This window comes from Streptomyces sp. EDA2-14, from assembly GCF_054963755.1.
In genome coordinates this window covers 1-112,832 of the sequence record NZ_JBUEGE010000016.1, presented here as the reverse complement: position 1 = coordinate 112,832, position 112,832 = coordinate 1, and the positions used below count along the sequence as shown (strand labels likewise).

General features: G+C 70.9%; 104 protein-coding genes, 1 tRNA gene and 2 pseudogenes (1 of these 107 running past the window's edge). 45 read left to right on the top strand and 62 right to left on the bottom strand.

The window, feature by feature from the left end; genetic code table 11:
* The 3 genes from ACY34M_RS30595 to topA form a co-directional block, all read right to left on the bottom strand.
* On the bottom strand, positions 1–147 hold the start of the coding sequence (locus tag ACY34M_RS30595) for a DNA polymerase III subunit delta' (RefSeq protein ID WP_462721560.1). It extends 1,059 nt beyond the left edge of the window; 147 of the gene's 1,206 nt are visible here — the first part of the coding sequence; its start codon is at positions 145–147; the stop codon falls past the left edge of the window.
* Between the two features lie 155 nt (positions 148–302).
* Positions 303–3,449 (bottom strand): dTMP kinase, encoded by a 3,147-nt coding sequence (tmk, locus tag ACY34M_RS30590; RefSeq protein WP_462721561.1) that lies wholly within the window; start codon positions 3,447–3,449, stop codon positions 303–305.
* Between the two features lie 104 nt (positions 3,450–3,553).
* A complete protein-coding gene (gene topA / locus ACY34M_RS30585) occupies positions 3,554–6,397 on the bottom strand; it encodes a type I DNA topoisomerase (protein WP_462721562.1) in 2,844 nt (947 codons plus the stop codon).
* A 535-nt stretch (positions 6,398–6,932) separates the two neighbouring features.
* Here topA and ACY34M_RS30580 point away from each other — a divergent pair.
* Positions 6,933–7,586: a TM2 domain-containing protein gene (locus ACY34M_RS30580; RefSeq protein ID WP_462721563.1), complete on the top strand. Its 654-nt coding sequence runs from the start codon at positions 6,933–6,935 to the stop codon at positions 7,584–7,586.
* A 24-nt stretch (positions 7,587–7,610) separates the two neighbouring features.
* Positions 7,611–8,006 carry a DUF2752 domain-containing protein gene (locus tag ACY34M_RS30575; RefSeq protein WP_462721564.1) on the top strand — a complete coding sequence of 132 codons (396 nt, stop codon included), beginning with the start codon at positions 7,611–7,613 and terminating at the stop codon, positions 8,004–8,006.
* Between the two features lie 78 nt (positions 8,007–8,084).
* Here the strand turns inward: ACY34M_RS30575 and ACY34M_RS30570 are convergent, their stop codons facing one another.
* The 6 genes from ACY34M_RS30570 to bldG form a co-directional block, all read right to left on the bottom strand.
* Entirely contained in the window at positions 8,085–8,282 is a 198-nt protein-coding gene (locus ACY34M_RS30570) for a hypothetical protein (protein ID WP_462721565.1), read from the bottom strand.
* Positions 8,283–8,397: 115 nt separating this feature from the next.
* A complete protein-coding gene (locus ACY34M_RS30565; RefSeq protein WP_462721566.1) occupies positions 8,398–9,924 on the bottom strand; it encodes a DUF7059 domain-containing protein in 1,527 nt (508 codons plus the stop codon).
* A 155-nt stretch (positions 9,925–10,079) separates the two neighbouring features.
* Positions 10,080–10,661 (bottom strand): small secreted protein, encoded by a 582-nt coding sequence (locus ACY34M_RS30560; RefSeq protein ID WP_462721567.1) that lies wholly within the window; start codon positions 10,659–10,661, stop codon positions 10,080–10,082.
* A 253-nt stretch (positions 10,662–10,914) separates the two neighbouring features.
* Positions 10,915–13,323, bottom strand: coding sequence for a sodium-translocating pyrophosphatase (locus ACY34M_RS30555; protein WP_462721568.1), 2,409 nt, complete (start codon positions 13,321–13,323; stop codon positions 10,915–10,917).
* A 288-nt stretch (positions 13,324–13,611) separates the two neighbouring features.
* A complete protein-coding gene (locus ACY34M_RS30550; protein WP_462721569.1) occupies positions 13,612–14,046 on the bottom strand; it encodes an ATP-binding protein in 435 nt (144 codons plus the stop codon).
* A gap of 114 nt (positions 14,047–14,160) precedes the next feature.
* Positions 14,161–14,502: an anti-sigma factor antagonist BldG gene (gene bldG, locus ACY34M_RS30545; RefSeq protein ID WP_003975386.1), complete on the bottom strand. Its 342-nt coding sequence runs from the start codon at positions 14,500–14,502 to the stop codon at positions 14,161–14,163.
* Positions 14,503–14,584: 82 nt separating this feature from the next.
* On the opposite strand from bldG, the gene ACY34M_RS30540 reads away from it, so the two are divergent.
* Entirely contained in the window at positions 14,585–17,041 is a 2,457-nt protein-coding gene (locus ACY34M_RS30540; RefSeq protein WP_462721570.1) for a DEAD/DEAH box helicase, read from the top strand.
* Positions 17,042–17,227: 186 nt separating this feature from the next.
* Here the strand turns inward: ACY34M_RS30540 and ACY34M_RS30535 are convergent, their stop codons facing one another.
* From ACY34M_RS30535 to ssd, 7 genes are all read right to left on the bottom strand, one after another.
* The gene (locus ACY34M_RS30535; protein WP_462721658.1) at positions 17,228–17,596 is read right to left on the bottom strand and encodes an Rv3654c family TadE-like protein; all 369 of its coding nucleotides are present in this window, start codon (positions 17,594–17,596) and stop codon (positions 17,228–17,230) included.
* A 44-nt stretch (positions 17,597–17,640) separates the two neighbouring features.
* Positions 17,641–18,003: a TadE family type IV pilus minor pilin gene (locus tag ACY34M_RS30530; protein ID WP_462721571.1), complete on the bottom strand. Its 363-nt coding sequence runs from the start codon at positions 18,001–18,003 to the stop codon at positions 17,641–17,643.
* Positions 17,990–18,223: a DUF4244 domain-containing protein gene (locus ACY34M_RS30525; RefSeq protein ID WP_462721572.1), complete on the bottom strand. Its 234-nt coding sequence runs from the start codon at positions 18,221–18,223 to the stop codon at positions 17,990–17,992. The genes ACY34M_RS30530 and ACY34M_RS30525 overlap by 14 nt, the downstream gene beginning before the upstream one ends.
* A 53-nt stretch (positions 18,224–18,276) precedes the next feature.
* Positions 18,277–19,065, bottom strand: coding sequence for a type II secretion system F family protein (locus ACY34M_RS30520; protein ID WP_462721573.1), 789 nt, complete (start codon positions 19,063–19,065; stop codon positions 18,277–18,279).
* Between the two features lie 6 nt (positions 19,066–19,071).
* On the bottom strand, positions 19,072–19,941 hold the full coding sequence (locus ACY34M_RS30515; RefSeq protein ID WP_462721574.1) for a type II secretion system F family protein: 870 nt from the start codon (positions 19,939–19,941) through the stop codon (positions 19,072–19,074).
* Between the two features lie 183 nt (positions 19,942–20,124).
* Positions 20,125–21,288 carry a TadA family conjugal transfer-associated ATPase gene (locus ACY34M_RS30510; RefSeq protein WP_462721575.1) on the bottom strand — a complete coding sequence of 388 codons (1,164 nt, stop codon included), beginning with the start codon at positions 21,286–21,288 and terminating at the stop codon, positions 20,125–20,127.
* Between the two features lie 118 nt (positions 21,289–21,406).
* Positions 21,407–22,483 (bottom strand): septum site-determining protein Ssd, encoded by a 1,077-nt coding sequence (ssd, locus tag ACY34M_RS30505; RefSeq protein ID WP_462721576.1) that lies wholly within the window; start codon positions 22,481–22,483, stop codon positions 21,407–21,409.
* A gap of 570 nt (positions 22,484–23,053) precedes the next feature.
* Here ssd and ACY34M_RS30500 point away from each other — a divergent pair.
* Positions 23,054–23,905, top strand: coding sequence for an HAD family hydrolase (locus ACY34M_RS30500; protein WP_462721577.1), 852 nt, complete (start codon positions 23,054–23,056; stop codon positions 23,903–23,905).
* 362 nt (positions 23,906–24,267) lie between these two features.
* On the opposite strand, the gene ACY34M_RS30495 is transcribed toward ACY34M_RS30500, so the two are convergent.
* Positions 24,268–25,092, bottom strand: coding sequence for a Fic family protein (locus tag ACY34M_RS30495; protein ID WP_462721578.1), 825 nt, complete (start codon positions 25,090–25,092; stop codon positions 24,268–24,270).
* 101 nt (positions 25,093–25,193) lie between these two features.
* On the opposite strand from ACY34M_RS30495, the gene ACY34M_RS30490 reads away from it, so the two are divergent.
* Positions 25,194–26,174: an ATP-binding protein gene (locus ACY34M_RS30490; RefSeq protein WP_462721579.1), complete on the top strand. Its 981-nt coding sequence runs from the start codon at positions 25,194–25,196 to the stop codon at positions 26,172–26,174.
* Positions 26,175–26,180: 6 nt separating this feature from the next.
* On the opposite strand, the gene ACY34M_RS30485 is transcribed toward ACY34M_RS30490, so the two are convergent.
* The gene (locus ACY34M_RS30485; protein ID WP_462721580.1) at positions 26,181–27,497 is read right to left on the bottom strand and encodes a polysaccharide deacetylase family protein; all 1,317 of its coding nucleotides are present in this window, start codon (positions 27,495–27,497) and stop codon (positions 26,181–26,183) included.
* A gap of 347 nt (positions 27,498–27,844) precedes the next feature.
* On the opposite strand from ACY34M_RS30485, the gene ACY34M_RS30480 reads away from it, so the two are divergent.
* The 6 genes from ACY34M_RS30480 to ACY34M_RS30455 all read left to right on the top strand — a co-directional run bounded on the left by ACY34M_RS30480 (position 27,845) and on the right by ACY34M_RS30455 (position 35,853).
* Positions 27,845–30,253 (top strand): bifunctional SulP family inorganic anion transporter/carbonic anhydrase, encoded by a 2,409-nt coding sequence (locus ACY34M_RS30480; RefSeq protein WP_462721581.1) that lies wholly within the window; start codon positions 27,845–27,847, stop codon positions 30,251–30,253.
* A 186-nt stretch (positions 30,254–30,439) separates the two neighbouring features.
* Positions 30,440–32,395, top strand: a complete 1,956-nt coding sequence (acs, locus tag ACY34M_RS30475) for an acetate--CoA ligase (protein WP_462721582.1) — start codon at positions 30,440–30,442, stop codon at positions 32,393–32,395.
* 217 nt (positions 32,396–32,612) lie between these two features.
* Positions 32,613–34,016 (top strand): Na+/H+ antiporter NhaA, encoded by a 1,404-nt coding sequence (gene nhaA / locus ACY34M_RS30470; RefSeq protein ID WP_462721583.1) that lies wholly within the window; start codon positions 32,613–32,615, stop codon positions 34,014–34,016.
* A 64-nt stretch (positions 34,017–34,080) separates the two neighbouring features.
* Positions 34,081–34,590 (top strand): phage holin family protein, encoded by a 510-nt coding sequence (locus ACY34M_RS30465; protein WP_462721584.1) that lies wholly within the window; start codon positions 34,081–34,083, stop codon positions 34,588–34,590.
* The gene (locus ACY34M_RS30460) at positions 34,587–35,540 is read left to right on the top strand and encodes an alpha/beta fold hydrolase (RefSeq protein WP_462721585.1); all 954 of its coding nucleotides are present in this window, start codon (positions 34,587–34,589) and stop codon (positions 35,538–35,540) included. The genes ACY34M_RS30465 and ACY34M_RS30460 overlap by 4 nt, the downstream gene beginning before the upstream one ends.
* Before the next feature lie 127 nt (positions 35,541–35,667).
* On the top strand, positions 35,668–35,853 hold the full coding sequence (locus ACY34M_RS30455; RefSeq protein ID WP_462721586.1) for a hypothetical protein: 186 nt from the start codon (positions 35,668–35,670) through the stop codon (positions 35,851–35,853).
* Between the two features lie 12 nt (positions 35,854–35,865).
* On the opposite strand, the gene ACY34M_RS30450 is transcribed toward ACY34M_RS30455, so the two are convergent.
* From ACY34M_RS30450 to nth, 3 genes are all read right to left on the bottom strand, one after another.
* Positions 35,866–37,065 (bottom strand): MarP family serine protease, encoded by a 1,200-nt coding sequence (locus tag ACY34M_RS30450; RefSeq protein ID WP_462721587.1) that lies wholly within the window; start codon positions 37,063–37,065, stop codon positions 35,866–35,868.
* Between the two features lie 72 nt (positions 37,066–37,137).
* Complete coding sequence (locus tag ACY34M_RS30445; protein WP_462721588.1) at positions 37,138–37,890, bottom strand: NUDIX hydrolase; 753 nt, start codon at positions 37,888–37,890, stop codon at positions 37,138–37,140.
* A 56-nt stretch (positions 37,891–37,946) separates the two neighbouring features.
* On the bottom strand, positions 37,947–38,909 hold the full coding sequence (nth, locus tag ACY34M_RS30440; protein WP_462721589.1) for an endonuclease III: 963 nt from the start codon (positions 38,907–38,909) through the stop codon (positions 37,947–37,949).
* Positions 38,910–39,340: 431 nt separating this feature from the next.
* Between nth and ACY34M_RS30435 the strand changes: the two genes are divergently transcribed.
* Both ACY34M_RS30435 and ACY34M_RS30430 read left to right on the top strand, forming a co-directional pair.
* A complete protein-coding gene (locus ACY34M_RS30435; RefSeq protein ID WP_462721590.1) occupies positions 39,341–40,015 on the top strand; it encodes a Crp/Fnr family transcriptional regulator in 675 nt (224 codons plus the stop codon).
* 135 nt (positions 40,016–40,150) lie between these two features.
* Positions 40,151–41,035, top strand: a complete 885-nt coding sequence (locus tag ACY34M_RS30430) for a sigma-70 family RNA polymerase sigma factor (protein ID WP_462721591.1) — start codon at positions 40,151–40,153, stop codon at positions 41,033–41,035.
* 40 nt (positions 41,036–41,075) lie between these two features.
* Here ACY34M_RS30430 and ACY34M_RS30425 read toward each other — a convergent pair whose 3' ends face one another.
* The 4 genes from ACY34M_RS30425 to ACY34M_RS30410 all read right to left on the bottom strand — a co-directional run bounded on the left by ACY34M_RS30425 (position 41,076) and on the right by ACY34M_RS30410 (position 43,652).
* Entirely contained in the window at positions 41,076–41,906 is an 831-nt protein-coding gene (locus ACY34M_RS30425; RefSeq protein ID WP_462721592.1) for an MBL fold metallo-hydrolase, read from the bottom strand.
* Positions 41,903–42,805 carry an NUDIX hydrolase gene (locus ACY34M_RS30420; RefSeq protein WP_462721593.1) on the bottom strand — a complete coding sequence of 301 codons (903 nt, stop codon included), beginning with the start codon at positions 42,803–42,805 and terminating at the stop codon, positions 41,903–41,905. Before ACY34M_RS30420 ends, ACY34M_RS30425 begins: the two co-directional genes overlap by 4 nt.
* A 215-nt stretch (positions 42,806–43,020) precedes the next feature.
* Positions 43,021–43,491 (bottom strand): RidA family protein, encoded by a 471-nt coding sequence (locus ACY34M_RS30415; RefSeq protein ID WP_462721594.1) that lies wholly within the window; start codon positions 43,489–43,491, stop codon positions 43,021–43,023.
* On the bottom strand, positions 43,488–43,652 hold the full coding sequence (locus ACY34M_RS30410) for a DUF4177 domain-containing protein (protein WP_086020382.1): 165 nt from the start codon (positions 43,650–43,652) through the stop codon (positions 43,488–43,490). Before ACY34M_RS30410 ends, ACY34M_RS30415 begins: the two co-directional genes overlap by 4 nt.
* A gap of 85 nt (positions 43,653–43,737) precedes the next feature.
* Here ACY34M_RS30410 and ACY34M_RS30405 point away from each other — a divergent pair, with 85 nt between their 5' ends.
* Together ACY34M_RS30405 and ACY34M_RS30400 are read left to right on the top strand one after the other, a co-directional pair.
* Entirely contained in the window at positions 43,738–44,730 is a 993-nt protein-coding gene (locus ACY34M_RS30405; protein WP_462721595.1) for an ArsA family ATPase, read from the top strand.
* On the top strand, positions 44,727–46,004 hold the full coding sequence (locus ACY34M_RS30400) for an ArsA family ATPase (protein ID WP_462721596.1): 1,278 nt from the start codon (positions 44,727–44,729) through the stop codon (positions 46,002–46,004). Before ACY34M_RS30405 ends, ACY34M_RS30400 begins: the two co-directional genes overlap by 4 nt.
* Before the next feature lie 39 nt (positions 46,005–46,043).
* Here the strand turns inward: ACY34M_RS30400 and ACY34M_RS30395 are convergent, their stop codons facing one another.
* Complete coding sequence (locus tag ACY34M_RS30395) at positions 46,044–46,388, bottom strand: WhiB family transcriptional regulator (protein WP_356387178.1); 345 nt, start codon at positions 46,386–46,388, stop codon at positions 46,044–46,046.
* A 450-nt stretch (positions 46,389–46,838) separates the two neighbouring features.
* On the opposite strand from ACY34M_RS30395, the gene ACY34M_RS30390 reads away from it, so the two are divergent.
* The gene (locus tag ACY34M_RS30390) at positions 46,839–49,076 is read left to right on the top strand and encodes a transglycosylase domain-containing protein (RefSeq protein ID WP_462721597.1); all 2,238 of its coding nucleotides are present in this window, start codon (positions 46,839–46,841) and stop codon (positions 49,074–49,076) included.
* Between the two features lie 88 nt (positions 49,077–49,164).
* On the opposite strand, the gene ACY34M_RS30385 is transcribed toward ACY34M_RS30390, so the two are convergent.
* Together ACY34M_RS30385 and ACY34M_RS30380 are read right to left on the bottom strand one after the other, a co-directional pair.
* Positions 49,165–49,575, bottom strand: coding sequence for a hypothetical protein (locus ACY34M_RS30385; RefSeq protein WP_462721598.1), 411 nt, complete (start codon positions 49,573–49,575; stop codon positions 49,165–49,167).
* Between the two features lie 35 nt (positions 49,576–49,610).
* Positions 49,611–50,042 (bottom strand): hypothetical protein, encoded by a 432-nt coding sequence (locus ACY34M_RS30380; RefSeq protein ID WP_462721599.1) that lies wholly within the window; start codon positions 50,040–50,042, stop codon positions 49,611–49,613.
* A 790-nt stretch (positions 50,043–50,832) separates the two neighbouring features.
* Between ACY34M_RS30380 and ACY34M_RS30375 the strand changes: the two genes are divergently transcribed.
* Positions 50,833–51,096: a helix-turn-helix domain-containing protein gene (locus tag ACY34M_RS30375; RefSeq protein ID WP_462721600.1), complete on the top strand. Its 264-nt coding sequence runs from the start codon at positions 50,833–50,835 to the stop codon at positions 51,094–51,096.
* 168 nt (positions 51,097–51,264) lie between these two features.
* Positions 51,265–55,671 (top strand): golvesin C-terminal-like domain-containing protein, encoded by a 4,407-nt coding sequence (locus ACY34M_RS30370; protein ID WP_462721601.1) that lies wholly within the window; start codon positions 51,265–51,267, stop codon positions 55,669–55,671.
* A 278-nt stretch (positions 55,672–55,949) separates the two neighbouring features.
* Here the strand turns inward: ACY34M_RS30370 and ACY34M_RS30365 are convergent, their stop codons facing one another.
* On the bottom strand, positions 55,950–56,414 hold the full coding sequence (locus ACY34M_RS30365; RefSeq protein WP_462721602.1) for a GatB/YqeY domain-containing protein: 465 nt from the start codon (positions 56,412–56,414) through the stop codon (positions 55,950–55,952).
* Positions 56,415–56,491: 77 nt separating this feature from the next.
* Between ACY34M_RS30365 and ACY34M_RS30360 the strand changes: the two genes are divergently transcribed.
* Entirely contained in the window at positions 56,492–57,445 is a 954-nt protein-coding gene (locus tag ACY34M_RS30360) for a metallophosphoesterase (protein ID WP_462721603.1), read from the top strand.
* A 111-nt stretch (positions 57,446–57,556) separates the two neighbouring features.
* A tRNA-Pro gene (locus ACY34M_RS30355) sits at positions 57,557–57,630 on the top strand.
* A 99-nt stretch (positions 57,631–57,729) separates the two neighbouring features.
* On the opposite strand, the gene ACY34M_RS30350 is transcribed toward ACY34M_RS30355, so the two are convergent.
* Positions 57,730–58,413 (bottom strand): response regulator, encoded by a 684-nt coding sequence (locus tag ACY34M_RS30350; RefSeq protein WP_462721604.1) that lies wholly within the window; start codon positions 58,411–58,413, stop codon positions 57,730–57,732.
* Positions 58,406–59,728 carry a sensor histidine kinase gene (locus ACY34M_RS30345; protein WP_462721605.1) on the bottom strand — a complete coding sequence of 441 codons (1,323 nt, stop codon included), beginning with the start codon at positions 59,726–59,728 and terminating at the stop codon, positions 58,406–58,408. Before ACY34M_RS30345 ends, ACY34M_RS30350 begins: the two co-directional genes overlap by 8 nt.
* 182 nt (positions 59,729–59,910) lie before the next feature.
* Here ACY34M_RS30345 and ACY34M_RS30340 point away from each other — a divergent pair, with 182 nt between their 5' ends.
* Complete coding sequence (locus ACY34M_RS30340) at positions 59,911–60,240, top strand: helix-turn-helix domain-containing protein (RefSeq protein ID WP_462721606.1); 330 nt, start codon at positions 59,911–59,913, stop codon at positions 60,238–60,240.
* Positions 60,241–60,333: 93 nt separating this feature from the next.
* Complete coding sequence (locus ACY34M_RS30335) at positions 60,334–60,828, top strand: SsgA family sporulation/cell division regulator (protein ID WP_462721607.1); 495 nt, start codon at positions 60,334–60,336, stop codon at positions 60,826–60,828.
* Positions 60,829–60,913: 85 nt separating this feature from the next.
* Here the strand turns inward: ACY34M_RS30335 and ACY34M_RS30330 are convergent, their stop codons facing one another.
* The 6 genes from ACY34M_RS30330 to ACY34M_RS30305 all read right to left on the bottom strand — a co-directional run bounded on the left by ACY34M_RS30330 (position 60,914) and on the right by ACY34M_RS30305 (position 64,188).
* Positions 60,914–61,165 (bottom strand): chaplin, encoded by a 252-nt coding sequence (locus ACY34M_RS30330; protein WP_462721608.1) that lies wholly within the window; start codon positions 61,163–61,165, stop codon positions 60,914–60,916.
* A gap of 126 nt (positions 61,166–61,291) precedes the next feature.
* Positions 61,292–61,921 carry a vitamin K epoxide reductase family protein gene (locus ACY34M_RS30325; RefSeq protein ID WP_462721659.1) on the bottom strand — a complete coding sequence of 210 codons (630 nt, stop codon included), beginning with the start codon at positions 61,919–61,921 and terminating at the stop codon, positions 61,292–61,294.
* Positions 61,922–61,970: 49 nt separating this feature from the next.
* Complete coding sequence (locus ACY34M_RS30320) at positions 61,971–62,474, bottom strand: DUF5949 family protein (RefSeq protein ID WP_462721609.1); 504 nt, start codon at positions 62,472–62,474, stop codon at positions 61,971–61,973.
* A gap of 116 nt (positions 62,475–62,590) precedes the next feature.
* Positions 62,591–62,887, bottom strand: a complete 297-nt coding sequence (locus ACY34M_RS30315) for a hypothetical protein (RefSeq protein WP_462721610.1) — start codon at positions 62,885–62,887, stop codon at positions 62,591–62,593.
* 215 nt (positions 62,888–63,102) lie between these two features.
* Positions 63,103–63,342, bottom strand: a complete 240-nt coding sequence (locus ACY34M_RS30310; RefSeq protein WP_462721611.1) for a chaplin — start codon at positions 63,340–63,342, stop codon at positions 63,103–63,105.
* Positions 63,343–63,777: 435 nt separating this feature from the next.
* Positions 63,778–64,188, bottom strand: coding sequence for a rodlin (locus ACY34M_RS30305; protein ID WP_462721612.1), 411 nt, complete (start codon positions 64,186–64,188; stop codon positions 63,778–63,780).
* A gap of 277 nt (positions 64,189–64,465) precedes the next feature.
* On the opposite strand from ACY34M_RS30305, the gene ACY34M_RS30300 reads away from it, so the two are divergent.
* On the top strand, positions 64,466–64,876 hold the full coding sequence (locus ACY34M_RS30300) for a rodlin (protein ID WP_462721613.1): 411 nt from the start codon (positions 64,466–64,468) through the stop codon (positions 64,874–64,876).
* 259 nt (positions 64,877–65,135) lie between these two features.
* Positions 65,136–65,543, top strand: coding sequence for a rodlin (locus tag ACY34M_RS30295; RefSeq protein ID WP_462721614.1), 408 nt, complete (start codon positions 65,136–65,138; stop codon positions 65,541–65,543).
* A gap of 155 nt (positions 65,544–65,698) precedes the next feature.
* On the opposite strand, the gene ACY34M_RS30290 is transcribed toward ACY34M_RS30295, so the two are convergent.
* Both ACY34M_RS30290 and ACY34M_RS30285 read right to left on the bottom strand, forming a co-directional pair.
* Entirely contained in the window at positions 65,699–65,962 is a 264-nt protein-coding gene (locus ACY34M_RS30290; RefSeq protein ID WP_462721615.1) for a hypothetical protein, read from the bottom strand.
* Positions 65,963–66,057: 95 nt separating this feature from the next.
* The gene (locus ACY34M_RS30285; RefSeq protein WP_462721616.1) at positions 66,058–67,101 is read right to left on the bottom strand and encodes a peptidoglycan DD-metalloendopeptidase family protein; all 1,044 of its coding nucleotides are present in this window, start codon (positions 67,099–67,101) and stop codon (positions 66,058–66,060) included.
* A 355-nt stretch (positions 67,102–67,456) separates the two neighbouring features.
* Here ACY34M_RS30285 and ACY34M_RS30280 point away from each other — a divergent pair, with 355 nt between their 5' ends.
* From ACY34M_RS30280 to ACY34M_RS30255, 6 genes are all read left to right on the top strand, one after another.
* A complete protein-coding gene (locus tag ACY34M_RS30280) occupies positions 67,457–68,041 on the top strand; it encodes a TMEM165/GDT1 family protein (protein ID WP_462721617.1) in 585 nt (194 codons plus the stop codon).
* A gap of 76 nt (positions 68,042–68,117) precedes the next feature.
* Positions 68,118–68,720 carry a TetR/AcrR family transcriptional regulator gene (locus tag ACY34M_RS30275; protein WP_462721618.1) on the top strand — a complete coding sequence of 201 codons (603 nt, stop codon included), beginning with the start codon at positions 68,118–68,120 and terminating at the stop codon, positions 68,718–68,720.
* Positions 68,717–70,384, top strand: a complete 1,668-nt coding sequence (locus ACY34M_RS30270) for an FAD-binding dehydrogenase (protein WP_462721619.1) — start codon at positions 68,717–68,719, stop codon at positions 70,382–70,384. Before ACY34M_RS30275 ends, ACY34M_RS30270 begins: the two co-directional genes overlap by 4 nt.
* Complete coding sequence (locus ACY34M_RS30265) at positions 70,381–71,181, top strand: SDR family oxidoreductase (protein WP_462721620.1); 801 nt, start codon at positions 70,381–70,383, stop codon at positions 71,179–71,181. The genes ACY34M_RS30270 and ACY34M_RS30265 overlap by 4 nt, the downstream gene beginning before the upstream one ends.
* 308 nt (positions 71,182–71,489) lie before the next feature.
* Positions 71,490–73,310, top strand: coding sequence for a S9 family peptidase (locus tag ACY34M_RS30260; protein ID WP_462721621.1), 1,821 nt, complete (start codon positions 71,490–71,492; stop codon positions 73,308–73,310).
* A 67-nt stretch (positions 73,311–73,377) separates the two neighbouring features.
* The gene (locus ACY34M_RS30255) at positions 73,378–74,160 is read left to right on the top strand and encodes an SURF1 family protein (RefSeq protein ID WP_462721622.1); all 783 of its coding nucleotides are present in this window, start codon (positions 73,378–73,380) and stop codon (positions 74,158–74,160) included.
* Between the two features lie 89 nt (positions 74,161–74,249).
* Here the strand turns inward: ACY34M_RS30255 and ACY34M_RS30250 are convergent, their stop codons facing one another.
* The 7 genes from ACY34M_RS30250 to ACY34M_RS30220 all read right to left on the bottom strand — a co-directional run bounded on the left by ACY34M_RS30250 (position 74,250) and on the right by ACY34M_RS30220 (position 80,638).
* Positions 74,250–75,374 carry a hypothetical protein gene (locus ACY34M_RS30250; RefSeq protein WP_462721623.1) on the bottom strand — a complete coding sequence of 375 codons (1,125 nt, stop codon included), beginning with the start codon at positions 75,372–75,374 and terminating at the stop codon, positions 74,250–74,252.
* Complete coding sequence (locus ACY34M_RS30245) at positions 75,371–75,949, bottom strand: SigE family RNA polymerase sigma factor (RefSeq protein WP_462721660.1); 579 nt, start codon at positions 75,947–75,949, stop codon at positions 75,371–75,373. Before ACY34M_RS30245 ends, ACY34M_RS30250 begins: the two co-directional genes overlap by 4 nt.
* 408 nt (positions 75,950–76,357) lie before the next feature.
* Positions 76,358–77,428: an aspartate-semialdehyde dehydrogenase gene (locus ACY34M_RS30240; RefSeq protein WP_462721624.1), complete on the bottom strand. Its 1,071-nt coding sequence runs from the start codon at positions 77,426–77,428 to the stop codon at positions 76,358–76,360.
* Complete coding sequence (locus tag ACY34M_RS30235; protein ID WP_462721625.1) at positions 77,428–78,714, bottom strand: aspartate kinase; 1,287 nt, start codon at positions 78,712–78,714, stop codon at positions 77,428–77,430. The genes ACY34M_RS30240 and ACY34M_RS30235 overlap by 1 nt, the downstream gene beginning before the upstream one ends.
* A 224-nt stretch (positions 78,715–78,938) precedes the next feature.
* On the bottom strand, positions 78,939–79,607 hold the full coding sequence (locus ACY34M_RS30230; RefSeq protein WP_462721626.1) for a DUF5063 domain-containing protein: 669 nt from the start codon (positions 79,605–79,607) through the stop codon (positions 78,939–78,941).
* Positions 79,600–80,199, bottom strand: a complete 600-nt coding sequence (gene recR / locus ACY34M_RS30225; protein WP_306318459.1) for a recombination mediator RecR — start codon at positions 80,197–80,199, stop codon at positions 79,600–79,602. The genes ACY34M_RS30230 and recR overlap by 8 nt, the downstream gene beginning before the upstream one ends.
* 94 nt (positions 80,200–80,293) lie before the next feature.
* Entirely contained in the window at positions 80,294–80,638 is a 345-nt protein-coding gene (locus tag ACY34M_RS30220) for a YbaB/EbfC family nucleoid-associated protein (protein ID WP_306318458.1), read from the bottom strand.
* A 346-nt stretch (positions 80,639–80,984) separates the two neighbouring features.
* Between ACY34M_RS30220 and ACY34M_RS30215 the strand changes: the two genes are divergently transcribed.
* On the top strand, positions 80,985–81,749 hold the full coding sequence (locus tag ACY34M_RS30215; protein WP_462721627.1) for an SLATT domain-containing protein: 765 nt from the start codon (positions 80,985–80,987) through the stop codon (positions 81,747–81,749).
* Between the two features lie 121 nt (positions 81,750–81,870).
* Here ACY34M_RS30215 and ACY34M_RS30210 read toward each other — a convergent pair whose 3' ends face one another.
* From ACY34M_RS30210 to ACY34M_RS30200, 3 genes are all read right to left on the bottom strand, one after another.
* Positions 81,871–82,521 (bottom strand): hypothetical protein, encoded by a 651-nt coding sequence (locus tag ACY34M_RS30210; protein ID WP_462721628.1) that lies wholly within the window; start codon positions 82,519–82,521, stop codon positions 81,871–81,873.
* 125 nt (positions 82,522–82,646) lie between these two features.
* Complete coding sequence (locus ACY34M_RS30205; RefSeq protein WP_462721629.1) at positions 82,647–83,330, bottom strand: GntR family transcriptional regulator; 684 nt, start codon at positions 83,328–83,330, stop codon at positions 82,647–82,649.
* Between the two features lie 592 nt (positions 83,331–83,922).
* A complete protein-coding gene (locus tag ACY34M_RS30200; RefSeq protein ID WP_462721630.1) occupies positions 83,923–85,278 on the bottom strand; it encodes an aminotransferase class III-fold pyridoxal phosphate-dependent enzyme in 1,356 nt (451 codons plus the stop codon).
* A 155-nt stretch (positions 85,279–85,433) separates the two neighbouring features.
* Here ACY34M_RS30200 and ACY34M_RS30195 point away from each other — a divergent pair, with 155 nt between their 5' ends.
* From ACY34M_RS30195 to ACY34M_RS30185, 3 genes are all read left to right on the top strand, one after another.
* Entirely contained in the window at positions 85,434–85,937 is a 504-nt protein-coding gene (locus ACY34M_RS30195; RefSeq protein WP_462721631.1) for a hypothetical protein, read from the top strand.
* Positions 85,938–86,000: 63 nt separating this feature from the next.
* Entirely contained in the window at positions 86,001–86,699 is a 699-nt protein-coding gene (locus ACY34M_RS30190; protein ID WP_462721632.1) for a response regulator transcription factor, read from the top strand.
* A complete protein-coding gene (locus tag ACY34M_RS30185) occupies positions 86,699–87,973 on the top strand; it encodes a sensor histidine kinase (RefSeq protein WP_462721633.1) in 1,275 nt (424 codons plus the stop codon). Before ACY34M_RS30190 ends, ACY34M_RS30185 begins: the two co-directional genes overlap by 1 nt.
* 55 nt (positions 87,974–88,028) lie before the next feature.
* Here the strand turns inward: ACY34M_RS30185 and ACY34M_RS30180 are convergent, their stop codons facing one another.
* Together ACY34M_RS30180 and ACY34M_RS30175 are read right to left on the bottom strand one after the other, a co-directional pair.
* Positions 88,029–88,835 (bottom strand): polyphosphate polymerase domain-containing protein, encoded by an 807-nt coding sequence (locus tag ACY34M_RS30180; RefSeq protein ID WP_462721634.1) that lies wholly within the window; start codon positions 88,833–88,835, stop codon positions 88,029–88,031.
* The gene (locus tag ACY34M_RS30175) at positions 88,832–89,518 is read right to left on the bottom strand and encodes a DUF4956 domain-containing protein (protein ID WP_462721635.1); all 687 of its coding nucleotides are present in this window, start codon (positions 89,516–89,518) and stop codon (positions 88,832–88,834) included. The genes ACY34M_RS30180 and ACY34M_RS30175 overlap by 4 nt, the downstream gene beginning before the upstream one ends.
* A gap of 215 nt (positions 89,519–89,733) precedes the next feature.
* Between ACY34M_RS30175 and ACY34M_RS30170 the strand changes: the two genes are divergently transcribed.
* Positions 89,734–91,464, top strand: a complete 1,731-nt coding sequence (locus ACY34M_RS30170) for a serine/threonine-protein kinase (protein ID WP_462721661.1) — start codon at positions 89,734–89,736, stop codon at positions 91,462–91,464.
* 61 nt (positions 91,465–91,525) lie between these two features.
* Here the strand turns inward: ACY34M_RS30170 and ACY34M_RS30165 are convergent, their stop codons facing one another.
* Positions 91,526–92,809, bottom strand: a complete 1,284-nt coding sequence (locus ACY34M_RS30165) for an adenylosuccinate synthase (protein ID WP_462721636.1) — start codon at positions 92,807–92,809, stop codon at positions 91,526–91,528.
* 172 nt (positions 92,810–92,981) lie between these two features.
* Between ACY34M_RS30165 and ACY34M_RS30160 the strand changes: the two genes are divergently transcribed.
* Positions 92,982–93,854, top strand: a complete 873-nt coding sequence (locus tag ACY34M_RS30160) for a diacylglycerol kinase (RefSeq protein ID WP_462721637.1) — start codon at positions 92,982–92,984, stop codon at positions 93,852–93,854.
* A 1-nt stretch (position 93,855) separates the two neighbouring features.
* On the opposite strand, the gene ACY34M_RS30155 is transcribed toward ACY34M_RS30160, so the two are convergent.
* Together ACY34M_RS30155 and ACY34M_RS30150 are read right to left on the bottom strand one after the other, a co-directional pair.
* Positions 93,856–96,261 (bottom strand): prealbumin-like fold domain-containing protein, encoded by a 2,406-nt coding sequence (locus tag ACY34M_RS30155; RefSeq protein ID WP_462721638.1) that lies wholly within the window; start codon positions 96,259–96,261, stop codon positions 93,856–93,858.
* Positions 96,262–96,410: 149 nt separating this feature from the next.
* On the bottom strand, positions 96,411–96,917 hold the full coding sequence (locus tag ACY34M_RS30150) for a GbsR/MarR family transcriptional regulator (protein WP_462721639.1): 507 nt from the start codon (positions 96,915–96,917) through the stop codon (positions 96,411–96,413).
* 92 nt (positions 96,918–97,009) lie between these two features.
* Between ACY34M_RS30150 and ACY34M_RS30145 the strand changes: the two genes are divergently transcribed.
* Genes ACY34M_RS30145 through ACY34M_RS30135 form a run of 3 tightly spaced genes read left to right on the top strand, consistent with a single transcriptional unit; the run spans position 97,010 to position 99,897 of the window.
* The gene (locus ACY34M_RS30145) at positions 97,010–97,981 is read left to right on the top strand and encodes an ABC transporter ATP-binding protein (protein ID WP_462721640.1); all 972 of its coding nucleotides are present in this window, start codon (positions 97,010–97,012) and stop codon (positions 97,979–97,981) included.
* Positions 97,978–99,594, top strand: a complete 1,617-nt coding sequence (locus ACY34M_RS30140; RefSeq protein WP_462721641.1) for an ABC transporter permease — start codon at positions 97,978–97,980, stop codon at positions 99,592–99,594. The genes ACY34M_RS30145 and ACY34M_RS30140 overlap by 4 nt, the downstream gene beginning before the upstream one ends.
* Positions 99,595–99,648: 54 nt before the next feature.
* Positions 99,649–99,897 (top strand): hypothetical protein, encoded by a 249-nt coding sequence (locus ACY34M_RS30135; protein WP_462721642.1) that lies wholly within the window; start codon positions 99,649–99,651, stop codon positions 99,895–99,897.
* Here ACY34M_RS30135 and ACY34M_RS30130 read toward each other — a convergent pair.
* From ACY34M_RS30130 to ACY34M_RS30100, 7 genes and pseudogenes are all read right to left on the bottom strand, one after another.
* Positions 99,860–101,080: a cytochrome P450 gene (locus ACY34M_RS30130; protein WP_462721643.1), complete on the bottom strand. Its 1,221-nt coding sequence runs from the start codon at positions 101,078–101,080 to the stop codon at positions 99,860–99,862. The two genes, ACY34M_RS30135 and ACY34M_RS30130, sit on opposite strands and share 38 nt — an antisense overlap.
* A gap of 19 nt (positions 101,081–101,099) precedes the next feature.
* On the bottom strand, positions 101,100–101,765 hold the full coding sequence (locus ACY34M_RS30125; RefSeq protein ID WP_462721644.1) for a response regulator: 666 nt from the start codon (positions 101,763–101,765) through the stop codon (positions 101,100–101,102).
* Positions 101,762–103,093, bottom strand: a complete 1,332-nt coding sequence (locus ACY34M_RS30120) for a sensor histidine kinase (RefSeq protein WP_462721645.1) — start codon at positions 103,091–103,093, stop codon at positions 101,762–101,764. Before ACY34M_RS30120 ends, ACY34M_RS30125 begins: the two co-directional genes overlap by 4 nt.
* A 107-nt stretch (positions 103,094–103,200) precedes the next feature.
* Positions 103,201–104,085 (bottom strand): alpha/beta hydrolase, encoded by an 885-nt coding sequence (locus tag ACY34M_RS30115; RefSeq protein WP_462721646.1) that lies wholly within the window; start codon positions 104,083–104,085, stop codon positions 103,201–103,203.
* 191 nt (positions 104,086–104,276) lie between these two features.
* The gene (gene kynU, locus ACY34M_RS30110) at positions 104,277–105,479 is read right to left on the bottom strand and encodes a kynureninase (RefSeq protein WP_462721647.1); all 1,203 of its coding nucleotides are present in this window, start codon (positions 105,477–105,479) and stop codon (positions 104,277–104,279) included.
* Positions 105,472–106,314, bottom strand: coding sequence for a tryptophan 2,3-dioxygenase family protein (locus ACY34M_RS30105; RefSeq protein WP_462721648.1), 843 nt, complete (start codon positions 106,312–106,314; stop codon positions 105,472–105,474). Before ACY34M_RS30105 ends, kynU begins: the two co-directional genes overlap by 8 nt.
* Positions 106,315–106,469: 155 nt before the next feature.
* A pseudogene (locus ACY34M_RS30100) lies at positions 106,470–106,625 on the bottom strand (DUF3151 family protein); the annotation flags it as partial.
* Between the two features lie 45 nt (positions 106,626–106,670).
* Here ACY34M_RS30100 and ACY34M_RS30095 point away from each other — a divergent pair.
* The 3 genes from ACY34M_RS30095 to ACY34M_RS30085 all read left to right on the top strand — a co-directional run bounded on the left by ACY34M_RS30095 (position 106,671) and on the right by ACY34M_RS30085 (position 108,706).
* Positions 106,671–106,889 (top strand): hypothetical protein, encoded by a 219-nt coding sequence (locus ACY34M_RS30095; protein WP_462721649.1) that lies wholly within the window; start codon positions 106,671–106,673, stop codon positions 106,887–106,889.
* Between the two features lie 519 nt (positions 106,890–107,408).
* Positions 107,409–108,290, top strand: coding sequence for an MEDS domain-containing protein (locus tag ACY34M_RS30090; protein ID WP_462721650.1), 882 nt, complete (start codon positions 107,409–107,411; stop codon positions 108,288–108,290).
* Positions 108,287–108,706, top strand: a complete 420-nt coding sequence (locus tag ACY34M_RS30085; RefSeq protein WP_462721651.1) for an ATP-binding protein — start codon at positions 108,287–108,289, stop codon at positions 108,704–108,706. The genes ACY34M_RS30090 and ACY34M_RS30085 overlap by 4 nt, the downstream gene beginning before the upstream one ends.
* Positions 108,707–108,726: 20 nt before the next feature.
* Here the strand turns inward: ACY34M_RS30085 and ACY34M_RS30080 are convergent.
* Positions 108,727–108,927, bottom strand: a pseudogene (locus ACY34M_RS30080) (transposase); the annotation flags it as partial.
* A gap of 361 nt (positions 108,928–109,288) precedes the next feature.
* Between ACY34M_RS30080 and ACY34M_RS30075 the strand changes: the two are divergent.
* The 3 genes from ACY34M_RS30075 to ACY34M_RS30065 all read left to right on the top strand — a co-directional run bounded on the left by ACY34M_RS30075 (position 109,289) and on the right by ACY34M_RS30065 (position 112,418).
* Complete coding sequence (locus ACY34M_RS30075; RefSeq protein ID WP_462721652.1) at positions 109,289–110,968, top strand: sulfite oxidase; 1,680 nt, start codon at positions 109,289–109,291, stop codon at positions 110,966–110,968.
* Positions 110,969–111,087: 119 nt separating this feature from the next.
* Positions 111,088–111,672, top strand: coding sequence for a sigma-70 family RNA polymerase sigma factor (locus tag ACY34M_RS30070; RefSeq protein ID WP_422476174.1), 585 nt, complete (start codon positions 111,088–111,090; stop codon positions 111,670–111,672).
* On the top strand, positions 111,669–112,418 hold the full coding sequence (locus tag ACY34M_RS30065; RefSeq protein ID WP_462721653.1) for an anti-sigma factor: 750 nt from the start codon (positions 111,669–111,671) through the stop codon (positions 112,416–112,418). The genes ACY34M_RS30070 and ACY34M_RS30065 overlap by 4 nt, the downstream gene beginning before the upstream one ends.
* Positions 112,419–112,832: the final 414 nt, after the last annotated feature.

Below are 112,832 nucleotides of genomic sequence, written 5' to 3'. Positions count from 1 at the left end.
GAACAGCCAGGCGTGCGTCATCTTGGACGCGGCCGGTGGCGGGGTGTCGGCGGCGGCCGCCGTCACCAGGGCGTCCGCGTCGCGCGCGGCGGCGCTCAGCTCCGCGATCACCCGCTCCTGGCCAACCAGGTCATCCCACACGGCCATGCGGCCACCGTCCCTTGCTCCTGCCGACCCCAGCGCAACCCATTGTGCCGGTCACCACTGACATCACCGGAACCGTGGCCGAGCACCCTGGGCTCCGCCCCGGACTCCGCTCCTCAAACGCCGGAGGGGCTTGAAACACCGGCCCCGGCCACGGTTCACCTGCGGCGCCGACCGCCCCGGTCGTCCTCGTCGTCGTGGCCGCCGAGCAGTTCGTCCGCCAGGGACGGGAGGTCGTCCAGCGGCGTCTCCTCCGCCCAGTCGGAGCGCGGCCGCCGCGGCCTGCCGTGCTCGTCGATCTGCGGCAGCTCCGCCGTGCGTTCGTTGGAACCCTCCTGGCCGGAGGCGGGACGCTCGTCGCGGAAGTAGCCGCGCGGCATCCGGTCCGCCGGGTCGGACACCTGCGGAAGGACCGCCGTCTCGTCCGCCGCACCGGGCGCGGGCTGCGGCAGCTGCCTCGTCTCCTCGGCGTCCGCGTCGTTGCCCACCTGCGGCAGGACCGTCGTCTCCTCCGCGCCCTCGACCTTGGGCAGCACGGTCGTCTCTTCGGCGTCCGGCCGGACGATCGGCGTCGGCACGGTCGTCTCGTTGTCCGGAACCGCATCTTCCGGAGCCGCGTCCCGCGGAGCCGCGTCCTGCGGGACCGCGTCCTGCGGCGCCTCGCTCGGCAGCTCGACCTTCCGGAGGTTCGCGGTCGGCGCGCCCGCGCTCCGCTGCGCCTGCTCCGCGGCCTGCGCCGCGAGCCGCCGCGCCTCCTCCGCGCGCAGCAGCGCCTCTTCGGCCTTGCGCTGCTTCTCCAGGCGGCGCTCCTCGGCCTCGGCCCGCAGCCGCGCCTCCTCCTCGGCCTGCTTGCGAAGCCGCTCCTGCTCGGCGGCGCGCGCCTCTTCCTCGGCCTTCAGGCGGGCCCGCTCCTCCTCGGCCCTGCGGCGCTCCTCCTCGGCGCGCTGCCGCGCCTCCTCGGCCTGCCGCTCGGCCTCCAGGCGCTGCGCCTCCTCCAGCTCGCGGCGCTTGCGCTCCTCTTCCTCGGCACGCAGCTTGGCGAGCTGCTCCTGGCGCTCGCGCTCCAGGCGCTCCTCCTCCGCCTTGCGGGCGGCCTCTTCCTCGGCCTTGCGGCGCGCTTCTTCCTCGGCGGCCTTCCGGGCCTCCTCCTGGGCCTTGATCTCGGCCTCGGAGAGCGGCAGCAGCATGTCGAGCCGGTGCCGGACGACCGTCGTGACGGCCTCGGGCTCCTGCCCGGCGTCCACCACCAGGTAGCGGCCGGGGTCACCGGCGGCGAGCGTCAGGAAACCGGAGCGCACGCGCGCGTGGAACTCCATCGGCTCCGACTCGAGCCGGTCCGGCGCCTCCGTGAAGCGCTCACGGGCCGCCTCCGGGTCGACGTCGAGCAGCACGGTCAGGTGCGGTACGAGACCGCTGGTGGCCCACCGGTTGATGCGGGCGACCTCGGTCGGCGACAGGTCGCGGCCCGCGCCCTGGTAGGCGACGGACGAGTCGATGTACCGGTCGGAGATGACGACGGCGCCGCGCTCCAGGGCGGGCCGGACGACCGTGTCGACGTGCTCCGCGCGGTCGGCGGCGTAGAGCAGCGCCTCCGCGCGGTGCGAGAGACCGGCGGACGACACGTCGAGCAGGATCGAGCGGAGCCGCTTGCCGACCGGCGTCGCGCCCGGCTCGCGCGTGACGACGACCTCGTGGCCCTTGCCGCGGATCCACTCGGCGAGCGCCTCGGCCTGCGTCGACTTCCCGGCGCCGTCCCCGCCCTCCAGGGCGATGAAGAAGCCGGTCGCGGCGGGGGCCTGCACCGGGTCGTTCCCACCGCGCAGCGCGTCCCGCAGGTCGTGCCGCAGCGGCACCCCGCTGCGGTCGTCGGCCTTGGCGAGCACCAGCGCGGCGACGGGCAGCAGCAGCGCGCCCACCAGCATCAGCGTGAACGCGGCGCCCCCGTGCGCGAAGACGAACTTTCCGCTCTCCAGGTGGTGCGGCCCGATGAGCGCGGCAAGCACCGGCGCGAGCAGCGCCCCGAGCGCGACACAGACCCGTACGACGGCCTGCAGGTGTTCGGTCGTGCGCGCCCGGCGGTAGTCCTCGGACTCCTGGTCGAGCAGCGCGTGCCCGGTGTTCGCCGCGATGCCCGCGGTGACCCCGGCGAGCGTCACGAGGAGGATCACGCTCGTCACGTCGGGCACCAGGCCCGCCGCGAGAAGCCCGATGCCCGTGAACGCGATGGCGAGGGCGAAGAGGCGGCGCCGCGAGAGCGACGGCAGCACCTTGGGCGCCGTGCGGATGCCGACACCGGTGCCGCCGGTCAGGCCGAGCACGAGCAGGCCGAAGGTGACCGGGCCACCGCCCAGGTCCTTGGAGTGCAGCACGGACACGGCGACGGCCGCCGAGATCGCCCCGGCGACGCAGGCGCAGGCGAGGACGAGCAGCCGGATCGCGCCCGTGCGTCCCTTGTCGACACCCGTGCCGTTCTTGGGCCGGCGCAGTCCCTCGAGCGGCGACCGCGCGCGCGGGGTCTGCGTGTCGGGCAGTTCGAGGAAGAAGACGACCGACAGGGAGGCGGCGAACAGGCCGGCCCCCACGTAGGAGGAAAGCGCCACCTGGTGCGCGGCGAACCAGTCGACGCCCGCGCCGATCAGGTTCTGCACCAGGGTCACGACGACGAGGCCGGCCGCGCCGAGCGGCACGGCGACGAATCCGGTGCGCAGCGAGAGCCGCCGCAGCGCGTCCCCGTGGTCGGGCAACGGCCGTACGGCCGCGCCCTCGGGCGGCGGCGGGGGCAGCAGCGCGGGCGCCGCGCTCTCCTTGGCGACGGTCCAGAACCGCTCGGCGACCCCGGCGACGAAGGCCGTCACGAGGAGCATCGCCAGCGCGTTGTCCGGCGTCCAGTCGATCCACAGCGGGGCGACGATGAGCAGTGCGGCCCGCACTCCGTCGGCGCCGACCATGGTCCAGCGCCGGTCGAGCGGGCCGTCGGGCGCCGTCAGCGAGGTCAGCGGTCCGAGCAGGACGGCGCCGAACAGCAGCGTCGAGAGGATCCGCGCCCCGAACACGGCGGCGACGGCGAAGGCGACGCCGCGGTATCCACCGCCGAAGGACTCCTCGGGGATGGCCGTCTGAATCGCGAGCACCACGAGCACAAGCAGCCCGATCACATCGCCGACTCCGCCGACGAGCTGCGCGGACCACAGTCGCTTCAACTGAGGTACGCGCAACAGGGCGCGCACCGCGCGCTCCCGGGAGTCCGCGACCAGGGCGTCGTCTGGGGCCGTGTTGGGGTCCGTTGGCTGCTCGGCACGGGTCATTCGTCCAGCCTATCGGGCCCCACCGACACACCGAAGGTGTGTTCCCCGTGTGGGCGCCTCCCCGTGAACACCACGGGGAGGCGCACATTCCGCACGAGCGCGGACTACTCCGCCGAAGCCGCCTTCTTGGCAGGCGCCTTCTTGGCCGTGGTCTTCTTCGCCGCGGCCGTCGTCGTCTTCTTCGCCGCGGTCTTCTTGGCCGTGGTCGTCTTCTTGGCAGCCGTCTTCTTGGCGGCGGTCTTCTTGGCCGGCGCCTTCTTGGCGGTCTTCTTGGCCGGGCCCTTCGCCCGCTTCTCGGCGAGCAGTTCGAACCCGCGCTCGGCCGTGATCTCCTCCACGGAGTCCGCGGACCGCAGCGTCGCGTTGGTCTCGCCGTCGGTGACGTACGGGCCGAAGCGGCCGTCCTTCACCACGACGGGCTTCTCGCTGACCGGGTCGGTGCCGAGCTCCTTCAGCGGCGGCTTGGCGGCCGCGCGCCCGCGCTGCTTCGGCTTGGAGTAGATCTCCAGGGCCTGCTCCAGCGTGATGCCGAAGATCTGGTCCTCGGACTCCAGGGAGCGCGAGTCCGTGCCCTTCTTCAGGTACGGGCCGTACCGGCCGTTCTGCGCGGTGATGTCGACGCCCTCGGCGTCCTGGCCGACGACGCGCGGCAGCGACATCAGCTTCAGCGCGTCGGCGAGCGTCACCGTGTCGAGCGACATGGACTTGAAGAGCGAGGCCGTACGCGGCTTCACCGCGTTCTTGCCCGTCTTCGGGGTGCCCTCGGGGAGCACCTCGGTGACGTACGGACCGTAGCGGCCGTCCTTGGCGATGATCTGACGCCCGGTCTCGGGGTCGGCGCCCAGCTCGAAGTCGCCGCTCGGCTTGGCGAGCAGTTCCTCGGCGTACTCCACCGACAGCTCGTCGGGGGCGAGGTCCTCGGGGACGTCGGCGCGCTGGTGGTTCTCGGAGTCGCGCTCGCCGCGCTCGATGTACGGGCCGTAGCGGCCGACGCGCAGCACGATGTCGTTGCCCACGGGGAAGGACGAGACCTCGCGGGCGTCGATCGCGCCCAGGTCGGTCACGAGCTCCTTGAGGCCGCCGAGGTGGTCCCCGTCGCCGTTCCCGGCGTCCGCGGCGCCGCCCTGGCCGGCCTCGCCCTCTCCGGCCTCACCGAAGTAGAAGCGCCGCAGCCACGGCACGGCCTGCGCCTCACCGCGCGCGATGCGGTCGAGGTCATCCTCCATGGAGGCGGTGAAGCTGTAGTCGACCAGCCGGCCGAAGTGCTTCTCCAGCAGGTTGACGACGGCGAACGACAAGAAGGAGGGCACGAGGGCCGTCCCCTTCTTGAAGACATAACCACGGTCGAGAATCGTCCCGATGATGGACGCGTACGTAGACGGGCGGCCGATCTCGCGCTCTTCGAGCTCCTTGACGAGCGAGGCCTCGGTGTAGCGCGCGGGCGGCTTCGTGGCGTGGCCGTCGACCGAGATCTCCTCGGCGGACAGGCTGTCGCCCTCGGCGACCTGCGGGAGGCGACGCTCACGGTCGTCCAGCTCCGCGTTCGGGTCGTCGGCGCCCTCCACGTAGGCCTTCAGGAAGCCGTGGAAGGTGATCGTCTTGCCGGAGGCGCTGAACTCGGCGTCGCGGCCGTCGGCGGACGTGCCACCGATCTTGACCGTGACGCTGTTGCCGACCGCGTCCTTCATCTGGGAGGCGACGGTGCGCTTCCAGATCAGCTCGTACAGCTTGAACTGGTCGCCGGTCAGGCCGGTCTCGGCGGGCGTGCGGAAGCGGTCGCCGGAGGGGCGGATCGCCTCGTGCGCCTCCTGCGCGTTCTTGACCTTGCCGGCGTACGTACGCGGCTTGTCCGGCAGGTAGTCGCTGCCGTACAGCTGCGTGACCTGCGAACGGGCGGCCGCGACGGCCGTGTCCGACAGGGTCGTGGAGTCCGTACGCATGTAGGTGATGAAGCCGTTCTCGTACAGCTTCTGGGCGACCTGCATGGTCGCCTTCGCGCCGAAGCCCAGCTTGCGCGAGGCCTCCTGCTGCATCGTCGTCGTACGGAACGGGGCGTACGGCGAGCGGCGGTACGGCTTGGACTCGACCGAGCGGACGGAGAACCGCGTGTCCTCCAGGGCGGCGGCGAGCGCCCGCGCGTTCGCCTCGTCCAGGTGCAGCGTGTTCGCCGAACCGGCCTTCAGCTGACCGAGCGAGTCGAAGTCGCGGCCCTGCGCGATGCGCTTGCCGTCGACCGCGCTCAGGCGGGCGGTCAGCGACGACGGGTCGGAGGAGTCACCGGCGCGGCCCGTGGCGAACGTGCCCGTCAGGTCCCAGTACTCGGCGGAGCGGAAGGCGATGCGGTCGCGCTCGCGCTCGACGACGAGGCGGGTGGCGACGGACTGCACACGGCCGGCCGACAGGCGCGGCATGACCTTCTTCCACAGGACCGGCGAGACCTCGTAGCCGTAGAGACGGTCGAGGATGCGGCGGGTCTCCTGGGCGTCGACCAGCTTCTTGTTCAGCTCGCGGGGGTTCGCGACGGCGGACCGGATCGCGTCCTTGGTGATCTCGTGGAAGACCATCCGGTGCACGGGGATCTTCGGCTTGAGGACTTCCTGGAGGTGCCACGCGATGGCCTCGCCCTCGCGGTCCTCATCGGTGGCGAGGAAGAGTTCGTCGGACTCCTTCATCAAGTCCTTGAGCTTCTTGACCTGCGCCTTCTTGTCGCTGTTCACGACATAGATGGGCTGGAAGTCGTGCTCGACGTCCACACCGAGGCGGCGCACCTCACCGGTGTACTTCTCGGGGACCTCGGCCGCGCCGTTGGGGAGGTCGCGGATGTGCCCGACGCTCGCTTCGACGACGTATCCGGGGCCGAGATAGCCCTTGATCGTCTTCGCCTTGGCGGGCGACTCGACGATGACGAGTCGGCGGCCGCCCTGTGCGGTCTCGCTGGTCGGGGACAACTTCGCTCTTCTCTCCGGTCGGCGGTTCGGGGCCTTGTCGACGGCTTGCTCCCGCGGGATCGTGCCGTTTTCGCGGCACTGCTGCGGAGTGTGACGGTACCTCCCGCCGGTGTGTCAAACGGGAAAAGCACGCAGCAGCCACTCGGAACGGTAACCCGACTCCTCGTGATCCTGCCCCCGGACCGGCTAGGGCCCTTCTGACGGATCATGCTGGATTCGGGCGACCGCAGAGCCATCGGCGCAGGCGAGCGGGGGCTGGTGCGTGCAGCTGCAGGGCGGAGGAGGGCGCCAACGCGAATGGGGCCTCCCCTGCTCGAGCGAAGCCGAGAGCTTGGGGAAGTTGGCAACCGACGACAACGCCGCAGATGCGCGCACCAGGGCCTGCGACTCCAGCAGGATCCGTCGGACGGGCCCTGGCGGACGCATGCCCTCCGGGTACGCGGAGTGGCGTCCCTGACAAGATGGCGCGTGGCTGGGGGAGCCCGCGGGGAGCCTCCGGCTCGTCCCCGAAGGCATCGATCCAGGAGCTTCCCGAATGTCCGACAGCAATCCGTACGGCCAGTCCCCCAAGGACCAGCCGGGCGGGAACCCGTACAACCAGCCCCCGGCGGACCAGCAGGGCCAGCCGGGCCAGCAGGGCGGGAGCCCGTACGGCTACCCGCAGCAGGGCTCGCAGCCCGGCTACGGCACGCCGCCGCCTCCCTCCGGCCAGCCCGGCCAGCCCGGCTACGGCACGCCGCCTCCCGGTCAGCCCGGCCAGCCGCAGGGCCAGCCCGGTCAGCCCGGTCAGCCCGGGTACGGCTACCCCTACCCCGGCTCCGCCCCGGCCGGCGGCGGCGCCTACCCGCCCCCGCCCGGCCCCGGCATGGGCGGCCCGGGGATGGGCGGCCCCGGCATGGGTCCCGGCATGGGCATGCCCTACGACCCGGCCGCGCCCTACGGCTACGACCCGTACGGCCGTCCGTACTCGGACAAGACGAAGCTCGCCGCGGGTCTCCTCGGCATCTTCCTCGGCTCCTTCGGCGCGGGCCGCTTCTACACCGGGCACACCGGGATGGCCGTCGCCATGCTCATCGTGTCCGTGGTGACCTGCGGGCTCGGCGGCATCTGGGGCCTGATCGACGGCATCATGATGCTCGCCGGCGGCAACGCCACCGACTCCCAGGGCCGACTCCTGCGGGACTCCTGACCCGTGCCGCACGCCGCGACCCTCATGGCTCGCTTCAGGAGCGCGTTCGGCGCCCCTGCGGCGGCCCCGCTCGGGGTGCTCGCGGCGGGCGCCGCGGCCGCGCTGTACCTGTACGGCACGGACCCGCACGAACCGGGTCACGTCCTGCCGGGCTGCCCCTTCCGGCTCGCCACGGGGCTGCTCTGCCCGGGCTGCGGCGGGACGCGGATGGCGTACGACCTGATGCACGGCCAGTACGTCATGGCCTGGCACGACAACGGCGCGCTGCTGCTCGCCGCCCCCTTCGCCCTCGCCCTGCTGGGACATTGGGTGTACGAGGGGCTGCGCGGCCGCCGTTGGGCGCCGCCGATCGGGAAGCGCGGCGCGGTCGCGATCCTCGCCGGGGCGCTGGTCTGGGCGGTGCTGCGCAACGCGCTCTGAGGCGCGGCCCTTCCCGAGCGCCCCTCCCCAGCGGCCCCTCCTGAGCGGCCCCTCCCGAGCAGCCCCTCCCGATCCGGGCTAGACCCGGCCGAAGCACCACACGGCGAGCGCCAGCGCCGCCGCGCCGGTCACCCCCGCGAGCACCATCGCGGTCACAGGGCGCGCCCCGTACGCAACCGGCTCACGATGCGCGACACGCGCCCCGGTCCACGTCAACAAGCCCGCTCCGAACAACCCGAACACCGCGCCCGCGAACACCGCAGGAACACTCTCCATTGCCTTGCCTCCCCGCCTAGGGCCGATTCCGGTACCCAGGCGGGCGACGCTGACACGGGCAGCCGAACCCCGGATGAACTCCCGTACGCGACAAGGGAAAGAGCGGGCGGCCGATTCAGTCGACGGGCGTGAACGGCTCCAGGAAGCCCTGCTCGACCAGCGTGCGGATCTGCGCGGGCGTACGGTCGCGCAGCGACACCGGGTCCTCGCCCATGAGTTGGGCGATGGCGTCCAGGATCGTCCCGGCGCTCAGCGAGCCGTCGCACACGCCCGCGAAGCCGGCGCCGACGGTGTCCACCTTCGTCGCCCGGCGCATCCCGCGCCCCTGCCGCAGCACGACGTGCTCCGGGTCCTCGGCGCCCGGCAGCCCGACCTGCTCCTGCACGACCTCACCGGCCAGCTTGAAGTGCGCGCCGAGCAGCGCCGCGTCGTCGTGCTCGCGCAGCCAGTCGACCCGCTCGAAGTGCGCGCGCACGGTGTCGCCGAGCGGCTGCTCGACCGGGTGCGGCCACTCCTCGACGACGATCGACGGCTCCGCGGAACCGGTCTTCCTGAGCGTGATCCAGCCGAAGCCGACGGCCCGCACCTTGCGCGCCTCGAACTCGTCGAGCCACGCGTCGTACCGGGCCGCGTACTCGGCCGGGTCGTCACGGTGGTCTCCGGCGTCGCGCAGCCACAACTCGGCGTACTGCGCGATGTCCTGCACCTCGCGCTGCACGATCCAGGCGTCACAGCCGCGCGGCACCCAGGAGCGCAGCCGCTCGGTCCACTCCTCCCCCTCCACGTGCTGCCAGTTGGCGAGGAACTGCGCGTATCCCCCGTCGTTCAGGTGCTCCCCCGCCCCCTGAACGACCGAGCGGCACAGATCGTCCCCGCTCATGCCGCCGTCCCGGTACGTGAGGCGGGCCCCCGGCGAGATCACGAACGGCGGGTTGGAGACGACCAGGTCGTACGTCGCGTCGCCCACGGGCTCGTACAGCGAGCCCTCGTGCAGCTCGGCCTCCTGCGCGCCGGACAGCGCGAGGGTCAGCGCGGTCATGTGCAGCGCGCGGGGGTTGAGGTCGGTCGCGGTGACCCGTGTGGCGTGGCGCGCCGCGTGCAGCGCCTGGATCCCGGAGCCGGTGCCGAGGTCGAGGGCCGAGTCGACGGGTTCGCGCACGGTGATCCCGGCGAGCGTGGTGGACGCCCCGCCGACCCCGAGCACGACGCCCTCCTCGCGGCTGCCGATGCCCCCGGCGCCGCCGACCGCGCACCCGAGGTCGGACACGATGAACCAGTCCTCGCCCTCGGGTCCGCCGTACGGGCGTACGTCGACGCTCGCCGCGACCTCGTCGCCCCCGACGGCCCGCAGCCACCCGCTCTCCAGGCAGGCGTCGAGCGGCAGCACCTCGGCCACCCGCTCGCGCGGTGCGGGCTGCTGCAACAGGAACAGTCGTACGAGCGTCTCCAGGGGCCGCTCGCCACGGGTGGCCCGCAGCGCGGGCACGGTCTCACTGCGCGCGAGCGCCGCGTAGGCGGGCGCCCCGAGCAGTTCGAGCAGCCCGTCGGCAGTGAACTCGGCGGAGAGCAGGGCGTCACGCAGCGACTGGGCGACGTCGTTTCGATCAACGGAGGGCAGCGGCACAGAAACGGAAGAACTCACCCCACCATTGTGAACGCACACACGGCTGTGGGCAGGCGTTCCGCAGGGCGGAACGGGTGGGCACAGCCCACGGCGCGGTGTCACGAAAACACGACGGCGCCCCCGGTGCGGCACAGAAAGTGCAACCCCGGAGGCGCCGAAACGATCCGCGAGACCTAGGACCCCGAAGGCGTGGCGGAAGCGCTCTTGCAGCTCTCCTGCTTCGCCATCGCCTTGCCCACGTCCCCCTCCTCGAGGTTCTTGAGCGCATCGCTGCCGTCCTGGCTCAGCGTGTCCAGCTGGCCGGCGATGTCCTTGAGCCCGTCGGCGAACTTCGCCTGGTCGCCCGTGTCGAGCTTGTCGACCTTCTTCCTCAGGTCGGCGTAGGACGTGGAGATCTTGTCCAGTTCCTTGACGGCGTTCGTCTGCTTCTTCTCACCGCCGTCGACCGGCGGAGCCCCGGCCTTGTCGACCGCGTCACCGATCGCCTTGTACGCGTCGGACATGTCCTGGAACGCCTGCGAGTCCGTCTTCTGGACCTGCTTGGGTTCGCTGTTGTCCGAGGTCTCCTTCTGGATCGCGGCGTTCGCGGCCTCGATCTTCTTCGCCTGCGGCTGGACCTTGTCGCAGACCGTCTTGGCCCAGGAGTTCAGCTTCTCGTTGCTGTCGTCGCTGCAGCCCGACAACGCCAGTACCAGTACCGCACCGCCGGACAGTGCGGCAGCAAGCTTCTTGTTCACCGGATTGGTCCCTTCCATGGCTCTCGGCCCCGGAACTTACACGCCACGCACACGACAATCGCACGCCGGGCGTCCTATACGACCACTTTATTGGCCTTTAGCAGCCATTTGCACCAAGAGAGAGAAGGCTCACTGGAACCGGAGGGCTCCACAGCGCAGACGTAGGAAAACTACGCCAGAACACACGAGTGGGCGGACAGCCCGTCAAAAGAGGCTGTCCGCCCACCTGTTGTCGTACTGACGTGCGCTCAGATCAGATACGAACCTCCGCTCATGTCCGAGAGGTCGACACCACGGCGGGGTCCGCCTGTTCCGGCACCCGCCCTGATCCGCCCGCGTCGCCGTCCTCGTCACCGACCGCGATGCCGCGCCGCTTGGACATGTACACGGCACCGATGATCACGGCGAGCGCGAGGACCGCCGCCGCGATCCGCACGCCCGGGCTCGCATCGTCCCCGTAGCTGAACTTGACCACCGCGGGCGCGATGAGCAGCGCCACGAGGTTCATTACCTTCAGCAGCGGGTTGATGGCGGGGCCCGCGGTGTCCTTGAACGGGTCGCCGACCGTGTCACCGATGACCGTCGCCTCGTGCGCCTCGCTGCCCTTTCCGCCGTGGTGCCCGTCCTCGACGAGCTTCTTGGCGTTGTCCCAGGCGCCGCCGGAGTTGGCGAGGAAGACGGCCATCAGCGTGCCCGTCCCGATCGCCCCCGCCAGATACGCGCCGAGCGCGCCGACGCCGAGCGTGAAGCCGACCGCGATGGGCGCCAGCACGGCGAGCAGACCGGGCGTGGCGAGCTCCCGCAGCGCGTCCTTCGTGCAGATGTCGACCACGCGCCCGTACTCCGGCTCCTCCGTGTGGTCCATGATTCCGGGGTGCTCGCGGAACTGCCTGCGCACCTCGTAGACCACGGAACCCGCCGACCGTGACACGGCGTTGATGGCGAGCCCGGAGAAGAGGAACACCACCGCGGCTCCGGCGATGAGGCCCACCAGGTTGTTGGGCTGCGAGATGTCCATCACCAGGTTCATCGGGCCGCCCGCACCGACCTTCTCGCCGACGTCGTGCGCCGCCGTGACGATCGCGTCCCGGTACGAGCCGAACAGCGCGGAGGCCGCGAGCACGGCCGTCGCGATGGCGATGCCCTTGGTGATGGCCTTCGTCGTGTTGCCCACGGCGTCCAGGTCGGTGAGCACCTGCGCGCCCGCGCCCTCGACGTCGCCGGACATCTCGGCGATGCCCTGCGCGTTGTCGGAGACCGGGCCGAAGGTGTCCATGGCGACGATGACGCCGACCGTGGTGAGCAGCCCCGTACCGGCCAGTGCGACCGCGAACAGGGCGAGCATGATCGACGTACCGCCGAGCAGGAACGCCCCGTACACGCCGAGCCCGATCAGCACCGCCGTGTAGACGGCCGACTCCAGGCCGATGGAGATGCCGGCGAGCACGACCGTCGCGGGGCCGGTCAGCGACGTCTTGCCGATGTCCTTGACCGGGCGCCGGTTCGTCTCGGTGAAGTAGCCGGTGAGCTGCTGGATGAGGGCCGCGAGCACGATGCCGATCGCCACGGCGACGACCGCGAGGATCCGCGGATCGCCGTCCTTCCCGCTGATCGCGCCGTCGGTGACACCCTCCAGGTCGCCGTACGAACCCGGCAGGTAGGCGAAGACGGCGACGGCCACGAGCACGATCGAGATCACCGCGGAGATGAAGAACCCGCGGTTGATGGCGCTCATCCCGGAGCGGTCGGAGCGGCGCGGCGCGACGGCGAAGATGCCGATCATCGCCGTGACGACCCCGATCGCGGGGACGATCAGCGGGAACGCCAGTCCGGCGTCGCCGAAGGCCGCCTTGCCGAGGATCAGCGCGGCGACCAGCGTGACGGCGTACGACTCGAAGAGGTCGGCTGCCATTCCCGCGCAGTCTCCGACGTTGTCGCCCACGTTGTCGGCGATGGTCGCGGCATTGCGCGGATCGTCCTCCGGAATGCCCTGCTCGACCTTGCCGACCAGGTCGGCGCCGACGTCGGCGGCCTTGGTGAAGATGCCGCCCCCGACCCGCATGAACATCGCGATCAGCGCGGCGCCGAGACCGAAGCCCTCCAGGACCTTGGGCGCGTCGGCCGCGTAGACGAGGACGACACAGGAGGCACCGAGCAGACCGAGCCCCACCGTGAACATGCCGACGACGCCGCCCGTACGGAAAGCGATCTTCATGGCGTGGTGCGAGACGGTGGTGAGATCCTTTTCCGGCTCGCCTTCCGCCGGGGTCGCTTCTCTCGCGGCGGCGGCGACGCGCACATTACTGCGCACCGCGAGCCACATTCCGATATAGCCGGTGACGGCCGAGAACACCGCGCCGATCAAGAAGAAGATCGACCGGCCGGCGCGCTGATTCCAGTCGTCCGCCGGAAGCAGCATGAGCAGGAAGAACACCACGACGGCGAATACGCCGAGCGTGCGCAACTGTCGGCCCAGATAGGCTTTCGCGCCTTCCTGGACCGCGGCCGCGATCTTCTTCATGGAGTCCGTGCCCTCACCGGCCGCGAGTACCTGGCGCACCAGGACCCCGGCGACGGCGAGCGCCGCGAGCGCGACGACGGCGATGACGACGACGATCAATCTGTTGTCGTCGGTGAGAACTGCGGCTGCGAACGTAGAAGGGGTAGAGGGCTCCGCCATTCGTCCTCCTTGACGCTTGGACTGAGCTCAAGATGTGGACGGATTGTAGGGAGCGGACCCTGATCAAAACAGGGCGCGGCAAACGGAATTGTTTCCTACCCAGCAAATGTTCGGTGAACCTCGGCCAGACACGCGAAGAGGAATGCGTAATGCATTCAAGCCATTAGCGGGTGAGGCCGATAGAAATGATCTCAATAAACGCTGCGTGACCTCGGGGAACACAACAGCGGCCCCGTTCACCAGGAAGTGAACGGGGCCGCTGGAAAAGATCTCTGAGCGAGCTGAGCGCTACGGAAGCGTCGCGGGGAGGGTCGGCCAACTCATCCGGATGAGTCCGCCGTCCGTGTCCGCGGTGACCTCGAGATCGTCCACGAGGCCGCTGATGACGGCGAGGCCCATCTCGTCCTCGCCCTCGGCCGCCAGGTCCTCGGCGGAGCCCGCGCCGCCGGCCGCGGCCGACGGTGGCGGCGTGCGCGGCGCCTCGTCCCCGACCTCGATGGAGAACTGCTTCTCCTCCTCGATCAGGGCCACCCGCACCGGCGCCGAAATGCCGCTGCTCTGGTGCAGCCCGACCGCGCGGCTGCAGGCCTCACCGACGGCGAGCCTGACCTCGTCGAGCACGGCCTCGTCCACGCCCGCCCTGCGCGCCACGGCGGCCGCCACGAGGCGGGCCGTCCTGACGTGCTCGGGCAGTGGGCTGAAGCGCAGTTCGACAGTGGCCATGCATCCCCCTCGGACAGACGGGCCCACGGTGGTTCGAGCGTGCTCCAGGGGACCGGCCGGCCAGGGCCGTCCGATCCCCTGTCTCCGCCGGTGTCACCACCGGCATCGACCGGATCAGTCGGTCGCCGCGACGGCTTCCTCGACCGAGGTGTGGATCGGGAACACCTTGGTCAGTCCGGTGATACGGAAAATCTTGAGAATGCGCTCCTGGTTGCACACCAGGCGCAGCGAGCCCTCGTGGGCGCGCACGCGCTTCAGACCGCCGACCAGCACGCCGAGCCCGGTGGAGTCGAGGAAGTCCACGCCCTCCATGTCGACGACAAGGTGGAAACTGCCGTCATTCACCAGCTCGACCAGCTGCTCGCGCAGCTTGGGCGCGGTATACACATCAATTTCGCCACCGACCTCGACGACCGTACGATCGCCGACGGTACGGGTCGACAGGGACAGGTCCACGGATCCTCCAGCACCTTGCTATCGAGCGGTCGCCCCTCGGGGACACCTCGGCTTGATCCCCCGGGACGGTTCGCCAGCCGCGATGGCATTCAATCACTTACCGGCAGGCGTGCACGACGCCTTGAGAGCATTGTCCGTCACGCCAGTGACACACTCGGTGCCGATGGCCAAGAATCTCCGATCCGAACGACCCTCGGCAGCCGCCGCAGACCGCCCCTCTCCCGGTGCGGTCCTCGACCGGCTCGCCTCGGGTCCGAGCAGGGCTGCGCGCATCACCCATACGGAGCACTTGCCCCCTCGTCCGGGCCGTCATGCCGTCTGGCCGGATCGGATCCGGGCCGAGGTCATCGCGGCCGTGCAGGCCGCCGGAATCGCGCATCCCTGGGCCCATCAGGCACTCGCGGCGGAGCACGCCCTGGACGGCGACTCGGTGATCGTCGCCACCGGCACGGCCTCCGGGAAATCCCTCGCCTACCTGGCCCCGGTCCTGTCCACACTGCTCGACGGAGCGGAGGCGCCGAACGGGCGTGGCGCGACCACGCTGTACCTCGCTCCGACGAAGGCGCTCGCGGCGGACCAGTGCCGATCCGTGAAGGAACTTTCACAACCGCTCGGTACGGCGATTCGCCCCGCGGTCTACGACGGCGACACCCCGTTCGAGGAACGCGAGTGGGTACGGCAGTACGGCAACTACGTCCTCACCAACCCCGACATGCTGCACCGGGGCATCCTTCCCTCGCACCCGCGCTGGTCCTCCTTCCTCAAGGCGCTCAAGTACGTCGTGATCGACGAGTGCCACACCTATCGCGGTGTCTTCGGCTCGCACGTTGCGCAGGTGCTGCGAAGACTGCGCCGCATATGTGCGCGCTACGGATCCGACCCCGTCTTCCTGCTGGCGTCAGCCACCTCCGCCGAACCGGCCGTCTCCGCCCAGCGGCTGACGGGCCTTCCGGTCCTTGAGGTCGCGGACGACGCCTCGCCGCGCGGCGAGCTGGTCTTCGCCCTCTGGGAGCCCCCGCTGACGGAGATGCAGGGCGAGAAGGGCGCACCAGTGCGGCGCACGGCGACGGCCGAGACCGCCGACCTCCTGACCGACCTCGCGGTCCAGGGCGTGCGCTCCGTCGCCTTCGTACGCTCCCGGCGCGGCGCCGAGCTGATCTCGGTGATCGCCCAGGAGCGGCTCGCCGAGGTCGACCGCTCGCTCGCCCGGCGGGTCGCGGCCTACCGCGGCGGCTATCTCTCCGAGGAACGCCGCGCCCTCGAAGCGGCCCTGCACTCCGGCGAGCTCCTCGGCCTCGCCGCCACCACCGCCCTCGAACTCGGCATCGACGTCTCGGGCCTGGACGCGGTCCTGATCTCCGGCTACCCGGGTACGCGCGCGTCGCTGTGGCAGCAGGCCGGCCGGGCGGGGCGCTCGGGCCAGGGCGCGCTGGCGGTCCTGGTGGCCCGCGACGACCCCCTGGACACCTACCTCGTCCACCACCCCGAGGCGATCTTCGACCAGCCGGTCGAGTCGACGGTCCTCGACCCCGACAACCCGTACGTCCTCGCTCCGCACCTGTGCGCGGCCGCGGCGGAAATCCCGCTCACGGAACAGGACTTCGACCTCTTCGGCCCGACGACCGGCGAGATCCTCCCGCAACTGGAGGCGGCGAAGCTGCTGCGCCGCCGCTCCGGCACCAAGGCCTGGCACTGGACGCGCCGCGAGTCCGCCGCGGACCTGGCCGACATCCGCGGCGAGGGCGGCTCGCCCGTGCAGATCGTCGAGTCGGGCACCGGCCGGCTCCTCGGCACCGTCGACGCGGGCGCCGCCCACACCACGGTCCACGACGGCGCCGTCCACCTCCACCAGGGCCGCACCTACGTGGTGAAGAAGCTGGACCTCGACGACAACGTCGCCCTGGTCGAACCCGCCAACCCCACGTACTCCACCACCGCCCGCGACACGACGGCCATCTCCATCCTGGAGACCGACGTCGAAGTCCCCTGGGGCGACGGCCGGTTGTGCTACGGCTCCGTCGAGGTGACGAACCAGGTCGTCGGCTATCTCCGCCGCCGCCTCATCACCGGCGAGGTCCTCGGCGAGACCAAGCTCGACCTCCCCCCTCGTACGCTGCGCACCCGCGCGGTGTGGTGGACGGTCACCGAGGACCAGCTGGACGCCGCCCGCATCAACCCCGAGATCCTCGGCGGCGCCCTGCACGCCGCCGAGCACGCCTCCATCGGCCTCCTCCCCCTCTTCGCCACGTGCGACCGCTGGGACATCGGCGGCGTCTCGATCCCGCTCCACCCCGACACGCTCCTGCCCACGGTCTTCGTCTACGACGGCCATCCCGGCGGGGCGGGGTTCGCCGAACGGGCCTTCCACACCGCCCGCGAGTGGCTGACCGCCACCCGTGAGGCGATCGCGTCCTGCGAGTGCGATGCCGGGTGCCCCTCCTGTATCCAGTCGCCCAAGTGCGGCAACGGGAACGATCCGTTGCACAAGCGGGGGGCGGTGCGGCTCCTGTCGGTGCTGCTGAAGGAGACGGCGGGGTAGTCACCCGTCCTGTTGCGGTCAGCCGCCCCCACGCCTCGGGGCTCCGCCCCGGCCCCCGCGGGCTCTCGTCCGAAAGGCGGGCTTGATGTGTCGGCACCGGCCGATGCCGACTCGCCTTGGGCGGCAGGGTGGGCAAGGCGGCCCCCCAGTGCCGCGCACTCTTCACGACGGCCCGGGCCCTGCGCCTCAATCGCCGACGGGGCTTGAAAGATCGGGGCTCTGCCCCGTACCCCGCTGCTCAAGCGCCGCAGGCGCTTGAGATACCGGACCCGGCGGGCCCGCCCGCGCGCGGACCTGTGCCCGGAGCCCCCGCTCTCCCGCCACCGCGGTCACCTCCGACACCTCTCCGGTCACCGCACACCGCACCACCCCCGCCCCCTGCGCCCGCGCCACCCTCCCGGCCACCGCGCACGCCTTCGCCCTCCCCTCCAGCCAGTGATCGGCCGCCGCAAGCGCCGCCAGGTCGGCCGCCGCACCCGCCCGGTGCCGCGCCTCAACCGCCTGCCCCATGGCCAGCACCGCCCCGAACACCACACCCACCACGGCCATCGCCATCGCGACCCACACGGTCGCGGAGCCCCGGTCACGCCTTCTCCCCCTCACGTCCGCCCCACCGCCTCCTCCGCCGCCGCCACGGCCTGCGCGCTCAGCTCCACTCCGAGCGCCCGCGGCCCCACGGACCTGGCCCGCACCGTCACCCGCACCAGATCGCCCTCCCGGCCCACCACGACCCGCGCCCCCGGCGGCCCGGCCGCACGCGCCGCTGCCACCGCGGCGGCCCTCGGCTCCTGCCGCGCCACCGCCCTGGCCCCGGCCCGCGCGGCGTCCACGCATCGGATCTGCGCCGCCGCCGCGAGCACCACCCAGACGAGCGCCATCGTGAACGCCACGAGCACCGGCAGCACCACGGCCGCCTCCGCCGTCACGAAACCCCGGTCGCCGCGGGGCTCAGAACGACCCATGGAGCGCCTTCGCCACCAAGGACTGCAGCGCCGACTGCACCACGTCGCTCGTCACCACCTGGTACAGCACCCCGGCGAAGCCCACCGCCGCGATCAGCCCCACCGCGTACTCGGCGCTGACCATCCCGGCGTCCCGCCGCCCGGACCGCACCGCCCTCACCCATCGACGCACTCCTGCGCGCAGCCACCCGCACGCCCGCCCCACTCGCATTCCGTTCATGCCAACTCCCTTGCTGATCAACCTTTTGTCTTCGCCGCAGCCGAGCCCGCCCCTCACCTCCCTCCGAAGACACCACCCCCGAGCCCGATCACGACGGGCACCACCCCGACCACCAGGAACGCGGGCAGGAAGCACAGGCCCACCGGCGCCGTGATCGCCACGGCGGCCCGACGAGCCACCGCCGTCGCGCGCCGCCCCCGCTCGGCCCTGCACTCCGCGGCGAACCGCGCCACGGGTTCCGCCGCCGGAGCCCCGGATTCCCCCGCCCGCTCCAACAGCCGCACCAGCTCCTCGGCGCCCGGCACCGCCGCCAACTCCCGCCACGCCACACCCGGTTCACCGCCGAGCCGCACCTGCGCCGCGCCCCGCGCGAGCCCCCGACCGACGGGCCCGCCCAGCGCCTCACCGACGGCCCGCGCCGCCTCCACAGGACCGGCGCCCGCCGCGAGGCACGACGCCAACAGGTCCGAGGCCAGCGGCAACTGGCGCACGGCATCGCCCTTCGCACCCGACCGCGCCGCTGCCCCCGCTCTCCCGCTGTCCTCCCGACGCCACCACCAGCGCCGCACCCCCTCCGCGCCGACCGCCCCGACCACGAGCCCGGCAACCCCACCGACCAGCACGAACCCGGCGCACACCGCCCCGGCGACCGGCACCCACCGCCGTACCGCGACCGGCAGTCGCACGGCCCGCCGCGCCGGTTCCGCCGCGGCCACCTCGAGCACGAGGCGCAGTCGCCTCCTCAGGGCCCGCTCGGCCCGCCGCTCCGTGATCTCCCGTACCAGCCACACCAGCACCACCGCGGTACACAGCACCGCCCCCAGCCTGTGGACAACGTTCATCGCCCCTCACCCCTCCGCCCCTCGCACGATCCGCATCGCCCACCACAGCCCGGTGGCCTCCAACACCCCGCCCACCACCAGGCATCCGATCCCCGGCCACGTGTGCAGCAGCACCCGTAGGGGCCGCGCCCCCATGGCCGCCCCGAGCAGCAGCGCGAACACCGGCAGGCCGGCGAGCATCACCGCGGTCGAGGAAGGGCCCGCCAACTGGGCTCTGAAGTCCGCCCGTTGGTCCCGCTCCGCACGCAGCGCGTCCGCGAGCCGTTCGAGACCGGACGCGAGCCCCGCGCCCCGGTCCACCGCCACCTGCCAGCACGCCGCCAGCCCGCTCAGCCCCTCGGCACCCGGCTCACGCGCCGCCGCCCTCAGGGCCCCCGGTACATCCCCGCCGAACCGGGCCGCCGCCACCACGGCCGCACTCCCCGCGCCGGTCAACGCCCCCGAACCACGCACCGCCGCCACCAGCGCCTCCCCCGGCTGCTGCCCGGCCCGCACCTCACCCGCCAACAGCCCGCACAGCCGGATCGCCGCCTCCCCTCGCCGCTCCTTTCCCCGCCGCGCCGCCCCGGCCCCGCGCCACCGCCTCGCTCCGGGCACGGCGCACACCCCGAAGACCACCGGAAGCACCGAGGCACCGGCGAGCCCGACCACCACCCCGCCGACCGCACACCACCATTCGGGCCGCGCCCGCACCCACGTCCACCACCGCTCCCCCGCGGCCAGCCACCCCGACACGCCCCCGCTGCCCGGCCCGACGCCCAACACCGCCCGGACCCGCCGCGCCTCCACCTGCCGCGTCCACACCGCCCACGCCACGGCCACGACACCCAACGCGGCCACCGCTCCGGGACCGCCACCACCCAGGACCCCACTCACACCCACGCACCCCGCTTCACAGCTCCACCGACCCACTGCCCTACCGACCCACCAACCCACCAACCCACCAACCCACCAACCCACCGATCAACCAATCCACCGATCCACCGATCCACCGATCCACCGGCTCCCGCAGACCCACGCACACACCGGCCCCGCCCCTCCTCAGGCGGCCGCCCCACCTCACCCCAGGTGCACCCCCAACAAACCCCCGAGCCGCGTCCACCCCACGCCCTCCACGAACCCCCGCTCGCCCCACTCCAGCGCCGGCACCGCCCGCACCCAGCCCTCCGCGTCCCGCTCCAGCACCTGGACCTGGGCGATCCGCCGCCGCCCGGCCCGGTCCCGTACGAGATGCAGCACCACGGACACCGCTGCGGCCAACTGGCTGTGCAGCGCCGCCCGGTCGAGGCCGGCCGCCGTCCCCAACGCCTCCAGGCGCACGGGGACATCGCTCGCCGCGTTGGCGTGCACCGTCCCGGAACCGCCCTCGTGTCCCGTGTTCAGCGCGGCAAGGAGGGAGACGACCTCGGCGCCGCGCACCTCGCCCACCACGAGCCGGTCGGGCCGCATCCGCAGCGCCTGCCGGACGAGGTCGTCGAGACCGACAGCGCCCGCGCCCTCCTGGTTGGCCGGACGCGATTCGAGCCGCACGACATGGGGGTGGTCCGGCCGCAGCTCGGCGGAGTCCTCGGCCAGGACGATCCGCTCCCGCGGCCCCACCAGGCCGAGCAGCGCGCTCAGCAGCGTCGTCTTCCCCGTGCCCGTACCGCCGCTGATCAGGAACGACAGGCGCGCGTCGAGCAGCGCCCGCAGCACTCGGTCGCCGCCCGGCGGCACCGTCCCCGCCGCCACCAGCTCGGCGAGGGTGAACGCGCGGGGCCGGACGACCCGCAGGGACAGACAGGTGCAGCCCGCCGCGATCGGGGGCAGCACCGCGTGCAGCCGGGTCCCGTCGGGCAGCCGGGCGTCCACCCACGGCCGCGCGTCGTCCAGACGGCGCCCCACGACGGCCGCGAGCCGCTGCGCCAACCGCCGTACGTCGGCGGCGCTTTCGAAGGCCACGCCGGCCGGCTCCAGGCCCCCGCCCCGGTCGACCCAGACCTTGTCCGGCGCCGACACCAGGACGTCCGTCACCGAGGGGTCGGCGAGCAGCGGCTCCAGCGGTCCCGCGCCCACCAGCTCCGACCGCAACCTGCCCGCCGCGCCGAGCACTTCGGCGTCTCCCAGGATCCGCCCCTGCGCCCGCAGCGCCTCGGCCACGCGCGCGGGGGTCGCCTCCGACCCGTTCTCGGCGAGCCACTGCCGTACGCCGTCCAGCATCCGCGCCCCGACCACCGCGGTCATGACAGCCCTCCTCGCGCCCACCGCTCGACCGTCCGCGCACCGAGCGCACCGAGCGCTCCGTCCGTCACCGCGCTTTCCACGGGCACGCCGTCGACACCCGACCGTCCGCTCTCCCGACTCATGCCGCCTCCCCCTCGACCGCCGCCACCGGCAGCCGCTGCCAGAGCGCCCCGCAGAACCGCCCCAGCGGCCCCGCCTTCAACACGTCGGTGTCCATGGGCAGTTCACCGGCGAGTGGCAGCCCGACGAGCCGCGCCACCTCGTCCGCCGCGAGGCCTCCCGCGCCGCGCGCGGGCGCCGTCACCACCCGCAGGTCCCGCAGCACCATCCCCGCCGCCCCCGCCATCCGGCGCGCCGCCGCCACGGCCCGCAGCTCCGGCGGCACCACGAGCAGCCCCAGGTCGAGCTGGGCGAGGGCCTCGACGGATCCGGCGTCGACCCGGCGCGGCAGGTCCACCACGACGGCTCCGCCCCTGCGCCGACCGGCGGCGAGCACCGCCCGCACCGACTCCGGGGGCACCGCCGCGAGGTCTCCGCGGTCCCAGCTGAGCACCCGCAGATCGTGCAGCCGGGGCAGCGACTCCTCCAGGGCCGTACTGCCGACCCGGCCCCGCGATTCGGCGAAGGCCGGCCAGCGCAGTCCCTCCACGGCCTCGCCGCCGAGCAGCACGTCGAGCCCGCCGCCGAGCGGGTCCGCGTCGACCAGGAGGGTGCGCCGACCGGCCCGTGCGGACGCCACGGCCAGCGCGCAGGCGAGCGTGGAGGCTCCGGCCCCGCCGCGTCCGCCGAGCACCCCGACGGTCAGGGCGGGCCGCCCGACTCCTTCGACGACATCGGCGATCCGGTCCATCAGCCACTGCTCACCGTCCGGCAGGACGAGGACGTGGTCGGCGCCGATCTCCACGGCCCGGCGCCACACCCCGGAATCGTCTTGATCACGACCAACCAAGATCACGCCACGCCGTCGGGACACCCCGCGCAGCCGCCGCGCCGCATCGTCCCCGACCAGTACGAGAGGCGCCGATTCCCAGCCGCCCCAGCCCGCTCTGCCCGCCGGCGCCCCGTGCCCGACCTCGGGCCGCACGCCCGCCGCCGCGCACAGCCGCAGCAGGTCGTCCAGCAGCTCCACGTCCTCCGTCACGATCAGCGGGGCGCGCCGCACGTCCCGCGCGTCGCACTCGATGACTTCCGCCATGCTCCGGTCCCCCTCTCGCCGCACCCGTCCGCCCGTGCGGACGATCCGTTCCGCACGCGAAGTCGGCTTGGCGCAAGGCGCCGAATACCGCCCGTCCGGCACGGCCCGGGCATAACAAACCGGCCATGAACACGGATCTGAACTTCGTGTGCGGAATCACCGTGCAGCGATCCCGGAAATCGTGGGGATCTTGGTCAATAACTGTGGACGCGAGAAGGCTTGTGAATATCCCCGTCACCCATACCAGTGACACCTTGAACTCGGCATGAAAGCCTCCGCAGAGCAGCCCGACGATCACACAGCGTCACGATGCCGCGGCGGCGCCCACCTCGGCGCGCAAGCCCTGGAGACCCGCTTCGCGGGCATGAAAAAAGGACCCGAAAACGGGTCCGGACATGCGACGACCCCCGCCGGGGGGGAGAGCGGGGGTCGTCCCCACGGTCCGACTCGGGGGGGGAGGAGCCAGACCGGGTTAGCACGGTCGCGAACGATCCGTGACTTCCATGGTGTACCCGAGAGCCTTCTCAAGCAAACCCACGCGCCCCAGCTTACGCCGAATGGTTGGCGCCTATGCTCGGGCTCGTGGAAAACCACTCCTTGCCCCACTCGACACCCCGTACAGCGGCGTTCTTTGACCTGGACAAGACGGTCATCGCTAAGTCGAGCACGCTCACGTTCAGCAAGTCGTTCTACCAAGGCGGACTGATCAACCGCAGGGCCGTACTGCGCACCGCGTACGCCCAGTTCGTCTTCCTCGCCGGCGGCGCCGACCACGACCAGATGGAGCGGATGCGCGAGTATCTCTCGGCGCTGTGCCGCGGTTGGAACGTGCGGCAGGTGAAGGAGATCGTCGCCGAGACCCTGCACGACCTGATCGACCCGATCATCTACGACGAGGCGGCGTCCCTCATCGAGGAGCACCACACCGCCGGCCGCGACGTGGTGATCGTCTCCACCTCCGGCGCCGAGGTGGTCGAGCCGGTCGGCGAGCTGCTCGGCGCGGACCGGGTGATCGCCACCCGCATGGTCGTGGGCGACGACGGCTGCTTCACCGGGGAGGTGGAGTACTACGCGTACGGGCCGACGAAGGCGGAGGCCATCAAGGACCTCGCGCGCTCGGAGGGGTACGACCTCGCGCGCTGTTACGCGTACAGCGACTCCGCCACGGATCTGCCGATGCTCAGCTCGGTCGGGAATCCGCACGCCGTCAACCCGGACCGGGCGCTGCGCCGCGAGGCCCTCGCGCGCGAGTGGCCGATCCTCGACTTCCACAAGCCGGTCCGGCTCAAGCAACGCCTGCCGAACCTGTCGGCTCCCTCGCGGCCCGCGCTGCTCGCGGCGGCCGGGGTCGGCGCGGCCGCGGTGACGGCGGGCCTGGTCTGGTACGCGAACCGGCGACGTACGACGTCAGGCACCCGCTGACGCCATTGGTCCGCCCTATTTGAACCTAAAAGTAAAGAAGTGCGGCCGGGTCTTCCGCTTCCCCCGGGGGAGGAGTACAAAGGATTCAACGGCCCGCGAGACCAAGGACATCCGAGAGGAACACCTTCAACCGCAATCAGGCCCCACGGACCGATGCATGAACACCGGGCACCCACGCGACGTCGACCCGTCGATTACGGGCCAGCCGCACCAGGCGACGGGCAAAGTACCCGACCTGATGGGCAACACACCGAGGACGCTTGGTAACCCAGTGGACATGCCAGCGGCGGTACGAGCACTCGTACCGCCGCAACCCTTTTCAGAGGCCCTTTTCCGGGGCCTCTTCTTGTGAGGCGGCGCTGTTACGCGGCGCCCCGCTGCAGCGCCTCGCAGACGGCCGTCGACTCCCTGACGCCCAGCTCGACCGCCTTGCCGCAGTGGGTGATCCAGGCCGCCATCCCCTCCGGCGTACCGGAGACATAGCCGTCGAGAGCGGCCGCGTAGGCCGCACGGCCGATTTCCGCGTGGCCCAGCTCCGCCGGGCAGATCGACTTCGGGTCGAGGCCGCTGCCCACCAGGACGATGCGCTCGGCGGCGCGCGCGACCAGGCCGTTGTGCGAGCCGAAGGGGCGCAGGGCGAGCAGCTCGCCGTGCACGATGGCCGCGCTCACCAGGGCGGGCGCCGCACTCTCGGCGATGATCAGCTGCGAGAGCCCCTCCAGGCGGCCCGCCACTTCCTCGGCGTCCGGCACCGGGAGCTCGACGAGCGGCTCGTCGACCGTCTCGCCCGCGAGCCGCGGCCGCCCCACCGCGTCGCTCTTGTCGGCCGCCGCGACCAGGTGCAGGCGCGCGAGCACCCGCAGGGGCGACTGCCGCCAGATGGAGAGCAGCTGCCCCGCCTCGGCGGTGAGCCGCAGGGCAGCGCCGACCGTGGGCGCCTCGGTGTCGCCGTCGGCGCCGCTGAAGTCGGTGCGCCTGCGCACCTCTTCGAGCGGCCAGTCGGCACCGGAGAGCGCCGCGCTGCCACGGGCCCCGCGCAGCGCCGCCTCGGAGGTGACCTCATTGCTGCGCCGCCGCATGACCCGGTGCCCGTAGACCCGGTCCACAGCCTTGCGCACGGAGTCCACGGAATCGGCCACGCCCGGCAGGTCTGCCAGCGCCGCGAGGGGGTCGGCTGTCGTACTCATGAGTACGACCCTACGGGGCACGGCCCGCCGCCCCACGAAGGAGTGGTCTTCTTCACGCCGGATCGACACGGACAGCTACCTCACCGATACCCTTTGTGAACATGAAGATCGCTTTCGTGGGGAAGGGCGGCAGTGGCAAGACCACGCTGTCCTCGCTGTTCATCCGTCATCTCGCCGGGACCGGCTCTCCGGTCGTCGCCGTCGACGCCGACATCAACCAGCACCTCGGGGCCGCGCTCGGGCTCGACGAGGGCGCCGCGGGCGAGCTGCCCGCACTGGGGGCGCGGCTGCCGCTGATCAAGGACTATCTGCGCGGCTCGAACCCGCGGATCTCCTCGGCCGACACGATGATCAAGACCACACCGCCCGGCGAGGGCTCGCGGCTGCTCAGGGTGCGTGAGAACAACCCGGTGTACGACGCCTGCGCGCGCGATGTGGAACTCGACGGCGGAGCCGTCCGTTTGATGGTCACCGGCCCCTTCACCGAGGCCGATCTCGGTGTCGCCTGCTACCACTCCAAGACCGGAGCGGTGGAGCTGTGCCTGAACCACCTGGTCGACGGCCGCGGCGAGTACGTGGTGGTCGACATGACCGCGGGCTCCGACTCCTTCGCCTCGGGCATGTTCACCCGCTTCGACATGACGTTCCTGGTGGCCGAGCCGACGCGCAAGGGGGTCTCCGTCTACCGCCAGTACAAGGAGTACGCGCGGGACTTCGGCATCGACCTGAAGGTCGTGGGCAACAAGGTGCGGGACGCGGACGACCTGGACTTCCTGCGCGACGAGGTGGGCGACGACCTGCTCGTCACCGTCGGGCACTCGGACTGGGTGCGCGCCATGGAGAAGGGGCGCCCGCCGCGCTTCGAGCTCCTGGAGGAGGTCAACAGGACGGCGCTGCAAGCACTTCAGGCCGCGGCCAACGCCACGTACGAGACCCGCGACTGGGAGCGGTACACGCGCCAGATGGTCCACTTCCACCTGAAGAACGCGCAGAGCTGGGGCAACGAGAAGACGGGGGCCGACCTGGCGTCCCAGGTCGACCCCGACTTCGTACTGAGGGAGAGCGTCGCGGCAACCGCGTGACGCGGGTTACGACGTGGCGGCCGGGGCTCCCGGCACTCCCTTCGGGGCCGGGGCCCGCTTGCCGCCGAGGTAGGAGTCCCAGCCCTGCTTCGGGGCCTCGCCCACTCCGAGGCTCTTGAGCTTCTTCAGGGTCTTCGGGTCCTGTGCGTCGAGCCAGTCGGTGAGCTGCCGGAAGGAGACGCAGCGGACGTCGCGCTTCTTGCAGACCCGCTCGACGGTCTCCTCGACGGCACGCATGTAGGTGCCGCCGTTCCAGGACTCGAAGTGGTTGCCGATGACGAGCGGCGCGCGGTTGCCCTTGTAGGCGCGGTCGAAGCCCGCGAGCAGGCTGTCGCGCATCTGGTCGCCCCACTGCTCGCGCCTGGCGGGGTCGCCCTGGGTCGCGGAGCCGGACTGGTTGACCATGAAGTTGTAGTCCATGGTCAGCTGCTCGTAGGAGTGGCCCTTGAACGGGACGAGCTGCATCGACAGGTCCCACAGGCCGTTCTTCTTCTGGGGCCAGACCTGGTTGTTGACGCCGCTGGTGTCGTAGCGGAAGCCGAGCTCGCTCGCGGCGCGCGTGAAGTTGTCCTTGCCTTCGAGGCAGGGGGTGCGGGCGCCGATGAGCTCCTTGTCGTAGTCGAAGGGCAGCGGGGCCGACCGGTTGAGGCCCGAGTTGGTCTTCCATGCCTTCACGAACGACTTGGCCTGCCGGATCTCGCTCTTCCACTCGGCCACCGACCACTGGCCCACTCCGCCGCCCTTGCCGCAGAAGTGGCCGTTGAAGTGGGTGCCGATCTCGTTGCCCTCGAGCCAGGCGCCGCGCAGCTGCTCGACGGTGTCCTTGATTCCGCGGGAGTCGTTGAAGCCGATGTCCGAGCGGCCGGCCGAGTGCTGCGGCGCGTGGTACTTCTCCGACTTGGACGCGGGGAGCAGGTACACACCGCTCAGGAAGTACGTCATGGTCGCGTCGTTCGCCTTGGCGACCTTGCGGAAGTGCGAGAACAGCTTCTGGCTGTCCTCGCCCGCGCCGTCCCAGGAGAAGACCACGAACTGCGGTGGCTTCTGCCCCGGTCTGAGGCGCTCGGCCCGTGGCAGGTTCGGCTGTCGCCCGGTGTACGCGGTCGATCCGTCGCCGATGAGTCTGATCGCGGTGCCCGGCGCCGCGGGCTTGGCCTGCTTCGGGCCGGGAGCGCCCTCGTGGGGCTTGGTCTTCGCGGGGCCGTGCCCGCCGGATCCGGCGGTCTCCCCGGTGGCACATCCGGCGAGTGCCGCGGCGCAGGCCGCGGCGGCGGTGATGCCCGCGGCGAGCCGCTTGACGGCAGTGCTGTGGGTGGCGGCCATCTTCCGCCCACCTTCTTTCCTGGGTCGGCTTGTGTGGCGATGAAAAGAGCGAAATGCCCGCTATGTACGGGCGCCGCCGTCACCGTGGCACGAGAGCCGAACGGAATTAGTCCGACAAGCCGACCGGGGTCCTTATTCAGCGCTGATTCACTACTGAGCGTGAACTGGTGACCCATTTGACCCTTTAGCCCGACCCCAATCTTTACTCTGCATTACGATCCGTTTACCGAGCGTTGATTTCATCCCGCCGCTGCACGCCGTGAACCACGGCCGCGATCGACCCCACCCACCGCACAGGGGTTCCGCACATTCCGCGACCGCGCTGCACCCCGGAGGAGACGGGAAATATGTCCGCCTGCGTACCCACCCGCACCAATGAATCCGACCGGACGGGCGAGCCCTCGGGCGCCGACCGGACCGCACACAGTCCCCCACCCACGCCCCGCCGCTTCCGCATCGCGGGAGCAGACCTCTCCGCGTCCGTCGCGGTCTTCCTCATCGCCCTGCCGCTGTCCCTGGGCATCGCCCTCGCGACCGGCGCTCCGCTGGAGGCGGGGCTCGTCGCCGCCGCCGTCGGCGGCATCGTCGCCGGCTGCATCGGCGGAGCGCCGCTCCAGGTCAGCGGGCCCGCCGCGGGCCTGACCGTGGTCACTGCCGAGCTGATCCAGCGCTACGGATGGCGGACCACCTGCGCCGTCACCGTCCTCGCCGGAATCGCCCAACTCGGCCTCGGCTGCCTACGGGTGGCACGCACCGCGCTCGCCGTCAGCCCCGCCGTCGTCCACGGCATGCTGGCCGGCATCGGTGTCACCATCGCCGTCGCCCAGCTGCACATCGTGCTCGGCGGCAACCCCGAGAGCTCCGTACTGGCCAACGTGGCATCCCTGCCCCAGCAGTTGGCCGACGTCCAGCCCGCCGCGCTGGGTGTCAGCGCCCTCACCCTCACCGTGCTCCTCGCCTGGCCGCGCATTCCGGGCCGGGTCGGCCGCATCACGCGCAAGGTGCCGGCCGCGCTCATCGCCGTGACCGCCGCGAGCACCACCGCCGCGCTGCTCGGGCTCAGCCTCCCCGAGGTCGATCTGCCCTCCTGGAGCAGCCACGCGCTCGCCGGGCTGCCGGACGGGCCGGTGCTCGGTATCGCCGCCGCCGTCCTGACCACCACGCTCGTGTGCAGCGTTCAGTCGCTGCTCGGGGCGGTCGCCGTGGACAAGATGACCGCCAAGCGGTCCGATCTGCCGCCCTCGATGCGCCGCGCGAACCTGGACCGGGAGCTGCTCGCCCAGGGCGCGTCGAACATCGTCTCCGGGTCGCTCGGCGGGCTGCCCGTCGCCGGAGTCGCGGTGCGCAGCACGGCGAATGTGAACGCGGGCGCCGTGAGCGGGAACTCCTCGATCCTGCACGGCGTTTGGGTAGTGGCGGCCACGCTGCTGCTGGTTCCCGTACTGGAGCTGATCCCGCTCGCCTCGCTCGCCGCCCTGGTGATGGCGGTCGGCATCCAGATGGTGTCCCTGAACCACATCCGCACGGTCACCCGCCACCGTGAGGTCCTGGTGTACGCGGTCACCACCCTCGGCGTCGTCGTCTTCGGCGTGCTCGAAGGCGTCGGCCTCGGGGTCGCGGTCGCCGTCGGCGTCGCGCTGCACCGCCTCGCGCGCACCCGCATCACGCACGAGACGGACTCCCGCGGCGTCCACCACGTGCGCGTACGGGGCCAGTTGACGTTCCTCGCGGTGCCCCGGCTCAGCCGCGTCCTGCACCAGGTCCCGCAAGGTGCCGACTGCGTGGTGGAGTTGGACGGTTCGTTCATGGACCACGCCGCGTTCGAGGCGTTGCAGGACTGGCAGAAGTCGCACACCACGCAGGGCGGCGACGTCGAGATGACCGGGCGGAACGGCGGCAGGATCGCCGAACCCGCGCGCGCGAGCCACTCCTGCTGCCGCCCCTGGACGCCGTGGCGCAACCACCACTGCGACCGCCCCTCGCACGACGGAACCGTCCTCGACCGGGCGGCGCCCGAGCCCGCCGCACCGCGCCGCGGCGGTCACCAACTGGCCAGCGGGATCAGCGCGTTCCAGCGCAATACGGCGCCGCTGGTACGCGAGGAGCTGGCGCGGCTCGCACGTGAGGGACAGAAGCCCACGCAGCTGTTCCTGACGTGCGCCGACTCCCGGCTCGTCACCTCGATGATCACGTCGAGCGGACCCGGCGACCTCTTCGTCGTACGGAACGTGGGCAACCTCGTGCCGCTGCCCGGCGCCGAGCGTGCGGACGACTCGGTGGCGGCCGCCATCGAGTACGCCGTGGACGTCCTGGAAGTGCAGTCCATCACCGTGTGCGGGCACTCCGGATGCGGCGCCATGCAGGCGCTGCTGAACACGCCGCCCGACGCGGGCGCGCAGACCCCGCTCAAGCGCTGGCTGCGGCACGGGATGCCGAGCCTGGAGCGGATGGCCGACGGGGGCCTGCCGTGGGCGCGGCTCGCCGGGCGGGCGCCCGCCGACGCGGCCGAGCAGCTCTGCCTGACCAATGTCGTCCAGCAGTTGGAGCACTTGCGGGAGCACGAGTGCGTGGCGCGCGCCCTGGAGCGCGGCACGCTCGAACTGCACGGCATGTACTTCCACGTGGGCGAGGCGCAGGCCTATCTGCTCGCCGAGGCCGATCCCGTCTTCGGGCAGGTCGAGGCGACCGCCCTGGACGAGACCCGCAACGACACCCGCATCGAGACCCACGACGAGGGCAGCGCCACACGCGCCTGAACCAACCCTTCCCCGTCTCCGTGCAATTGATGAGACCGTAGGGCTCCCGACCAGGTCGGGAGCCCTACCGAAACAGGTCTAAACCAGTTGGCGGACCCCCCTTGTCACCAGGGGTCGCGGTCTGATGAGCTGTGGCCTGGGACACAACGGTCGCCTCCGACACAAACACTGCATGGGAGAAGCGTCGTGAGCAACGAAAGCCTGGCCAACCTTCTTAAGGAGGAGCGACGCTTCGCGCCGCCCGCTGACCTGGCCGCGAACGCCAACGTCACGGCCGAGGCGTACGAGCAGGCCAAGGCTGACCGGCTCGGTTTCTGGGCCGAGCAGGCCCGCCGACTCACCTGGGACACCGAGCCGACCGAGACCCTTGACTGGTCGAACCCGCCGTTCGCCAAGTGGTTCAAGGACGGCAAGCTCAACGTCGCGTACAACTGCGTCGACCGCCACGTGGAAGCAGGCAACGGCGACCGCGTCGCGATCCACTTCGAGGGCGAGCCCGGCGACAGCCGCGCGATCACCTACGCCGAGCTGAAGGACGAGGTCAGCCGCGCCGCGAACGCGCTGACCGAGCTGGGCGTCCAGCAGGGCGACCGCGTCGCCGTCTACCTGCCGATGATCCCCGAGGCCGTCATCTCGATGCTGGCCTGCGCCCGCATCGGCGCCGCGCACTCCGTCGTCTTCGGCGGCTTCTCGGCCGACGCCATCGCCAAGCGCATCGAGGACGCCGACGCCAAGGTCGTCATCACCTCCGACGGCGGCTACCGGCGCGGCAAGCCGTCCGCGCTGAAGCCCGCGGTCGACGAGGCGCTGACCCGCGTATCCGTCGACAAGGTCCTCGTCGTGCAGCGCACCGAGCAGGACGTGGCGTGGACCGAGGGCCGCGACGTCTGGTGGCACGAGCTGGTCGGCCGGCAGTCCGCCGAGCACACGCCGCAGGCCTTCGACGCCGAGCAGCCGCTCTTCATCCTGTACACGTCGGGCACGACGGGTAAGCCGAAGGGCATCCTGCACACCTCCGGCGGCTACCTGACGCAGGCCAGCTACACGCACCACGCCGTCTTCGACCTCAAGCCGGAGACCGACGTCTACTGGTGCACGGCCGACATCGGCTGGGTCACCGGACACTCGTACATCACGTACGGCCCGCTCTCGAACGGTGCGACGCAGGTCATCTACGAGGGCACCCCGGACACCCCGCACCAGGGCCGCTTCTGGGAGATCGTGCAGAAGTACGGCGTCTCGATCCTCTACACGGCGCCGACCGCGATCCGCACGTTCATGAAGTGGGGCGACGACATCCCCGCGAAGTTCGACCTGAGCAGCCTGCGGGTGCTCGGGTCCGTGGGCGAGCCGATCAACCCCGAGGCCTGGGTCTGGTACCGGAAGAACATCGGCGCCGACAAGTGCCCCATCGTCGACACCTGGTGGCAGACCGAGACCGGCGCGATCATGATCTCGCCGCTGCCGGGCGTCACCGAGACCAAGCCGGGCTCCGCCCAGCGCGCCCTGCCCGGGATCTCCGCGACCGTCGTCGACGACGAGGCGCACGAGGTGCCGGACGGCGGCGGTGGCTACCTGGTCCTCACCGAGCCGTGGCCGTCGATGCTGCGCACCATCTGGGGCGACGACCAGCGCTTCATCGACACGTACTGGTCCCGCTTCGAGGGCACGTACTTCGCCGGTGACGGCGCCAAGAAGGACGAGGACGGCGACATCTGGCTGCTCGGCCGGGTCGACGACGTCATGCTCGTCTCCGGGCACAACATCTCGACCACCGAGGTCGAGTCGGCGCTCGTCGCGCACCCGGCCGTCGCCGAGGCCGCCGTGGTCGGCGCCGCCGACGAGACGACAGGACAGGCGATCGTCGCCTTCGTGATCCTGCGCGGCAGCGCGGACGCCGAGGACGACTCGCTGGTGGCGGACCTGCGCAACCACGTGGGTGCCACGCTCGGCCCGATCGCCAAGCCCAAGCGCATCCTGCCGGTCGCCGAGCTGCCCAAGACCCGCTCCGGCAAGATCATGCGCCGCCTCCTGCGCGACGTCGCGGAGAACCGGGCGGTGGGCGACGTCACCACGCTCGCCGACTCCTCCGTGATGGACCTGATCCAGGCGGAGCTGCCCTCGGCGTCGAGCGAGGACTGAACCGACTGATCCGCGTACGACCCACGCGGCCATGGGAACGGGCATCCGGCGAGCGCGCCGGGTGCCCGTTTCCGTGCTCGTAGGTGATGATCAACAAGCACGCCGGAGCACCCTGTAGGGTAAAAGTCGCGTCAACGACGCGACAGGGATTCACTAAGGTGCGCCGGGAAGTCTGGTCGGCAATGCAGTCAGCCGTACCCGACTGGAGGTCCCACCCGTGAGCGCGCCCAAGAACAAGCCCGTCCGCAAGGCACTCGGCCGGCTCTCCCTCCCCGAGCGGACCTACGTCGCCGACGCGCTGCGCGCGGAGACCGTCGGCGGTGTGCTGCTCCTCGTGGCCGCGGTCACCGCGCTCGTCTGGTCCAACATTCCGGCCCTGCACGACAGCTACGAGGCCGTCAGCGACTTCCACCTGGGACCCGCCGCGCTCGGCCTGAACCTCTCGATCGAGCACTGGGCCGCCGACGGACTGCTCGCGGTCTTCTTCTTCGTCGCCGGCATCGAACTCAAGCGTGAGCTGGTCGCGGGCGACCTGCGCGACCCCAAGGCCGCCGCGCTGCCGGTCGTCGCCGCCCTCTGCGGCATGGCGACACCCGCGATCGTCTACGTGGTGGTCAGCGCGGTCGGCGGCGGCTCGCTCGGCGGCTGGGCCGTGCCGACAGCCACCGACATCGCCTTCGCGCTCGCCGTCCTCGCCGTGATCGGCACCTCGCTGCCGAGCGCCCTGCGCGCCTTCCTGCTCACCCTCGCGGTCGTCGACGACCTCTTCGCGATCCTGATCATCGCGATCTTCTTCACCGACGACCTGAACTTCGCCGCGCTCGGCGGCGCCTTCCTCGGCCTCGCCGTCTTCTGGCTGCTGCTCAGGAAGCGGGTGCGCGGCTGGTACGTCTACGTACCGCTGGCCCTGGTCATCTGGGGACTGATGTACAACAGCGGCGTCCACGCCACCATCGCCGGTGTCGCCATGGGCCTGATGTTGCGCTGCCACCGCGAGGAGGGCGAGGAGCAGTCGCCCGGCGAGCACATCGAGCACCTGGTGCGGCCGCTGTCGGCGGGGCTCGCGGTGCCGCTGTTCGCGCTGTTCAGCGCCGGTGTCGCGGTGTCGGGCGGGGCCCTGGGCGACGTATTCACCCGGCCGGAGACGCTGGGTGTCGTGCTCGGTCTCGTCGTCGGCAAGGCGCTCGGGATCTTCGGCGGTACCTGGCTGACGGCCCGGTTCACCAAGGCCTCGCTCTCCGATGAACTGGCCTGGCCCGACGTCTTCGCGGTCGCCTCGCTCGCCGGCATCGGCTTCACGGTCTCGCTGCTCATCGGCGAACTGTCCTTCACCGGTGATCCGTTGCTGACGGACGAGATCAAGGCGTCCGTGCTGACGGGCTCGCTGATCGCGGCGGTGATCGCCAGCGTGTTGCTGAAGATCCGGAACGCCAAGTACCGGACCCTGTACGAGACCGAGAACCGCGACGACGACCTCGACGGCATCCCCGACATCTACGAACAGGACAATCCGGAGTACCACCTGCGGATGGCCGAGATATACGAGCGGAAGGCCGCGGAACACCGCAGGCTTGCGGAAGTGGTGGCCGGGGCAGGCGGCGAGGACGACCGTCCGGCATGATCTGACGGAGAGTCCGCGCCGGAAGCGGATACGAAGCAGCCACAGAAGAACAGGGGAGTACGCGATGAGCGCACCCGACGACAACCCGGTCGGCGCCGAACGCAGCATCGGCCAGCTGTTCGCATCGGCGACGGCCGAGATGTCCGCGCTGGTGCATGACGAGATCGCCCTGGCCAAGTCGCAGCTGAAGCGGGACGTGAAGCGGGGCGCCGTCAGCGGCGGCGCGCTGGCGGCGGCGGGGGTGGTTCTCACCTTCTCGCTGCCGATGCTGAGCTTCGCGCTCGCGTACGGGATCAACGCGTGGACCGGCGGGTTCAACGGCGACGGCGGCTGGAACATGGCCTGGTGCTTCCTGCTGTCGTTCGCCGCCAGCGTGGTGATCGCGCTGCTGCTCGCGCTCGTCGGTGTCGCCTTCGCCAAGAAGGCCGCGAAGGGCAAGGGCCCGCAGAAGACGGCCGCCTCGTTCAAGGAGACGGCGGGCGTACTGCAGAACGCCAAGCCGCACCCCCGTGAGGTGACCGCGGACGGCCATGACACGAAGGCCATCGAGGCTGTGGCACGCTCGTCTTCATGACGGACCCTGCCACTCCTTCGGCCCAGCCACCCGGATCCTTCGTACTCCTCGACGTACCCGGCGGGCACAAGGTGACCCACCGGGACGTCGCGGCCAACGGTGCGCGCTTCCACATCGCCGAGATGGGGGACGGACCGCTGGTCCTGCTCCTGCACGGCTTCCCGCAGTTCTGGTGGACGTGGCGGCACCAGCTCGCCGCGCTCGCCGACGCGGGCTTCCGGGCGGTGGCGATGGACCTGCGCGGAGTCGGCGGCAGCGACCGTACGCCGCGGGGCTACGATCCGGCGAACCTGGCGCTCGACATCACGGGAGTGGTGCGCTCGCTCGGTGAGCCCGACGCGGCGCTCGTCGGTCACGACCTCGGCGGCTACCTCGCCTGGACCGCGGCCGTGATGCGGCCCAAGCTGGTGCGCCGGCTCGCGGTCTCCTCGATGCCGCATCCGCGCCGGTGGCGCTCGGCGATGCTGGCGGACTACCGGCAGTCGCGCTCGGGCTCGTACGTCTGGGGATTCCAGCGCCCCTGGCTGCCCGAGCGGCAACTCGTTGCGAACGACGGCGAGTTGGTGGGCAAGCTGGTCCGCGACTGGTCGGGTCCCCACCAGCCGGACGACGCGACCGTGCGGACGTACCAGCAGGCCATGTGCATTCCGTCGACCGCGCACTGCTCGATCGAGCCGTACCGGTGGATGGTGCGCTCCCTCGCGCGCCCCGACGGCATCCAGTTCAACCGGCGCATGAAGCGGCCCGTACGGGTGCCGACGCTGCATCTGCACGGCTCCCTCGACCCGGTGATGCGCACACGCAGCGCGGCGGGCTCGGGCGAGTACGTGGAGGCCCCCTACCGCTGGCGCCTCTTCGACGGCCTCGGCCACTTCCCGCACGAAGAAGACCCGACGGCCTTCTCCAAGGAACTGGTCAACTGGCTGAAGGACCCCGAACCGGACCGGTGAGCCCTGTTTGTTGCGGGGCTGGCAGGGGGAACGCCTGTGCTTCGAACGGCCAATTGCCTGGCGCATAGGCCATTTTGGGGAGGGTGAGGGCGGTTACCGACCATGGGGCAGGGGCACACGTCGGGGTATGGGCTGGACGCACGATTACAGTGACGCAGCACGCACTCGCCGCCCGGCGATGACGCTGGGCACACCCCAGAGGGGGGCGCCGGACAATTGGTCGGCGCACGACCCCCGGCTGGGCATTCCTCGTATCCTGCGGCGCCGCGCCCGGTGGGTGTCCGCGCGGATCAGGCACGGCAGTCGGGGCTGAGCCCCTCCCCCTTCAGAGCGCGCAGGCGTCCGTGTCGACCTGCTGGCTCGCCGCGCGGCCGCGCGCGATGTCGGTGCGGATCTCGTCGCCGGACAGCGCGTAACCCGTCTCCGAGTCGTCGAGAGACTTGGCGAACACCACGCCGTAGACCTGGCCGCCCGGAGTGAGCAGCGGTCCGCCGGAGTTGCCCTGACGGACCGTCGCGAACAGGGAGTACACATCGCGGCGCACCGTGCCGCGGTGGTAGATGTCCGGCCCGTTCGCCGTGATGCGGCCGCGCACGCGCGCGGGGCGGACGTCGTACGCGCCGTTCTCCGGGAAGCCGGCAACGATCGCGCCGCCGCCGCGCTGCGCGTCGGTCTCCGTGAACTGGAGCGGGGGCGCCTTGAGGGTCGGCACGTCCAGGACCGCGATGTCGCGCTTCCAGTCGTAGAGCACGACCTTCGCGTCGTACTTCACGCCCTCGCCGCCTATCTGGACGGTGGGTTCGTCGACGCCGCCGACCACATGCGCGTTCGTCATCACGCGGCGGTCGGAGAAGACGAAGCCGGTGCCTTCGAGGACCTTGCCGCAACTGGGCGCCTGGCCCACGACCTTGACGATGGAACGCTTCGCGTTGAGCGCCACCCGACTGCCCGCGAGCGCCGGGTCCGGCGGCTTCACATCGGCGATCGGCTCGTTGGCGAACGGGCTGAAGACCTGCGGGAACCCGTTCTGCGCGAGGGTCGAGGAGAAGTCGGCGAACCAGGTGTCGGCCTGCGTGGGCAGCGCCTGCGAGACGCCGAGCAGCACCTTCGAGCTGCGTACTTCCTTGCCGAGCGTGGGCAGCGTGGTGCCGGCCAGCGCGGAGCCTATGAGCCAGGCGACCAGGAGCATCGCCGCCACGTTGACCACCGCGCCGCCCGTCGCGTCGAGCGCGCGGGCAGGGGACCAAGTGATGTACCGGCGCAGCTTGTTGCCCAGGTGCGTGGTGAAGGCCTGTCCCACGGAGGCGCAGACGATCACGACGACCACGGCGACGACCGCGGCGGTCGTGGTGACCTCCGCGTCACTGGTGATCGCGTCCCACAGGAGCGGCAGCGCGTAGACGGCGACGAGGCCACCGCCCAGGAAACCGATCACCGACAGGATGCCGACGACGAAGCCCTGTCGGTAGCCGACGATCGCGAACCACACGGCCGCGGCGAGCAGCACGAAGTCCAGCACGTTCACCGATTCACGCCTCGCCTTGCATCTCGCCTCGCCCCTGTCGGCCTGTGCTCCTGATTCACGGCGCCCACCCTGTCACGACCGCCAATCGAGTGGGACCGTCTTTGATCGGTCCCAGGGGAGCTCCCATCCCGCGTAGTGCAGCAGCCGGTCGATCACGCCCGCGGTGAAGCCCCAGACGAGAGCCGACTCCACCAGGAAGGCGGGGCCCCGGTGGCCGCTCGGGTGGACCGTCGTCGCCCGGTTCGCCGGGTCCGTGAGATCCGCCACGGGGACCGTGAAGACCCGCGCCGTCTCCGCGGGGTCGACCGCCGCGACGGGCGAGGGGACCCGCCACCATCCCAGTACGGGCGTGACGACGAAGCTGCTCACCGGGATGTACAGCTTCGGCAGCACACCGAAGAGCTGGACGCCCGCCGGGTCGAGCCCGGTCTCCTCCCACGCCTCCCGCAGGGCGGCGTGCAGCGGCCCTTCGGCGAGCGGGTCGCCGTCCTGCGGGTCGAGGGCGCCGCCGGGGAACGAGGGCTGGCCCGCATGGGATCTGAGCGAGCCGGAGCGCTCCATGAGCAGCAGCTCGGGTCCGCGCTCGCCCTCGCCGAACAGGATCAGCACGGCGGACTGCCGCCCCGCCCCGTCCTTCGGCGGCAGGAAGCGGCTGAGCTGCTCACCGCGGACGGTGGCGGCGGCGTGCGCCACGGGATCCAGCCAGGCGGGCAGGCCCTCAGTGCGGAGCGTCACGTCCGAGGGGGGCGGCCCACCCGGTCCGTGCGCCCCGGCCGGCCCCTTCGCCCCGCCGCCCGTCCCGTCGATCTCGCTCACGTGCTTCATCGCCGCCCCCTCGCGGTGTGCTGGGCCAAGCCCCGACTGCCCTCCGATACGGTCCGTCACGCCTCCCGGCCGGCCAGGGGCGGCGCGGGGAGGCCGCCCGCGTCCAGGTAGGACCGCGGGGGCTTGAGGCGCTGGCCGGGGAAGCCGCCCTTCTCGTACTTGAGCAGCTTCTTGGCCTTCTCCGGGTCCGTCTCGCCCTCCCCGTACGCCGGGCAGAGCGGGGCGATCGGGCAGGCGCCGCAGGCCGGCTTGCGGGCGTGGCAGATACGGCGGCCGTGGAAGATCACGTGGTGGCTGAGCATCGTCCAGTCACTCTTCGGGAAGAGCTCGCCGACGATCCTCTCGACCTTGTCCGGGTCCGTCTCGTCGGTCCACTTCCAGCGGCGCACCAGGCGGCCGAAGTGCGTGTCGACGGTGATGCCGGGCCTCCCGAACGCGTTCCCGAGCACCACGAAGGCGGTCTTGCGGCCCACGCCGGGCAGCTTGACCAGGTCTTCGAGGCGGCCGGGCACCTCGCCGCCGAAGTCCTCGGTCAGCGCCTTGGCCAGGCCCATGATCGAGCGCGTCTTGGCGCGGAAGAAGCCGGTGGGCCGGATCAGCTCCTCGACCTCCTCCGGGTTGGCCGCGGCCAGGTCCTCGGGGGTCGGGTACCGCTCGAACAGGGCCGGCGTCGTCTGATTGACCCGCAGGTCCGTCGTCTGGGCGGACATGACCGTGGCGACGAGCAACTGGAACGCGTTCTCGAAGTCGAGCTCCGGGTGGGCGTACGGGTACACCTCCGCGAGCTCCCGGTTGATCTTCCGGGCGCGACGGACGAGCGCGGTGTGCGACTCGGGGCGCGCGGCTGCCTTCTTCGGGGTCGCCGTCTTCTTCGGGGCCACCGTCTTCTTCGGGGCCGCCGCCTTCTTGGGCGCCGCCGACTTCTTCGCGGGTGCCTGCTTCGGGGCGGCCGCCTGCTTGGCGGGCGCCTTCTTCGCAGGCGCCTTCTTCGCGGCGGTCTTCTTCGCGGGCGCGGACATCGGCTAGGCGGCCTTCCCCTGTACGGACACTGACTGGAGTACGGGCACGGCCCCGATCACGCTCACCGGAGCCGCCACCGGTCCCCAGGTCACGGCCTCGGGGGCACCTTTCTGCCTCTGTTCGCCCACAGCGGAATCAGGGTCGCTCGCCACCGCCTCGACCCCCTCCGCCTGCGCTCTCACCGGCATTTTGAACACTCGGCCAGCCTAAAGCCCGACACTGACATCCGCCCCGAAGCCAGCGGATCGCTCCACGATTGGCCCCCTCCCCCTCGGGTTGTGGCGCGGGTGCGGCAGACTTGTGTACGAGTGACTGATCACACTGTTTGGACCGTCCAGCAAAATGGGCAGTGGAAATGATCGACAACCGGGGCGATCCGGTCAGGTCGATCGGGTCCGGTCCCGATGCAGGCGACATAGGAGAGAAACTCGTGGACGACGTTCTGCGGCGCGCCCCGCTCTTCGCGGCGCTCGATGACGAGCAGGCCGCGGAGCTCCGCGCCTCCATGAGTGAGGTGACCCTCGCACGTGGTGACGCCCTGTTCCATGAAGGCGACCCCGGAGACCGCCTGTACGTGGTCACCGAGGGCAAGGTGAAGCTCCACCGCACATCCCCCGACGGACGCGAGAACATGCTCGCCGTCCTCGGCCCCGGCGAGCTGATCGGCGAGCTGTCGCTGTTCGACCCGGGCCCCCGCACCGCCACCGCCAGCGCCCTCACCGAGGTCAAGCTCCTCGGTCTCGGCCACGGCGACCTGCAGCCCTGGCTGAGCGTCAGGCCCGAGGTCGCCACGGCCCTGCTGCGCGCCGTCGCCCGGCGTCTGCGCAAGACCAACGACCAGATGTCCGACCTGGTCTTCTCCGACGTGCCCGGCCGTGTGGCCCGTGCGCTCCTCGACCTGTCGCGCCGCTTCGGCGTGCAGTCCGAGGAAGGCATCCACGTCGTGCACGACCTGACGCAGGAAGAGCTGGCCCAGCTGGTCGGCGCCTCCCGCGAGACGGTCAACAAGGCGCTCGCCGACTTCGCGGGCCGCGGCTGGCTCCGCCTGGAGGCCCGCGCCGTGATCCTCCTGGACGTGGAGCGCCTCGCGAAGCGCTCGCGCTGAGCAGACACCACACCCACGTAAGACGGGTCCCGCCACACCTCGTGGCGGGACCCGTCTACGTAGCAGCACCCAGCAGGCAGCACGCAGCACGGCACCGGGCAGAGACGCAGTCAGAGGCGCAAAGGGGAGCCCTTCATGACACAGCCGGCCGATCTCGTCACCCGTTTCGAGGCGGAGCGCGGGCGGCTGCGCTCCGTGGCGTACCGGATGCTCGGTTCGCTGAGCGAGGCGGAGGATGCCGTGCAGGAGGGCTGGCTGCGGCTCCAGCGGGCCGACAGCGGCGACGTGCGGAACCTGAGCGGCTGGCTGACGACCGTCGTCGGGCGGATCTGCTTGGACATGCTGCGGGCCCGCACGGCGCGCCGTGAGGACCCGCTGGAGGACGGCCCCGCAGCGGTCCGCGTCCCCGATCCGGTGATCCGCCCCGCCGACCCCGTCCACGAGGCGGAGCTCGCGGACTCCGTGGGGCTCGCGCTGCTCGTCGTCCTGGACACCCTCGCCCCCGCGGAGCGTCTCGCCTTCGTGCTGCACGACATGTTCGCGGTGCCCTTCGAGGAGCTCGCCCCGATCGTGGAGCGCACCCCGGCGGCGACCCGGCAGATGGCAAGCAGGGCCCGGCGCCGCGTGCAGGGCGCGACCGTGCCGCAGGACACCCCGCCGGCCCGGCAGCGCGAGGTCGTCGGCGCCTGGCTGGCCGCCACGCGCGCGGGTGACTTCGAGGCGCTGCTCGAACTTCTCGACCCGGACGTCCTGTTGCGGGTCGACGCGGGCGGCGGCACCGCCACCGGGCTGCTGCGCGGGAGCCTGGCGGTGGCCAAGCAGGCCGCGTTCTACGGAAAGCTGGCGCAGGCCGCCTACCCGGCGTTCGTGGGCGACAGCCTCGGCATCGTCCAGGTGCCCCGCGGCCAGGTCGTCGCGGTGCTCGCCTTCACGTTCAGCGGCGGCAAGGTCGTCGGCGTCGACATCATCGCGGACCCGCCGCGCCTCGCCGCACTGGACGTCACATGGCCGACTTCGTGAAACGGCCGTGGGGCGGCCTTCAGGCGGCTTTCAGGCGGCCCTAGATCAGCCCGTGTTCGCGCAGGTAGTCGAGCTGGGCCCGCACGCTCAGCTCGGCCGCTGGCCACAGTGACCTGTCCACGTCCGCGTACACGTTCGCCACGACGTCGGGGGCCGACGCGAACCCGTCCTCGACGGCGGTCTCGACCTGGGCGAGCCGGTTGGCCCGGTGCGCGAGGTAGAACTCGACGGCGCCCTGCGCGTCCTCAAGGACCGGACCGTGGCCCGGCAGCACCGTGTGCACCCCGTCGTCGACCGTCAGCGAGCGCAGGCGGCGCAGCGAGTCCAGGTAGTCGCCGAGGCGGCCGTCCGGGTGGGCGACCACGGTCGTGCCGCGCCCGAGGATGGTGTCCCCGGTCAACACGGCCTGGTCGGCCGGGAGATGGAAGCACAGCGAGTCGGCGGTGTGGCCGGGGGTCGGTACGACGCGCATCTCCAGGCCGCCCGTGGTGATCACGTCACCGGCGGCGAGCCCCTCGTCGCCGAGCCGCAGCGCCGGGTCGAGCGCCCGCACCTTCGTCCCGGTCAACTCGGCGAACCGGCCCGCCCCTTCGGCGTGGTCGGGATGCCCGTGCGTGAGGAGCGTGAGCGCGACCCGCTTGCCCGCCTTCTCGGCGGCGTCCACGACGGCGCGCAGGTGCGCGTCGTCCAGCGGGCCGGGGTCGACGACGACGGCGAGGTCGCTGTCCGGTTCGGCGACGATCCAGGTGTTGGTGCCGTCGAGCGTCATCGCGGACGGGTTGGGCGCGAGGACGTTGTACGCGCGCGTGGTGGCGGATCCCGAGAGGACCCCGCCACGCGGCTGGCCGGGCAGGGCGGCGGCTTCGGTCATGCGGAGGCTCCCCCGTTCTGCCCGCCGCGGCCGTTGCCGCCGGTCGGGATGTGCTTGGTGAACTCGTCGTGTCCCGGCCAGGACAGCACCAACTCGCCCTCCTCCAGGCGCGCCTGCGCCAGTACGGGGGTGAGATCGCGCCCCCGGGCCCCCGCGAGGGCGCCGCGCACGTCGTCGTACGCCTCCAGGGTGCGCAGCGTCGCGATCGTCGGCGGCATCATCGACAGCTCTCCCCCGTCGTACGCCGTCGCGGCCCGCCCCGGACCGATCCACACGGTGCGGTCGGCCTCGGAGGAGTCGTCGCTGGTGCGCTGGCCCGCCGGGAGTGCGGCCACGAAGAACCACGTGTCGTAGCGGCGCGGCTCGAACTCCGGGGTGATCCAGCGGGCCCAGGCGCCGAGCAGGTCGGAGCGGAGCACCAGGCCGCGGCGGTCGAGGAACTCGGCGAAGGACAGGTCCCGGTCGATCAGCGCCTGCCGGTCGGCCTGCCACCGCTCGCCCGTCGTGTCGTCGACGACGGTGTCCGGGGTGGGCCCGGCGAGCAGCACGCCCGCCTCCTCGAACGTCTCCCGTACGGCGGCGCAGACGATCGCCTGGGCCTCCAGCTCGGGCACGCCGAGCCGCTCGGCCCACTCCGCGCGCGTGGGACCGGCCCAGCGGACCAGCCGGTCGTCGTCGCGGGGGTCGACGCCGCCGCCCGGGTACGCGTAGGCGCCCGCCGCGAACTTCATCGACGTACGTCTGCGGAGCATGTGCACCTCGACGCCCTCGGCGGCGGTGTCCTGTCTGAGCAGCATCACCGTCGCCGCGCGGCGCGGAGTCGCGGGCGTGAGCGTGCCGGCGGCGAGGGCACGGATGCGTTCCGGCCACTCGGGGGGATACCACTGCCCATTTGCCATGGCCGGAGGCTAACCGGTGACGGCCAGATGTTCGAGAGGCACCGCCCACCCGGGGTGGCAGCCACGGGGCGCTGCCCCGGACCCCGCTGCTCAATCGCCGCAGGGGCTCCTTTTATCCAGCCCCGCCGGCGTTTGAGGCGCGGGGTCCGGGGCGGAGCCCCGTGGCGTGGGCGGAGGCCCCCCGCAAGCCACCCGCCCACGACTCCGCGGAGCGGTTACGCCTCGGTGAGCTCCACCTGGATCTCGACCTCCACGGGGGCGTCGAGCGGCAGCACGGCCACGCCCACGGCGCTGCGCGCGTGCACGCCCTTGTCGCCGAGGACCTCGCCGAGCAGCTCGCTCGCGCCGTTGATGACGCCGGGCTGGCCGGTGAAGTCCGTGGCGGAGGCGACGAAGCCGACGACCTTCACGACACGCGCGATGCGGTCCAGGTCACCGGCGACGGACTTGACCGCCGCCAGCGCGTTCAGCGCGCAGGTGCGGGCCAGGTCCTTGGCCTGCTCGTCGGTGACCTCGTCACCGACCTTTCCGGTCAGCGGCAGCTTGCCGTCGACCATGGGCAGCTGCCCCGCCGTGTACACGTACACGCCGGACTGCACGGCCGGCTGGTACGCGGCCACCGGGGGGACGACGGGCGGCAGGGTCAGGCCCAGCTCGGTGAGCCGCGCCTCCACCTGCCCGCTCATGCGTCCTTCTCCCGCTTCAGGTACGCCACCAGCTGCTCGGGGTTGTTCGGCCCCGGCACGACCTGGACCAGCTCCCAGCCGTCCTCGCCCCAGGTGTCCAGGATCTGCTTCGTCGCGTGCACGAGGAGCGGCACGGTCGCGTATTCCCACTTCTTTGCCATGGGGCCGACTGTATCCGCCGCGCTTGGCCGAAGCGTTCCGGAGGCTGCTGCGTGGATGTCGCACCTTCTGGTTAGGCTCGAATACGTGAGCAGGCTCCAGGTCGTCAGCGGCAAGGGCGGGACCGGAAAGACCACGGTCGCCGCCGCGCTCGCGCTCGCCCTCGCGACCGAGGGAAAGCGCACTCTCCTCGTGGAGGTGGAGGGCAGGCAAGGGATCGCACAGCTCTTCGAGACGGAGGCGCTCCCCTACGAGGAGCGCAAGATCGCCGTGGCGCCCGGCGGCGGGGAGGTGTACGCGCTGGCGATCGATCCCGAACTGGCGCTCCTCGACTACCTCCAGATGTTCTACAAGCTGGGCGGTGCGGGCCGCGCCCTGAAGAAGCTGGGCGCGATCGACTTCGCGACGACCATCGCGCCGGGCCTGCGGGACGTGCTCCTGACGGGCAAGGCCTGCGAGGCCGTGCGCAGAAAGGACAAGCAGGGGCAGTACACGTACGACTACGTGGTGATGGACGCCCCGCCGACCGGCCGCATCACCCGCTTCCTCAATGTGAACGACGAGGTGGCGGGGCTCGCCAAGATGGGCCCGATACACAATCAGGCGCAGGCGGTGATGCGGGTCCTCAAGTCCCGCGAGACCGCGGTGCACTTGGTGACCCTCCTTGAGGAGATGCCGGTGCAGGAGACCCTCGACGGGGTCACCGAGCTGCGCGCCGCGAAGCTGCCCGTCGGCCGGATCATGGTGAACATGGTGCGTCCCGCGCTTCTCGGGGAACCCGCCCTGGCACTGACAGGCAACAAGGAGATCAGGCCCGAGGTCACCGAGGCACTGACGGCCGCGGGACTCGGCAGCGCGAAACGGCTCGTCGGCCCGCTGCTCGCCCAGGCCGGGGAGTACGCCGAGCGCTACGCCCTGGAGCGCGCCCAGCGCGACCAGCTCGCCGCGGCGGGCCTCCCGCTGCACGAACTGCCGCTGCTCACCGAGGGCCTCGACCTCTCCGGGCTCTACACGCTCGCCGAGGAACTGCGAGAGCAAGGGATTCAGGGAACCGCATCCAGGACGGGACGCCATTCATGACGCTGACCCCTGAGGGCACGCTCGACGTGGACCCGCTGCTCGACGACCCGGACACCCGCATCGTCGTGTGCTGCGGCAGCGGCGGTGTCGGCAAGACCACCACGGCCGCCGCCCTCGGGCTGCGCGCCGCCGAGCGCGGCCGCAAGGTCGTCGTGCTCACCATCGACCCGGCCCGCAGGCTCGCCCAGTCCATGGGCATCGACTCGCTGGACAACACGCCGCGCAGGGTGAAGGACATCGACGACGCCGCGGGCGGCGAGCTGCACGCGATGATGCTCGACATGAAGCGCACCTTCGACGAGATCGTCGAGGCGCACGCGGACGAGGAGCGCGCGAGGGCGATCCTGAACAACCCCTTCTACCAGTCGCTCTCGGCCGGCTTCGCGGGCACGCAGGAGTACATGGCGATGGAGAAGCTGGGCCAGCTGCGCTCGCGCGACGAGTGGGACCTGATCGTCGTCGACACCCCGCCCTCGCGCTCCGCGCTCGACTTCCTGGACGCGCCCACGCGGCTCGGCTCCTTCCTCGACGGGAAGCTGATCCGGCTGCTCATGGCGCCGGCGAAGGTCGGCGGGCGCGCGGGCATGAAGTTCCTGAACGTCGGCATGTCGATGATGACCGGCACGCTCGGCAAGCTGCTCGGCGGTCAACTGCTGCGCGACGTGCAGACGTTCGTGGCCGCGATGGACACGACGTTCGGCGGCTTCCGCACCCGCGCGGACGCCACGTACAAGCTGCTTCAGGCGCCCGGCACCGCGTTCCTGGTGGTCGCCGCGCCCGAGCGGGACGCGCTGCGCGAGGCCGCGTACTTCGTGGAGCGGCTGGCCGCGGAGAAGATGCCGCTGGCCGGGCTCGTGCTGAACCGGGTGCACGGCAGCGGCGCGGGCCGGCTCTCGGCCGAGCGCGCGCTCGCCGCCGCAGAAAATCTTGACGAGCGCCGCATTGTGGATCAGGCGGGCGGGAAGGAAGAGGGTCGTGCCACTCCCGAGGCACTTCCCGAGGCTTCTTCCGAGGCATCCCCCGTGCCTTCCGAGGCCGACCCCATGATCGAGCCGACCATTGAACAACTGACCGCGGGACTGCTGCGGTTGCACGCGGAGCGCATGCAGGTGGTCGCCCGCGAGCAGCGCACGCGTGACCGCTTCACCGCGCTGCACCCCGAGGTCGCCGTGACCGAGGTCGCGGCCCTGCCCGGTGACGTACACGACCTGACAGGCCTCAGGGACATCGGAGAACGGCTCGCGGCCGGTGGCACTCCGGCCGGAGCTGCGTGAGCCGTACGTACGTGAGGTGGTCGGCGGTGCGCGGTCCGTCTAGCCGACGGCCGCGTACCTCTCGTACGTCTCGTCGTTCTCCAGCTCCACGGGCAGCAGGCCCGCGCCGCGCTCGTACTCCGTACGCGCCGTCTCGAGCAACCTGCGCCATGAGGTGACCGTGGGACGCCTGCGCAGCAAAGCGCGGCGCTCCCGCTCCGTCATGCCACCCCACACGCCGAACTCGACGCGATTGTCCAGCGCATCCGCCAGGCACTCGGTCCGCACGGGACATCCCGTGCACACCGCCTTCGCCCGGTTCTGCGCTGCTCCTTGAACGAACAGTTCGTCCGGATCGGTAGTGCGGCAGGCCGCCTGCGCACTCCAGTCGACTACCCAGCCCATACCGGCGCCGTCCTCTCCCGAATCGAGGCTCCCCCACGGCGGCAGCGGCATATTCACCGCCGCCAGTTGAGGACGTTACGGAAGGTGGGCACAGCGCAACACCCCCTTCGGGCCCAATCTTGAATGGTCCGAACGGACTATGCGTGAGCGGGAGATCACCCGACGGAGTGACCGATGGACATGCGTAATAACCCTGGCAAACCAGGACAGTTCACTTGGGTCACAACGGTCATCGAGTGACACACAAGGCGGATACGGACACCCCTCGGGCCCTACGCGAAGCGCCGCGCACGGGTCCGGAAATGACTACAAGAGGCACTTCATAAGTACCGGGAACGATTCGGGGTCGTCCCGCATCTTGATACGAGACCGCACTGCTGTGACAGTTGAGTGCAGCTTAGGCCAAGGCATATACGGCTGTCCGGAGAATCGACACGTAGGCTGCCCCGTATGGGAAAGAAGCGCTCGGGCGGTGGCGGCGGCCTTTCGCCGGCCCAACAGGCCGCCAAGTTCCTCGGAGTCAGCGTGCTCGCCGGAGCCGTGCTGGCCGGGATCGCCCTGCCCGCAGCAGGTGCCCTCGGCCTGGCGGCCAGGGGCTCGGTCGAGGGATTCGACGAGATCCCGGCGACGCTGAAGACTCCGCCGCTGAGCCAGCGCACCACGATCCTGGACAACCAGGGCGGGAAGATCGCGACCGTCTACTCGCGCGACCGCACGGTCGTGAAGCTCGACGACATCTCGCCGTACATGCAGAAGGCGATCGTCGCGATCGAGGACTCGCGCTTCTACGAGCACGGCGCCGTCGACGCCAAGGGCATCCTGCGCGCGATCAACGCGAACGCGCAGAACGGCGGCGTCTCGCAGGGCGCCTCCACCCTCACCCAGCAGTACGTGAAGAACGTCTTCATGGAAGAGGCGGGCGACGACCCGACCAAGCTGGCGCAGGCGACTCAGCAGACCATCGGCCGCAAGGTCAAGGAGCTGAAGTACGCGATCCAGGTGGAGAACGAGGTCGGCAAGAAGAAGATCCTCAACAACTACCTGAACATCACGTACTTCGGGCAGCAGGCGTACGGCGTCGAGGCCGCGGCCCAGCGCTACTTCTCCAAGCCGGCCAAGGACCTGAACATCCAGGAGTCGGCGATGCTCGCCGGCATCGTGCAGTCCCCCAGCCGCTACGACCCCGTCAACGACGAGGCCGAGGCGAAGAAGCGGCGCAACGTCGTGCTGCAGCGGATGGCCGAGACGCACGACATCACGCAGGCCGAGGCCGCCGAGGCCAAGAAGACCCCGATCGGCCTGAAGGTCAGCAGGCCGCAGAACGGCTGCATCACCGCGGAGCGCGGCGCGGCGTTCTTCTGCAAGTACGTCGAACAGGCCTTCAAGAACAACCCGGCCTTCGGCAAGACGCCCGAGGAGCGCGCCAAGATCTGGAACCGCGGCGGCCTGACGGTGAAGACGACGCTCGACCCGCAGACGCAGGAGTCCGTGCAGGAGTCGATCAAGCGGCACGTCTACCAGTCGGACAAGGTCGACGCGGCGGGCGCGTTCGTCGAGCCGGGCACCGGCAAGATCCTCGGCATGGGCCAGTCGAAGCCGTACGGCTCCGACGCCAGCAAGAACGAGGCGGAGATGAACTACTCCGTCAACTCCCGGGACGGCGGCTCCACCCTCGGATTCCCGACGGGTTCGACGTTCAAGCCGTTCGTGGCGGCCGCGGCCCTGGAGAAGGGCACGCCGGTGACGAAGCAGTACCCGGCTCCGTACCAGATGCCGTATCCGAGCCGGGTCCAGACGTGCAGCGGCAAGCCGTGGGTCAACGACGGCGGCTACAAGCTGGAGAACGAGAACGAGTCGGAGGTAGGCCCGTACCGCCTCAAGGAGGCGATGGCCAAGTCCATCAACACGTACTTCGTGCAGATGATCGGCGACATCGGCATGTGCCCGGTCGTGAAGATGACCGACAAGTTGGGCGTGGTGCAGGGCAACGGCAAGAAGGTGGACGAGGTGCCCTCGTCCATGACCCTCGGCTCGACCGGTCTGTCGCCGCTGACGATGGCCTCCGCGTACGCGGCGTTCGCCAACCGCGGCACGTACTGCACACCCGTCGCCATCGAGTCGATCACCGACCCCAACGGCAAGGCGCTCTCCGTGCCGAAGTCGAAGTGCTCGCGGGCGATGTCGAGGTCGACCGCCGACAAGATCAATACGCTGCTCAGTGGCGTGATCGACTCGGGTACGGGCAAGACGGCCGGACTCACCGGCCGGGACAACGCCGGTAAGACCGGTACCACCGACGGCCGTAAGAACGCGTGGTTCGCGGGCTACACGCCGAACCTGTCGGGGGCGGTCTGGGTTGGCAGCGCCTCGCAGGCGGTGCCGATGACCAACATCACCATCGGCGGCCAGTTCCACGACAAGGTCTTCGGCGCCGACACTCCGGGCCCGATCTGGCGCGACGCGATGACCGGCGCGCTGTCCGGCAAGGAAGCGCCCACCTTCAACAAGGTGAACATCCCGGACCCGGACAAGAAGAAGGACAAGGGCAGGGACAAGGGCAAGCCCGACAACGGCGGGGACGACGACGGCGGCAACGGCGACGCCGACCCGCTGCCCGGCATCTCCATCCCGCCGGACCTGATCGGCGGAAACAACGGGAACGGGCACGGCGGTCGCTGGGGCCGCTGAGGCCTCCCACGCGTACGCGACAGGAGGGGCGCACCCCGTTTGGGGTGCGCCCCTCCTGTCGCGTACGCGTGGCGTCCACGTGAGCCCCCTAGGGTGCCCCTATGCAGTTGTCGTCGACCACGTTCGAATTGAAGTCGATCCCCTTGGTCGGCTCGCCCTGCCAGTTCCCCAGGTACGCGCCGACAAGAACGCCCGTCGTCCCGTCCTCGATGTTCGGCAGGTTCACGTCACGGGTGGTGCCGGCACCGTTTCTGTTCCAGTACCAGTAGTGCGTCCCCGCACGATTGGTGATTTCAAGGTGCGCGACCGCGGAATGGCCGTCCTTGTAGTTGTCCCTGATCAGGAGATGCTCACCGTAGGACTTGAACGTCACAGTGGCTCCACCGTTGTCCGACACATCGGTACAGTCGTCCCCCGCGTAAGCCGGGCCGGCTCCGCCGAAGGTGACCAGGGCCACGACAGGGATGGCGGCTACTGCGACCCTGAGTGCCTTCTTCATCCTTCACTCCTCTCCTTTCGTGAGCCTGAGACCGATCAAGCCTCAGCTGTTGCGAATCCGCAGTTCAAGAGATTCCCGCTGTTCGTCTGGCAGACCATGAGGTCGATCTTCTGTCCCTCTGCGAATGTGGCATTGACCCGCACGCTGTCCCCCTTTCCTCCAGTGACCCACTTTTCGACGGAGGTCCGATAAGGATCGGTGTCGTCAACCGCCTCTATGTACACCCCCCTTCCGTCGGCGTAGTAGTCGCCCGCGGCCACGATCTCGTCGTATGAAGTGAAGGAGCCTTTAGAGGCCAGGGAGCCACTGGTTCCCTCGACGTAGTGTCGGATGGTGCAGTTCACTCCCCCGTCATCCCATGACGCATCGCAACTGCGAGTGGTGTCCGCGTACGAAACACCGGACACAGCGCCGAACAGCATCGCTGCCGCCGCTCCGACCACTCCGACCTTCGCGACCCTGCGCATGCTTCTGCCCACCTCTCTCGTTGGCTGAGCTGAACTTTGGCCGAGTTGAACTCTCGGACAGCTTCACTGACTGCCTTGTTTGCCTTCCGGACTCCCTCCGGACGCCACACTTCTGGGACACCCCTCACCACGGGGAACCGCAAATAGATCGACGGCGCTGTATTTCGGCACATCGCGCTCGAAGCACACCCTGTACTTCCGGGCCCGGGCCGGCTCGATGGGCTTCTTCTCTTTCGTGGCCTCGCGGAGCGAGAACCCGAGACCTCGGTCCGCGGTTTTCTTCATCGCCCCGTAGAGCGAACCGCCTGAGGAAACTCTCATGCGTTCTGAAGGTTCATGCCTCTCGGAGGCCGACCCCTTCCCGCACCCGGCCATGCTCATCGAGAGCGCCAGCAGGACAGGGAGAAGAGCCGGCAACAGGAAAGGGATCCCCTTTCGCCCCTGACGCCTTTCTGGACGCCTTCCGGGGAATGACATGCGAACCACCCATTTCGAGCGTGCACTCGATCACCGCGACGCTACGCAGACGAGATTGCCACACGCAATGCGCCAGGCCCCATTGACGTAATTACGCCCCAGCGGCCCATCTCTACAACCGGCGGAATTATGTCAACCCGAGAATGACGATTTGATCTTTCCCTGGGTTCCTGAATGACGTATTCCCGCCAAGCGGGGTGCCGGTATTGTCCAATATTGATACAGATCGAGAGCTTGCCCCACGGGTGCATACGATGCAAAATCGCCATTGATCGAGTTTGCTGGTTGTGGCCCGTAGAGGGGGTATCCACCCATGCATAGCCCACATATTGACGAATTCGACCTGTCGATTCTAAAAATGCTCTATCGGGGAATGGATGACGCAGCGATCGCACGAAGATTGCGGATAGGCCATCGAACCGTGCAGCGCCGCGTCCACAGAATCATGGTGCGCCTGAACGCCAAGGGGCGCGTCGCCCTGGGCGCGCGAGCACAGGAGTTCGGCCTGTTCCGGGCTGCGGATCCGGTCCTGCTGAAGACCGTTCGCATTTCTTTCAGGCACGCCACGAAAACTTGAACATCGATCAATCTCAGCACCACCGACAACCCACACCAAACCGCCCGCACGCCGTCCTCCCGGACGGAATGCGGCGGTTTTTCATGAGTGCACGTGAGCACAGGAGACACAGTGAGAAGCCGAAGACAAAAACGAATACGAAGACGCTTACAGAGGTCTCTGGTCGTCGTGACGGCCAGTGCGCTCGCAGCGGGCCTGTCCCCGTCCCTGACCTGGGCCGACAGTGTGGAGGGCCGCGCCTCCGACAAGGCCGCCACGGTGAAGCCGGCCGCGGATTCGGTGCCCCGGCGGGACCGGGCCGACGTTCTGGGCACGGACTACAAGAACTCCAAGGACGTCGCCTGGACCACCACGGGTGACGCGCAGGGATTCCACCTGCTGACCGCGACCGAGCAGAGCGGCTACGCCTGGAAGACCCTCGCCTCGCTCGCCGAGCCGGGCTTCGACGCCGACCAGTGGATCGGCAACGCCTGCGTGACCGGGTCCGGGAAGCGCGCCGTGGTCGTGTACGCCCCGCGTACGTTCACGAACAACCCGAAGCTGATGGCACGCGGCGGATTCTCCGCGGTGGTCGACCTGGCCACCGGCGCGGTGACCAAGCTGAAGGTCAACGCGTCGCTCTCGTACTACGACCCCGGCTGCGGCACTGGTGAGGAAGCCGTGCTGACACAGTCCCCGGGCGAGGACAAGAAGCAGACCCGGCTGATCCGGGTGAACGCCGCCACGGGCAAGGTGAGTACGCCTGTCGTGGTGAACGGCCAGATCACCTCCGCGGTCCCGGCCACCGACACCAAGATCGCGGCGGCCTCCGGGCGCACGCTCGTCGAGATCGACGCCGAAGGGCACAAGGCGACGCGGGCCACGGCCGGCACCGTTCCGTCCCACATCAGCAAGGACAGCGACGGCGGTTACGTCTTCCTGGAGCGCAAGCAGCGCGACAGCCTCAAGGAACAGGAGACCGCCATCGTCCGCCGCTGGGCGGACGGCAAGCTCTCGAAGCTGGGATCGGGGCCGCTCGGAGGCACCGGTCTGACGCGGCGCGGCGGCCATGTCTACCTCACCGGCGACGTCACGACGTCGCGCACCCTGCCGAAGACCGTGACCCGCCTCGCGGGAGCGGACAAGGACGCCACCCTCTCCACGCACGGCGCGACCCTCGTGCAGCACACGGTCTGGGCGGATGGCAAGGGCTCGCCCTCGTATCTGCACCCGGACGAGGCGACGGACGCGCGGGCGGTCAACATCACCGCGACCGTGCGCGACAGCGGTGAGCGGGCCGGATTCACCGTCACCCCGCTGCGGGCCAAGTCCGCCGAGTGGGAGACGTCCCGTACGCCGTCGCCGCTTCTGGGCACGGGCCGGAAGACCGCGTCCCAGAAGAGCGAGGAGGGCGGGGCGCGTACCCAGACCCTGTCGTCGACCCCGCTCACGGCCACCGCCTCCGCGACCGATGTCACCGGTTCTCCCACGGAGATCGTGGAGTCGGAGCGGACCTGCTCCGTGCCGCGCAACGACCCGCGCAACCAGGCCATGCAGCCCAAGCCGCGCCAGGTCGAATGGGCCGTCAACAAAGCGATCACCAACAAGCTGAACATCGGCGCCTCCCGCCCGGCGAACTGGAAGAACCTGGGGATGCCCGCCTACGCGCCGCAGTCCCTCTTCTCCTACCCCGACCTCGACGGCGGCGGCCGGGTTCCGGCCCAGGTGATGCTCGGCATCACCACGCAGGAGTCGAACATGTGGCAGGCCGCCCGCTCCGCGGTGCCCGGCGTGTCGGGCAATCCGCTCATCGGCAACTACTACGGCATCGACTACTACGACGGCACCGACGCCAACGACTGGGACGTCAACTGGTCTGACGCCGACTGCGGTTACGGCATCACCCAGGTCACCGACCACATGCGCCTGGCGGGCCGGGAGCACGGCAAGGGCGGCAGCGCCTGGGACTACCAGAAGCAGCGGGCCGTGGCCCTCGACTACGCCGCCAACATCGCCGCGGGCCTGCAGATCCTGGTCTCCAAGTGGAACCAGACCAGGAAAGCGGGGCTCCAGGTGCACGACGGGGACCCGACCAAGCTGGAGAACTGGTTCTTCGCACTGTGGGCCTACAACAGCGGCTTCTACGAGAACGTCAACGGCAACGAGCCGTGGGGCGTCGGCTGGGCCAACAACCCCGCCAACCCCGAATGGGACGCGGGGCGTACGGCGTTCATGGAGAACCGCCTCGGCGACGAGGACGCCTCGGCCGCCGCGCGCCCGCAGAACTGGCCCTACCCCGAGAAGGTGCTCGGGTTCGCCGCGCACCCTCCGGCGTTCCTCGAATCACCCGGCACCATGGTGCCCGCGTTCCGGGCCGCCTGGTGGAACGGCGGCAGCGGCGACGCCACCCTCAAGGGGTCGGCGAAGTACAACCGCGCGCAGGTGAAGCCGCCGGAGGACCTGTTCTGCGGCCCGTACAACTGGTGCGAGCCGTCGAAGATCGGTGACGGCGCGGTCAACGAGCCCGGCCAGGGCCCGTGCACCCGCTCCGACTTCAAGTGCTGGTGGTTCCAGTCGGTGCAGTGGAAGACCGACTGTTCCTACTCCTGCGGCAACGAGTTCTTCCGCTTCACCTCACCCGACTACGACGCCGAGCAGGCCGACGGCACCGCGTACCCGCCCAACTGCTCACGCTCCGGCCTGCCGTCCGGCGCGATGATCATCGACGACGTACCGCAAGGAACCCCCAGCATCAGACCGGGGTGCGGCAACGGCGACTGGACCAACGAGGGAACGTTCGGCTTCGACTTCGGCGCGGGCGAAATCGGCTTGGCCCACGACGAGACAGTGTCCACGGTCTGGCCCGGCAAGGTCGACCTGCACCAACTCGGCGCGGGTTTCGGCGGTCACTTCTACTTCGGTCACACCCGGTCGGACAACGCCAAGGGCCAGCGGCTCAGAGCAACGGGGTCCTGGACCCTCAACAAGACCGTCACGGGCCCCGCGAAGATCTGGGTGCACCTGCCCGACCACGGCGCCCAGACCAAGTACGCCGCGTACAAGATCACCACGTCGAAGGGCGTCAAGACCCGGGTGATCGACCAGAACGGCAGCAAGAACAGATGGGTCTCCATCGGAGCCTTCATGTTCGACGGCCGACCCAAGGTGTCCCTGTCGACCCTCACCCCGGACGGCACCGGGGACAAGGACGTCGCCTACGACGCCGTCGCCGTGCAGCCGATCAACGGCAGGTTCGTCGACCGTTCCCTGACCGCGGCCGCGATCTTCGACCCGAACCAGGACCTCAACTCCAACATGCCGGCTGAGATCCAGACTCCGCTGCGCACGATGACGACGCTCTACAACTGGGGCGTCGGCCTGGCCTACAAGGGGCCGCTGTGGTCGAACCCGGGCGGCGCGGACGCCATGGGCATCACCGGCGCGGCACGGTGCACGACCGCGACGCCGGTGGGCGAGTGCAGCGGGCAGAAGACGTACGACGCCGCCGCGAAGTGGTACCAGGACATCAAGGCCGGCGGGCACACGCCCACGTCCGACGGCTCCGTGCCCGCCATGTCGATCCCCCGCTGGATGGCCATGGCGAACGAACGCCCCGACCCGACGCAGTCGGCCAGCGTCGCGCTGAAGGACGACAACAGCTACAAAATCAAGAGCGAGGTCGACATCAGCTTCATCGTCGACGACTCCACCGGGAAGATCGTGTCCGGCAGCGAATCGGGCGACTACCGCGTCCGTGTCGGCAACGCCCACCTGCCGCACTTCGTGACCGACATCATGAAGGCCATCGAAGAGGACTACGGAATCGCGAAACCCGATATCGGCTACCTCACCGAGGACGCGCTGGAGTACGGACGCGATGAACGCGTCGAGCCGTACACGACCGGAGACACCCCGGGTCAGGCGTACTTCCCACACTTCAGGGGCGCGCACCTGAACTCCGACAACACGTGTGTCGACTTCCGGGCCATCGGAGGCGGCGTCCACGGATACCGGCCGATGGTCGCGCACAAGTACATCAACGACAACGTCAAGGCCTGGGTCGACAAGGTGAAGTCCAGCACGAAGACGAATATCGGCGTCCGCAACTTCGCCGGGGACATCTACTCGATGTTCTTCAAGAACGACGGAACCAACAACATCTTCGGCAGCCAGATCGGTAATGCCCCGCCCATCTGGCAGGACATCGCGGCCGCATTCTGCGCGGACGGCAGCGTAAAGCCGACGCACAAGGCCAACAACCTCGACGCGACCCCGGCCGATGGAATCGTCTTCCAGAGCTACATGCCGGACCTCTACCTCTACATCGACGACAAGATGACCGACAACCGGGGCAACCCGTCGAGCAAGCGCATCCAACTGGGAGACTGGAAGAACTTCTCCAACATCCCCGGGGCGAACAGCATCGGCGGCAACGCGTTCGGCAAGTGTGACGTGCCCACCCGCGGCAGTGGCGGAAACCCGTGGGGCGTGGACGCGCCGGTGCCGGTCATCGGTGACGGTCCCGGTTTCCGGCCGACGAAGGTGGCGCACTGCGACGAGGCCTACGTGGACTTCGCCGACAACGTGACGCCGTAACCTCAAAAGTGCGGGGCCCGCTTGTCGCGGGCCCCGCACTTCCTCCTCACACAGGGATCACCATGGGCCTGGGATTCATCATCGTCCCGCTCTTCCTCTATCTCCTTCTTGTGACGCCACTGTGCGTCAAAGTCGGAGCGAGAACATCGACGAAAATGGGCTGGATCATGGCAGCGGGCTGCATCGGCCTACCGCTGTCCCTCTTCGTAGCCATGATCATTGCTTCATCCTGAAGCAGCCGGGGCCCGACGCAACCGGAGCCCGGAACAACCGGAGATTCAGCCCGCCAAGAGGCGCTTGACCGTGGAGGCGACGCGGCCGCCCTCGGCGCGGTCCGCCACCTTGGGCTTCACGATCTTCATGACCTGGCCCATGGCCTTCGGGCCCTCGGCGCCGGCCGCCTTCGCCTCCTCGACCGCCTGCGCGACGATCTGCTCCAGCTCGGCGTCGGTCAGCTGCTGCGGCAGGTACTCGGCGAGCAGCTCGCCCTCCGCCGTCTCACGGGCCGCGGACTCGGTGCGGCCCGCCTTCTCGAAGGCCTCGGCCGCCTCGCGGCGCTTCTTCGCCTCCTTGGCGATCACCTTCTGGACCTCGTCGTCGGTCAGCTCACGCTTCTCCGTGCCCGCGACCTCCTGATTGGTGATCGCGGAGAGGGTCAGCCGGAGCGTCGAGGAGCGCAGCTCGTCACGCTCCCTGATCGCGGCGTTGAGGTCGTCATGCAGCTTCGACTTGAGCGTGGTCATGACTTGATTGTCGCAGGTGCCCGAGGCCCAACGCCCGCCGATTTCGGGGGCGGTGCCGGTCTGACACGATGGTGGGCATGCGCGCTCGATACGGGAATCCCCTGAAGACCTCCCTGAAGGTGACGGCCGGCATCGCGGCGGCGGGCGCCGCGGGCCTGATCTACTCGGCAGGCTTCGAGGCCCGCTCCTTCCGCCTGCGACGAGTCACCGTCCCCGTCCTGCCTGCGGGAATGCGCCCGATGCGGGTGCTCCAGGTCTCCGACATCCACATGGTCAGCGGGCAGCACAAGAAGCGGCGCTGGCTGCAGTCGCTCGCCGGGCTGCGCCCCGACTTCGTCATCAACACGGGCGACAACCTGTCCGACACGGAGGGCGTCCCCGAGGTCCTCGACGCGCTCGGCCCGCTGATGGAGTTCCCCGGCGCGTACGTCTTCGGGTCCAACGACTACTACGGCCCCAAGCTCCTCAACCCGGCCCGCTACCTGAAGCAGCAGATCTCGGGCAAGCACGGCCTGAACGGCAACGCGCCCGTCGTCGGCGCCATCCACAACCCGTGGGAGGACCTGCGCGACGGCTTCGACGAGGCGGGCTGGGTGAACCTCACGAACACCCGGGGCTCGCTGAAGGTCGCGGGCGTGGAGATCGGCCTCACCGGCGTCGACGACCCGCACATCAAGCGCGACCGCTACGCCGAGGTGGCCGGCGGCCCGCTCACCGGCCCCGACTTCTCGATGGGCGTGGTGCACGCCCCGTACCTGCGGGCCCTGGACGCCTTCACCGCGGACGGCTACCCGCTGGTCCTCGCCGGCCACACCCACGGCGGCCAGCTCTGCATCCCGTTCTACGGGGCCCTCGTCACCAACTGCGACCTGGACACGGGCCGCGTGAAGGGCCTGTCCACGCACGAGGCGGCGGGCAACACCTCCTACCTCCACGTCTCCGCGGGCTGCGGCACCAACCGCTACACCCCGGTCCGCTTCGCCTGCCCGCCCGAGGCGACCCTGCTGACACTGGCTCCCGCGGCCCCCTGAGGCCCCCCACAGCGGGCTGCCGAAAACCGGATTTCGTCTCAGGCCGACAGTCCGCTAAAGTAAACGACGTCGCCGCGACCTGCAGGACAGCAGGAGGCGGAACAACGACATCGGGGTGTGGCGCAGCTTGGCAGCGCGCTTCGTTCGGGACGAAGAGGTCGTGGGTTCAAATCCCGCCACCCCGACAGCTGAAACACCAGGTCAGGCCCGGTACTGAGGAATCAGTACCGGGCCTGATTTGCGTTGGGGGCCACTTTGGGGGCCGATGGGGTCGGCCGCCGGGGTCAGCGCTGGGGTTGCGGGCGGCCGGGCAGGAGGCCCTGTTGGGAGGCTGTGGCCACTGCCGCCGCTCTGCTGTCCGTGCCGAGCTTGGTGTAGACGGCGCTGAGGGCGCTTTTCACCGTGCTCGGGCTGATGTTGAGGCGGGTCGCGATCTCGCGGTTGGCGAGGCCGTCCGCCACGAGGCGGAGCACGTCGGCCTCGCGCGGTGTCAGGACCGGGGCGCTGCCCTGGGGGCCCGGCAGGGCGTGGCGGGCGATGCCGGGGCCGAGGACCGTCTCGCCGCGGGCGACCGCGCGGACCGCGGCGAGCAGCGACTCGGCGGACGCGTCCTTGCAGAGGAATCCGGCGGCGCCGGCCCGCAGCGCGGAGGTCACCGTCTGCGCGGTGACGTAGGCGCTGAGGATCAGGACGGCGGGCGCGGGGCGCAGTGCGCGCAGGGCGCGGACGAGGCGGACGCCGTCGTCGATGCCTTCGCCCAGGTCGAGGTCGACGACGGCGACGTCCGGGGCCTCCGGGCGGCGGGCCGCGCGCAGGGCCTCGTCGGCGTTCGCCGCCTCGGCCGCGGGCTCCAGGTCGTCGGCCGTCGCCAGCAGGGTGCGCAGGCCGATCCGCAGCGCGGGGTGGTCGTCGACCACGAGGACGCGGGTACGGCCGGTCCCGGCTATGCCGCTCAAGGCGTCACTCATGCACGCCGTCCGCCGTCGGCCGCCGCAGCCGCGCGCTCAGTTCCGTGCCCGCGCCGGGGCGCGACGTCACCGTGAGCGTGCCGCCCAGGCCCTCGACGCGGTGGCGCAGGGAGCGCAGGCCGTGCCGGTCGGCGGGGATCCGGGCGGGGTCGAAGCCCCGGCCGTCGTCGCTCACGGTCATGGTCACCTCCTGCGGCTCGTAGGTCAGGGCGGCGGTGACCCGGTGCGGCCGCGCGTGCCACAGGGCGTTGGACACCGCTTCCTGCGCGAGCCTCAGCAGGGTGTGTTCCACATCGGGCGGAAGCGGGCCGGGCTCGCCCGAAGTGTAGAACGCGATCTTCGGGGGGCTCTCGGCGCCGGGGGCGGCGTCCACCTTCCAGCCCGCGGCGAGCGCCTGGCGCACCGCCGAAAGGTGGTTCTCCACGGTCTCCGGGAGCGTGCAGTCGGGCCCGTCCGCCGCGTGGTCCGGATGCGCCGAGTCGATGAGGGCGCGCGCCTCGCGCAGGCCGAGGTTGGTCAGGTCGAGGGCGGCGTGCGTCGCCTCCGCGGCCTTCGCGGGGGCGGCGCTCAGGCTGCGCTCCGCGCCTTCGAGGAGCAGCTTGACGCCCGCCAGGTACTGGGCGATCGAGTCGTGCACCTCGGCCGCCATCCGGCGCCGCTCGTCCGCCTGCCCCGCGAGCCGCTGCGATGTCGCCAACTGCGCCCGCTCGTCGCGCAGTCGGCGCACGACGTCGTCGGCGGCGCCGCGCAGCCCTTCCTCCCTGCGGAAGGCGAGGACGACCAGGAGCAGAGCGAGGACGGCGGCCACGACGACCATCTCCTGGTCCCCCGCGTCCGCGAGCCCGCGCCGCGTCGTGATCACCGCCGCGGCGACGGCGACGACCGCGACCCCGAGCGTACGGAGCCGGGGCAGGAACGTCAGGACGACGAAGTAGAGCGCCGCGACCAGGAGCCGGAACTGGGACCCCGTCGCGTCGAGCCAGAGCCACAGGCCGAAGAGGACCGCCACCCAGCCGAGCGTGAACGGGTCGGCCCGGCGCGCGCACAGCAGGGCGCCGGGGTCGGCCCCCGAACGGCGCTCCGCGACCGGCGCGAAGCAGTACACGGCGCCGAGCGCCACCCCCACCCCGATGCGCCACGGCTCGCTCTCCGCTCCCGCCACGGCGGACCGCACCAGACAGACGATCAGCAGCACCAGGAACGTGGCGTGCAGCGGCGATGTCAGCAGGCGCACGAGCCCGCCCCCTGCGCCCGGACCGCCGCCCGGACTCCTCGCGGGCGGCTCTTCGGTGGAGACGAGCGTCGCGTCGCTCATGGGTGCCCCTATCAGCTGCCGGAACCGCCCGTCCACGGCCGAGTGGTCGCCGTTTCGCACCCGGTCGGCTGGCAGCACGCGGCCCGGTGGCCGGTGAACGGACGTACCGGATCTTCAAAGATCGGGGATGCCGTGCCGGACACCCGCGCACGACGCCCGCGCGGCACCGAAGGAGGACACACATGGCGGAACAGGGCGGGTACGAGGCGCCGCTGCCCCGGCCGCGGTCCGCCGGCGGCACCCGGCTGCAGTCCGTGGAGCGCGCTCTGCGGATCCTCACGGAGGTGGCCGGTCACCCGCAGGGGCTGACCGCCAAGCGGCTCGCGCGGTTCCTCGACGTACCGCTGGCGACGACGTACCACCTGCTGCGCACGCTCGTCCACGAAGGATGGCTGGAGCACGCGGACGGCCACTACCGGGCCGGCCCCGGCGCCGCCGCCTTCTGCCGCGCCCTCTCGGGCCCCCGCGGGGACGAGGACGGCGGCGGCGAGCAGGGCGTTTGCAGAGTCTGAGATCTCGGCCGAGCTTCCCCGGGACATCTGGTTGAAGGGGCCAATGAGCGCGGAAAGAATCGCCGCGTTGCTCAGAAGCGGCGGGGGCGATCCATGGATGCGGACGACATCACACCCGGTTCCGGCGAAGCACCCGGCGCCGGTGACGGCCCGGACGAACTGGTGGGTGTCATCAAGGCGATGGCCCGGTGGGGCGACGATCTGTTCCACCCGGCGGAGGTGGAGCTGCGGTTCCGGCTGACGGATCCGCTGGCCGTCACGGTGACCGCCCGGGGCGGCGCCGAGGCGGGTGTGCCCGGTTCGGTGCTGTGGCCGCTGTCGCGGGACCTGCTGTTCGACGGGCTGGAACGGGCCGCGGGCGACGGCGACGTACGCGTGGCGCCCTACTCCGTGCCCGCGCCCGGCCGCGACCGGCTGGTCGTCGTGGACCTGCGCAGCGCACCCGGCGAACCCCAGATCGTGCTGACGTACGACGCGTTGAGGACGTTCCTCGACCGGACGGAGCGGATGCTGCCGGAGCGCGAGGGCCGCCTGGAGGGGCTCATCGACCGCGCCCTGCGGGATCTGGCACCGGGCGACGACAGCTGAGCGGCAACAGAACAGCGCCCGGACCGGCCGAAGCCGTTCCGGGCGCCGCTCGTCCGGACCGGGGGTCCGAACCGAATCCGAATGCTCAGCTGTTGACGCAGGAGTTGCCCGCGGCCGGGTTGAGCAGGGCCACCAGGTTGAGCGAGTTGCCGCACGCGTTGATCGGAACGTCGATCGGAACCTGGATCACGTTTCCGGACAGCACGCCGGGGCTGTTCTGGGCGACGCCGGTGGCGCTGGCGCCGTCGGGGCCGTCCACCGCGGCGGCCATGCCTGCGGTTCCCAGAACAGCGGTTCCGGCCAGCACAGCGGCGGCCGCGAATGCGCGAACACGCATCGTTGCTCCCTAGAGAGGTGAGGGAATATGACGTGCCAATCACACAGCTGTCACCCCTCAAACCGGGATAATTGAGCCAACGGGGGGCGTGTCAGCCCGCTGTCGGCCCAATGCGGGCCCGCCGTGTCAGCCCGTCCAGAAATCCCACCACCGGGTCAGGATCAGCATGCCGACGACGCCGGTGTGGACGACGGGCGCCACCCAGGGGAAGTCCGTGAAGAAGGTCCGTACGCCTCGGGGCGCCGGCAGGAAGCCGCCGCGGACGTTGAACGCGACCAGGTGCCAGAACATGGCGATGGTGGCCACCCAGGCCAGACAGCACCACAGGCACAGCGAGTTGATCCGGTACAGCGACTGGAACTGCAGCCAGGTCACGAACACGACGCCGAACGCCGCACCCGCGTTGAAGGTCAGCCAGTACCAGCGGGGAAAGCGGACCCCGGTCAGCAGGCCCACGCCGACGCCGACCACGAGCCCGTAGGCGACGAGGCCGAGCATCGGGTTGGGGAAACCGAACGCGGCGGCCTGCTCGCTCTTCATGATGTTGCCGCAGGAGACCACCGGGTTCAGGCTGCACCCGGGCGTGAAGTTCGGGTCCTCGAGCAGCTTGAACTTGTCGATGGTGATGACCCACGACGCGAGCACCCCGGCGGCACCGGTGACGACGAGGAGCCACGCGAGGGCCCGGTCGCCCCCGGCCCGAGGGGCCTCCCGCGTGCTCCCGGCGCTCCGGTGCCGGTTCCCCGGCGGGGGCACGGCGGGCGCGGACGTCCGCCGGTGGTCGACGCTCACTTCACCCTCCCGGCTACGCGCGCACGCGCCGGATGGGCAGCAGGCAGTGCGCGGCCGCGGTGAGGGTCTCCTCGGCGCCCGCGAACTCGGCCAACTGCTCCTCGGTGACCGGCGATCCGGGGGTGGCGCTGGGCCAGACGCGCGTCGTGAACAGGAAGTACGCGCTCTTGCGGGCCTCCGCCGCCGCCAGCCACTCGGGCGGCACGGGGCACTGGGCGTTCAGGAGCGGCATGGAGACGACGGCCTGACCGGCCTCGACCAGCAGGGACACGGGGAACCGGGGCTGGCTCGCCGCGTCGTGGACGGTGGTGCCCACCGTCAGGCCGTTGGTCTCCAGGAGGCCCCGCACGGCCGCTTCCGCGGCTTCGGGGCCCGCCGGGGAATCACCCATGGAATATGCGAGGAGAAAGGGAATGTCACCATTCCCGTCGCTGTGTTCCCCACTCCAGGCGATGACCGCCAGAGTTCCCAGGTCGGCTACTTTGAATGCGGGCTCGCTGCTCAGTGTCGAAGTCACCGAATAAGCGTAGCCATATGCGCTTCGCAGACCGACCACAATTCACTCGATCGGTTCAATCGCTTGGATTCGCGAATTTCGCGGAGGGGCCGCCGGGCGGCCCCACGCGGCGACCATCAGCCGACGGGGAGACCGCCGAGCAGACCCGAGGGGGCAGCGGCGTCGGAGCCGCCCGAGGCGCTCTTGCTCACGCCGTCGACGGCGCCCTTGACGGTGCTGACGGCGCCCTGGTCGTTGTTCGGGTCGAGAAGGTTGCTGTCCACCGGCGCGACGTCGAGCGTCGGCTGGCTGGTGATCGTGTTCACCGCGCCGTTGAGGCTCATCGGAGTGAGGTCCGAGGCGAATGCCGGGGCGGCGGCACCGACAATCGCCATGGATCCGGCGACAACAGCGGCGGTCTTCAGAACCTTCATTATTTCTGCCTTCCCTCGATAACCTGCGTCATCGGTTTGGAATATGCACCGTTCAAGGCATTTTTTGATGCCCGGTGTGTCCCACTTCGATTTGTTCAACGAGCGTCCGGGCCCATGGGTTGTGCCGTATCTCGGCAAAACCCCCGGAAAGAGCCAATAAACGGAGCAGCCGCCCCTCATGGAGGGGCGGCTGCGGAAGAGTCGGGCTGGGCCCGTCAGTCGTTGGCGCAGGTGTTGCCGAACGCCGGGTTCAGCAGACCGATGACGTCAACGGTGTTGCCACAGGCGTTGACCGGCACGTGGACCGGAACCTGCACGGCGTTGCCGGAGATGACGCCGGGGGAGTTGGTGGCAGCGCCCTGCGCGCCGGAGTCGGCGGCGGCGATGCCGGCCGAGCCGGCCATGGCAGCGGCGGCCACAGCGGAAAAGACGACTGCCTTCGCGGTACGCGACATGAAGCATGCTCCTTGGGGGTCGAACTGTTCGGCCAGCGCGAGTGCCTGGCTCGTGGTGCAACGTCACGGCGGGGCAAGGGGTTGCGGCTCCGAACGGGTGACGGACCGTCGTGGCGGCCCGGCACGGCGTGCCACCAGGGAGTACGTGAAGGTCGTCGGCCCGTCGGGGACTTCGGCCGTCCGGACCCTTTGGGGTGACGTCGTGGGCGAACGGGTGAACCGGTTCTCCCGGGGCGGCGCCCCGGTGGTCCACTGGGGCCGTCATGAGAATGGCCGCGCCGTCTTCCCTTCAGCCGTCGGCTCCACGCCGTTGGGAGGCGGCCCCGGATCCGACCCGGGCGCCCGTGACTCCTCCGCACGGCGCGCCCCCATGACACAGCTCGGGCCGCCGGCAGATGAGACAAGCCGGCGGCCCGAGCTGTGTGTGTTGGCTGATCAGCCGTTCGCCACACCGTTCCCGGCGAGCACCGGGATGTCCTCGAGGACGTGCGACAGCGGCTCGTCACCCTTGGCCTGGGTCGAGTTCTCGGTGCACTGCTGGTTCTGCGGCGCGGACAGGACCGGGATGTCCTGGACCGAGACCGGCACGAGGCCGACGATCGAACCGGCGTTGCCCTTGACCGGCAGGCCGATGCAGGGCTTGTTGAGGCTGCCCTGGACCAGGCCGAGCTGCGGGCTCAGGTTCCCGGCGGTCTGGGAGTTGCCGTAGGACTGCGACGAGCCGTTGCCGCTGACCGACGTGGTGCCCTGGTCGTCGCCGATGGCGAGCGCCTGGGGCGCGGCAGCGGCGGAGACGCCGACGACGGAGGCGGCGATCGCCGCGGCGGACATGGCCTTCTTGAGCATGGATCTGTTTCCTTTTCTGACAGGCACCGGTTACTGCACAGGGCGCAACTGCGGCGGGCGGAAATAGTTCCGCATATCCACCCGTTCGGACAGCCACCGAATGCCGCTCGATCACCCGTGCCCCGGTAGTGGGCCCGCGTCGGCGAGATTTTCATTTCATCCAACTCGGCCGTGAATCGGAATCGATCCCTCCCCGTCCGGGTGAACCTGAGCAACCGATGGCGCGGCAGGCAGTTGATACAAGTGCTCCCAGACGGAAAAAGAAGGGGAATTCCTCATGCTGAAGAAGGCTATGGCCGCCGCGGCGGCCACCGCGTCGCTCGTCGGTATCGCGGCGGCCGCCGCCCCGCAGGCCCTGGCTGTCGGCAACGACGGCGGCACCACGTCCGAGAGCGGCAACAACGCCTCTCAGACGTACGGCAACTCCGCCACGTACGGGAACATGAGCCCGCAGATGGCCCTGATCCAGGGTTCGCTGAACAAGCCCTGCATCGGCCTGCCGGCCAAGGCCAACCTCGGCTCCCTCGTCGGCGTCGTGCCGGTCTCGGTCCAGGACATCCCGATCCTGTCGGCCCCGCAGAACCAGCAGTGCACCGAGAACTCCACCCAGGCCAAGGGCGACGAGCCGCTGTCGCACGTCCTGGACGACATCCCGGTCCTCGCGGGCAACGGCGTCGGCAACAACTGAGAATCCGACGCACCGGTCGGGCCGCCCGAACCGGCGGCCCGATCCGCTGTCCCGGCCCGTGCCGGAAATAGGTAGCTGTACGAGCCTTTTGATCCGCTGCGTCCGGATGTTCGGGAGGTCGCGCACAGTGCCGAATTTCCCGCGATTGGCTCCCGGGCAAATGGTCCGAACGGGTTTCGGTCCGCAACTGCCCGGAATGCAATCCAGTTGACCAAACGTAGCTCCGTATCCGGAGCGCGCGTATCGAAAGGGAACACCCATGAAGAAGCTCTTCGCAGCCGCCACGATCGCTGCTTCCGTCGCCGGTCTGTCGGCTGTGGCCGCGCCCCAGGCTCTCGCCATCGGTGACGACCAGGGCACGACCTCGACGAGCGGCAACGGCTCGTCGCAGACGTACGGCAACTCCGAGACGGCCGGCGACATGAGCCCGCAGCTCGGCCTCGTCCAGGGTTCGCTGAACAAGCCCTGCGTCGGCCTGCCGGCGAAGGTCAACGCCGGTTCGATCGTCGGCGTCGTGCCGGTCGCGGTCCAGGACATCCCGATCCTGTCGGCCCCGCAGAACCAGCAGTGCACCGAGAACTCGACCCAGGCCAAGGGCGACGAGCCGCTCTCGCACATCCTGAGCGACATCCCGGTCCTCACCGGGAACGGCACCGGCAACCACTGAGCCGGTTGAGGGGCGGTCGCCACCACGCGGCTGCCGCCCCTCGCCCGTACGGCATTCCGTACGTCAGTGCACGACGAAGGCGGTGGACCGATTCCGGTCCACCGCCTTCGTGTTGGGCACCTTCGCGTTGGATGCCTTCGTGCCGGGTGCTCGCGCTACTGGATCGCCGGCAGCAGTCCGGTGACCGGTGCCACGAGGTCGGTGGCCTGGTGCAGGTCGTTCAGGTGGTTGAGCCCGGAGAGCTGCTCGGCGGTGCTGGGCAGCTCCGCCTTCTGGTCGTCCGGAATCGCCATCGTGGACAGCGAGTCGAGGGTCCCGGTGGGCGAGATGGGTTCGGCGGCCTGGGCGGCGGGGGTGGCGACCGCCGCGGCCCCGACGGCGAGGAGAACGGCGCTGAGGGCTCGTCGAGTAGAGATCATGTCCGGTTAACGGCGCCCGAGCGGCGGCGGATACGGGTGGCACGGGGCGCCCACCCGTCAGGTCCAATCGACCCGAACACCCGTCGGCCCACCGGTCACACCTGGACCCCGCGGGCCCGCAGCCACGGCAGTGGGTCGATGCCCGAGCCGAACTGCGGCGTGATCCGCACCTCGAAGTGCAGATGGGGGCCGCTGACGTTGCCGGTCGCGCCGGACAGGCCGAGAACCTCGCCCGCGGCGAGCCGGTCACCGGCCGCGACGCCGATCCGGGACAGATGCGCGTACTGCGTGAAGTAGCCGTCGGCGTGCCGGACGACCACCTGGTTCCCGAAGCCGTCGCCGCAGCCGGTGCTGACGACGGTGCCCGCGCCGACCGCCCGCACCGGCGTCCCGGTGGGCACGGCGAAGTCCTGACCGGTGTGCGTGTGCGACCACAGGTGCCCGCCCGAGCCGAAGCCCGCGGAGAGCGGCGCGGGGCTCACCGGCTTCACCCAGGTCCGTCCCTTGCCGGCCCGCTGCTGCTCGCCGACGTCGCCGCGCGCGCAGTTGCCGCCCCCCGTCGGCATCGGCCCGGCGGCGGCGAGCGACCGGGCCCTGGCCCGCCGCACCTCCGCCTCGGCCTTCGCCAGTTTCGCCTCGACGTCGGCGCGGGCCGTCGCGCGGCGCCGCGCCTGCTCCCGCAAGCCCTTCACCAGGCGGGCGGACTCGGCGCGCCGCTCGGCGATCCGGTCCCTGGACCTCGTGGCGCGGTCGGTGAGCTGCCGGGCGGCGCGGTCGCCGCGGCCCGCGCGGACGGCCGCGTCGAGGGCCCGCCGCGGGGAGGAGGAGGTGAGCAGCGGCAGCACCGTGCCGAGGCCCGAGGAGCCCTGGTACTCGCTGCGGGCCTGGCGGCCGAGGGTGGCCCTGAGCGCGTCGAGGCGGCGCTGTTCGGCGGCCTGGCGCCGGGTGACGTCCTTGAGCCTGCGCTCGCCGGTCCGCACGGCGTGCCGGGCCTTCTCGTGCGCCGCGACGGCGTGCGACGCCTCCCGCATCAGCCGGTCCGCGCGGGCCGAGAGCCGTCCGATGCCCGGCCCGTCGTCCGCGGCCGCCGGTCCTGTGCCCGTGCCGGAGAGGAGCAGTGCGGCGAGCACCGCGGTCACGACCGTGGCCGTCCCTGTACGCCTCGTCCCGTTCCGTCGTACACATCGCATCGACCGACTGTCGCAAAAGAGGACGTACGGGACGGGAATCTGAGCGTTGATCGCCCGCCGTGTACCCTTAATGGAGCAAGCGAAGGGGAGTAGCCCCGCAAACCGGTCGTCGACACACTGGAGCCCCAGGGTTCCCGGTGGCCGGGCTCGGACCGCCACGGGGCGGTACGGGTGGGCGAGACCTTCGACCAGGCAGTACACAGCACACGTGGTGCGTCTACGTGTGTCCGCTGCCGGGTCGAGTGGTCCTCCCGTCGCAGTGGGTGGGGAGCGCGTCGGCCCGGCCCACACAGAAAGCCTCCCCATGGATCTCGATCCCCTGGCGATCGTCACCGCCTTCGGGCTGATCTTCCTCGCCGAACTCCCGGACAAGACCATGTTCGCCTCACTGGCCATGGGCACCCGGATGAAGCCGCTCTACGTCTGGTTCGGCACCTCCGCCGCGTTCCTCGTGCACGTCGCGATCGCGGTCGGCGCGGGATCGCTGCTCGGACTGCTGCCCGGCTGGATCGTGAAGCTGGTCTCCGGCCTGCTGTTCCTGTTCGGCGCCTTCATGCTGCTGCGCGGCGGGGACGACGACGAGAACGACGAGGCGGGCGCGAAGACCGTCAACGGTTTCTGGCCGGTCTTCGGCACCGCCTTCATGGCCGTCTTCATCGGCGAGTGGGGCGACCTCACCCAGATCACCACCGCCAACCTCGCCGCCACCAGTGGCACCTGGTCGACCGCCATCGGCTCGTTCGCCGCGCTGATCTCCGTCTCCGGACTCGCCCTGATCGCGGGCCGGTTCATCGCCAAGCGGGTGCCGCTCAAGACCGTCCAGCGCATCGGCGGCCTGTGCATGCTGGGGCTCGCCGTGTGGTCGTTCGTGGAGATCTTCGTCGGCTGACGCACCGCCCGCGCACACCCCTTGTGGATACACGAACGTATCGAATACGTTCGCGTATCCAACCGGGGAGGCGAGGATGCCGGTCACCAAGCGGCGTGCGCGGACGCGGCAGCGGCTGCTCGACGCCGCGCTCGACGTGTTCGCCGCGGAGGGCTTCGGGCGCTCCACCGTCGAACAGGTCTGTGAGCGCGCCGGTTTCACCCGCGGCGCTTTCTACTCGAATTTCTCCTCGCTCGACGAGCTGTTTCTCGCCTTGTGGGAGGAGCGCTCCGCGCGGATGCTCGATGACGTGCGGGCTGCCCTCTCCGGTGTCGACCCGGACGATCCCGAGACCGCGGTGCGCGCCGCGATCGACGCCACCCCGGTCGACGACGCCTGGTTCCGGATCACCGCCGAGTTCACCGCGCACGCACTGCGCAATCCGGGCCTGCGCCGGGTGATGGCCGCCCGCGAGGAGGCCATCCGCGACGCGATCCTGCCGGTGTTCGTGACCGCCCTCGGCCGGCTCGGCCGCCGCGTCACCGACGAACGGGCCCTGGGCGACGCCCTGGTGGCCGTGCACGACGGGACCTCCGTGCAGGTTCTGCTGCAGCCGGACGACGCGGCCGTACGGGCCCGTCGCGAGGCCCTCTTCATGAACGTACTGGACGCCTACAGCACACCGTTGGAGAGCGCATGAGTGACACCAATGCCGATGTCATCGTCGTGGGGGCCGGTCTCGCCGGGCTCGTCGCGACGTACGAGCTCACTCGCGCGGGCAAGCGCGTCGTGCTGGTCGACCAGGAGAACGAGGCGAACCTCGGGGGCCAGGCGTACTGGTCGCTCGGCGGGCTCTTCCTCGTCGACTCCCCCGAGCAGCGGCGGATGGGCATCAAGGACTCCTACGAGCTGGCCCTCGCCGACTGGCTCGGCTCCGCCGGATTCGACCGCGAGGACGAGGACCACTGGCCGCGCAAGTGGGCCGAGGCGTATGTGCGGTTCGCGGCCGGGGAGAAGCGGGACTACCTGTACGGGCTCGGGCTGAAGGTCACCCCGAACGTCGGCTGGGCCGAGCGCGGCTCCGGAACCGCCACCGGGCACGGGAACTCGGTGCCGCGCTTCCACATCACGTGGGGGACGGGGCCCGAGGTCGTACGCGTGTTCCGGGAGCCGGTGCTCGCGGCCGCCGAGCGCGGGCTCGTCGAGTTCAAGTACCGGCACCAGGTCGACGAGTTGATCGTGGAGAACGGCGCCGCGGTCGGCGTGCGCGGCTCACTCCTCGAACCCTCCGCCGCCGCGCGCGGTGTCGCCTCGTCCCGCGAGACCGCCGGCGACTTCGAACTGCGCGCCAAAGCCGTGATCGTGACCTCCGGCGGCATCGGCGGCAACCACGAACTGGTCAGGAAGAACTGGCCCGTCGAGCGGATGGGCGGCCCCGCGCCCGAGTCCATGGTGACCGGCGTCCCCGCGTACGTCGACGGGCGGATGCTGGAGATCACCGAGGGGGCCGGAGCGTCCCTCGTGAACCGCGACCGGATGTGGCACTACACCGAGGGCCTGAAGAACTGGGACCCGATCTGGCCGGGCCACGGCATCCGGATCATCCCCGGCCCTTCCTCGCTGTGGCTGGACGCGGAGGGCAGGCGGCTGCCCGCGCCGCTCTTCCCCGGTCACGACACCCTCGCCACGCTCAAGCACATCACCGGGACCGGGCACGACCACACCTGGTTCATCCTCACCCGCGCCATCGTGGAGAAGGAGTTCGCGCTCTCCGGCAGCGAGCAGAACCCCGACATCACCGGCAAGGACCTCAAGCTGGTGCTCCAGCGCGTGAAGAAGGGCGCGCCGGGCCCGATCCAGGCGTTCCTCGACAAGGGCGAGGACTTCGTCGTTCGGCGGAACCTGAAGGACCTCGTCGCCGGGATGAACGAACTGACGCCGTCGACGCCCGTCTCCTACGAGCAGATCGAGCGGGAGATCGTCGCGCGCGACCGGGAGGTCGACAACGGCTACTCCAAGGACCTCCAGCTGATGGCGGTCCGCAACGCCCGCTCGTACCTGCCGGACCGCATCACCCGCGTCGCCAAACCGCACCGCCTCCTCGACCCGGCGCAGGGCCCGCTGATCGCCGTACGCCTGCACGTACTGACGCGCAAGACGCTCGGCGGTCTGGAGACGAACCTCGACTCGCAGGTCGTGCGGCCCGACAAGTCCGTCTTCGAAGGGCTCTACGCGGCCGGGGAGGTCGCCGGGTTCGGCGGCGGCGGCGTGCACGGGTACAACGCCCTCGAAGGGACCTTCCTCGGCGGCTGCATCTTCTCCGGACGCGCCGCGGGGCGCGCGCTCGCGCGGAGCCTCGCATGAGTACGCGGGGCACGGCCCTGGTGACGGGGGCCTCTTCGGGCATCGGGGCGGCGGTCGCGGCGGCCCTCGTGCGGCGCGGCTACAAGGTGTACGGCACCAGCCGGGACCCGCAGAAGATCGCCTCGCCGGTGCCGGGTGTGGAGTACCTGCCGCTCGACCTCGCCGACGAGGAGAGCATCGAGAGCTGCGCGCGGGCGGCCGGCGAGGTCGACGTGCTCGTCAACAACGCCGGGGAATCGCAGAGCGGCCCCTTCGAGGAGCTGCCGATGGCCGCGGTGCGGCGGCTGTTCCAGCTCAACGTGTTCGGGGCGGTGCGGCTCAGCCAGCTGCTGCTGCCGGGGATGCGGGAGCGGCGGCGCGGCCGGGTCGTGATGGTCGGCTCGATGCTGGCCAGCTTCCCGCTCGCGTACCGCTCCTCGTACGTCGCCTCGAAGGCCGCGATCAAGGGCTTCGCGAGCGCGGCGCGGCGGGAGTACTCCCCGTACGGCGTCGGGATCACGACGGTCGAGCCGGGCTCCATCGCCACCGGTATCAGCGAGCGGCGCACCCAGTACGTGGCGAAGGACTCGCCCTTCCGGGCCGCCTACGACACGATGCTCGCCGCCCTCAACTCCAACGAGGCGCACGGGATCTCGGCCGAGAAGGTCGCCGCGAAGATCGTCACCGCGATCGAGGCGGGGCGGCCGAGGCCGTTCTACGCGGTCGGCAGCGGCGCGCCCCTCGTCTTCGCGCTGCGCCGGGCGCTGCCCCGCGCGGCGACCGAACGCATGGTGGCCAGGAGGCACGGGCTGAAGTAGGGACCACGGCGGTCGCGGCTCCTGGACGTGGCCGCCGGATCCGCTCCCACGGATATGCGCGAGTGCTGTTCCGGGGCGGGGCGCGCGGGCGTACATTCGCTTCACCGTCGCAGCACGCACGGTCGCACGGATGAATTGCGTCGGTGCTGTTCATCCCACGTTCGCGCGCCGCCGGAGACGGCAAGCAGGCGCAAGCCAGCGGGAGCACCTGCGAAGCTCGGTCCGGCCGCTCCCCTCGGAAAGCACCATTCCGGTCGGGCCGAGCCGCTCCCCGGCCGATTGTCGGTGGAGCCAGGCACTATGGGGCCATGACTGAGAGCAACGGAGCCACGCCACCCACGCCCGACGCGGCCATGCCCGACTGGGAGAAGCGGTTCCGGGCACCGCGCGTCTCGCTGCCCGACTGGGCGGAGGACGCACCGGACCGCTCCCTGTTCGTGTCGAACGCGACGGGGACGTACGAGCTGTACGCGTGGGACCGGGCGACGGGCGAGCAGCGCCGCGCGACGGACCGGGCGAACGGGACGACGGACGGCGTGCTCACGCCCGACGGCGCGTGGATCTGGTGGTTCGACGACACGGACGGGGACGAGTTCGGGACCTGGCTGCGCCAGCCCTTCGGGGGCGGCGAGGACGTCGAGGCGGTTCCCGGTCTCGCGCCGTCCTACCCCGCCGGGCTCGCCCTCGGCCGCGACGGGCACACGGTCGTGATCGGCCGCTCCACGGACGAGGACGGCACGACGATCCACGTCGTGCGCCCCGGATCCGACTCCCCCGCCGAGATCTACCGGCACCGCGAGTCGGCGGGCGTCGGCGACCTCTCGCACGACGGCACGCTGATCGCGATCGAGCACACCGAGCACGGCGACGCGATGCACGGGTCCCTGCGCGTGGTCCGGCTCGACGGTTCGACGGTCGCGGAGCTCGACGACTCCAAGGGCGGCACCGAGGAGCTCGGTCTCGAAGTGCTCGGCTTCGCGCCCGTGGCCGGCGACACCCGGCTGCTCGTCGGGCATCAGCGCCGCGGCCGCTGGGAGCCGATGGTGTGGGACGTCGCCACCGGCGAGGAGACCGACCTGGCGCTCGATCTGCCGGGCGACGTGTCGGCGGAGTGGTACCCGGACGGCTCGGCGCTCCTGGTCGTGCACGAATTCGAGGCCCGCGGCGAGCTGTGGCGCTACGAGTTCGCGACGGGCGCGCTGACCAGGGTCGACACCCCGGTCGGCTCGGTCTCGGGCGCCTCCGCGCGGCCCGACGGCAGCGTCGAGTACCTGTGGTCGTCGGCCGCCGAGCCGTCGGCCGTGCGCTCCACCACGGGTGACGTCGTGCTCGACCCGCCCGGTATGAAGGCCCCGGCCTCCGTCCCCGTCGAGGACGTGTGGGTGGAGGGCCCCGGCGGCCGCGTCCACGCCCTCGTGCAGAAGCCGGCGGGCGCGAGCGGGCCGCTGCCCACCGTCTTCGAGATCCACGGCGGGCCGACCTGGCACGACTCCGACGCGTTCGCGGCGGGCCCGGCGGCCTGGGTCGATCACGGGTACGCGGTGGTCCGGGTCAACTACCGGGGCTCCACCGGGTACGGGCGGGCGTGGACGGACGCGCTCAAGCACCGCGTCGGCCTGATCGAGCTGGAGGACATCGCGGCCGTGCGCGAGTGGGCCGTCGACTCCGGGCTCGCCGACCCCGAGCGGCTCGTCCTCGCGGGCGGCTCCTGGGGCGGTTACCTCACGCTGCTCGGCGTCGGCACGCAGCCCGGAGCGTGGGCCGTGGGCCTGGCCGCGGTGCCGGTCGCCGACTACGTGACGGCGTACGAGGACGAGATGGAGGCGCTCAAGGCCCTCGACCGCACGCTGTTCGGCGGCTCCCCCGAGGAGGTGCCCGAGCGCTACCAGGTGTCCTCGCCGCTCACGTACGTGGACGACGTGAAGGCGCCGGTCTACATCTCGGCGGGGGTCAACGACCCGCGGTGCCCGCTCCAGCAGATCGACAACTACGTGGACCGGCTCGCGGCGCGCGACGCGACGCACGAGGTGTACCGGTACGACGCGGGTCACGGCTCGCTCGTCGTCGAGGAGCGCATCAAGCAGGTCGCGCTCGAACTGGACTTCGCGAGGCGCCACTTGCCGAAGTGAGCGGTGGCAGCGGGTCAGGCGGGGGCCGGTGGACGGGTCTTTATTTCGGACCCCGTACCGTGGGGGTGTGTACCGGTTCCTCCTGACCCCGCGCTGGTGGGGGATCAACATCTTCGTCCTGCTCGCGATCCCCGTGTGCATCTTCATGGGCTCGTGGCAGCTCAGTCGTTTCGAGGACCGGGTGCAGGACCACGCGTCCGCGGCCGAGCAGTCCAAGGTGAACGAGAAGGCGGCGCCGCGGCCGCTCGCCTCGCTGCTGCCCGTGGACCAGAAGACCTCCGGGAAGCGGGCCACCGCGACCGGGCACTACGGCAAGCAGCTCCTCGTGCCCCAGCGGGACCTCGACGACCGCAGCGGCTTCTACGTCGTGACGCTGCTCAAGGTCGAGGGCTCCGGGAAGGCGCTGCCGGTGGTCCGTGGCTGGCTGCCCGGGAAGGCGTCCGCCGCGAAGGCGCCGGCCGCGCCGAAGGGCGAGGTCACGGTCGTCGGGGCGCTTCAGGCCTCGGAGTCCGCGACCTCCAGCGGGGTGTCCGCAGGCGGGGGCCTGCCGGCCGGGCAGGTCGGCGTGATCAGTGCGGCGTCGCTGGTGAACCTGGTTCCGTACGACGTGTACGACGGGTGGGTCACGCTCGACAAGGCGGACTCGGGGATGACCGCGGTGCCGGCCTCCGCGCCGGAGGGGAGCGGGCTCGACCTCAAGGCGTTCCAGAACCTCGGGTACACGGGTGAGTGGTTCGTGTTCGCGGGGTTCGTGGTGTTCATGTGGTTCCGGCTGGTGCGGCGCGAGGCGGAGGCCCTCCGGGATGCGGAGTTGGGTATTACGGAGCCGGAGCCGTCGGCGTTGGTCTAGCGGAATCGTCCCTACGCCTCGGGGCTCTGCCCCGGACCCCGCTGCTCAATCGCCGCAGGGGCTTGATTTGTCCGTCGGCAGGGCCTGAGCTAGGACGCCGGTAGCAAACCCGTGCGGTAGAGGGTGCCGGCGCAGGTGTCCGAGATGGTTGCTGCTGCCGTGGGGGAGCCCGGTTCCGGGGTGTGGGAGACCGCGACGCTCCCCTCGTCGCCCTCCTCGGAGCCCAGCTGCGTCGTCGTCTGGTTCTCGGCGCCGGTCGTCGCGTCCCCGCTGTCCGTGCCGTCCCCGGACTCCGTGGGCGTGGGAGACGGATCGACGCTGCCGCCCCCGCTGCCGCCGCCCGGCGCAGAGCAGGATCCCGAGGGCACCCACGCGAACCGCACCTCGTACGCCTTGCCCGGTTCGAGGACCATCCGGCTCGGCTCGGTCGACGGGTCGGGCAGCCCCGAGCCGTCGCCGGAGGTGTGGTCGACGACGCTCACCCTGGCCGGGTCGGCCGCGCCCTGCGCGACGGTGACCACGGATCCGGCGTTGTCGACGGTGCAGTTGGCGCCCGAGACGTTCGCGACGCGGAACGAGCCGTAGACCTTGCCGTCCGCCCCGGGCGCGCCGACGCTCGCCACCGGCCTGCCCAGCTCGCTCGCCTCACAGGTCGGCGAGGTGGCGGCCGCGGTGGACCCGGTGTCGGGTCCCCCGGTGGCGCCGCCCCCGGCCTTGCGCCCGTCGCCCTTCTTGTCGTGCTCGGCGTCCTTGTCCTTGTCCTTCGAGCGGGACGGCTTTCCCGCGTCGCTCTGTCCCGTGCCGCCGGACTCCGTGCCCGAGGTCGCCCCGCCGCGCGTCGCCTCGCTGTGGCCCGCGATGGACGGCCGGTCGCCGGAGGGGTCGGGGTTCGTCACGTGCAGCACCGCGGGCACCGCCATCGCGGCGAAGACACCCACGGCGATCGCGCCCACGGCGGCCTGCCGCTTGCGCGCACGGCGGGCCGGGACGGCGCGCCGCAGCGCGTCGAGGGCCTCGTCCGACGGCTCGATCTCCGAGACGGCCTGCCGCATCATCCGCCGCAGCGCCAGCTCGTCCGTGCCGATCACATCGGCTTCGGGCGCCTCGGTGGCGTCGCCGGGCTCGGCAGGATCCGGGGATTCCGGAGGGTGCGTGCCTGCCTCACGCACTTCGTCGGCCGCCCGGTCCGGGCCGCCGTCGAGATGGTGGTTCATGCCGGCTCCTCCATGGCGACGCGCAGCGCCGCGATTCCGCGCGATCCGTAGGCCTTGACCGAGCCGAGCGATATCCCGAGCGACTCGGCGACCTGCGCCTCGGTCATGTCCGCGAAGTAGCGCAGGACGAGGACCTCGCGCTGGCGGCGCTGCAGCCCGCGCAGCGCCTTCTTCAGGGCGTCCCGCTCCAGCAGGTCGTACGCGCCCTCTTCGGCGCTCGCCATGTCGGGCATCGGCTTGGTGAGCAGCTTCATGCCGAGGATGCGGCGGCGCAGCGTGGACCGCGACAGGTTCACGACGGTCTGGCGCAGGTACGCGAGCGTCTTCTGCGGGTCGCGGACGCGCTTGCGCGCCGAGTGCACGCGGATGAACGCCTCCTGCACGACGTCCTCGCAGGAGGCGGTGTCGTCGAGAAGCAGCGCCGCGAGCCCCAGCAGGGAGCGGTAGTGGGCACGATAGGTCTCGGTGAGATGGTCGACGGAGGTACCGGCCTGCGTCATCGACTCGTCAGCACCCTGCGCCTGTGCCGGAACGCGCGCCGGGCGTGCCGCTGGCATGGGAGCGATCACCGGCATGCCGCCGGCTGCGCGGACGCGCCGGGTGCCGAGGGGTGCGAGGGGCGGACGAAGGGCCGCGCCCGTCGCCCGTACCGCTGTGAAGTCCAGTACTTCTGCCACGCCTGTTGGACAAGCTTCCCCCCGTCAGGGTTGTACGCGTCCGGCGCCCCATTTGCGACGAACCTCGTCGTCCCCACCGACGACGCCGTACCGAATCCCGACATGCGCACCACTTCCCCCTCATGCCCCGTATGCCCGATGCCGGTCGACGCTTCAGTAGGGCGACCGCAAAGACGCTCCCCGCCCTGCGGGTGGTTGCAGGACGGGGAGGGAAAACGTCTTACACAAAACTCACACAGAATCTTACGATCAGATCCGTGGCTGGGAAGGGGCTGCCCGCATCACGGGCGAGGAAAGAGCCGCAGCTCACATCGCCGCGAGCTCGGCGGCGACCAGTTCGGCGATCTGCGCGGTGTTCAAAGCGGCACCCTTGCGCAGATTGTCCCCGCATGCGAAGAGTTCGAGCCCGGCCGGGTCGTCGAGCGAGCGCCGGACACGCCCCACCCACGTCGGATCGGTGCCCACCGCGTCGGCGGGCGTGGGGAACTCTCCGGCGGCCGGATTGTCGAAGAGCACGACGCCCGGCGCGGTCGCGAGGATCTCGCGGGCCCGGTCCACGGTGACCTCGCTCTGGAAGCGGGCGTGGACGGTGAGGGAGTGCGTGGTGACGACGGGCACCTGGACGCAGGTGACCGCGACCTTCAGGTCAGGCAGGCCGAGGATCTTGCGGGACTCGTCCCGCACCTTCATCTCCTCCGACGACCAGCCGTCGTCGCACAGGACGCCCGACCACGGCACGACATTGAGCGCCACGGGCTCGGGGAAGGGGCCCGTCCGGTCACCGACGGCCCGCCGCAGATCGCCCGGTGTCGTACCGAGCTCGGAACCGGACACGAGGGAGAGCTGCGCCCGCAGCGTCTCGACCCCGGCGCGGCCCGCCCCGCTCACCGCCTGGTAGCTGGACGCGACCAGTTCCCGGAGGCCGAACTCGGCGTGCAGGGCCCCGACCGCCACGATCATCGAGAGCGTCGTGCAGTTGGGGTTGGCGATGATGCCGCGCGGCCGCACGCGCGCGGCGTGCGGATTCAGCTCGGGCACGACGAGCGGCACGTCCGGATCCATCCGGAAGGCGGGCGAGTTGTCCACCACCACGACGCCCTTGGCGGCGGCGATGGGCGCCCACTGCGCGGACACGTGCTCGGGTACGTCGAACATGGCGACGTCGACCCCGTCGAAGACGGACTCCGTCAGGGCGAGGACCTCGGTCTCCGCACCGCGCACGGTGAGCTTGCGCCCCGCCGAGCGCTCGGAGGCCACGAGCCGGATCTCGCCCCAGATGTCCGCGTGCTGCGAAAGGATCTGCAGCAGAACGGCGCCGACGCTCCCGGTCGCTCCCACGACCGCGAGCGTCGGGCGCCCGGCGGAAGCCTCGGCCATCAGCGGCCGGTGCCTCCGTAGACCACGGCCTCGGCGGAGTCCGAGTCGAGACCGAAGGCGGAGTGCACGGCGCGCACCGCCTCGTTCACGTCGTCGGCACGCGTGACGACCGAGATGCGGATCTCGGAGGTCGAGATCAGCTCGATGTTCACCCCGGCGTCGGTGAGCGCCTCGAAGAACCCGGCGGTGACGCCCGGGTTGGTCTTCATGCCGGCGCCGACGAGGGAGATCTTGGCGATCTGGTCGTCGTAACGCAGCGAGTCGAAGCCGACGGCGGCCTTCTGCTTCTCCAGGGCGTCGATGGCCTTGCGGCCCTCGGTCTTGGGGAGCGTGAAGGAGATGTCGGTGAGACCGGTCGACGCCGCCGACACGTTCTGCACGATCATGTCGAGGTTGATCTGGGCGTCCGCGACGGCCCGGAAGAGCTTCGCGGCCTCGCCCGGCTTGTCCGGAACCCCGACGACGGTGATCTTCGCCTCGGAGGTGTCGTGCGCGACACCGGAGATGATGGCCTGCTCCACGCCCTTTTCCCCTTGCTGGTTCTTCTCGATCGGCTCGTTGCTGACCCACGTGCCCTTCAGCCCACTGAAGCTGGAGCGGACGTGGATCGGGATGTTGTACCGACGGGCGTACTCCACACAGCGGTGGAGCAGCACCTTCGACCCGGAGCTGGCGAGCTCCAGCATGTCCTCGAAGGAGATCCAGTCGATCTTCCGCGCCTTCTTCACGACGCGCGGGTCGGCGGTGAACACGCCGTCGACGTCCGTGTAGATCTCGCAGACCTCGGCGTCGAGCGCGGCGGCGAGGGCGACAGCGGTGGTGTCGGACCCACCACGACCCAGGGTCGTGATGTTCTTGCCCTCCTGGCTGACGCCCTGGAACCCGGCGACGATGGCGATGTTGCCCTCGTCGATCGAGGTCCGGATGCGCCCCGGCGTGACGTCGATGATCCGCGCTTTGTTGTGGACCGAGTCGGTGATGACTCCGGCCTGACTGCCCGTGAACGACTGGGCCTCGTGGCCCAGGTTTTTGATCGCCATCGCCAGCAAGGCCATGGAGATCCGCTCTCCGGCGGTCAGCAGCATGTCGAATTCGCGCCCGGCAGGAATCGGGGAAACCTGCCCGGCGAGATCGATCAACTCATCCGTCGTGTCGCCCATCGCGGACACCACAACGACAACCTGGTTGCCGTTCTTCTTGGCGTCGACGATGCGCTTGGCGACCCGCTTGATGCCCTCGGCATCTGCAACGGAGGAGCCTCCGTACTTCTGCACGACAAGGCCCACGTGCGCTCCTCGCTCAGTCCGTCTGTCACCGCATGTACGTATGCGCACTGCGGTCGGCTCAGTTTAACGAGCGGCCGAAATCCGCCCCGGCTATATCACATCGTGAGATGTCCCGCCCACGACCTGATCACCCAGGTTTCCGTTTGCCGACATCCGGCCGCTCGGACAGTCGCATGCCCAGACCCTGCCGGGGCAACCGGGGAAGTGGCGCGGGTCACAGACGGTTACTTGACCGGGCGCAGCCCCAGGGGACCCGCGATCTCCTCCGCCATGACCTGGCCCGCTTCCTCCTCCAGCGTGCCCTCCGCCGTCGACAGGTCCTCGTCGGTGTCGAGGCCGTCGAGGTCGTCGAGGGGCTGGTTGAGGCGGACGTGGGCGACCAGGGACTGCAGGGCGCGCAGCGTCGCCGAGGCCGTCGAGCCCCAGTTGGAGAAGTACGAGAACTGCCACCACCACAGCGCCTCGGTGATCCGGCCCGCGCGGTAGTGCGCCATGCCGTGCCGCAGATCGGAGACGACGTCCGCCAGATCGTCCGAGATCCGCGCGGCGACCGGCGCCTTGCGCGGCTCGTACGGGTCGAAGACCTCGGAGTACACGTCGACCGGGTCGAGCATCGCGGCGAGCCGCTCGCGCAGGTCGTCCATGTCCGGCTCAGCGCCCAGGTCGGGCTCGTAGCGCTCGTCCGGAAGGATGTCCTCGTGCGCACCCAACCGGCCGCCGGCGAGCAGCAGTTGGGAGACCTCGAGCAGCAGGAAGGGCACCGCCGAGTCCGGCTCGTCGCCCTTGGCGATCTCGGTCACGGCCACGATGAACGACTCGATCTGGTCCGAGATCTGGACGGCGAAGTCGTCGGGGTCCGAACCCTGCGGTGGCTTCTGTGGTGTCTTAGACATCTAGGAGTCTTCTCCCCTCGAAGGCGCGGCCGAGGGTCACCTCGTCCGCGTACTCCAGGTCGCCCCCGACGGGGAGGCCGCTGGCCAGGCGGGTGACCTTCAGGCCCATGGGCTTGATCATGCGGGCGAGGTACGTCGCTGTGGCCTCGCCCTCGAGGTTCGGGTCGGTGGCGAGGATGAGCTCCGTGACCGTGCCGTCCGCGAGACGGGCCAGAAGCTCCCTTATCCGCAGATCGTCCGGGCCCACGCCCTCGATCGGACTGATCGCGCCACCGAGCACGTGGTACCGCCCGCGGAACTCACGGGTGCGCTCGATCGCGACGACGTCCTTGGGCTCCTCCACGACACAGATGACGGAACCGTCGCGCCGCTGGTCGCGGCAGATGTTGCACAGCTCTTCCTGCGCGACGTTGCCGCACGTCGCACAGAAGCGGACCTTCGCCTTGACCTCCATCAGGGCCTGCGCGAGCCGCCGTACGTCGGTCGGCTCCGCCTGCAGCACGTGGAAGGCGATCCGCTGCGCGCTCTTGGGACCGACGCCGGGCAGCCTGCCCAACTCGTCGATGAGGTCCTGGACCACGCCTTCGTACACGGATTCCGTCGCTTTCCTGTGCCAACAGATACGCCGTCCGCCGGTGTCCTCTGCTGGTGCTGTGTCTTGGTACGTACGGTAGTTGGCGGCAGGGTCAGAAGGGGAGACCCGGAATGCCGCTGCCGCCACCGAGGCCCTGCGCGAGCGGGCCGAGCTTCTGCTGCTGGAGCGTCTGCGCGTTCTCGTTGGCCGCCGCGACCGCCGCGACCACCAGGTCGGCGAGGGTCTCGGTGTCCTCCGGGTCGACCGCCTTCGGGTCGATCACGAGGCCCCGCAGTTCACCGCCGCCGGTCACCGTCGCCTTGACGAGACCGCCGCCGGCCTGGCCCTCGACCTCGGTCTGCGCCAGCTCCTCCTGAGCCTGCGCGAGGTCCTGCTGCATCTTCTGGGCCTGCTGGAGCAGCTGCTGCATATTGGGCTGGCCACCACCGGGGATCACGATCAGCTCCTGTTCCGGTCCGCTTCCGGTCCGTTGCACGACGACGGGGCGGGGCCTGTGTGCGCGGTTGTCCGCCGCTGCCCCTGGATCCGAGCCTACGTGGTCGTGGGGCCGCCCGCCCCGGCGACCTGAAGCCTCCCGGGGCATGCGGGGCCTCATTTCCGGTCTGCACTCTTTCGAGTGAGATGGGTTGCTTTCTATACCTGATGCGAGACCACTTCCGGGCGGAGATCCGGTGAAAACTGGGGTTCGGCCACCCATTGGGCGGTAGGAAGATGCTGCACATCAGGACCTGACGACGAGTGCGGGCCCTGGCCCCAGCCGTGATCTGTCGAGGGAGTTCCGGGTGAGTCAGCCGGAGATGCAGCCCGAAGGTGCACCCCAGGAGGGGTCGGGCGCGGGCAAGGACGGCGACCGGGGCGGCCACGGCGAGAAGGTCCCCCGGCAGGGCGATCTCACCGGGCGCACGCTCCCGCTCGGCGACTGGGGCGAGCCCGCCGAGCGGCTCGACGAGCTGTACCGCTGGGTCGAGCAGGGCGCCCTGCGCACGGCGGACTGGTACCTCTCGGACCGGGTCTGGAAGCGGCGGGGCGCGCGGGCGCTGCGCACCGGCACCGTGCTCGGGGCGGTCTGCGGCGGGGTGCTTCCGCTGCTCGACCTGACGGGTGTCCTCGCCGGGGCGGCCCCCTGGGGGTATCTGTCGCTGCTGCTCGCGGTGGCGTGCGTCGGGTGCGACCGGTATTTCGGTCTGACGTCCGGGTGGATACGGGATGTGGCCACGGCGCAGGCCGTGCAGCGGCGGTTGCAGGTGCTCCAGTTCGACTGGGCCTCGGAGAACGTACGAGAGGTGCTCGGCCCGACCGAGGGGACGGCCAGTGAGGCCGCCGAGCGGTGCCTCGGGGTGCTGCGGCGGTTCTCGGACGACGTGACGGAGCTGGTGCGGGCCGAGACGGCGGACTGGATGGTCGAGTTCAAGTCCGGTCCCGCGCCGCTGACGATGCAGGCGTCCGTCCCGGCGTCCCGCCCCGCGGACCAGCCCAGCAGCCGCTTCCCCCTCCCCCCTGGCACCCGCCCCAACATGCCCCGCCAACGCCCGCCGGAGCCCCGGTAGCCGCCGTTCCGCTGCTCAAGGCCCGGCGGCGGGTGAGCCGATCAAGCCCCGCCGGCGATTGAGGCGTGGGGTCCGGGGTGGAGCCCCGTGGCGTGGGGACGGGTGGGCGCAACGGGTCCGGTCAGCTGAAGATGAGCATGGAGCTCTGGGCGAGACTGCGCGTCGCCGCCTGGTGAAGCCCCAACCAGACATGCCGCTCACGGGCGAACGGACTGTCGTCCGGCGGAACGGCCGCCGCCGGTTCCTCCAACGAGGTCGGTGCGGCAGGCGGCGCCGGCGGCTGCGGCGGATTGGCGGGGTCGATACCGATGGACGGCGCCACGAACTCCAGTTCCCGCAACAGCGCGTGCGACGAGCCCAACGGCCCGCCTCCCGCAAGGAGTTCGTCGTTCGAGAGCGGTTCGGGAAAGTCCACGGGAACGTACGCACCCGCGTGGTCGTAATGCCAGACCAGGTGGGAACTCTGGGCCGTCGACTCGAACATCTCCAGGAGTTGCTCGTAATCGCCGCCCAGTTCGTCGACCGGCGTCACCGCGAGCCCGCAGATCTGCAGGAGATACGCGCGACGCAGGAAGTGCAGCGCGTCGTAGTCGAAACCCGCGATCGGCGCCACGTCCCCGGACAGACCCGGCATGTACGCGTGGACCGGCACCGGTGGCAGTCCTGCCTCGTTCAACGCTTTGTCGTAGAGCGCGAGTTCGTCGGCGAACGGATTGTCGGGGCTGTGGCACAGCACGTCGACCAGGGGGACGAGCCACAGGTCACAGGCCAAGGGGGCTCCTCAGTGCTCCGGAGTGCTCCGGCGCGGTGGACGGTATCGGCGTCGTCATCAGGGTAGTGCGATGCGCGGCAGGGTTGACCTGTCTTGCGCCGACCCGTTGTCGCCGCCGTACCCGCTCACCTGCCCGTCAGAGTCTCGATCAAGGAGAGCGAGTCGTCGTTGTACGAGGCGATGAGCGCGTGCGCGGCGTCGGGGTCGTGGTTCGCGAGTGCGTCGACCAGGGCGCAGTGGCCCGACCACAGACGGCCCCTGAGATCGCCCGCGGAGCGCAGGTGCGGGACCGCGCACATCCAGGACTGGACGCGCAGGCGGTGGAAGAAGTCGGAGAGGTACGGGTTGCCGAAGAGGGCGGAGAGTTCGCGCCAGAAACGCAGGTCGTAGCCGATGAGGACGTTCAGGTCGCCGGCCGTCGCGGCGCGGGACGCCTCCTCGCCGCGGCGGCGGACGCCGGCGAGGTCGGCGGCCTTCTGCGGGGCGCGGGACGGGTCCTCGGCGAGGCCGCGGAAGATTCCGTCGGCGACCAGGCTGCGGGCCTCGATCATCGCGCGGTAGTCCGTGAACGAGTACTCGTGGACGCGGAAGCCGCGGTGTTGCGCGGAGTCGAGGAGGCCCTGGGCGCTCAGGTCGACGAGGGCCTCGCGGACCGGGGTGGCCGATACGCCGTAGCCGTCGGCGATCTCCTTGACGGTGAATTCCTGGCCGGGGGTGAGGCGGCCCGCCAGGATTTCGTCGCGCAGTGCGTCCGCGATCTGCTGGCGCAGGGTGGAGCGGGTGACGGCGGGGCCGTCGGATGCGGGCACGGGTCGGGTCCCCCGGTTCGGCTGGGCGGGCGGTTCGGTGTGGCTGGTCAGGTTACGCCTGTGGTGACGGTCCGCCTGTTGCGCGGGCCCGGGGGGGGTCGACCTGTGCCGGGGTCGGCGCCCGCAGTACCCGTTGCGCGGCACCGGGGTTTCCACCTGTGCCGAGGTCGGCGCCCGTAATACCCGTTGCGCGGCACCGGGGTTTCCACCTGTACCGGGGTCGGCGCCCGTAATACCCGTTGCGCGGCACCGGGGGCCGCCTTGCCCACCCTGCCGCCCAAGGCGGCAGATTGCCCAAGGCGGTGGCGGTCGACTGCCCAAGGCGAGAAGGCGGCCCGTCCGCCGCGGGTGGGGAGCCGTTTCGGCGGCAGATTGGCCAAGGCTCGGTCGGTACCGGAGGGCCCGGGGCGGGGTGGCGGCAGATTGGCCAGGGCTGGTGGCGGCACCCCGTGTGGCCGATGCCCCCGGAGGGGGCGGGCGGGTGGGAGAGGGCCGGGGGGACGGGGAGACGACGGGGAGACGGGGGGGACGGGGAGACGGGATAGTCCCCCCCGGTCCGCCGGTCCGCCGGTCCCCCGACCCGGACCCGTGGTTACGACACGTGTTCGTCTGCCGTGGAGAGGGCGGCGTCCAGGGACGAGAGGCCTTCCTTGGCCTCCGCCTCGGTGATGTTGAGGGCCGGGACCACGTGGGTGCGGTTCATGTTGATGAAGGGCCACAGGCCGTTGGCCTTGGCGGCGGCGCCGAATGCCGCCATGGGGGCGTTCGCCTCGCCCGCCGCGTTGTACGGCACGAGGGGCTCGCGCGTGGCCCGGTCACGTACCAGCTCAAGCGCCCAGAACATGCCGACGCCGCGCACCTCGCCCACCGACGGGTGCCGCTCGGCGAGCTCCTTCAGGGCCGGCTCGATGACCTCGGAGCCCAGCTTCGCCGCGTGGTCGACGATGCCCTCCTCCTCCATCACGTTGATGGTGGCGACCGCGGCCGCGCAGGCCAGCGGGTGGCCGGAGTAGGTCAGGCCGCCCGGGTAGGGGCGCTTGGCGAACGTCTCCGCGATCGCGCCCGAGATCGCGACGCCGCCCAGCGGGACGTACCCCGAGTTCACGCCCTTCGCGAAGGTCAGCAGGTCCGGCGTCACGTCGTAGAGGTCGGCGGCGAACCACTTGCCCGTACGGCCGAAGCCCGCCATGACCTCGTCGAGGATGAAGACGATGCCGTAGCGGTCGCAGAGCTCACGGACACCGGCGAGGTAGCCCTTCGGCGGCAGCATGATGCCCGCCGTGCCGGGGATCGTCTCCAGGATGATCGCCGCGATGGTCTGCGGGCCCTCGAACTGGATCGTGGATTCCAGGTGCTCCAGGGCGCGCTCGCACTCCTGCTCCTCCGTCTCCGCGTAGAAGCGGGAGCGGTACAGGAAGGGGGCCCAGAAGCGGGCCACACCCGCGGTGCCGGTGTCGCTGGCCCAGCGGCGCGGGTCACCCGTGGCATTGATGGCCTGCTGGGTGCCGCCGTGGTACGAGCGGTACGCGGAGAGCACCTTCGGGCGGCCCGTGTGCAGACGGGCCATGCGAAGGGCGTGCTCGACGGCGTCGGCGCCCGCGTTGGTGAAGAAGATCTTGTCGAGGTCGCCGGGGGTGCGCTCGGCGATGAGGCGTGCGGCCTCGGAGCGCGACTCGATGGCGAAGGCCGGGGCGAAGGTCGTCATCTTCGCGGCCTGCTCCTGGATCGCCGCGACGACCTTCGGGTGCTGGTACCCGATGTTCGTGTAGACGAGGCCGGAGGTGAAGTCGAGGTAGCGGTTTCCGTCGTAGTCCCAGAAGTAGGAGCCTTCGGCACCGGCGACGGCCAGCGGGTCGATCAGCTCCTGTGCCGACCAGGAGTGGAAGACGTGCTTGCGGTCCGCGGCCTTCACGGCGGCGCCGACCTGGGGATTCGGCTGAGGGGTCATGGGGCCGAGGGTAAAGGGGCGGCGCACCGGCACACCATCGGCGTCCTGTCTGTGGGACGCCGCCGAACCCGACAGTCTGTCGCCCCACCTCTCGCCGCCCCTTCCTGAGCTGCTTTTAGCGTGGCGTTAGGAAACCGTCGGGCACGCTGGTCGGCATGAGACAGCCGATCGCGCACCGCTGGCGCAACGTGGCCGTGACCGCGGCGTGGGTCGCCGTAGGAACGGCGGCGGGCGCCCTCGGCGCCTGGCAGCTGGCGGGCTCCGACGCGAACGCCGGGACCGGCACGCACGGCCATCCGCTCGACGACGCCGCGGTGCACCGCGCCCTGGCCTCGGCGCAGGCGACGACACCCCGCGCCGACGCCTCCTCCGCCGCCCCGGCCCCCGCCGACCAGCGCCGCACGCTCCGCTTCACGGGCGGCTCCGCGACGGTCGAGTGCGGGGCCGACGGCAGCGTGTACCTGGTGGCGTGGAGCCCGTCGGACGGCTTCGAGATCGATGACGACGACGTCGTACGCGGTCCGGGGCGCGTGGCCAAGCTGGAGGCGGAGCCCTCGGACGACGACGACGGCCACGACCGGCACTACGAGATCCGGTGCGCGGCGGGTTCGGGCGTGCCCCGGGCCACCGAGGTCCCGGACGACGACGATGACGACTGAGGACAGCTGACGTCGGCAGGACCCGGCCGGGGGGTGTCCGGCGCACCGGCATACGGTGATCAAATGCCCCATCTCCTGGTCGTCGAAGATGATCCCGCCCTGCGGAACGCCCTGGTCCGCGCCCTGCGCGACCGGGGTCACGCCGTCGCCACAGCGGCCACCGGCATGGCCGGACTCGACGCGGCCGTCACCGACCGCCCCGATCTCGTCGTGCTCGATCTGGGCCTGCCCGATGTGGACGGCGCCCGAATACTTCGGATGCTGCGCGCGGTGAGCGACGTACCGGTGATCGTGGCGACGGCCCGCGACGAGGAGGGCGAGATGGTCGCGGTGCTCGGGGACGGGGCCGACGACTACATCGTGAAGCCTTTCGGCGCGGCCCAGTTGGACGCCCGGATCAAGGCGGTGCTGCGCCGTCTCGGGCTGCCCGGCGACGTCGACGAGCCGCTCACGGTCGGCGCTCTCGTGCTCGACCCGGCGTCCCGCGAGGTCACGCTCGACGGGCGGCCGCTCGATCTGACACCGCGCGAGTTCGACCTGCTCGCCTATCTCGCCCACCGTCCGGGACAGGTCGTCTCGCGCCGTGAACTGCTCGCCGAGGTGTGGCAGCAGCCGCTGGGCGGCGCCGACAAGACGGTGGACGTCCATCTGTCGTGGCTGCGGCGGAAGCTGGGCGAGACGGCCCAGGCGCCGCGCTATCTGCACACCGTACGCACGGTGGGTGTGAAGCTGATGGCCCCCGACGGTCAGGCGGCTTCGTAGTGCGCCGCACCCTGCTGCTGCTCACGGCCGCCACCACCGCCCTCGTCCTCACCGCGCTGCTCGTCCCGCTGACCCTGCTCACCCGCAGCCACGCCGCGGACCGGGCGACCGCGGAGGCCACGGCGCGCGCCCAGTGGGTGGCCGCCGCGATGGGCCCCACGCTGCACAGCGCGGGCGAACGGGCGGGCGCGGAACAGGCCGTGGAGAGCGTCAACTCGACGTCGCGGCCCGACACTTCCCTGATCTTCGCCGACGGCAAGGTGATCGGCGCCCCGGCCACCGTCACCGACGCGGTGCGCCTCGCACGCGCGGGGCGCGCCTTCACGTACGAGCCGCCGGGCGGCGGCCGTCAGGTCCTGGTGCCGGTGCAGGGCGCGGAGGGCGGCACGGCCGTCGTCCAGGTGACGCTGACGAACCGGCAGCTGTACGACGGGATGCTCTCGTCGTGGCTGACGCTGGCCGGCATCGGGCTCGGCCTCGTCCTCATCGGGCTGCTGCTCGCGGACCGGCTCGGGGCGCGGCTCGTCGGGGCGACGCGCGCGCTGGCCGGGACCGCGGACCGGCTCGCCGGCGGCGACCTGACCGCCCGCGCCGAGCCGCAGGGGCCGCCGGAACTGCGCTCCGTGGCCGCCGAGCTGAACCATCTCGCGGCCCGGATCGACGAGCTGCTGACCGCCGAGCGGGAGAACGCGGCGGACCTCGCGCACCGGCTGCGCACGCCCGTCGCGGCGCTGCGCCTGGACGCGGAGGGGCTGCGGGACGCGGAGGAGGCCGAGCGGATCGCGGCGGGGGTCGCGGCGCTCGAACAGGGCGTGGACGACGTCATCCGCAAGGCGCGCAAGCCGCTCCGCGACACGGCCGGTGCGGACCTGGCGGCGGTCACCCGGGACCGGGCCGCCTTCTGGGAGCCGCTCGCCACCGATCAGGGGCGGGGCCTCGACGTGTCGGTGCCGGACGTGCCGGTCGCGGTGCCCGTGCCGGAGGACGAGCTGGTCGCGGCGCTCGACGCGCTGATCGGGAACGTACTGGACCACACCCCGCAGGGCGTCGGCTTCCGGGTCTCCGTCCGCTCGGACGGCCCCGTGGCGGAGCTGGTGGTCGCGGACGAGGGGCCCGGCCTCACGCCGGAGTCCGAGACCCGTGGTTCCAGCGGGGGCGGCTCCACGGGGCTCGGCCTGTCGATCGTGCGGCGCACGGCGGAGGAGTCCGGCGGAACGGTCTCCTTCGGATCCGGCGGTCCGGGGGCCGTGGTCACCCTGCGGTGGGGCGGCTAGTCACGTCGCCCGGCACCGGCGCCCGGCCTCGGGGCTCCGCCCCGGACCCCGCGCCTCAAACGCCGGCGGGGCTGGAACGGGGGAACGCCTCCCGTACGGAGCGCGACCACCGGTTGTTCCCCAACTCGGGCCGCAGCGCCGCAAAGCCCCCGCAGTACTTCGTGAACTCGGCCGCCCGCACCCCGAACCGGTGCAGCACCCGGTCCGCCTCGGTCAGCTGCCCCCGCGTCTTCGTCTCCACGAGCACGAGCCCACCGTCCGAGCGGACCGTCCGCCCGTCGGAGAGGTCCCGCACCGCGAGCCCCGCGTCGCACGTGATCCGCTGCCCGTCGGCGACGAACGTGGCCCGCTGGTAGTCCGTGACCAGCGAGGGTTCGAGCCCGTCCGGTGCCTCGATCCCGTACGCCCCGCCGAGCACCCCGGCGAGGAAGCCCTGCTGGGCGGCGTCGAGCGGGCGCTCCTCGCCGTCGAGCCTGCGGCGGTGCTTGACGGTCTCGCCCCGCCCGTTCTTGAGCTTGATCTCGAACTGCCGCTCCCCCGTGTCCTGGTAGAGCCGCTCGCGGATCTTGTAGCGGAGCCGTCGTCCCTGCCGGTGGTCGTGGTACGTCCGCAGGTCGGCGGTGTCGTAGTAGGTGGATCTGTACGAGAACCAGCGGCGGCCGTTCACCGAGAGGGCCCGGAACGGACCCCCGGCCCGGCGCGGGTCGGTCAGCAGCGCCGCGAAGTCCTCGAAGACGTCCACCGGCACCAGATAGCTGTTGTCGTAGCGGGCCAACAGCTCTGCCCTGTTGTTCAGTTCATCGAGCGACAACGGCTTGGCGGCGAGTGCGGCGCGCCCGATGGCGCGTACGGCGGGGATCACACGGTCTCCTGGTGATAGGCGGCTGCGGTCTTCGTCGTACTGCGAGGCTCATGAAGGTCATGAGCTCCCTTGTGGGTACGAGTGGTACGTATGGGCGGCTCCGATCGTTCCCGTGCCTCCGGCTGCCGGAATCGAACTTCCACGACCATCAGATCGCGTACGTAGTCGATCTCCTGCACGGTCCAACCATGCGGCTCGCCCACGCGCCTCGCCAGTTCGGCCCGGAGCTCGTCCTCGTCGACGTGCACGGCGTCGAGGGTGACGACGGCCCGGCGGTCACGGGCGTACAGGCGGGGGTGGTCGGCCACGTAGACGACCACGAGGAGCAGCGCGGCGAGCGCGGCGGTGACGCCGAGGCCGAGTGCGCGCAGTCCGCACAGCAGCCCGAGGACCAGCGTCACGAAGTAGTACGCCACTTCCTGGTGCCGCAGCGCGTCGGAGCGCAGCCGCACGATCGACAGCACCCCGAACAGGCCGAAGCCCAGGGCGAGCCCGCCGCCCCTGCCGACCTCGCCGAGCGCGGCGACGACCGCGAACAGGGCGACGTTCAGCGCGAGGTACGCGGGCACGAGTTCGCGCCTGCGGTGTCGCGGATAGAAGATGCCGAAGGTCAGCAGGGTCACGGCCAGCAGATCCAGGCCGAGATGCGCGCCGAGCCCCGCCACGTTTGGGAGCTTGTCCATGTCCTCGACGCTACGGACGGCCGGGTTAACGCCGCGCTTGGTGACGGTTAACGATCCACGCCCGCCGGTCCGCGTCCACCGGCCCGCGCCGGCGTTCGTCAACCTGGGTAGACGCACGGAACCGTTGGGCCCGCGGGGCCCCTCTCTGTCGTATGTCCGCACTATTCTCAGTTCGTTGCACACATACCGGGGGAGGGTGGCGCGACATGGAGGGTATGCAGAGCATCGGCGCGTACCGGTTGCTCGGCCGGCTCGGCGCGGGCGGCATGGGCGAGGTGTATCTGGCGCGCTCGGAGCGGGGGCGCACGGTTGCCGTGAAGGTGGTGCGCGAAGAGCTCGCGGAGCAGGAGGAGTTCAGGAACCGCTTCCGGCAGGAGGTGGCGGCCGCACGGCGGGTCGGGGGCGCCTGGACGGCTCCGGTGCTGGACGCGGACACGGACGCGGACATTCCCTGGGTGGCGACGGGGTACGTGGCGGGGCCCAGCCTCCAGCAGGTCGTCTCGCACGACTACGGCGCGCTGCCCGAGCGTTCGGTGCGCATCCTCGCGGGCGGTCTCGCGCAGGCGCTCAAGGACATCCACGCGGCGGGCATCGTCCACCGCGACCTGAAGCCGTCGAACGTGCTGATGACCATCGACGGTCCGCGCGTCATCGACTTCGGCATAGCCCGCGCCCTTGAGACGGTCACGGACGGCGGGCTCACGCGCACCGGGGCGCTGGTCGGCTCGCCCGGTTTCATGGCGCCCGAGCAGGTGCGCGGCGACCGGATCACTCCGGCGTGCGACGTGTTCTGCCTGGGTTCCGTGCTCGCGTACGCGGCGTCGGGGCAGCTGCCGTTCCGTACGTCCAACAGCGGGGTGCACGCCCTGATGTACCGGATCGCCGAGGAGCCGCCCGAGCTGACGGACCTGCCGGAGGGGTTGCAGGACCTCGTCCGCGACTGCCTGCACAAGCAGCCGGGCGACCGGCCCACGCTCGACGAGATCATGGAACTCACCGGCGTGGAGGGCACGCTGGGCGACGGCGGCCGCACCCGCGACCCGTGGCTGCCGGGGGCCCTCGTCGCACAACTGGCGCGGCACGCGGCCAAGTTGCTCGACACGGAGAACCCGGAGCGCACGGCGCAGGTCGCCCCGCCCGATCCGCCGCCCGCTGCTCCCCCGCCGCCCGGCACCCCCGGCGCGACGCCGCTGAACCACCTGCCGACGGTGGTCGCCCACGAGACCCCGCCGGCCCCCGCGCCCCCGCCTCAGTACGGCTATCCGCACCCGCACCCGTCGCAGCCCCTGCCGCCCGCCTACGGCCATCCGCCCGGCGGCTGGGGCCAGACCCCGCCCTACGGCCCGCCGCCGCCCGGGCCCCGGCGCCGCAGCCGCTCCACTCCCGCGCTCATCGTGGTCGCGCTGATCGTGGCGCTCGGGGCGGGCGGCTCCGTGTACGCGCTGATGAAGGGCGGGGAGAAGCCGTCGGGACGCACCGACGGCAAGGCCTCCCCCACGGCCTCCGCGGTCTCGGCGCCGCCCTCGTCCCCCGCCGGGACCTCTCCCGGCCAGGAGGCGTCCACGGCGCGGGAGGAGTCCCCGAAGCTCGCGGCGGGCGACGTCCCCACCGAGTTCCTCGGCACGTGGAACAGCGCGATCGACAACGCGCTGGGCCACCACCCGCGCATCATGACGCTCCGGCAGGGCGCGTCCGGCGACACGGTCCTCTCCCTGACGGCGGACGGCTACCAGCGCGACGGCTCCCCGTACCACTGCGTCTTCCAGGGCCGGCTGGAGTCGGCGACCGCGGCCGAGATACGGATCGGCCCCACCGTCCCGACGACGGCCCAGCCCAGCGCGGCCTGCACCCCGGGCGAATCGAGCACGGTCACGCTCCTGTCCGACGGCAGGCTGAGGCGCGCCATGGCGGGCGCGAAGCCACTGACGTACGACAAGGCGGGCTGAGGCGGACGCACGAGCGCCCCGGCCCGCCGAAGCGGACCGGGGCGCTCAGGCCGAAGGCGGCCTACAGGAACGAGTTGATCTCGATCGTCTCGTCGCGGCCGGGGCCGACGCCGATCGCCGAGATCGGGGCGCCGGACATCTCCTCCAGCGCCTTCACGTACGCCTGCGCGTTCTTCGGGAGGTCCGCGAAGGTCTTCGCCTTCGTGATGTCCTCCGACCAGCCCGGCAGGTACTCGTAGACCGGCTTCGCGTGGTGGAAGTCGGTCTGCGAGTAGGGCAGCTCCTCGACGCGCTTGCCGTCGATCTCGTACGCGACGCAGACCGGGATCTGCTCCCAGCCGGTGAGCACGTCGAGCTTCGTCAGGAAGAAGTCGGTGAGGCCGTTGACGCGCGTCGCGTAGCGGGCGATCACCGCGTCGAACCAGCCGCAGCGGCGGTCACGGCCGGTGGTGACACCGCGCTCGCCGCCGATCCGGCGCAGGTCCTCGCCGTCCTGGTCGAACAGCTCGGTCGGGAACGGGCCCGCGCCGACGCGGGTCGTGTAGGCCTTGAGGATGCCGATGACGCGGCTGATCTTCGTCGGGCCCACGCCCGCACCCGTGCAGGCACCGCCCGCGGTCGGGTTCGACGAGGTCACGAAGGGATACGTGCCGTGGTCGATGTCGAGGAGCGTGCCCTGGCCGCCCTCGAACAGGACGACCTTGTCGTCGTCGAGCGCGTCGTTGATCACCAGGGTGGTGTCGGCGACGTAGCCCTTGATCTTGTCGGCGTAGCCGAGCAGCTCCTCGACCACCTGCTGCGCCTCGATGGCGCGGCGGTTGTAGAGCTTCGTCAGGAGCTGGTTCTTGACCTCGAGGGCCGCCTCGACCTTCTGGGTGAGGATCGACTCGTCGTAGAGGTCCTGGACGCGGATGCCGACACGGTTGATCTTGTCCGCGTAGGTCGGGCCGATGCCGCGGCCCGTGGTGCCGATCTTCCGCTTCCCGAGGAAGCGTTCCGTCACCTTGTCCACCGTCACGTTGTACGGCGTGATGATGTGCGCGTTTCCGCTGAGCAGGAGCTTCGACGTGTCGACGCCGCGCTCGTTCAGACCGCTCAGCTCGGAGAGCAGGACCGACGGGTCGACGACGACACCGTTCCCAATGACCGGCGTGCACTCCGGGGAGAGGATTCCGGAAGGGAGGAGATGCAGCGCGTACTTCTGGTCGCCCACGACAACCGTGTGGCCGGCGTTGTTGCCGCCCTGGTAGCGCACTACATAGTCCACGGATCCACCGAGCAGGTCGGTGGCCTTTCCCTTGCCTTCGTCACCCCACTGAGCACCGAGCAGCACAAGTGCGGGCACAGGCGTACACCCCTTCCGGGCGGGGCATGTCCAAGGTCAGGGGCCGTGGCCGCGGCGGTGCGGCGTGCCTTCGTAAGCCTTGGGGTGCCCCGGAATAGACGAAGCCCCTGGCGCAATAGCGCAAGGGGCTCTTGCACAAAGATGCTACCCGAGGAAGCGAGGCAAGGCCGAGGTGGCGGCTTTGGACCATCCATCTGACCATGCGGACGACGCGAGCCAGGGGCTGTCGCGACAGCTGTTGGTGATCGTCGATCCGGCCGCGATGCGCGCCGACGGGGAGTCCGTGCGGATCGCCAAGGACGTGTTGTGCGCGGGTTCCACGGCGAAGGTGTGCCTTCCGGAAGGCCCCGCGGAATTCGCGAAAGCGCTGGCCAAACGGGGTGCGAGGCGCCCCGTCGTGGTCGGTGACGACCGGGCGCTGCTGCGCGCGGTCTCGCTGCTCCACCGGGAGCGGGAGCTGGCCGGGGCGGTGTTCTCGATGGTGCCGGTGGGCGCCGCGGTCTCGCTCTCGCGGTCACTCGGCGTGCCCGGCGGCACGGTCGAGGCGGCGCGCGCCGCGCTCGACGGGACGGAGCGACGGCTCGATCTGTTGGTTGACGACAGCGACGGAGTGGTGCTGGGGGACCTTCGGATCCCACCGGTTTCGGCCATTGACGCCGACCCGGACGGGACCGGTCCGCCGTGGCTGCGGACGTGCCGGTCGCTGGTGCGCAGCCTCGCGGCGCGGCCCGCGCGCCCGGCGGTCCAGGAGGCGGGTCAGCCCGCGCGGCTCCGGGTCGAGGCGGACGGGGTGACGCTCGTCGATCTGGACCAGCCGGTGGAGGGCGTCTCGGTGGGGCCCGCCACCGGCACCGGGCTGGCGCGGGTGGAGGTGCGGCCCGCGGCGGAGGACGCGGCGGTCGCCCCGCTGACCGCCAGGGCCAGGACGATCACCGTGACCGGCAGCGACTTCCGCTACCGGGCGGACTCGGTGACGATCGGCGGCCCGGTGCGCAGACGTACGTGGACGGTGCGCACCGGGGCCTGGCGGCTGGCGCTCCCCTGAGTCAGGCCCTGCGGCGGCGGATCGCCGTCACCGTAAGGGTGCCGAGGGCCACGGCCAGGGCGGCCCCGCCCGCCACCCACAGCGCGGTGCTCGAGCTGCCGGTCTCGGCGAGGTGGTCGCCGGGCGGCGTGGACGCGCCGCCTCCGGTCGGGGGTGTCGTGCCGGAGGGCGTGGGGGTCGGGGGCGACGTGTCGCTCGGGGTCGGGGTCGGGGTCGCAGAGGTGGGCGGCGGCGAGGTGGGCGGGGTCTTCGCGAAGGCGTTGGTCACGACGACCGCGGCGGACTCGCCCTCCCGGACCGGGAACGGCTCGCCCAGCGTGACCGTTCTCGGCTCCCCGCCGTCCACGGTGATCTGGGCCGAGGTCTGCGCGGTGACCTGGTCACCGGCTCCGGAGCGCGGTTCCTCGACGGTGCACGTGGTGTCCGCGTCGAACCGGTGCCGCTCCAGCGCGCCGGATTCCTCACCGGCCGCGACGTCCAGCGCGTCCTCGGTGCCGTCGGCGCAGACGAGGGTGAGGTGCGCCGGGTCGGGGCGCAGCCCCTGGTCGCCGGTGGTGCGCTTGGTGACGTCGAGGGTCCCGATCTTCACGAAGCGGTTGGTGAACCGGCAGGTGGGACGCGGGTTCCCGGCGGTGAGCACGAGCTGCACGGTGCCCTGGTCGGTATTCACGTCGGAGCCCGCCGCGCCGCAGTCGGCATCGGTCATTTCCCAGTGCCCCGCGGCGGTGGGCGGCGGCAGGAATTCCTGCACGGTGTACCGAGTGCGGTCGTCGACCGTCAGCTCGTCGGCGGCAGGTCCCGTGCCGTCCTCGGGGTGCGCGGTCGCGGCGACGCCCTCGGTGTCGGTGGTGGCGGTGGACCGGTGGGTGGTGGCGTCCCTGAGCCGGCCGAGCGGGTGCGCGGTGACGCCGTAGGCGAAGGTGCCGGTGCCGCCCTCGGTGACCTTCTCGATGTTGATGGCGCCGCCGGGGGTGAACTTGTTGGTGAGCAGGCACGTCGAGTCGTCGACGGAGGGCAGGTCGTACGTGGCGTGCCAGGTGCCGTTGGGCGCGTCCTTGGTGGCGTCGCCCTTGGTGATCCTCACGTCCTTGCCGTTGCAGTTCAGGCCGACCAGGTCCCAGCTGCCGGTGCCGTCGGAGTCCGGGATCGCTTCGTCGATCGCGTACCGGCCCGGCGTCGCGCCGTCCGGTGCCTGCACGACGGTGACGGGCACGCCCTCACGATTGGTGGTGACGGGGCCCACGGCCAGTGGCTCCGAACTGGAGGGTGGTCGCACGTCGATGTCGAAGGTGCCGGTGCCGCCGATCGACTCCTTCTCGATCAGCGCCTTCCCAGTGGTTCTGGTGTTGGTGTACGTGCAGGTCACGGTGTCGCCCGCAGCGAGCACGACGCTGGCGGCCCCGGCCGAGTCCCGGGTGACCTGACTGGTGCCCTCGCTGCCGTCGGCCGCCACGATGGTGCAGTCGGGCATGGTCGGCGGGGACCAGCCGCTGCCGGACGGGACGAACTCCTTGAACGTCCAGGGTGTGCTGCCCGCCGCCCGTACGAAGGTCTCCGAATCCGACTTCTGTGCCGATGAGTTGAGCACGAAGTCGTTGGTGCCGTCGCTGTTGGTGTCGCCGTACGACACGTTTCCGTCGAAGCGGAAGTCGCCCTCGCCAGGAGTGCCGTCCGCCACCTTCTTGACCACCTTGATGGTGCCGGCGTCCGGCGGGGGTGTGATCGCGTAGTAGTAGCAGAAGACGTGCCGGGTGCCGGACGGGAAGGCCACGTACTCGACGTTGTCGCCGTTGATGGAGTCCTGCGCGCAGCGCAGCGCGCCGAAGCCGTACTGCTCCTGCTTCCCGTTCAGCGGCTGGGACTTGGTGCCGCCCTGGGCGATCAGGCTCGAACCGGCGCCGATCTCCTGGCTGTTGAGGTTCACGGTGACCGCGCCTTCGAGGGTGCGGCCGGTGTCATTGCCCTGGGCGTCGAGTTCGGGAGCGCTCGACTTCGTGGTGATGTTCTGCCGGATCGGGCTGGTGACCGTGCTCAGGTTCTGCGAGGCGGAGGACTTGCCGGTGATGCCGGTGCCGGTGGACATGGTCCAGTCGGACAGCGGTTCGCACGGCGGCAGCGGGGTGCCGGATGCCTCCTTCTGCGCCGAGACGGCTTCTCCCGACGCGTAGTTGGAGTCGGGGCCGAGGTCGCGCAGCGACTCCTGGACGTTGTTGCGGGCCTTGTTGGCCATGACGTCGGAGTACTCGGGGCACTGGCGGGCCACGAAGGTGACCGACAGGGGGTTCTGCGCGGCGGCCGCGGACGCCCGCCCTCCGGTGGGGCCGAGGGCCGTCAGGAGGCAGGCGAGCACCAACAGCGCGCCGAGCGCCGGCCCTCCCCACCGCGCGATCGCCGACCGGGACGCCACGCACATACCGCTCCACCCGCCTGTCCATACTCTGATGCGATTACCGTCAAAAACGGCATATCGCTTTCGCGGCGCGCCCCCAAGCAACGAGGCCGGAGCGCCTGCGGGTGGGGCCGGAGGGTCCTACGTTTGGCGGAGCAGCGGGGCGCTCAGCCCAGGTCGAGCGTCTTGCGGTGTTCGCGCCAGCGGTCCATCAGCCCCGCCAGCTCGCCCTGGACGAACTCGAAGAAGGCCAGGGTCTCCGCCATCCGACGGCCCGCGGGGGTGTCGGGGCCGAGGCTGTCGCGGCCCTCGCGCAGCGCGTCCTCCCAGCGCTTGAGGACGCTGTCCCGGCTGCCGAGCGCCTCGTACCACTGGTTGTCGTGCACCCGGAACAGATCGCGGCGCGTGCCGGGCTCGCGCTCGCGCGTGACCATGTGCTGCTGGGTCAGATAGCGCACCGCCCCGGACACCGCGGCCGGGCTGACCTGGAGCCTGCTGCCGAGCTCGGCGGAGGTGAGGGCGCCGGAGTCGGAGGCGAGCAGGGCCGCGAAGACGCGGGAGGGCATCCGCGCCATGCCGGCCTCGACGAGCTGGGCGGCGAAACGCTCGACGAACCGGGACCTGGCCTCCTCGGCCGCCCGCGCCTGCGCCTCGTCCTTGCCCTGCGTGCCCATGTCCCGATCCTCTCCCCTTGCCCGGCCTGCGAGAACAGTTTATACGCTTCCTTAACTTCACAAATTTGTGAAGCGCGCGTAGCTTCAAAATCATGACGAAGGCAATCACGGTCTCCGGACTGCACAAGTCGTTCGGCAGGACCCACGCGCTCGACGGACTCGACCTCGACGTCGAGGCCGGCGAGGTGCACGGCTTCCTCGGTCCGAACGGGGCGGGGAAGTCCACCACCATCCGCGTCCTGCTCGGCCTGCTGCGCGCCGACTCCGGCGCCGTGCAGCTGCTCGGCCGCGACCCCTGGGCCGACGCCGTGGAACTGCACCGCAAGGTCGCCTACGTACCCGGCGACGTGACGCTGTGGCGCAACCTCAGCGGCGGCGAGGTCATCGACCTCTACGGGCGCCTGCATCAGGGGGGCAGCGCGAAGCGCTTCGGTTGGGGTGGTGGCGGGCGACGGGCGGGAGGCCTCGACAAGAAGCGCAGGGCCGAGCTGATCGAGCGCTTCGAACTCGACCCGACGAAGAAGGGCCGCACGTACTCGAAGGGCAACCGGCAGAAGGTCGCCCTCGTCGCCGCCTTCGCCGCGACCGACATCGACGTGCTCATCCTCGACGAGCCCACCTCCGGCCTCGACCCGCTGATGGAGGAGGTCTTCCAGGCTTACGTCGAGGAGGCCACGCGCGAGCACGGGCAGACGGTGCTGCTGTCCTCGCACATCCTCAGCGAGGTGGAGGAGCTGTGCGACCGCGTCAGCATCATCCGCAAGGGCGTGACCGTCGAGAGCGGTTCGCTGGCCGAGCTGCGGCATCTGACGCGGACCAGCGTGACCGCCGAACTGGCGGGCCCGCCGGACGGGTTGGCCGGCCTGCCCGGCGTGCACGATCTCGACGTCCAGGGGAACCGGGTCAAGCTCCAGGTCGACACCGACAAGCTCGACGCCGTGCTGCGCTCGCTCACGGACTCCGGCGTGCGGTCCCTCACCAGCACCCCGCCCACCCTGGAGGAGCTGTTCATGCGGCACTACCAGGAGGACGTCCGCACGCCCGAGGCGGCGGTGTCGCGATGACCGCCCTGGTGAGCGACGGCCGCTACGTGTCGCGGACCGGCGGCGCCCGGCACCTCGCGGGCACCGGGACGCTGCTGCGGCTCGCGCTGCGGCGCGACCGCGTGATGATGCCCGTATGGATCGCCATCACCGCCGTGATGGTCGTGTCGATGCCGAACACGCTGAAGTCGGTGTGGCCGACGGCCGCCGAGCGGGCCGACATCGCGGCGTCCATGAACACCAACGGCTCGATGCGCGCCATGTACGGGCCGGTCTTCGGGGACTCGCTCGGCGCGCTCACGGCCTGGCGCGGGGGCACGTTCGCCGCGGTCTTCGCCGCGATCATGAGCCTGCTCGTCGTCGTACGGCACACCCGGGACGAGGAGGAGAGCGGGCGGCAGGAGCTGGTGTCGTCGGCGATGGTGGGGCGGCGCGCACCGCTGACCGCCGCGCTGCTCGCGGCCCTGGTCGCCAACGGGGTGCTCGCGCTGGTCGTCGCGGGCGGACTGTCCGCACAGGGCGGCGCGGGGGCACTCGCCCTCGGACTGGCGATCGGCGGCTGCGGAATGGCGTTCGCGACGATGGCCGCGATCGTCGCCCAGTTCACGGAGAGCGCGCGGCTCGCGCGCGGACTGACCTCCGCGCTGCTCGGCGTGGCCTTCGTGCTGCGGGCGGCGGGCGACTCGGGCACGAACGACGGCTCGTCGCCGCTCACCTGGATCTCGCCGATCGGCTGGGTCGAGAACATGCGGGCCTTCGCCGACGAGCGCTGGTGGGTGCTGGGGCTCTTCCTCGCCGCCGTCGTGATCCAGGGCGTGGTGGGCTACGAGCTGGCGGGACGCCGCGACATCGGCATGAGCTTCCTGCCGACCCGGCCGGGACCCGCCGAAGGCCGCCTCGGCTCGGCGGGCGCGCTGGCCTGGCGGTTGCAGCGGGGCAGCGTGACCGGCTGGTCGATCGGTTTCCTCGCGGCCGGTGTCGTCTTCGGCGGGATGACCGAGGGGGCGGCCGATCTGGTCGGCGACAGCGCGAACACCAAGGAGATCATCGAGCGGATGGGCGGCCACTCCGGCATCACCGACGCCTTCCTCGGCACGATGGTCGGCATGCTCGGGATGGTCGCCGCGCTCTACGTCGTGCAGGCGGTGCTCCGGCTGAACGGCGAGGAGACCTCGCAGCGGGCCGAACCGGTCCTCGCGAACGCGGTGGGCCGGATCGCCTGGGCCGGCGGCCACCTGGTGATCGCCTTCGCGGGCGCCGCGCTGATCATGCTGCTCGGCGGGGTCGGCCTCGCGGTCGGGTACGGCAAGGAGTTCGGCCCGGTCGTCGGCGCCTGCCTGGTCCAGCTCGCCGCGATCTGGACGCTCGGCGGGGTGGCCGTGCTGCTGTACGGGGTGTGGCCCCGGGCGGCCGTCGCCGCGTGGGCGGCGGCGGGCGCGGCGCTCCTCATCGGCTGGATCGGCCCGGCGCTGAAGCTGCCGCAGGCGGTCATGGACGTCTCGCCGTTCGGTCATCTGCCGAAGCTGCCGGGCGGGGACATGGCGTGGCAGCCGGTGCTGGTGGAGACCGCGCTGACCGTGGTGTTCGTGGTCGTCGGCCTGATCGGGCTGCGCCGCCGGGACCTGTCCACCTGAGGCGCCGACCGCCCGGGCCGAAACCGGCGCCGGACCGTGTGCGTCCTGCTCGACATGGGACAACGCACTCAGGGAGCGCTCGGCTGCCTCACGGCCCTCGTCGGGCTCGGCGCCGGTTTCGCCGTCTGGACAGCCCTCGCGGACGGGCGGCTCCACCGGTTCGAGCAGGGCCCGGACTGGCGGGTGCTCTACGTCGGGCTTCCGGTGTGCCTCGGCGGCGGCATGCTCGCCGGAACCCTGGCCGGGGTCCTGCTGCACCGTCTCCTCAGAGCTCGACGCGCAGCCCCTCAAGACCCCGAATGACGAAGTTCGGCTTGCGCCGCGGCTCGGCGGCAGGCCGCAGCGTCGGCGCCCGGGTGAGCAACGCCTTCATGGAAGCGGCGAGTTCGATCCGGGCGAGCGGGGCGCCGATGCAGTAGTGGATGCCCGCCGAGAAGGAGATGTGCGGGTTGTCGGCGCGGGTCAGGTCCAGGCGGTCCGGGTCGGTGAAGACCGCCGGGTCGTGGTTGGCCGAGCCGAACAGGAGCGCCACCTCGGAGCCGACCGGGATCGTGGTGCCCGCGACCTCGATCTCGTCGAGCACCCAGCGTTCGAAGAGCTGGAGCGGGGTGTCGTAGCGCATCAGCTCCTCGACCGCGGAGGGGATCAGCGAGTGGTCCGCGCGCAGCGCCGCCAGCTGCTCCGGGTGCCGGAACAGGGCCCACCAGCCGTTCACGGTCGCGTTCACCGTGGCCTCGTGTCCCGCGTTGAGGAGCAGGACACAGGTGGAGATCATCTCCTGCTCGGTGAGCCGGGCCCCGTCCTCGTCGTCGCGGGCGGCGATGAGCCCCGAGATCAGGTCGTCGGCGGGGCGGGCGCGCCGGCCGGCGATCAACTCCCGCAGATATTCAGTGAATTCGAGCGACGCGGTGACCGCGGCCCGCGCCGTCTCCTCCGCCGGATTCAGCTCGTACATCCCGCAGATCGCCGCCGACCAGGGCCGCAGCGGCGCCCGGTCGGCTTCGGGGATGCCGAGCATTTCGGCGATGACGGCCACGGGGAGCGGTTCGGCGACGGCCGTGAGCAGGTCGCCGCCGCCGTCGGCCACCAGACCGGCGACGAGTTCGTCCGCCAACTTCTCGACGTAACGCTGGAGTTGCCGCACCGTGCCCGGCGTGAACGCCTTCGAGACCAGGCGGCGGATGCGCGTGTGGTCCGGGGGCTCCAGGTCGAGCATGCCGTGGTCGTTGAGCGTGTGGAACGGCTCGTGCTCGGGCGGCGGCGCCGTGCGGCCGAAGTCCTCGTGCGCGTACCGGTGCTGGTAGGTGCGGCCGAGGCGGCGGTCCCGCAGGAGCGCCGAGACGTCGGCGTGGTGCGGGATCAGGTACTGGTTCGACGACTCGAACCAGTGCACCCGGCCGGCCTCGCGCAGGGCTGCGTAGGCGGGGTACGGGTCGGCGACGAAGGCCTGGGACCAGGGGTCGAACGATTCCACGAGCGCGTCCATGCACGGACGCTAACCGCGCTCACCCCGGCGTGACCAGACGTGCCTCGTACGCGAACACCGCCGCCTGCGTCCGGTCGCGCAGGCCCAGCTTCACCAGCACCCGGCTCACATGCGTCTTGATCGTCGACTCGGCGACCACGAGCCGCTCGGCGATCTCGATGTTCGACAGGCCCTGCGCGATCAGGACGAGCACCTCCGTCTCGCGCTCGGTCAGCTCCCCGTACGCGCCCGCCTGCCGCGACGCCGGGAACCTCGGCGCCTCGGCCAGCTTGGCGAACTCGGTGATCAGCCGGCGGGTCACGGTCGGCGCGAGAAGCGCCTCCCCGCTCGCCACCACCCGTACGCCGTCGGCGAGTTCACGGGCCGAGGCGTCCTTGAGGAGGAACCCAGAGGCCCCCGCCCGCAGCGCCTGGTACACGTACTCGTCCAGGTCGAAGGTGGTCAGCACGAGCACCTTCGTGCCGGCGTCCGCCGCGACGATCTCGCGGGTCGCCTCGATGCCGTTCAGCTCCGGCATGCGGATGTCCATCAGGACGACGTCGGGGCGCAGCTCACGGACCTTCGCGATCGCCTCCACGCCGTTGACCGCCTCGCCGACGACCTCGAAGTCCGGCATGGCGTTCAGCAGCACCGAGAAGCCCTCGCGGACCATCATCTGGTCGTCGGCGACCAGCACACTGATCACGCCTCGTCCTCCGTTCCGGTGGCAGCGGCGGCGACGGGGATGAACACCGTGACCTCGTACCCGCCGTCGGCCGTCTGCGCCGCCGTCATCTCGCCGTCGAGCATGGACACCCGCTCCCGCATGCCCGTAATGCCGTGCCCCGCACCGGGGCTGGGCTTCACCAGTCCGGTCGACGGGCCGTTGACGATCCGGAGGCCGAGGCCCCCGAGGACGTAACTCACCTCGACCACGGCCTGCGCGCCCGGCGCATGCCGCAGCGTGTTGCTCAGCGCCTCCTGCACGATCCGGTACGCCGACAGCTCGACGCCCTGCGGCAGCTCACGGACCGCGCCCGTCACCGTCCTGGTCACGGTCAGGCCCGCCTCCCGCACGTTCTCCAGGAGCTTGTCGAGGTCGGCGAGGGTCGGCTGCGGGGCGTCCGGCGCCTCGTAGTCCTCGGCCCGTACGACACCCAGGACCCGGCGCAGCTCGGTCAGCGCCGCCACCGCGTTCTCCCGGATCGTGACGAAGGCCTGCTCCAGCTCGGGCGGCGGGTTCTCGACGCGGTAGGGCGCCGCCTCCGCCTGGATCGCCACCACCGACATGTGGTGCGCCACCACGTCGTGCAGCTCGCGCGCGATGTTCGTGCGCTCCTCCAGGAGCGTGCGCCGGTCCCGCTCGACGGCGGTGACCGTGCGCTCCTGGACGACCTGGCGCTGCGCCGTGCGGTTGACCTGGACGAGCGCGACGATCGCGACCGCGATGCCGGAGAGCACCGCCATCGGGATCGCGATGCCGCCCTGGATACCGCCGAAGAGCGCCGCGGAGAGCAGCGAGTACAGCGTGGACAGCGCCCACATCCAGGCCGCCGTACGCGGCCGGGTGCGCGCCGCGACCACCATCATCACGACCGTGTGGCCCAGGATGCTGCCGCCCGACCACGGGTAGAGGTCGTCGCTCGTCGCCACCACGAGGACGGGGGCCGCGAGGAGCGAGAGCCACCAGGCGAGGACCGGCCGGAGCAGGGTCAGCGCCACCGGCACCGCGACCACGAGCCCGGCGATCACGGCGAAGACGCTGTCGTCGAGGGCGCCGTAGCTCGCCATGCCCGTGATCAGCGTGAGGAGGGCCAGGCCCAGCACGACGGCGTGCGGGAAGAGACCCAGGTGCTCGCGGACGCGGTCCGGGAACAGCCGGGCCCACGGCCCGTCGGTGCCCGCCCGGGGCAGCGGCCGGTAGGCGCGCACGTCCCGGAACAGGTCCTCGCGCAGCCCCCGCAGCGCCGATGTGGCGAGACTGAACTCGGGGCTGCGCTCGCGCGGGGCCCCGATGGTGGTCGTGTCGGTCATGGCCCTCACGGTAGGTCGCGGCGGTGGCCCGCCGCGTCCGCACGGAGGAGGGTTCGACGGCGTCCGTCGCAAGTACTATGCGCCCGCGCCGGGCCGGGCGCGCGGGCTCACCAGGCCAGTTGGGCGATCTCCTCCGCGACCACCGCGCAGGCGTCCGCCGCCGGGTCGATCAGCGGGAAGTGGCCGACGTCCTCCAGGAACGTGACACCCACGACCTCACCGGCCTTCGCCGCCGCGTCCGCGTACGCCTCGGCCAGCGCGAACGGCACGGTCGTGTCCGTACGCCCCTGCACCACGGTCGTCGCGACACCCGTCGGCAGCAGCTCAGCGGGGTCCGCGTACGGACGCCGCTCGTCGAACAACTCCTTGATGCCGCCCAGGAGTTGGACGGGCGCACCGGCGCAGACCCCCAGCTCCTCGGCGAGCGTGAAGCCCACGAGCGGCGCGAGGGCGACGACACCGCGCAGCGCCGCCGAGTCCGGGGTGCGCCACGGCGCGCCCTCCGGCAGCACGTGCCGGGCGCCCGCCCACAGCGCGAGCTGGCCGCCCGCCGAGTGCCCGGTGACGACGGTGCGCCGCGGGTCGGCCGCCGGCAGGTGCTCGGCGGCGAGCTCGGGCATCGAGTCGAGCGCGGTCGCCACGTCGTCGAAGGTCTCCGGCCAGCGCCCCGCGACGGGACCCTCGACGCCCTGGTGCGGCACGGAGCTTCCCCGCCGGTACTCGACGTTGGCGACGGCGTACCCGCGCCGGGCGAGGTAGTCGCAGAACGGGGTCATGTACTGCCGGTCGTACGGCGCCCGCCACGCGCCGCCGTGCAGGACCACGATCAGCGGGGCCGCCGTCGACCCGTCCCTCGGGGCGTAGAAGTCGACGATCTGATCCGGGTGATCGCCGTACGCGGCGCTGACGTCCGGCGGCGCCGCGGGATGCGAGAAGGCCGACGCCTCCTCCGCCTCCGCGCGGGCGGCGCCCGACTTGTCGGGGTCTGGCATGCTCCAACCTCTCGACATCGTGCGTAAGTTGATGAAATGCGAACGAACCGGCGGGCAGCCGGTGAGTTGCGGGTATGCGGACGCTACCAGGCCCGTGACGTGCGTCAACACGCACAGTGACCGCGCGAACGGGCCGCCCGCCGCGACGCTCGACGCGGCGGACGACCCGTCCTGTTGCCTGTGTCCGGCCGCTAGCCCAGCTCCCGCGCCAGGACCCGCCCGGCCCGCTCCACGTCAGCGAAGGACAGATACAGCGGCGTGAACCCGAAGCGCAGGATGTCCGGCGCCCGGAAGTCGCCGACGACGCCCGCCGCGATCAGCCGGCCCATCACGTCCCCCGCGTCCGCGCACCGCAGCGCCACCTGACTGCCCCGCTCCCCGTGCGCGGCGGGCGTCACCGTCTCGACCCGGCCCTCGGGGACGTACGCCTCGACGCACTCCAGGAAGAAGTCCGTCAGGGCGAGGGACTTGGCACGCACCGCGTCGACCGACACGTCGGGCCGCGTCCAGACCTCCAGGGCGGCCTCCAGCGCCAGCATCGACAGGATGTCCGGCGTACCGACCCGGCCCCGTACGACACCGTCCGCCGCCTCGTACTCGGAGCGCATCCCGAACGGCTCGGCGTGCGAGTTCCACCCCGGCAGCGGTGAGTCGAAGGCCGCCTGGTGCTCGCCGCGCACATACAGGTACGCGGGCGAACCCGGCCCGCCGTTCAGGAACTTGTACGTGCAGCCGACGGCGAGGTCCACGCCGTGCGCGTCGAGCCCGACCGGCAGCGCGCCCGCACTGTGGCACAGGTCCCACACTGAGACCGCGCCCGCCGCGCGGACCGCCGCCGTCAGCGACGGCAGGTCGTGCAGCCGCCCGGTGCGGTAGTCCACCTGGTTCAGCAGCACCGCCGCCGTACGCGGCGACAGCGCGCCCTGCACCTCGCCCGGCTCCACGGCCCGCACCGAACAGCCCGTCAGCCGGGCGGCGGAGGCGGCGATGTAGCCGTCCGTGGGGAACGTCGCGGCGTCGACGAGGATCTCGTCGCGCCCCGCCTCCGGACCGCCCGCGAGACGCACCGCGCCCACAAGTGCCTTGAAGACATTGACACTTGTGGAGTCGCCGACCACGATCTGCCCGGCCGCCGCGCCCACGAGCGGGGCGATCAGATCGCCGATCCGCTCGGGCGCGGTCCACCACCCGGACTCGGTCCAGGACCTGATCCGCAGCTCGCCCCACTGCCGCCGTACGACGTCGTCGACCCGCCCCGGCACGTTCGCGGGCAGCGCGCCCAGCGAGTTCCCGTCCAGGTAGACGCCGTCGTCGTCGAGCACGAAGTCGCCGCGCACGCCCGCGAGCGGGTCCTTCGCGTCCAGTTCGCGCGCCCGCTCGTACAGATCAGACATGGGACCTCGCCGTCCACAGCTCGGGGAACACGTTGTTCCGTGCCCGCTTCTCCAACCAGGCGACACCGGCGGAGCCGCCCGTGCCCGTCTTGGCGCCCATGGCGCGCCGCGTGGCCACCAGATGGTCGTTGCGCCAGCGCCACACCAGTTCGGCCACGTCCGTCAGCGCCTCGCCGAGCCGTGCGAGTTCGTCGTGCTCGTCCCCGGCGTACAGGCGCGTCCACACGCCCTCGACCTCGGGCGACGGCTCGTACCTCAGCGACACGTCACGGTCGAGGACGGCGCGCGGCACCGGGTGGCCGCGCCGGGCGAGCAGCCGCAGCACCTCGTCGTACAGGCTCGGCTCGTGCAGCGCCTTCTCCAGCTCGGCGTGCACCCGCGGCGCGCCGCGGTGCGGCACCAGCATCGACGCCGACTTCTCGCCGAGCAGGAACTCCATGCGCCGGTACATCGCCGACTGGAATCCGCTGCCCTCGCCGAGCGCGGACCGGTACGAGTTGAACTGGGCCGGAGTGAGCTGGGCGAGCGGCCGCCACGAGGCGTTGAGCGCCTCCAGCTCGCGCACGGAACGCTTCAGGGCCGCCACCGCGGTCGGCACGTCGTCGGTGCCGAGGGCGCGGGCCGCGGTCTCCCACTCGTGCACGACGACGGTGAACCACAGCTCCATGACCTGGGTCGTGACCAGGAAGACCATCTCGCCGGGATCGTCCGAGCGAAGGTGCTGGAGGTGGGTGAGCACGTCCGCCTGTACGTAGTCCTCGTACGGGGTCGTGCCCGCGAAGTCGAGATGCGGGGTGGCAGGCGCTTCGGCCTCGTGATCCGCGTCGTGGGACATCGCTGTCTCCTGTTGTGTACTCCGGGTAGCGGTCCGCCCTGCCGTTACCGGCACGGGGCCCCGGTCCCCACGTGCATCCTCCGTAATCGTCCCCGCAAACGGCAAGGCCCGCCCGATCACGACGGACCGGCGGGCCTTGACGGGGCAGGAAGGGCTCAGGTCAGCGTCTGCGCCGCCGACTCCGAGGAGTCCTTCAGGAACTGTGTGCAGCGCTCGTACTCCGCCTGCTCGCCGATCTCGCCCGCGGCCCTCGCGAGGGCGTGCAGCGCGCGCAGGAAGCCGCGGTTGGGCTCGTGCTCCCAAGAGATTGGCGGAACTTGTGCCCCTAATGCGGGTTGCCCTGGGAGGGTCGGAGCATGACCGAGCAGGAATGGCTGGACAGCGTGGCAGCTCAGTTGCCGGAGCGGGATCTGGAGTGGGTGCTGGACCTCGCCCGGATCTGCTCGACGAAATGGACGGCGGACAAGGCCCCGACGGGAGAGGCGGTCGCTGCGCTTGGCGGCTGCTCGGACTCACTAGACGATACGGAATCGGCAGTGCACCAGGGCACGTCCGCTGCGGCCGACGGCATCTGAAGTCACGGTCTGGCACTCGGCCCACTTCCCGACACTCCTGTGGAGCCCACACCCAAATGCAACGGATTGAAAGTGTCCGCGATCTTGTGCTGGGTGGTCGCGGGCGCTGATTCATTGTCCGGAAACACCTGGTCAGACAGCTATTGCTGGATGGCTGGGTCTACCGCGTGACGGGCTGTGGGGGCACGTCCGCTCATGCATGGCGGACCGCCCTCACAGGGAGAACAGCACTTCCTGGTAGCGACCAGTGATGACTACCCACCGAAGGACGACGAGGAAGAGAGGCAACTGCTCAGGCTGACGACGTCGATGTGGGCTGACCATCCCGCACAGGGCACGTCAATGAAGCCGTCTGGGGCAGGCCGCTACGGGACTGTATGTGGCACCACCTGGCCGCCCGGAGGGCGCAACCGGTCATTGTCCGCCCCGTTCAGGGCAATCGGTTCGTTGCCCGACGGGGGTCACTAACGTCGATCCCTCAAGCCGCACCCCGTCTGCACGAGATAGAAGAGGGATGCAATGCCCCCGCCGATGCACGCGCAAGTTCTCGGCCTCCCCGTGGAGCGGATGCGACTGGGGGACCACGCGTTCGCCAGCTACGAAGACGACGAGGCGCGCTGGGGCATCCTCATCGCCTTCGCGCACCACGGGTTGGTCCGCGGTGAGAAAGTCGTCATGCTCGCCGACCCCGATGTCCCGCGCGACGAAGTGTACGAGCGGATGCACACCCACAGTCCGGTAACCGAAGCAGCCCGCGCGCGTGGGCAGCTGGAGTTCAGCAGCATGCGCGAGCTGATCCTCCCCGACACCCGGTTCACGGCCGAACGACAGGTCGGCAGACTGTGGAAGGAGACCGATCGCGCCTGCGCGCAAGGCTATGCGGGCCTCAGGTCGGTCATCGACATGGCCTGGGTTCAAGATCTGGGCCCTGCCGTTGAGGACGTCATGCACCGTGAGACCCACGCCGACGCGCTGTTCACCGACCACCGCTACGCCGAGATCTGCACCTACGACCGTCGGCGCTTCACCCCCGAGGTTGTCGAGGCCATGCGGGCCGGTCACCCGGTCGCGTTGCTGGAAAGTCTCGGCGCGCTGGAGGCCGCGCATACGGTCAACGGGCTGCGGCTGGCTGGTGATGCCGACGTGGCCACCCGCACGCAGTTGCAGACCGAAGTACGTACGGCGCTTGCGCACAGCCAAACGGCCCCCCGCTTCCTGCTGGACCTCACCCACCTGTGCTTCCTGGGCGTGGACAGTGCGGCGCTGCTGCTGCGCCTGGTAGCGGCGGACAGAGGCTGCGGGCGGGTGGAAATCCGTTGCAGGCACACGCAGGCGAAAGTGCTCCGCCTGCTCGGCGCCGACACGCTCGACCGGCTGCTCCTGTGCGAGGTGCCGGCATGACGACCAATCACGTGGCCGTGTCGCTCCAAGCGCCCCTGCTCGAAGCTCGCTTCACCGCCGTCGACCTGCCCACATTGCGCTTTCGCGTAGCAGAGTGCGCCGAACGCAGTGGGCTGTGTGAGTCCCGCCGGCACGACTTCGTCCTCGCCGTCCACGAAGTGCTGGCCAATGCGGTCGAACATGGCGGTGGGGAAGGCCACCTGGTGACCTACAACGGCGACGGGATGCTGCACTGCCAAATCACCGACAAGGGGCCCGGCTTCACCGCGGACAGTATCCCGTCCGAGCTGCCGGAGATCGAGGCAGACGAAGGCGGCCGGGGCCTGTGGCTGACCCGGCACCTGACCGACCAACTCGACATCGAACTCGGCGACGTGGGAGCCATCGTCACCGTCGCGCTCACCCTGAGAACCTGATCCAAGAGGCAGGGCGAGGGAATCCAGGCCGAGCGAGTGGTCAGCCTCGGGTGGATGCGGTCCCCGGCCATGGCCTGCGCGGTGCCGTAGCGGTCGGTGACCTGCACCGTCTCGGCGTCGGGCTCGCTCCAGGTATCGGGCTTGGCGAAGCGGAACTCCTTGCCGTGCTTCGGCGGCCGACCGCCCTGGGGGTAGGCCGCGGCGTCCTCCTTCAGTGTGGGCGCCGTGACCGCGGCGGTGTTCGGCCAGCAGCGTCAGATCGACCTGCGAGGTCACCGGCCCGTTCTCGCAGAGCAGCGTGTGTCAGGGGTTCTAGGACGGCCTTTTTGGCCGGTGGCTTGGCGAGGGCGCGCACCCGCCCGTAGGCCGCTTCCTCATGCTGAATGCCGGGGAACCGCACACCGGGAGTCCGGCCGATCCGTCGTGGTGGGACTACCGGGTCTACTACCTGACACCCGAGCTGCTGGTCTCCATCCGCGGTGAACCCGTTGCGTCTGCTTGCTGTTGCTGCGAGACAGCGCGCCACGCCCCCAATGGCGTGAACGGACCAATCCGGACGCGCTACCAGAACGGATTCCGGTCATGGACGACGACGCACGACACGAGCCGCTGCGCGGCATCAAACGCTTGTCGCTGGGTGCGCTCAGCGGGCTGCTCGCAGGATATGCGGCCATTGCCGTGGCGGAACTGGTTTCGGCGGCTGTCCGCCCTGAGTCCGGTCCTGTCATCGCGGTCGGTGGTGCGGCGATCGACCGTACCCCGCCCGCGGTGAAGGACTGGGCGATCCGGCAGTTCGGCACCAACGACAAGCTCGTTCTCCAGCTCGGAATTCTCGCCGTGCTGACCGCGCTGGCACTTGTTCTGGGGATGCTGGCCACGCGGTGGCGGCTGATCGGCTCGCTCGGTGTCCTCGCCTTCGGTGTGGTCGGCGCGCTCGCCGCAACCGGCCGGCCCGACTCGAGCGGCGTCAGCGACGCACTGCCTTCCGTCGTAGGTGCCGTGGCTGGCGCCTGCTTGCTGTACTGGCTGATCGGAAGGCTGGGGCGCACCGGTCGGGCAGCGCACGGGCCGAGGACAACGAATACGGGTGGCACCGGCGCCGTCGAAGGGGACGCCCGCACAGACGGCGGCGCGACGTCCGCCCACCCCGAGGACGGCCTGGGCGATTCCGGGTGGGACCGGCGTGGCTTCATCCTCGCGGCCACCGCTGCGGCTGCCGCCTCCACCGGCGCCGGCCTCGCCGGGCGCGCGCTCAACGGTTCCCAGGGCCAGAGCGCTGTCGCCTCTCGCAAGGACGTCGTGCTTCCCGCCCCGTCCTCGAAGGCGGCTCCCGTGCCGAAGGGCGCGGCGCTGAGGATCAAGGACATCAGCCCGTTCATGACGTCCAATGGTGACTTCTACCGTGTCGACACCGCCCTCGTGGTGCCCAAGGTCGACGCCACCTCCTGGCGGCTGCGCATCCACGGCAAGGGGGTCGCCCGCGAACGGACCCTGTCCTTCGACGACTTGCTCAAGATGCCGCTCATCGAGCGAAACATCACCCTGACCTGTGTGTCGAACGAAGTAGGAGGCCCCTACGTCGGCAACGCCCGCTGGATCGGCGTCCACCTGGCCGACCTGCTCCGGGAGTGCGGGGTGCAGCCGCCGTCCAAGGGTGGCCCCGCGGACCAGTTGGTGGCCCGCTCGGTGGACGGCATGACCATCGGCAGCCCGGTCGACGACGTCATGGACGGCCGCGACGCCATGCTCGCCGTCGGCATGAACGGCCAGCCGCTGCCTTTCGAGCACGGCTTCCCCGTCCGCATGCTCGTCCCCGGCCTCTACGGCTACGTCTCCGCCTGCAAATGGATCCAGGACATCGAACTGACCACGTTCGACGCCTACGACCCCTACTGGGTCAAGCGGGACTGGGCCCAGCGCGCCCCTATCAAGACCCAGTCCCGCATCGACACCCCCAAGCCCTTCGCCCGCCCCAAGTCCGGTGCCGTCATGGTGGGCGGGGTCGCCTGGGCCCAGCACCGCGGCATCGACAAGGTCGAAGTACGGGTCGACGACGGGCCGTGGGAGGAAGCTCGCCTCGCCGTCGAAGACACCCGCGACACCTGGCGCCAGTGGTCCTATGCCTGGGACGCCCCCAAGGGCGGCCACACCCTGACGGTCCGGGCGACCGACCGTACGGGCGAGACGCAGACCGAAAAGCGCGCCCCGACCATCCCCGACGGCGCCTCCGGCTGGCATTCAGTTGTTGTCACAGTCGATTAGAGCCGGACGCAAGGAAACGCACACGGACGAACCCCGGCATCCGCCGTCGTCATGGCTATGAGTTACTGGGGGCTTCGACCCCATCAAGCCGCTGCCCAGCGGTAGCCGGAAGGCCGCACATGACGGAAACCATCGACGTCGGAGAAAACCCAGCGAGCAAACCTGACCTCGAAAAACTCATGGCGGCAGTAGGGCAGGGCGACCGGGAAGCCTTCGCCGCTCTGTACGACGACGTAGCTGGGCCCGTGTTCGGCACCGTGCGCAGGGTCCTGCGCGATCACGCGCAGTCCGAGGAGGTGGCCCAGGAAGTCCTCGTCGAGGTGTGGCGCACCGCTGTCGGCTACCGCCCGGAGCGCGGCACGGTCATCAATTGGATTCTCACTCTGGCCCACCGGCGCGCCATCGACCGCGTCCGCTCCGTGGAGTCGGCGGCCGCCCGCGACCACAAGGACGCGCTCCTGGCGCGCACGCCGGAGTTCGACGAGGTCAGCGAGCAGGTGGAGGCCCGCTTCGAACGTGAGCAGCTGCGGCGTTGTCTGCAGTCGCTCAGCGAGATCCAGCGTCAGTCCGTGACGCTGGCCTACTACGAGGGCCTCACCTACAAGGAAGTCGCCAGCACACTGTCCACGCCATTGGGCACGATCAAGACGCGGCTGCGGGACGGACTCATCCGGCTTCGCGACTGCTTGGGGGTGACAGCATGACCGCCACGTCCGACCTGCACACGCTCACCGGCGCGTACGCGCTGGACGCGCTGGAGGACGATGAACGCCGGGTGTTCGAGAAGCACCTGGCCCAGTGTGAGTCCTGCGACCAAGAGGTGCGCGAGCTCTCCGCGACGGCGGGGCGGCTGGGACTCGCCGCTTCACTGCCGGCGCCGCCTCGTCTGAAAGCTCAGGTCATGAGGCAGATCACCGAGGTGCGGCAGGACCCGCCGGACACTCCGGCGGCTGTGCTGTCCCGTCATGTCCGGCGCGGGCACGCCCTACGCTGGGCGCTCGCTGTCTGCATGGCCGGCGTTGCCGCGCTCGGCGGCACAACGCTGTGGCAGCACCAGCAGGCCGATCAGGCCCGCCAGGAAGCACGAGCCACGCAGGCCCGGGCCGAGCGGATAGCCCGCGTGCTCGCCGCACCGGATGCCAAGGTGGCCTCGGTGGCCGTCGAGGGCGGCGCGCGCGGCTCGGTGGTCGTCTCGCACGACAGCGACAAGGCCGTCTTCATCGCCTCGGGTATGGCCGCTCCCCCTAAGGGCAAGGTGTACCAGTTGTGGTTCGCCGACGGTGACCACATGCGCCCGGCCGGCCTGATGAACCCCTCTCGCCCCGATCAGAGCGTCCTGATGTCCGGTGCCGTCGGCGACGCCTCGGGCATGGGCGTCACTCTCGAACCGGCCGGGGGCTCGAAGCAGCCCAGCACGGCGCCGGTGGCCCTGCTGTCCCTCCCGGCCTGAACCGGCACGGCCGCGCAAGGGCGCGAGACCGCGCCGGAACGTGTCGGGGGTGTGGCCGGTGTCGATGGAGTGGACGGTGGCGTTCGAGGTGCCGCCCTCCAGCGACTGGCGGCCGGCGTCGGCCTGCACGTGATCGCGGCGACCGCGTGCAGGCTGTGGTCGCACGCGGATCACTCTTTTGGGGAGGTGACCAATCCGCGGCACGGGGCGCACCGGATTCCCGGTGATGAGGGCGAATGGCCCTCACGGTTCTGATCGTTGAGGGATTGCCATGCAGACTCGCGTCCGTCGTGTCGCCGTTGCCGTTGCTGCCGCCGCCATGCTGCCCGTGGCCCTGACCGCCTGCTCCAACAGCGACTCCAAGGACAAGGCCTCCGACAGTTCCTCGTCGGCCTCCTCGAAGAAGTCGGACAC

Bases quoted from the DNA above. Each gene is read 5' to 3' on its own strand.
- ACY34M_RS30420 (WP_462721593.1), bottom strand. From the start codon at position 42,805: ATGGCAAATGGGCAGTGGTATCCCCCCGAGTGGCCGGAACGCATCCGT.
- ACY34M_RS30465 (WP_462721584.1), top strand. From the start codon at position 34,081: ATGAGCGCACCCGACGACAACCCGGTCGGCGCCGAACGCAGCATCGGC.
- ACY34M_RS30365 (WP_462721602.1), bottom strand. From the start codon at position 56,414: ATGACCACGCTCAAGTCGAAGCTGCATGACGACCTCAACGCCGCGATC.
- ACY34M_RS30280 (WP_462721617.1), top strand. From the start codon at position 67,457: ATGGATCTCGATCCCCTGGCGATCGTCACCGCCTTCGGGCTGATCTTC.
- ACY34M_RS30135 (WP_462721642.1), top strand. From the start codon at position 99,649: ATGGGACAACGCACTCAGGGAGCGCTCGGCTGCCTCACGGCCCTCGTC.
- ACY34M_RS30090 (WP_462721650.1), top strand. From the start codon at position 107,409: ATGCCCCCGCCGATGCACGCGCAAGTTCTCGGCCTCCCCGTGGAGCGG.
- tmk (WP_462721561.1), bottom strand. From the start codon at position 3,449: ATGACCCGTGCCGAGCAGCCAACGGACCCCAACACGGCCCCAGACGAC.
- ACY34M_RS30200 (WP_462721630.1), bottom strand. From the start codon at position 85,278: ATGACCCCTCAGCCGAATCCCCAGGTCGGCGCCGCCGTGAAGGCCGCG.
- ACY34M_RS30275 (WP_462721618.1), top strand. From the start codon at position 68,118: ATGCCGGTCACCAAGCGGCGTGCGCGGACGCGGCAGCGGCTGCTCGAC.
- ACY34M_RS30570 (WP_462721565.1), bottom strand. From the start codon at position 8,282: ATGGAGAGTGTTCCTGCGGTGTTCGCGGGCGCGGTGTTCGGGTTGTTC.
- ACY34M_RS30380 (WP_462721599.1), bottom strand. From the start codon at position 50,042: ATGCGCAGGGTCGCGAAGGTCGGAGTGGTCGGAGCGGCGGCAGCGATG.
- ACY34M_RS30550 (WP_462721569.1), bottom strand. From the start codon at position 14,046: ATGGCCACTGTCGAACTGCGCTTCAGCCCACTGCCCGAGCACGTCAGG.
- ACY34M_RS30130 (WP_462721643.1), bottom strand. From the start codon at position 101,080: ATGGACGCGCTCGTGGAATCGTTCGACCCCTGGTCCCAGGCCTTCGTC.
- ACY34M_RS30290 (WP_462721615.1), bottom strand. From the start codon at position 65,962: ATGATCTCTACTCGACGAGCCCTCAGCGCCGTTCTCCTCGCCGTCGGG.
- ACY34M_RS30415 (WP_462721594.1), bottom strand. From the start codon at position 43,491: ATGAGCGGGCAGGTGGAGGCGCGGCTCACCGAGCTGGGCCTGACCCTG.
- ACY34M_RS30075 (WP_462721652.1), top strand. From the start codon at position 109,289: ATGGACGACGACGCACGACACGAGCCGCTGCGCGGCATCAAACGCTTG.
- ACY34M_RS30195 (WP_462721631.1), top strand. From the start codon at position 85,434: ATGAGACAGCCGATCGCGCACCGCTGGCGCAACGTGGCCGTGACCGCG.
- ACY34M_RS30145 (WP_462721640.1), top strand. From the start codon at position 97,010: ATGACGAAGGCAATCACGGTCTCCGGACTGCACAAGTCGTTCGGCAGG.
- ACY34M_RS30510 (WP_462721575.1), bottom strand. From the start codon at position 21,288: ATGACCGCGGTGGTCGGGGCGCGGATGCTGGACGGCGTACGGCAGTGG.
- ACY34M_RS30430 (WP_462721591.1), top strand. From the start codon at position 40,151: ATGACACAGCCGGCCGATCTCGTCACCCGTTTCGAGGCGGAGCGCGGG.
- ACY34M_RS30480 (WP_462721581.1), top strand. From the start codon at position 27,845: ATGTCCGCCTGCGTACCCACCCGCACCAATGAATCCGACCGGACGGGC.
- ACY34M_RS30460 (WP_462721585.1), top strand. From the start codon at position 34,587: ATGACGGACCCTGCCACTCCTTCGGCCCAGCCACCCGGATCCTTCGTA.
- ACY34M_RS30375 (WP_462721600.1), top strand. From the start codon at position 50,833: ATGCATAGCCCACATATTGACGAATTCGACCTGTCGATTCTAAAAATG.
- ACY34M_RS30150 (WP_462721639.1), bottom strand. From the start codon at position 96,917: ATGGGCACGCAGGGCAAGGACGAGGCGCAGGCGCGGGCGGCCGAGGAG.
- ACY34M_RS30240 (WP_462721624.1), bottom strand. From the start codon at position 77,428: ATGGCCGAGGCTTCCGCCGGGCGCCCGACGCTCGCGGTCGTGGGAGCG.
- ACY34M_RS30395 (WP_356387178.1), bottom strand. From the start codon at position 46,388: ATGGGCTGGGTAGTCGACTGGAGTGCGCAGGCGGCCTGCCGCACTACC.
- ACY34M_RS30345 (WP_462721605.1), bottom strand. From the start codon at position 59,728: ATGAGCGACGCGACGCTCGTCTCCACCGAAGAGCCGCCCGCGAGGAGT.
- ACY34M_RS30315 (WP_462721610.1), bottom strand. From the start codon at position 62,887: ATGAAGGTTCTGAAGACCGCCGCTGTTGTCGCCGGATCCATGGCGATT.
- ACY34M_RS30140 (WP_462721641.1), top strand. From the start codon at position 97,978: ATGACCGCCCTGGTGAGCGACGGCCGCTACGTGTCGCGGACCGGCGGC.
- ACY34M_RS30245 (WP_462721660.1), bottom strand. From the start codon at position 75,949: ATGCCGGTGATCGCTCCCATGCCAGCGGCACGCCCGGCGCGCGTTCCG.
- ACY34M_RS30170 (WP_462721661.1), top strand. From the start codon at position 89,734: ATGCAGAGCATCGGCGCGTACCGGTTGCTCGGCCGGCTCGGCGCGGGC.
- ACY34M_RS30555 (WP_462721568.1), bottom strand. From the start codon at position 13,323: ATGGCGGAGCCCTCTACCCCTTCTACGTTCGCAGCCGCAGTTCTCACC.
- ACY34M_RS30495 (WP_462721578.1), bottom strand. From the start codon at position 25,092: ATGAGTACGACAGCCGACCCCCTCGCGGCGCTGGCAGACCTGCCGGGC.
- ACY34M_RS30360 (WP_462721603.1), top strand. From the start codon at position 56,492: ATGCGCGCTCGATACGGGAATCCCCTGAAGACCTCCCTGAAGGTGACG.
- ACY34M_RS30580 (WP_462721563.1), top strand. From the start codon at position 6,933: ATGTCCGACAGCAATCCGTACGGCCAGTCCCCCAAGGACCAGCCGGGC.
- ACY34M_RS30455 (WP_462721586.1), top strand. From the start codon at position 35,668: ATGGGCTGGACGCACGATTACAGTGACGCAGCACGCACTCGCCGCCCG.
- ACY34M_RS30065 (WP_462721653.1), top strand. From the start codon at position 111,669: ATGACCGCCACGTCCGACCTGCACACGCTCACCGGCGCGTACGCGCTG.
- ACY34M_RS30070 (WP_422476174.1), top strand. From the start codon at position 111,088: ATGACGGAAACCATCGACGTCGGAGAAAACCCAGCGAGCAAACCTGAC.
- ACY34M_RS30115 (WP_462721646.1), bottom strand. From the start codon at position 104,085: ATGCCAGACCCCGACAAGTCGGGCGCCGCCCGCGCGGAGGCGGAGGAG.
- ACY34M_RS30265 (WP_462721620.1), top strand. From the start codon at position 70,381: ATGAGTACGCGGGGCACGGCCCTGGTGACGGGGGCCTCTTCGGGCATC.
- ACY34M_RS30295 (WP_462721614.1), top strand. From the start codon at position 65,136: ATGAAGAAGCTCTTCGCAGCCGCCACGATCGCTGCTTCCGTCGCCGGT.
- ssd (WP_462721576.1), bottom strand. From the start codon at position 22,483: ATGGCGGAAGTCATCGAGTGCGACGCGCGGGACGTGCGGCGCGCCCCG.
- ACY34M_RS30250 (WP_462721623.1), bottom strand. From the start codon at position 75,374: ATGAACCACCATCTCGACGGCGGCCCGGACCGGGCGGCCGACGAAGTG.
- ACY34M_RS30490 (WP_462721579.1), top strand. From the start codon at position 25,194: ATGAAGATCGCTTTCGTGGGGAAGGGCGGCAGTGGCAAGACCACGCTG.
- kynU (WP_462721647.1), bottom strand. From the start codon at position 105,479: ATGTCTGATCTGTACGAGCGGGCGCGCGAACTGGACGCGAAGGACCCG.
- ACY34M_RS30425 (WP_462721592.1), bottom strand. From the start codon at position 41,906: ATGACCGAAGCCGCCGCCCTGCCCGGCCAGCCGCGTGGCGGGGTCCTC.
- ACY34M_RS30270 (WP_462721619.1), top strand. From the start codon at position 68,717: ATGAGTGACACCAATGCCGATGTCATCGTCGTGGGGGCCGGTCTCGCC.
- ACY34M_RS30575 (WP_462721564.1), top strand. From the start codon at position 7,611: ATGGCTCGCTTCAGGAGCGCGTTCGGCGCCCCTGCGGCGGCCCCGCTC.
- ACY34M_RS30120 (WP_462721645.1), bottom strand. From the start codon at position 103,093: ATGACCGACACGACCACCATCGGGGCCCCGCGCGAGCGCAGCCCCGAG.
- ACY34M_RS30190 (WP_462721632.1), top strand. From the start codon at position 86,001: ATGCCCCATCTCCTGGTCGTCGAAGATGATCCCGCCCTGCGGAACGCC.
- ACY34M_RS30535 (WP_462721658.1), bottom strand. From the start codon at position 17,596: ATGGCGATGGCCGTGGTGGGTGTGGTGTTCGGGGCGGTGCTGGCCATG.
- ACY34M_RS30230 (WP_462721626.1), bottom strand. From the start codon at position 79,607: ATGTCTAAGACACCACAGAAGCCACCGCAGGGTTCGGACCCCGACGAC.
- ACY34M_RS30390 (WP_462721597.1), top strand. From the start codon at position 46,839: ATGGGAAAGAAGCGCTCGGGCGGTGGCGGCGGCCTTTCGCCGGCCCAA.
- ACY34M_RS30560 (WP_462721567.1), bottom strand. From the start codon at position 10,661: ATGGAAGGGACCAATCCGGTGAACAAGAAGCTTGCTGCCGCACTGTCC.
- ACY34M_RS30095 (WP_462721649.1), top strand. From the start codon at position 106,671: ATGACCGAGCAGGAATGGCTGGACAGCGTGGCAGCTCAGTTGCCGGAG.
- ACY34M_RS30300 (WP_462721613.1), top strand. From the start codon at position 64,466: ATGCTGAAGAAGGCTATGGCCGCCGCGGCGGCCACCGCGTCGCTCGTC.
- ACY34M_RS30340 (WP_462721606.1), top strand. From the start codon at position 59,911: ATGGCGGAACAGGGCGGGTACGAGGCGCCGCTGCCCCGGCCGCGGTCC.
- ACY34M_RS30105 (WP_462721648.1), bottom strand. From the start codon at position 106,314: ATGTCCCACGACGCGGATCACGAGGCCGAAGCGCCTGCCACCCCGCAT.
- ACY34M_RS30520 (WP_462721573.1), bottom strand. From the start codon at position 19,065: ATGAACGTTGTCCACAGGCTGGGGGCGGTGCTGTGTACCGCGGTGGTG.
- ACY34M_RS30445 (WP_462721588.1), bottom strand. From the start codon at position 37,890: ATGAAGCACGTGAGCGAGATCGACGGGACGGGCGGCGGGGCGAAGGGG.
- ACY34M_RS30335 (WP_462721607.1), top strand. From the start codon at position 60,334: ATGGATGCGGACGACATCACACCCGGTTCCGGCGAAGCACCCGGCGCC.
- ACY34M_RS30350 (WP_462721604.1), bottom strand. From the start codon at position 58,413: ATGAGTGACGCCTTGAGCGGCATAGCCGGGACCGGCCGTACCCGCGTC.
- ACY34M_RS30330 (WP_462721608.1), bottom strand. From the start codon at position 61,165: ATGCGTGTTCGCGCATTCGCGGCCGCCGCTGTGCTGGCCGGAACCGCT.
- ACY34M_RS30310 (WP_462721611.1), bottom strand. From the start codon at position 63,342: ATGTCGCGTACCGCGAAGGCAGTCGTCTTTTCCGCTGTGGCCGCCGCT.
- ACY34M_RS30485 (WP_462721580.1), bottom strand. From the start codon at position 27,497: ATGGCCGCCACCCACAGCACTGCCGTCAAGCGGCTCGCCGCGGGCATC.
- ACY34M_RS30085 (WP_462721651.1), top strand. From the start codon at position 108,287: ATGACGACCAATCACGTGGCCGTGTCGCTCCAAGCGCCCCTGCTCGAA.
- ACY34M_RS30400 (WP_462721596.1), top strand. From the start codon at position 44,727: ATGACGCTGACCCCTGAGGGCACGCTCGACGTGGACCCGCTGCTCGAC.
- ACY34M_RS30385 (WP_462721598.1), bottom strand. From the start codon at position 49,575: ATGAAGAAGGCACTCAGGGTCGCAGTAGCCGCCATCCCTGTCGTGGCC.
- ACY34M_RS30540 (WP_462721570.1), top strand. From the start codon at position 14,585: ATGGCATTCAATCACTTACCGGCAGGCGTGCACGACGCCTTGAGAGCA.
- ACY34M_RS30305 (WP_462721612.1), bottom strand. From the start codon at position 64,188: ATGCTCAAGAAGGCCATGTCCGCCGCGGCGATCGCCGCCTCCGTCGTC.
- ACY34M_RS30530 (WP_462721571.1), bottom strand. From the start codon at position 18,003: ATGGGTCGTTCTGAGCCCCGCGGCGACCGGGGTTTCGTGACGGCGGAG.
- ACY34M_RS30175 (WP_462721635.1), bottom strand. From the start codon at position 89,518: ATGGACAAGCTCCCAAACGTGGCGGGGCTCGGCGCGCATCTCGGCCTG.
- ACY34M_RS30410 (WP_086020382.1), bottom strand. From the start codon at position 43,652: ATGGCAAAGAAGTGGGAATACGCGACCGTGCCGCTCCTCGTGCACGCG.
- ACY34M_RS30500 (WP_462721577.1), top strand. From the start codon at position 23,054: ATGCTCGGGCTCGTGGAAAACCACTCCTTGCCCCACTCGACACCCCGT.
- nth (WP_462721589.1), bottom strand. From the start codon at position 38,909: ATGTCCGCGCCCGCGAAGAAGACCGCCGCGAAGAAGGCGCCTGCGAAG.
- ACY34M_RS30260 (WP_462721621.1), top strand. From the start codon at position 71,490: ATGACTGAGAGCAACGGAGCCACGCCACCCACGCCCGACGCGGCCATG.
- ACY34M_RS30525 (WP_462721572.1), bottom strand. From the start codon at position 18,223: ATGAACGGAATGCGAGTGGGGCGGGCGTGCGGGTGGCTGCGCGCAGGA.